The sequence below is a fragment of the Stenotrophomonas sp. 3(2025) genome (assembly GCF_052665395.1).
In genome coordinates, this window is sequence record NZ_JBQOIF010000002.1 from 225,867 (window position 1) to 310,810 (window position 84,944).

At 65.7% G+C, this 84,944-nt stretch carries 80 protein-coding genes and 1 pseudogene (1 of these 81 only partly in view); 37 read left to right on the top strand and 44 right to left on the bottom strand.

Annotation, left to right across the window (positions count from 1 at the left end):
* The 4 genes from ACUXVE_RS02550 to ACUXVE_RS02565 all read right to left on the bottom strand — a co-directional run.
* Positions 1–796 carry the 5' portion of an aminotransferase-like domain-containing protein gene (locus ACUXVE_RS02550; RefSeq protein WP_445513753.1) on the bottom strand. The gene continues 734 nt to the left of window position 1, outside the view, so 796 of the gene's 1,530 nt are visible here — the first part of the coding sequence; it begins with the start codon at positions 794–796; the stop codon falls past the left edge of the window.
* 9 nt (positions 797–805) lie between these two features.
* Positions 806–1,408: a DUF6436 domain-containing protein gene (locus ACUXVE_RS02555; protein WP_222388205.1), complete on the bottom strand. Its 603-nt coding sequence runs from the start codon at positions 1,406–1,408 to the stop codon at positions 806–808.
* Entirely contained in the window at positions 1,408–1,668 is a 261-nt protein-coding gene (locus tag ACUXVE_RS02560) for a hypothetical protein (RefSeq protein WP_025877432.1), read from the bottom strand. The genes ACUXVE_RS02555 and ACUXVE_RS02560 overlap by 1 nt, the downstream gene beginning before the upstream one ends.
* A gap of 71 nt (positions 1,669–1,739) precedes the next feature.
* A complete protein-coding gene (locus tag ACUXVE_RS02565) occupies positions 1,740–3,155 on the bottom strand; it encodes an aminotransferase-like domain-containing protein (RefSeq protein WP_025877430.1) in 1,416 nt (471 codons plus the stop codon).
* 183 nt (positions 3,156–3,338) lie between these two features.
* Between ACUXVE_RS02565 and cyoA the strand changes: the two genes are divergently transcribed.
* The 5 genes from cyoA (at position 3,339) to ACUXVE_RS02590 (ending at position 7,993) form a co-directional block, all read left to right on the top strand.
* Positions 3,339–4,244: a ubiquinol oxidase subunit II gene (gene cyoA / locus ACUXVE_RS02570; RefSeq protein ID WP_093819340.1), complete on the top strand. Its 906-nt coding sequence runs from the start codon at positions 3,339–3,341 to the stop codon at positions 4,242–4,244.
* A gap of 5 nt (positions 4,245–4,249) precedes the next feature.
* Complete coding sequence (gene cyoB / locus ACUXVE_RS02575; RefSeq protein ID WP_059065479.1) at positions 4,250–6,226, top strand: cytochrome o ubiquinol oxidase subunit I; 1,977 nt, start codon at positions 4,250–4,252, stop codon at positions 6,224–6,226.
* Complete coding sequence (gene cyoC, locus ACUXVE_RS02580) at positions 6,223–6,858, top strand: cytochrome o ubiquinol oxidase subunit III (protein ID WP_080278337.1); 636 nt, start codon at positions 6,223–6,225, stop codon at positions 6,856–6,858. Before cyoB ends, cyoC begins: the two co-directional genes overlap by 4 nt.
* A 1-nt stretch (position 6,859) precedes the next feature.
* The gene (cyoD, locus tag ACUXVE_RS02585; protein ID WP_025877422.1) at positions 6,860–7,192 is read left to right on the top strand and encodes a cytochrome o ubiquinol oxidase subunit IV; all 333 of its coding nucleotides are present in this window, start codon (positions 6,860–6,862) and stop codon (positions 7,190–7,192) included.
* Between the two features lie 114 nt (positions 7,193–7,306).
* Positions 7,307–7,993: an SCO family protein gene (locus ACUXVE_RS02590; RefSeq protein WP_080149638.1), complete on the top strand. Its 687-nt coding sequence runs from the start codon at positions 7,307–7,309 to the stop codon at positions 7,991–7,993.
* A gap of 177 nt (positions 7,994–8,170) precedes the next feature.
* Here the strand turns inward: ACUXVE_RS02590 and ACUXVE_RS02595 are convergent, their stop codons facing one another.
* Together ACUXVE_RS02595 and ACUXVE_RS02600 are read right to left on the bottom strand one after the other, a co-directional pair.
* Entirely contained in the window at positions 8,171–8,749 is a 579-nt protein-coding gene (locus ACUXVE_RS02595) for a S8 family serine peptidase (RefSeq protein WP_445513754.1), read from the bottom strand.
* Positions 8,749–10,515 (bottom strand): S8 family serine peptidase, encoded by a 1,767-nt coding sequence (locus ACUXVE_RS02600; protein ID WP_445513755.1) that lies wholly within the window; start codon positions 10,513–10,515, stop codon positions 8,749–8,751. Before ACUXVE_RS02600 ends, ACUXVE_RS02595 begins: the two co-directional genes overlap by 1 nt.
* Before the next feature lie 251 nt (positions 10,516–10,766).
* On the opposite strand from ACUXVE_RS02600, the gene ACUXVE_RS02605 reads away from it, so the two are divergent.
* The 3 genes from ACUXVE_RS02605 to ACUXVE_RS02615 all read left to right on the top strand — a co-directional run bounded on the left by ACUXVE_RS02605 (position 10,767) and on the right by ACUXVE_RS02615 (position 13,377).
* A complete protein-coding gene (locus ACUXVE_RS02605; RefSeq protein ID WP_445513756.1) occupies positions 10,767–11,219 on the top strand; it encodes a hypothetical protein in 453 nt (150 codons plus the stop codon).
* Positions 11,220–11,633: 414 nt separating this feature from the next.
* Positions 11,634–12,074 (top strand): DUF2231 domain-containing protein, encoded by a 441-nt coding sequence (locus tag ACUXVE_RS02610; RefSeq protein ID WP_025877408.1) that lies wholly within the window; start codon positions 11,634–11,636, stop codon positions 12,072–12,074.
* Positions 12,067–13,377 carry a PQQ-dependent sugar dehydrogenase gene (locus ACUXVE_RS02615; RefSeq protein WP_445513757.1) on the top strand — a complete coding sequence of 437 codons (1,311 nt, stop codon included), beginning with the start codon at positions 12,067–12,069 and terminating at the stop codon, positions 13,375–13,377. The genes ACUXVE_RS02610 and ACUXVE_RS02615 overlap by 8 nt, the downstream gene beginning before the upstream one ends.
* Before the next feature lie 50 nt (positions 13,378–13,427).
* Here ACUXVE_RS02615 and ACUXVE_RS02620 read toward each other — a convergent pair whose 3' ends face one another.
* Positions 13,428–14,090 carry an exopolysaccharide biosynthesis protein gene (locus ACUXVE_RS02620; protein ID WP_025877405.1) on the bottom strand — a complete coding sequence of 221 codons (663 nt, stop codon included), beginning with the start codon at positions 14,088–14,090 and terminating at the stop codon, positions 13,428–13,430.
* A gap of 172 nt (positions 14,091–14,262) precedes the next feature.
* On the opposite strand from ACUXVE_RS02620, the gene yidA reads away from it, so the two are divergent.
* The 3 genes from yidA (at position 14,263) to ACUXVE_RS02635 (ending at position 18,413) form a co-directional block, all read left to right on the top strand.
* On the top strand, positions 14,263–15,096 hold the full coding sequence (gene yidA / locus ACUXVE_RS02625) for a sugar-phosphatase (protein WP_445513758.1): 834 nt from the start codon (positions 14,263–14,265) through the stop codon (positions 15,094–15,096).
* A gap of 361 nt (positions 15,097–15,457) precedes the next feature.
* Entirely contained in the window at positions 15,458–17,773 is a 2,316-nt protein-coding gene (locus ACUXVE_RS02630; protein WP_445513759.1) for a TonB-dependent receptor, read from the top strand.
* Positions 17,774–18,110: 337 nt separating this feature from the next.
* A complete protein-coding gene (locus ACUXVE_RS02635) occupies positions 18,111–18,413 on the top strand; it encodes a hypothetical protein (RefSeq protein ID WP_445513760.1) in 303 nt (100 codons plus the stop codon).
* Here the strand turns inward: ACUXVE_RS02635 and ACUXVE_RS02640 are convergent.
* The 5 genes from ACUXVE_RS02640 to ACUXVE_RS02660 form a co-directional block, all read right to left on the bottom strand.
* Entirely contained in the window at positions 18,410–22,756 is a 4,347-nt protein-coding gene (locus tag ACUXVE_RS02640; RefSeq protein WP_445513761.1) for an AAA domain-containing protein, read from the bottom strand. The genes ACUXVE_RS02635 and ACUXVE_RS02640 overlap by 4 nt on opposite strands.
* Before the next feature lie 36 nt (positions 22,757–22,792).
* Positions 22,793–23,245 carry a hypothetical protein gene (locus tag ACUXVE_RS02645; RefSeq protein WP_445513762.1) on the bottom strand — a complete coding sequence of 151 codons (453 nt, stop codon included), beginning with the start codon at positions 23,243–23,245 and terminating at the stop codon, positions 22,793–22,795.
* 99 nt (positions 23,246–23,344) lie between these two features.
* Positions 23,345–24,850, bottom strand: coding sequence for a YifB family Mg chelatase-like AAA ATPase (locus tag ACUXVE_RS02650; protein ID WP_445513763.1), 1,506 nt, complete (start codon positions 24,848–24,850; stop codon positions 23,345–23,347).
* Positions 24,851–25,077: 227 nt separating this feature from the next.
* The gene (locus ACUXVE_RS02655) at positions 25,078–27,792 is read right to left on the bottom strand and encodes an XVIPCD domain-containing protein (RefSeq protein ID WP_445513764.1); all 2,715 of its coding nucleotides are present in this window, start codon (positions 27,790–27,792) and stop codon (positions 25,078–25,080) included.
* A gap of 41 nt (positions 27,793–27,833) precedes the next feature.
* Positions 27,834–28,496, bottom strand: coding sequence for an imm11 family protein (locus ACUXVE_RS02660; protein ID WP_445513765.1), 663 nt, complete (start codon positions 28,494–28,496; stop codon positions 27,834–27,836).
* A 266-nt stretch (positions 28,497–28,762) separates the two neighbouring features.
* Here ACUXVE_RS02660 and ACUXVE_RS02665 point away from each other — a divergent pair, with 266 nt between their 5' ends.
* Complete coding sequence (locus ACUXVE_RS02665) at positions 28,763–29,008, top strand: hypothetical protein (protein ID WP_127563846.1); 246 nt, start codon at positions 28,763–28,765, stop codon at positions 29,006–29,008.
* A gap of 82 nt (positions 29,009–29,090) precedes the next feature.
* Positions 29,091–29,531, top strand: a complete 441-nt coding sequence (locus tag ACUXVE_RS02670) for a hypothetical protein (protein WP_445513766.1) — start codon at positions 29,091–29,093, stop codon at positions 29,529–29,531.
* Positions 29,532–29,652: 121 nt separating this feature from the next.
* Here ACUXVE_RS02670 and ACUXVE_RS02675 read toward each other — a convergent pair whose 3' ends face one another.
* From ACUXVE_RS02675 to ACUXVE_RS02685, 3 genes are all read right to left on the bottom strand, one after another.
* The gene (locus ACUXVE_RS02675; RefSeq protein WP_445513767.1) at positions 29,653–30,129 is read right to left on the bottom strand and encodes a cold-shock protein; all 477 of its coding nucleotides are present in this window, start codon (positions 30,127–30,129) and stop codon (positions 29,653–29,655) included.
* A gap of 46 nt (positions 30,130–30,175) precedes the next feature.
* Positions 30,176–30,532: a hypothetical protein gene (locus ACUXVE_RS02680; protein WP_033832433.1), complete on the bottom strand. Its 357-nt coding sequence runs from the start codon at positions 30,530–30,532 to the stop codon at positions 30,176–30,178.
* Between the two features lie 482 nt (positions 30,533–31,014).
* Positions 31,015–31,875, bottom strand: a complete 861-nt coding sequence (locus ACUXVE_RS02685) for an OST-HTH/LOTUS domain-containing protein (protein ID WP_445513768.1) — start codon at positions 31,873–31,875, stop codon at positions 31,015–31,017.
* Positions 31,876–32,143: 268 nt separating this feature from the next.
* On the opposite strand from ACUXVE_RS02685, the gene ACUXVE_RS02690 reads away from it, so the two are divergent.
* From ACUXVE_RS02690 to ACUXVE_RS02705, 4 genes are all read left to right on the top strand, one after another.
* A complete protein-coding gene (locus ACUXVE_RS02690) occupies positions 32,144–32,746 on the top strand; it encodes a DUF998 domain-containing protein (RefSeq protein WP_445513769.1) in 603 nt (200 codons plus the stop codon).
* 572 nt (positions 32,747–33,318) lie between these two features.
* The gene (locus ACUXVE_RS02695; RefSeq protein ID WP_080354755.1) at positions 33,319–33,702 is read left to right on the top strand and encodes a TIR domain-containing protein; all 384 of its coding nucleotides are present in this window, start codon (positions 33,319–33,321) and stop codon (positions 33,700–33,702) included.
* Positions 33,703–33,705: 3 nt separating this feature from the next.
* Positions 33,706–34,524: a RipA family octameric membrane protein gene (locus tag ACUXVE_RS02700; RefSeq protein ID WP_445513770.1), complete on the top strand. Its 819-nt coding sequence runs from the start codon at positions 33,706–33,708 to the stop codon at positions 34,522–34,524.
* An 805-nt stretch (positions 34,525–35,329) separates the two neighbouring features.
* Positions 35,330–35,608 (top strand): hypothetical protein, encoded by a 279-nt coding sequence (locus tag ACUXVE_RS02705; RefSeq protein WP_445513771.1) that lies wholly within the window; start codon positions 35,330–35,332, stop codon positions 35,606–35,608.
* 145 nt (positions 35,609–35,753) lie between these two features.
* Here ACUXVE_RS02705 and arr read toward each other — a convergent pair whose 3' ends face one another.
* Positions 35,754–36,188: an NAD(+)--rifampin ADP-ribosyltransferase gene (gene arr / locus ACUXVE_RS02710; protein WP_445513772.1), complete on the bottom strand. Its 435-nt coding sequence runs from the start codon at positions 36,186–36,188 to the stop codon at positions 35,754–35,756.
* A gap of 125 nt (positions 36,189–36,313) precedes the next feature.
* Positions 36,314–36,498: pseudogene (locus ACUXVE_RS02715) on the bottom strand (accessory factor UbiK family protein).
* Between the two features lie 169 nt (positions 36,499–36,667).
* On the opposite strand from ACUXVE_RS02715, the gene ACUXVE_RS02720 reads away from it, so the two are divergent.
* Positions 36,668–37,102, top strand: coding sequence for a hypothetical protein (locus tag ACUXVE_RS02720; RefSeq protein WP_445513773.1), 435 nt, complete (start codon positions 36,668–36,670; stop codon positions 37,100–37,102).
* Between the two features lie 116 nt (positions 37,103–37,218).
* Here ACUXVE_RS02720 and ubiK read toward each other — a convergent pair whose 3' ends face one another.
* Positions 37,219–37,473: a ubiquinone biosynthesis accessory factor UbiK gene (gene ubiK / locus ACUXVE_RS02725; RefSeq protein WP_080149656.1), complete on the bottom strand. Its 255-nt coding sequence runs from the start codon at positions 37,471–37,473 to the stop codon at positions 37,219–37,221.
* A 158-nt stretch (positions 37,474–37,631) separates the two neighbouring features.
* Here ubiK and ACUXVE_RS02730 point away from each other — a divergent pair, with 158 nt between their 5' ends.
* On the top strand, positions 37,632–37,970 hold the full coding sequence (locus tag ACUXVE_RS02730; RefSeq protein WP_032977217.1) for a P-II family nitrogen regulator: 339 nt from the start codon (positions 37,632–37,634) through the stop codon (positions 37,968–37,970).
* Between the two features lie 87 nt (positions 37,971–38,057).
* Here the strand turns inward: ACUXVE_RS02730 and ACUXVE_RS02735 are convergent, their stop codons facing one another.
* Positions 38,058–38,717 carry an RIO1 family regulatory kinase/ATPase domain-containing protein gene (locus tag ACUXVE_RS02735; RefSeq protein ID WP_051585083.1) on the bottom strand — a complete coding sequence of 220 codons (660 nt, stop codon included), beginning with the start codon at positions 38,715–38,717 and terminating at the stop codon, positions 38,058–38,060.
* A 440-nt stretch (positions 38,718–39,157) separates the two neighbouring features.
* Between ACUXVE_RS02735 and ACUXVE_RS02740 the strand changes: the two genes are divergently transcribed.
* Entirely contained in the window at positions 39,158–40,063 is a 906-nt protein-coding gene (locus ACUXVE_RS02740; protein WP_049465655.1) for an aspartyl/asparaginyl beta-hydroxylase domain-containing protein, read from the top strand.
* Between the two features lie 144 nt (positions 40,064–40,207).
* Here ACUXVE_RS02740 and speE read toward each other — a convergent pair whose 3' ends face one another.
* Positions 40,208–41,059: a polyamine aminopropyltransferase gene (gene speE / locus ACUXVE_RS02745; RefSeq protein WP_025874562.1), complete on the bottom strand. Its 852-nt coding sequence runs from the start codon at positions 41,057–41,059 to the stop codon at positions 40,208–40,210.
* A gap of 179 nt (positions 41,060–41,238) precedes the next feature.
* Here speE and speA point away from each other — a divergent pair, with 179 nt between their 5' ends.
* Both speA and ACUXVE_RS02755 read left to right on the top strand, forming a co-directional pair.
* Entirely contained in the window at positions 41,239–43,128 is a 1,890-nt protein-coding gene (speA, locus tag ACUXVE_RS02750) for an arginine decarboxylase (RefSeq protein ID WP_080149658.1), read from the top strand.
* A gap of 43 nt (positions 43,129–43,171) precedes the next feature.
* A complete protein-coding gene (locus tag ACUXVE_RS02755; protein ID WP_033832425.1) occupies positions 43,172–43,492 on the top strand; it encodes a DUF6122 family protein in 321 nt (106 codons plus the stop codon).
* Positions 43,493–43,552: 60 nt separating this feature from the next.
* On the opposite strand, the gene ACUXVE_RS02760 is transcribed toward ACUXVE_RS02755, so the two are convergent.
* Genes ACUXVE_RS02760 through ACUXVE_RS02770 form a run of 3 tightly spaced genes read right to left on the bottom strand, consistent with a single transcriptional unit; the run spans position 43,553 to position 45,818 of the window.
* Positions 43,553–44,872, bottom strand: a complete 1,320-nt coding sequence (locus tag ACUXVE_RS02760) for an ATP-binding protein (protein ID WP_445513774.1) — start codon at positions 44,870–44,872, stop codon at positions 43,553–43,555.
* Positions 44,869–45,528: a response regulator transcription factor gene (locus tag ACUXVE_RS02765; protein WP_093819242.1), complete on the bottom strand. Its 660-nt coding sequence runs from the start codon at positions 45,526–45,528 to the stop codon at positions 44,869–44,871. Before ACUXVE_RS02765 ends, ACUXVE_RS02760 begins: the two co-directional genes overlap by 4 nt.
* Positions 45,528–45,818: a PepSY domain-containing protein gene (locus ACUXVE_RS02770; RefSeq protein ID WP_025874567.1), complete on the bottom strand. Its 291-nt coding sequence runs from the start codon at positions 45,816–45,818 to the stop codon at positions 45,528–45,530. Before ACUXVE_RS02770 ends, ACUXVE_RS02765 begins: the two co-directional genes overlap by 1 nt.
* Before the next feature lie 156 nt (positions 45,819–45,974).
* On the opposite strand from ACUXVE_RS02770, the gene ACUXVE_RS02775 reads away from it, so the two are divergent.
* Positions 45,975–46,409, top strand: a complete 435-nt coding sequence (locus tag ACUXVE_RS02775; protein WP_025874568.1) for a PepSY domain-containing protein — start codon at positions 45,975–45,977, stop codon at positions 46,407–46,409.
* A gap of 151 nt (positions 46,410–46,560) precedes the next feature.
* On the opposite strand, the gene ACUXVE_RS02780 is transcribed toward ACUXVE_RS02775, so the two are convergent.
* The 3 genes from ACUXVE_RS02780 to ACUXVE_RS02790 all read right to left on the bottom strand — a co-directional run bounded on the left by ACUXVE_RS02780 (position 46,561) and on the right by ACUXVE_RS02790 (position 48,893).
* Entirely contained in the window at positions 46,561–47,052 is a 492-nt protein-coding gene (locus tag ACUXVE_RS02780; protein WP_025874569.1) for a hypothetical protein, read from the bottom strand.
* 125 nt (positions 47,053–47,177) lie between these two features.
* Positions 47,178–48,386 (bottom strand): NAD(P)/FAD-dependent oxidoreductase, encoded by a 1,209-nt coding sequence (locus ACUXVE_RS02785; RefSeq protein ID WP_445513775.1) that lies wholly within the window; start codon positions 48,384–48,386, stop codon positions 47,178–47,180.
* A 12-nt stretch (positions 48,387–48,398) separates the two neighbouring features.
* Positions 48,399–48,893 carry a lipocalin family protein gene (locus ACUXVE_RS02790; protein WP_445513776.1) on the bottom strand — a complete coding sequence of 165 codons (495 nt, stop codon included), beginning with the start codon at positions 48,891–48,893 and terminating at the stop codon, positions 48,399–48,401.
* A 182-nt stretch (positions 48,894–49,075) separates the two neighbouring features.
* Between ACUXVE_RS02790 and ACUXVE_RS02795 the strand changes: the two genes are divergently transcribed.
* Both ACUXVE_RS02795 and ACUXVE_RS02800 read left to right on the top strand, forming a co-directional pair.
* On the top strand, positions 49,076–49,324 hold the full coding sequence (locus ACUXVE_RS02795) for a hypothetical protein (RefSeq protein WP_025874572.1): 249 nt from the start codon (positions 49,076–49,078) through the stop codon (positions 49,322–49,324).
* 90 nt (positions 49,325–49,414) lie between these two features.
* Positions 49,415–51,841 (top strand): DUF3772 domain-containing protein, encoded by a 2,427-nt coding sequence (locus ACUXVE_RS02800; protein ID WP_445513777.1) that lies wholly within the window; start codon positions 49,415–49,417, stop codon positions 51,839–51,841.
* A 565-nt stretch (positions 51,842–52,406) separates the two neighbouring features.
* Here the strand turns inward: ACUXVE_RS02800 and ACUXVE_RS02805 are convergent.
* Positions 52,407–54,512: a phosphoglycerol transferase I gene (locus ACUXVE_RS02805; RefSeq protein WP_445513778.1), complete on the bottom strand. Its 2,106-nt coding sequence runs from the start codon at positions 54,510–54,512 to the stop codon at positions 52,407–52,409.
* A gap of 262 nt (positions 54,513–54,774) precedes the next feature.
* Positions 54,775–56,418, bottom strand: coding sequence for an ABC1 kinase family protein (locus ACUXVE_RS02810; protein WP_258954248.1), 1,644 nt, complete (start codon positions 56,416–56,418; stop codon positions 54,775–54,777).
* Between the two features lie 212 nt (positions 56,419–56,630).
* On the opposite strand from ACUXVE_RS02810, the gene ACUXVE_RS02815 reads away from it, so the two are divergent.
* On the top strand, positions 56,631–57,557 hold the full coding sequence (locus ACUXVE_RS02815; RefSeq protein WP_025874576.1) for a DUF808 domain-containing protein: 927 nt from the start codon (positions 56,631–56,633) through the stop codon (positions 57,555–57,557).
* 87 nt (positions 57,558–57,644) lie between these two features.
* On the opposite strand, the gene ACUXVE_RS02820 is transcribed toward ACUXVE_RS02815, so the two are convergent.
* Positions 57,645–59,183, bottom strand: coding sequence for a diguanylate cyclase domain-containing protein (locus tag ACUXVE_RS02820; protein ID WP_445513779.1), 1,539 nt, complete (start codon positions 59,181–59,183; stop codon positions 57,645–57,647).
* Between the two features lie 106 nt (positions 59,184–59,289).
* Here ACUXVE_RS02820 and ACUXVE_RS02825 point away from each other — a divergent pair, with 106 nt between their 5' ends.
* From ACUXVE_RS02825 to ACUXVE_RS02835, 3 genes are all read left to right on the top strand, one after another.
* Positions 59,290–59,925 (top strand): NAD-dependent epimerase/dehydratase family protein, encoded by a 636-nt coding sequence (locus ACUXVE_RS02825; protein ID WP_222388234.1) that lies wholly within the window; start codon positions 59,290–59,292, stop codon positions 59,923–59,925.
* Positions 59,925–60,632 (top strand): helix-turn-helix transcriptional regulator, encoded by a 708-nt coding sequence (locus tag ACUXVE_RS02830; RefSeq protein ID WP_445513780.1) that lies wholly within the window; start codon positions 59,925–59,927, stop codon positions 60,630–60,632. Before ACUXVE_RS02825 ends, ACUXVE_RS02830 begins: the two co-directional genes overlap by 1 nt.
* A gap of 133 nt (positions 60,633–60,765) precedes the next feature.
* On the top strand, positions 60,766–61,152 hold the full coding sequence (locus ACUXVE_RS02835; protein WP_445513781.1) for a VOC family protein: 387 nt from the start codon (positions 60,766–60,768) through the stop codon (positions 61,150–61,152).
* A gap of 162 nt (positions 61,153–61,314) precedes the next feature.
* On the opposite strand, the gene ACUXVE_RS02840 is transcribed toward ACUXVE_RS02835, so the two are convergent.
* From ACUXVE_RS02840 to pdhA, 4 genes are read right to left on the bottom strand one after another with little or no spacing between them, the layout of a single operon-like run.
* Positions 61,315–62,709, bottom strand: a complete 1,395-nt coding sequence (locus ACUXVE_RS02840; protein ID WP_445513782.1) for a dihydrolipoamide acetyltransferase family protein — start codon at positions 62,707–62,709, stop codon at positions 61,315–61,317.
* Positions 62,706–63,059: an SH3 domain-containing protein gene (locus ACUXVE_RS02845; RefSeq protein ID WP_025874583.1), complete on the bottom strand. Its 354-nt coding sequence runs from the start codon at positions 63,057–63,059 to the stop codon at positions 62,706–62,708. The genes ACUXVE_RS02840 and ACUXVE_RS02845 overlap by 4 nt, the downstream gene beginning before the upstream one ends.
* A 1-nt stretch (position 63,060) precedes the next feature.
* Positions 63,061–64,128 (bottom strand): alpha-ketoacid dehydrogenase subunit beta, encoded by a 1,068-nt coding sequence (locus tag ACUXVE_RS02850; RefSeq protein ID WP_025874584.1) that lies wholly within the window; start codon positions 64,126–64,128, stop codon positions 63,061–63,063.
* Positions 64,121–65,203, bottom strand: a complete 1,083-nt coding sequence (gene pdhA / locus ACUXVE_RS02855) for a pyruvate dehydrogenase (acetyl-transferring) E1 component subunit alpha (protein WP_032976633.1) — start codon at positions 65,201–65,203, stop codon at positions 64,121–64,123. The genes ACUXVE_RS02850 and pdhA overlap by 8 nt, the downstream gene beginning before the upstream one ends.
* A gap of 325 nt (positions 65,204–65,528) precedes the next feature.
* On the opposite strand from pdhA, the gene ACUXVE_RS02860 reads away from it, so the two are divergent.
* The 4 genes from ACUXVE_RS02860 to ACUXVE_RS02875 all read left to right on the top strand — a co-directional run bounded on the left by ACUXVE_RS02860 (position 65,529) and on the right by ACUXVE_RS02875 (position 69,962).
* Complete coding sequence (locus ACUXVE_RS02860; protein WP_025874586.1) at positions 65,529–66,404, top strand: tryptophan 2,3-dioxygenase; 876 nt, start codon at positions 65,529–65,531, stop codon at positions 66,402–66,404.
* A 179-nt stretch (positions 66,405–66,583) separates the two neighbouring features.
* The gene (locus tag ACUXVE_RS02865; RefSeq protein WP_049464096.1) at positions 66,584–68,083 is read left to right on the top strand and encodes a peptide MFS transporter; all 1,500 of its coding nucleotides are present in this window, start codon (positions 66,584–66,586) and stop codon (positions 68,081–68,083) included.
* Between the two features lie 16 nt (positions 68,084–68,099).
* Positions 68,100–68,702, top strand: coding sequence for a thioredoxin family protein (locus ACUXVE_RS02870; RefSeq protein ID WP_445513783.1), 603 nt, complete (start codon positions 68,100–68,102; stop codon positions 68,700–68,702).
* 120 nt (positions 68,703–68,822) lie between these two features.
* Complete coding sequence (locus ACUXVE_RS02875) at positions 68,823–69,962, top strand: hypothetical protein (protein WP_033832410.1); 1,140 nt, start codon at positions 68,823–68,825, stop codon at positions 69,960–69,962.
* Between the two features lie 54 nt (positions 69,963–70,016).
* Here ACUXVE_RS02875 and ACUXVE_RS02880 read toward each other — a convergent pair whose 3' ends face one another.
* The 3 genes from ACUXVE_RS02880 to ACUXVE_RS02890 form a co-directional block, all read right to left on the bottom strand.
* Positions 70,017–71,078, bottom strand: coding sequence for a PDDEXK nuclease domain-containing protein (locus ACUXVE_RS02880; RefSeq protein WP_445513784.1), 1,062 nt, complete (start codon positions 71,076–71,078; stop codon positions 70,017–70,019).
* 19 nt (positions 71,079–71,097) lie between these two features.
* Positions 71,098–71,325 (bottom strand): hypothetical protein, encoded by a 228-nt coding sequence (locus ACUXVE_RS02885; RefSeq protein WP_093818200.1) that lies wholly within the window; start codon positions 71,323–71,325, stop codon positions 71,098–71,100.
* A gap of 528 nt (positions 71,326–71,853) precedes the next feature.
* Entirely contained in the window at positions 71,854–72,348 is a 495-nt protein-coding gene (locus tag ACUXVE_RS02890) for a MarR family winged helix-turn-helix transcriptional regulator (protein WP_049467584.1), read from the bottom strand.
* A 129-nt stretch (positions 72,349–72,477) separates the two neighbouring features.
* Here ACUXVE_RS02890 and hppD point away from each other — a divergent pair, with 129 nt between their 5' ends.
* Both hppD and hmgA read left to right on the top strand, forming a co-directional pair.
* Positions 72,478–73,590 carry a 4-hydroxyphenylpyruvate dioxygenase gene (hppD, locus tag ACUXVE_RS02895; protein WP_445513785.1) on the top strand — a complete coding sequence of 371 codons (1,113 nt, stop codon included), beginning with the start codon at positions 72,478–72,480 and terminating at the stop codon, positions 73,588–73,590.
* Between the two features lie 78 nt (positions 73,591–73,668).
* On the top strand, positions 73,669–74,967 hold the full coding sequence (hmgA, locus tag ACUXVE_RS02900; RefSeq protein ID WP_445513786.1) for a homogentisate 1,2-dioxygenase: 1,299 nt from the start codon (positions 73,669–73,671) through the stop codon (positions 74,965–74,967).
* Positions 74,968–75,296: 329 nt separating this feature from the next.
* Here hmgA and ACUXVE_RS02905 read toward each other — a convergent pair whose 3' ends face one another.
* A complete protein-coding gene (locus tag ACUXVE_RS02905) occupies positions 75,297–75,830 on the bottom strand; it encodes a hypothetical protein (protein WP_445513787.1) in 534 nt (177 codons plus the stop codon).
* A gap of 124 nt (positions 75,831–75,954) precedes the next feature.
* On the opposite strand from ACUXVE_RS02905, the gene ACUXVE_RS02910 reads away from it, so the two are divergent.
* Together ACUXVE_RS02910 and ACUXVE_RS02915 are read left to right on the top strand one after the other, a co-directional pair.
* Positions 75,955–76,599 carry a hypothetical protein gene (locus ACUXVE_RS02910; RefSeq protein WP_222388243.1) on the top strand — a complete coding sequence of 215 codons (645 nt, stop codon included), beginning with the start codon at positions 75,955–75,957 and terminating at the stop codon, positions 76,597–76,599.
* A 73-nt stretch (positions 76,600–76,672) separates the two neighbouring features.
* Positions 76,673–77,632, top strand: coding sequence for a sodium:calcium antiporter (locus ACUXVE_RS02915; protein ID WP_222388244.1), 960 nt, complete (start codon positions 76,673–76,675; stop codon positions 77,630–77,632).
* A 109-nt stretch (positions 77,633–77,741) separates the two neighbouring features.
* Here the strand turns inward: ACUXVE_RS02915 and ACUXVE_RS02920 are convergent, their stop codons facing one another.
* The 7 genes from ACUXVE_RS02920 to ACUXVE_RS02950 all read right to left on the bottom strand — a co-directional run bounded on the left by ACUXVE_RS02920 (position 77,742) and on the right by ACUXVE_RS02950 (position 84,464).
* Positions 77,742–78,128, bottom strand: coding sequence for a Na+/H+ antiporter subunit G (locus tag ACUXVE_RS02920; protein WP_025874597.1), 387 nt, complete (start codon positions 78,126–78,128; stop codon positions 77,742–77,744).
* Positions 78,125–78,409, bottom strand: coding sequence for a K+/H+ antiporter subunit F (locus ACUXVE_RS02925; RefSeq protein ID WP_025874598.1), 285 nt, complete (start codon positions 78,407–78,409; stop codon positions 78,125–78,127). The genes ACUXVE_RS02920 and ACUXVE_RS02925 overlap by 4 nt, the downstream gene beginning before the upstream one ends.
* A complete protein-coding gene (locus tag ACUXVE_RS02930; protein ID WP_445513788.1) occupies positions 78,406–78,912 on the bottom strand; it encodes a Na+/H+ antiporter subunit E in 507 nt (168 codons plus the stop codon). Before ACUXVE_RS02930 ends, ACUXVE_RS02925 begins: the two co-directional genes overlap by 4 nt.
* On the bottom strand, positions 78,909–80,444 hold the full coding sequence (locus ACUXVE_RS02935) for a monovalent cation/H+ antiporter subunit D (protein WP_093818194.1): 1,536 nt from the start codon (positions 80,442–80,444) through the stop codon (positions 78,909–78,911). Before ACUXVE_RS02935 ends, ACUXVE_RS02930 begins: the two co-directional genes overlap by 4 nt.
* Positions 80,441–80,818, bottom strand: a complete 378-nt coding sequence (locus ACUXVE_RS02940) for a Na+/H+ antiporter subunit C (protein WP_025874601.1) — start codon at positions 80,816–80,818, stop codon at positions 80,441–80,443. Before ACUXVE_RS02940 ends, ACUXVE_RS02935 begins: the two co-directional genes overlap by 4 nt.
* On the bottom strand, positions 80,818–83,646 hold the full coding sequence (locus ACUXVE_RS02945) for a monovalent cation/H+ antiporter subunit A (RefSeq protein WP_445513789.1): 2,829 nt from the start codon (positions 83,644–83,646) through the stop codon (positions 80,818–80,820). The genes ACUXVE_RS02940 and ACUXVE_RS02945 overlap by 1 nt, the downstream gene beginning before the upstream one ends.
* Positions 83,647–83,978: 332 nt before the next feature.
* Positions 83,979–84,464: an Mpo1 family 2-hydroxy fatty acid dioxygenase gene (locus ACUXVE_RS02950; protein WP_025874603.1), complete on the bottom strand. Its 486-nt coding sequence runs from the start codon at positions 84,462–84,464 to the stop codon at positions 83,979–83,981.
* Positions 84,465–84,944 lie beyond the last annotated feature (480 nt).

Here is an 84,944-nt window from a genome sequence, read left to right on the forward strand (position 1 = left end):
TGCCATGTTCGTCGCCCTCCACCGCGACCAGCCGCCGTCCCAGTGCGGCGGCGGCCTGCAGCAGACCCGGATACACCAACCGGTCGCAGAGGATCGCATCGCCCTCGCGCCCCTGGCTGAGCAGGATCGCCGCCAGCGCCACCTGTGCGCCTTCGGTCAGCAGCAGGCGAGCATCGTCCACCGTGCCCAGCATCGGCTGCAGCCAGCGCGCCGCCGCGTGGCGGTCGGTCGGGTTGCCACCGCCCAGGTGATAGGTCATCAGGTTCGGCGCATTGCTGCGCGCAAGCACCGCCGCTGCGCCTCGACGCAGCATTTCCGCCAGTGCATCGGCGTCGGGTACCGGTGGCACGTTCATGCTGAGATCGACGGCCTGGTCAAAGCCCGCCTTGGGCGGCGCGATGAAGCTGCCCTGTGGCCCGCGTGCTTCGATCAGCCCACGCTTGCGTGCTTCATCGAAGGCGCGGGTCACCGTGGTCAGGTCCACGCCGAGCTGCTGCGCCAACGCGCGCTGCGAGGGCAGCCGTTGCCCGGGCGCAAGGCCGCCACGATTGATGGTGCGTTCCAGCGTGTTGACGATGCGCAGGTAGATCGGGCCGCTGTGCACGTGCACGTCCTGCACCCAGCCCAGCCCTGCAATGCCAGGCCCTGCGACATCGGGTCGCGGCATGTACGGAGGATGTCGGGGCGTATCGTTGCTTCCAACGGCGGGAGCCTGTCCATAACCATCGGTCGGTTCGGACAGGTGACCGCCGTTGTTGTGTGTGGCGGCTGCGCCGGCCAGCGTCGGTGATGTCATCGCGCGTCCTCAGCGCTGGGCCTGCCAGGGGCAGTAGCAGCCCACGGCAAGCAGTCCTTTCGGGCGCACGGTTTCCCCGCGCACCAGTTTGTCCAGCAACGGTTCGACGAAGCTGTTGGCCGAATTGCAGACCATGCCGATGCTGTACGGGCCGGCATAGGCCAGGTGGCCCTGGCGGTCCCAGATCGCCACCGCCGGGCTGGCTGGAATGTTCCCGATGCCGTCAATGGTCGGCAGGGTGATCACCTTGCTGCGCAGCGGCTCGGGCAGTTCACCCTGGGTACCGGGGCGGCGGATCGCATAGAAGTCGATGCCGGCGCGGCGATACATGCTGATCAGGTAGCTCAGGTGCGCACCGGTTTCGCGGTTGCACACGCCGCAGGCCGGGTCCCAGAAATGCACCACGCGGATGCGGCCGGTGTCGCCGGCCAGTTCCGCCGGCAACCGCAGCTGCGAGTCATCGAAGACGATGGCCTGTTCGGCGAACGTGGACTGCTCGCCATAGCCGAAGTACTGCCACAGTGCCACCGCCACGCCGGCCATGAACAGGCAGGCGAGGGCGATCATCACCGGCAGCATCGGACGGCGTGGGCGCGGCGCGGCTGCGCCCATCAGGAGCCGTCCGCGCCGAACTTGTGCACGTACTGCTTGCGCATCTCGCGGCAGGAGTCGGCCTGGGCGCGGCGCTGGATCTCGCTGCGCGCCGCGTCCTCGCTGCGTTGCAGGCACTGTTCAATGGCGTGGCGCTCGGCGGCCTGCACATCCACGGTCTGCGGTTGCAGGCAGACCCAGGCCAGGGCGGCCAGCATCAGCACGACGAACCCGCCGCAGCCAGCCATCACCAGGTGGAACTTCAGTTTGTCGGCGGCCATCTGCGGCACATCCTCCGTCCATACATTACATACAAGATATCATCTTGTATGGGTATGGCCCACGGGATGGCTCAGACGATCGCCGAATGCCGCGCGTCGGGCGCCTCGGACAGGATCTCGTTCAGCTTGGCCAGCGCACCGGCCAGTGCCTCCTGATCCACCGCACCGCCCAGCGACAGGCGGATGGCGTTGCCCGGTGGCGGTTCCTCCACGCTGAAGGCATCGGAGCTGGCAATGCCCAGGCCCTGTTCCTGTGCCGCCTGGATCAGCCGGTACTGGTCCAGCCGCGGCGGCAACGGCAGCCACACATGCAGGCCGGCCGGGTGGGCCTGGCGGCGGGCGGGCAGGTAGCGGGCAGCAATGGCCTGGCGCTCGCGCAGTTCCTGCTGGAAGCGCTGCACCATCGCCTGCGCCTGGCCCGTGCGGATCCAGTGCGAGGCCACTGCCACCATCGACTGGGTGGGCATCAGCGCGATCGCACGCAGGGCGTCCAGCACCGGCTCCATCGGCTCGCCGCCCGGCACCACCAGGTAGGCCGTGCGCAGGCCGGGGGCCAGGCACTTGGACAGGGTGGAGATGTAGTAGACCGGGCAGCCACCGTCGGCCAGCGCGGCCAGCGGCGGGGCGGCATCGCCGGCCAGCAGCCAGTAGGGATCGTCCTCGACCACGGTCAGTTCGTGCCGCCTTGCCACCGCCAGCAGGGCCTGCCGGCGCTGCGCCGACATCGTCGCCGTGGTCGGGTTCTGGATGGTCGGCACCAGGTACAGCAGGCGCGGCCGGCGCTGCTGGCAGGCTTCGTCCAGGGCATCGGGCAGCATGCCCTCGGCGTCCATCGCCACCGGCACCACGCCCCGCTGCAGCACGCGCGCAGCGGCCAGCAGGCCCGGATAGGTCAGTTGCTCGGCGGCGATCAGTTCGCCCGGCTGGGTGCGGGCCAGGATCAGTGCGCACAGCGCAGTCTGTGCGCCGGGGCAGATCACCACCCGCTCGGCGCCCACCGGGCCGAGCACCGGCGCCAGCCATTGCACGGCCGCAGCGCGGTCGTCGCGGCTGCCGGCACCGACGTGGTAGCTCATCAGCTCGCCCTGGCCCAGCTGCTGGCCCAGGTGCTGGAACCCGGCCTCCATGCCCTGTGCGAACGGCGCGCTGCCCAGCAGCGGCGGGATGTTCATGCTCAGGTCGACCGAGGTGCTGCGGTTGCCGGCGGACATCGCAATGAAGGTGCCGCCGGCGCCCTGCGCGTCCAGCAGGCCGGCCTGGCGCAGTTCGGCGAAGGCGCGGGTGACCGTGGTCAGGTCCACCCCCACCTGCTGGGCCAGGTCGCGCTGCGGCGGCAGGCGATCGCCCGGGCGCAGCACGCCATCGTCCACCGCCTCGCGCACCTGCTGGGCGATCTGCAGGTACAGCGGTCCTGCGCCCTCACGGAACGGGCGGACCCAGGTCCGGTTGGGGTGTTTCAGGCGGCGGCCGGCAGCAGGAGGCGTCATCGGTCGGATTTTTCCATACGTGCAGATGCACAAGTCCATACAATGCTGTATCTTGTATGGGCTTGATTGGAGTGGCTCGCCTGTTTGTAGGCGACCTCGTACCCACAGTGTAGCCGCTCCACGCCCGGGCGCTGCGCGCAGGCGAGCCGGTCAAGCGCGCATCTTCAACAGGGTTGACCACCAATGAATATCTGCTGGAACCGCATCCGCCTGGCGCTGGTCGCCCTGGCCTGCATCGCCCTGACGGGCTGCGATTGGGTGCTGCTGGATTCGAAGGGCATGGTCGGGATCGCACAGCGCGACCTGATCCTGATCTGCATCGGGCTGATGCTGATCGTCGTCGTGCCGGCCATCGTGCTGACCTTCGTGTTCGCCTGGCGCTTCCGCGCCGGCAATACCAAGGCGAAGTACACGCCGGACTGGTCGCACTCCACCAAGGTGGAAGTGGTGGTCTGGGGCGTGCCGCTGATCATCATCGCGGTACTGGCGGTGATCGTGTGGAAGTCCACCCACGAGCTCGATCCGTACAAGCCGCTGGACGTGGCCGGCGAACCGCTGCACGTGGACGTGATCGCCACCGACTGGAAGTGGGTGTTCGTGTACCCGGACCTGGGCATCGCCACCGTCAACCAGCTCAACTTCCCGGCCAACCGCGCGCTGGCGTTCAACATCACCTCCAACTCGACGATGAACACCTTCTTCATCCCGCAGCTGGGTGGACAGATCTACGCGATGGCCGGCATGCGCACGCAGCTGCACCTGATCGCCAACGAACCCGGCCAGTTCCGTGGCATGTCCGGCAACTACAGCGGCCATGGCTTCTCGAACATGAAGTTCATCGCCACCGCCAGCAGCAACGAAGACTTCGATCGCTGGGTGGCCGAGGTGCGCAGCGCGCCGGATGCGCTCAGCTTCGAGCAGTTCAAGGCGCTGGCCGCGCCGTCCAAGAATGCACCGGTGCAGCACTTCTCCAGCGTCGAACCGCTGCTGTTCAAGAAGGTCATCGACCAGTTCATCGGCGTCGGTGAGAACACCGCTGCTGCAACCCCGGCGGGCGCTGCCGGCGGTGCCCAGGTTTCCCAGGAGTAACGAACATGTTGGGTAAATTGACGTGGGAGGCCGTGCCTCTGCACGAGCCGATCGTCGTGGTCACGTTGGCGGCCATGGTGCTGGGCGGCCTCGCGCTGCTCGGCGCGGTGAGCTATTTCAAGCTGTGGGGCGTGCTCTGGCGCGACTGGTTCACCACGGTGGACCACAAGAAGATCGGCATCATGTACGTCGTCGTCGCGCTGGTCATGCTGGTGCGCGGCTTCGCCGATGCACTGATGATGCGCGCACAGCTGGCGGCGGCCGGGCCGGGCAGTGATGGCTTCCTGCCACCGGAACACTACGACCAGATCTTCACCGCGCACGGCGTGATCATGATCTTCTTCGTGGCCACCCCGTTCGTGGTCGGCCTGATGAACATCATCGTGCCGCTGCAGATCGGCGCGCGCGACATGGCGTTCCCGTTCCTCAACGCCTTCAGCTTCTGGATCTTCGTGGTCGGCGCTGCGCTGATGATGATCTCGCTGGGTGTTGGCGAATTCGCGATGACCGGCTGGGTCGCCTATCCGCCGCTGTCGGGCATCGAGTTCAGTCCGGGGGTCGGTGTCGATTACTACATCTGGGCGTTGCAGGCTTCCGGCATCGGTACGTTGCTGACCGGCGTCAATCTGTTCATCACCATCCTGCGCATGCGTGCGCCGGGCATGACGTTGATGAAGATGCCGGTGTTCACCTGGACCGTGCTGGTCACCAGCGTGATCATCATCGCCGCCTTCCCGATCCTGACCGTAGCCCTGGGTGCGCTCACCCTGGACCGCTACCTGGACTTCAACTTCTACACCAACACGTTGGGTGGCAACCCGATGATGTACGTGAACCTGGTGTGGGCCTGGGGCCACCCGGAGGTGTACATCCTGGTGCTGCCGGCATTCGGCATCTTCTCTGAAGTGACCGCCACCTTCTCGCGCAAGAAGCTGTTCGGCTACAAGTCGATGGTCGGCGCCACCCTGGCGATCGGCATCCTGTCCTTCATCGTCTGGCTGCACCACTTCTTCACCATGGGCTCCGGTGCCAGCGTCAATGCCTTCTTCGGCATCATGACGATGATCATCGCCATCCCCACCGGCGTGAAGATCTTCACCTGGTTGTTCACCATGTACGGCGGCCGCGTGGAGTTCAGCGTGCCGATGCTGTGGACCATCGCCTTCCTGGTCACCTTCACCATCGGTGGCATGACCGGCGTGCTGCTGGCCATCCCGGGCGCGGACTTCCTGCTGCACAACAGCCTGTTCCTGGTCGCGCACTTCCACAACACCATCATCGGCGGTGCGCTGTTCGGCTATCTGGCCGGCTTCGTCTACTGGTTCCCGAAGGTGTTCGGCTTCACCCTCAACGAGCGCCTGGGCAAGTGGTCCTTCGCCTGTTGGGTGATCGGCTTCTACCTGGCCTTCATGCCGCTGTACATGCTGGGCTTCATGGGCATGACCCGGCGCATGAACCAGTACGACAACCCGGCGTGGACGCCGTACCTGATCGCCGCCTTCATCGGTGCGCTGTTCGTGTTCGCGGGCATCATCCTGATGCTGGTGCAGATCTACGTCAGCGTGCGCGACCGCAAGCGCAACCTCGACCTCACCGGCGACCCGTGGAATGCACGCACGCTGGAATGGGCCACGCCGTCGCCGCCGCCGTTCTACAACTTCGCCGTGGTGCCCAAGGCCGATGAGCTGGACGCCTTCCACGAAGCGAAGAAGCGTGGCCTGCCGCCGCCGCCGAAGAAGTACGCACCGATCCACATGCCGAAGAACACCGGTGTGCCGCTGATCCTCAACGCCTGGATCCTGGTGCTGTGCTTCGCCCTGGTGTGGCACATCTGGTGGATGGCCGGTGCCAGCTTCATCGCGATGATCGTCACCCTGATCGCGCGCTCCTACAACGAGGACGTGGATTACTACGTCAGCTCCGAAGAGGTGGCGCGTACCGAAGCGGCCAACCACGCCAAGCTGCAGGAGGCAGGCGCATGAACCTGTTGACCCGTCCGCAACTGGACAGCGATGTGCTGGTCCACGACGACCATCACGAGCACGATCACGCCCACGAACAGGGCGGCATGAAGGTGTTCGGCATGTGGGTATACCTCATGTCCGACCTGGTGCTGTTCGGCTCGCTGTTCGCCTCGTACGCGGTGCTCAGCACCGCCTACGCCGGCGGCCCGACCGGCAAGGAACTGTTCTCGCTGCCGTTCGTGATGGCCGAGACCTTCATCCTGCTGGTGTCCAGCATCACCTATGGCCAGGCCGTGCTGGCCATGCACCGCCTGGACAAGGCGGCGGTGCTGCGCTGGCTGGGCGTGACCTTCGTGCTCGGCGCCTCGTTCATCGGCATGGAGCTGTACGAGTTCTCGCACCTCATCCATGAAGGTGCCGGTCCCAGCACCAGTGCCTACCTGTCGGCGTTCTTCGCCCTGGTTGCCACCCACGGCCTGCACGTGGCCAGCGGCCTGATCTGGATGGCGGTGGTGATGCACCAGGTGTATCGCCGCGGCCTCACCCCGACCAACATCACCCGCGTGTCCTGCCTGAGCCTGTTCTGGCACTTCCTGGACCTGGTGTGGATCTGCGTCTTCACCTTCGTCTACCTGATCGGAGCCTTCTGACATGGCCCACGTCGAAACCTCGCGCGCCGGCAATGCGCACGGTTCCACCAAGTCCTACCTGATCGGCTTCGTGCTGTGCGCGTTGCTGACGGTGGTGCCGTTCGCGCTGGTGATGAACCCGGTGCTGTCGCGGCCGGTCACGCTGTTCCTGCTGGTCGGCTTCGCGGTCGCGCAGATCCTGGTGCAGCTGGTGTACTTCCTGCACATGGACCGCAAATCCGAAGGTGGCTGGAACCTCGCCAGCTTCGTGTTCACCCTGGTGATCCTGTTCATCGTGGTCGCGTTGTCGATCTGGATCATCTGGAGCATGCACTACCACATGATGATCAACTGACCGTGGCCGGGGCGATCGGCAAGGAGTGCGCGATCGCCCTGGCACCTCAGCCCTCTCTCCCCCCAGGGCAGGCCTGACCGAGACCGCGCCCACCTCGTGTTGGTGGTACCCGTGATGCGTGTTGCTTCCGTTGTTCGTTCCCTGCGCCTGCCGCTGCTTGCCGCAGGCCTCGCACTCGGCCTGCTGGCCGGCTGCAGCGCGCAGTCGCGCATGGATTTCTATTCCAAGGACATCGCCTGCGAGGAACTGGGCCAGCACTGGACCATGCCTGACAGCGCCGGCACCCTGCGTGGCCCGAAGGACCTGCAGGGGCAGGTGACCTACCTGTTCTTCGGCTTCACCAGCTGCCCGGACGTGTGCCCGACCACGATGGTCGAACTGAGCCAGGTCAAGCACCTGATGGGCAAGGATGCCGACCAGTTGCAGGTCGTGTTTGTAAGCGTCGATCCGGCGCGCGATACCCCCGAAGTCGCGCACACCTATGTGCACGCGTTCGACCCGAAGGCGATGGCACTGGTCGGTGACGAGGCACAGCTCTCGGCGATGGCCAGTGACTTCAAGGCGTTCTACGAGAAAGAGCCCGGACAGCTGCCGGACACCTACACGATGAGCCACATCGCCGGCGGCTACGTGTTCGACCGACAGGGTCGCCTGCGCCTGTTCGCGCCCTACGGCATGCCGGTGGAGCAGCTGTTCTCGGACGTGCAGCGGTTGCTGCTGGAGCCGGAACATCCGGCCGCAGGCAGTGAAGCGCTGGCGGCGTGCAAGCTGCCGCACAGCGCGAGCATCGCCGCACGCTGAACGACGCATCGCCCTGGCAGGTGTCGACCTTGGACGACACGCGATGAATGAATCTGGTGGGTGCCATTGGATTCTGGTGGGTGCCGACCGTTGGTCGGCACGCCCTCCCGCTCGCCAATCCCCCCGGCCGGCCAGGAGAGCCAACCGGCCGGGGGGGGTATCACGCAACGCCCAGGATCACTTCTTCTCTTCCCACTGCACCACGTCCGGCTCGGCTGCGCGCACGCCCGCAATCGACAGCAGCCGGGTGCTCGCATCCAGCGCCGCGTTCACCGATGGGTACTCGACGATGGCCAGGCCGGCGGCCTTGGACACCTTCACCACGGTGCCACCCGTGGCCTTCGCCGCGCGTTGTGCAGACGCCGCATCGGTAAAGAACACCTTCACCCGCGAGGTCGCCACCACCGGCGCGCCATCGATGGACACCGCAGCGGCGAACTTGCCGGCGCCGGCATCAGCGCCAGCTGCTGCCGCGCCATCCAGCGAACGCTTGCTGCGCGAACTGGTGGTGGCCGCTGCCTGCGGCGTGATCCGGAACTGGCCGCCCGCAGCCTGCTGCACCGTGGTCGACGGGGACAGCTGGAAACGCGTGCCGCCCACGTCGAACGAACGGCCGGTGGCCGAAGCTTTCAGCTCCTGCGCATCCACGGTGGACAGGCTCCGTGCCGGTGGGGTCTGCCCCGAGCTCTGTGCCCAGGCAGGGGAGGTCATCGCCACGAAGGCGAGCGTGCTCAACAGAATGGTCGTTTTCATCATCAGTGCCCCAGAACGCGGATCTTGAAGAATTCGAGGTTGCCGCGCGATGCAGCATTCGCGGCCTGCCCCATGTCGGTCACTTCCAGCGTCCAGGTGCCGGTGGCATTTTCATCCAGGAAGGCATTGCTGGACAGCAGATCCCAGTTGGTGAAGTTGCGCTGCACGCCATTGGTACCCGAACCGATGGCGGTGAAGGCCGGCTGCACCACGCTGCGCGTACCACTGGGCGAAACAAGCACGAACTGCAGCTGGCGGGTATTGCTGTGGTTCACCCGGAAGCCCAGCTGCACCGACTCGATGTTGCGTGCACCATTGGCCAGCTGGAAGGTCAACCGCGCGGCGGCGGCGGAGGTGTTGCCGATGGCCACCGTGCGCGTGGTGGTGCGCCAGCCCGTATCCAGCAGTGGGCCCAACGACTGGAAGGTCTCGGCGACCTGCACGGCGCGCGCCGCGTTGACCACACCGAACCCGTACCAGTTGCTGTAAGCGCGGTTGGCTGCATTCACCGTCCAGCCCGGCACCAGCGTGCGGCCGTCGGCCAGGGTCACCGCCGGCTGGTTCGGATGGTTGCGGGTGGCCGTCGTGGCGAGGATGTACTTCACATCGCGGTAGGACAGGTTCGGGTTGGCCTCCAGCACCAGCGCCGCCACGCCCGATACCATCGGCGCCGACGCCGACGTACCGTTCATCTTCGCGGTGTAGTTGCAGGTGCTGTCGATGGCCGACAGGTTGCTGTCCAGCGTGTTCTGGCGGTTGGTGTTCTTGTTGCTGCCTTGGGTGCAGCCGGTCACGTCGGTGGTGACGATGGCCGGATCGTACGCACGTGCCACCAGGTTCGGGGCGTACTGCGCCTGCAGGCCGTACTCGCCGCCAAAGGCCGACACCCACAGTGCCGAACCGGTGGACGAGTACGACGAACGCACGCCATCGGCGCGCACTGCACCCACGGTGATCACGTTGAACAGGTTGTTGCGTGGATCGCGGCCGGCCGGCACACAGCCGGTGTTGCGGTTCTTGGTATCGGTGGTGCAGACGTCCTGGGTCTGGCTGATCGAGGCGTTGTTGAAGTTGTTGCCGGCCGACTTCACGTAGATGCCGCCGCGGCCACCGCGCGTGCCCGACAGTGCCTGCTCGTACGAACTCACCGTGTTCTGGCTGTAGGCCACGGGCAGGTTGGGGTTGCCCGGGCCAGCGCCCCAGCTGTTGTTGAACACCTGCACATCCACCGACTCGGCGCCATCCCACCAGGCGTATTCGATGTTGCTCTGCTGGTTGCCCTGCGCATTGGAGGCCAGCACGTTGAAGCCCTTCAGCGTTGCCGCCGGGGCCACGCCACGCACGCCCAGGTTGTTGGCGCCCACCGCACCGGCGATGCCGCCCACCATCGTGCCGTGGTTGTCGGCATCGGGATTGGACGGCGTGGGATTGTTGGAGCCGTTGGCGAAGTTCTTGCCCGCTACCGCCGCCACGTTCGCGGCCAGGTCCGGGTGGGCGATCTGCAGGCCGTCATCGACGATGCCGATCACCACGCCCTGGCCACGGATGCCATTGCGGAACAGGCCATCGACGTTGAGATCGTTGCCGGCCACCGGCAGCGTATCGGCCGGCACCGTCTGCCCGGTATTTCGCAGATGCCACTGGATACCCGCCAGTGGGTCGGCCTGTTGCGCCTGGGCGGTAACGGCCAGGCTGCCCAGTACCAGGGCAGTGGCCAGGGCCAGGCGCGCAGAGCGCGGTGGCGCGGAGCGTTGCGTGTGTCGCTTCATACACGAATCCTTCTGTTGTGAATCGGCATGGCAGGACGGCGGGGCGGAACTGCCCCATCGCAACGAGCCAAACGCGACACAACGAACACCCCCCTACCTCTTCACGCAGTCGATGTGCGGATGTGCCAAATACGTCACAAACACTTATGCCGCCTTGTAATGACGACTGCGCCGCTCTGGTCGGTGCCCCGCTAGGTGCCAACCTTGGTTGGCACACTCCACCCGCACCGGAACCCCACCGCCATGCCACCATGCCCAGGCTCCCCGGAGGACACCGGATGAAACGCCCCAATGCCCGCGCCCGCGCCGATCTGGCCCCACTCACCGTGGCCACCATCCGCAAGGTGGTGCTGTCGATGTATCACCGTCGCCACGAATACTGGACCGACGCCGACATCGCCGAGCTGCTGCCGGAGCTCACCGCATTCAACATCACAACGGTGAAGCAGCTGCGCCTGCTGATGAAACGGCACCGCCGCGCGTTGCTGCGGGAGGAGAAGACAAAGATGCCCCGGGCGCAGACGCTGGATCTGCTGGCAGGGGGCGGTTGGCATGGGATCGATGTGCACGCCAATACCAGCTGGTTCGCCATTGGCGGCCTGGTCCGCATCAGCATGGAACACGAATTCGGCTTCGAGACCATGCTGCCATTCCATGAGATACGGGACGCTGCCATGGAGCTGGATGCGGAGGCGCAGACGTGAAGACCCTGGCGTGGCTGTTGGCGTTGGCAGCCGTGCTTTACGTGGGGGGATGCTCGGCTACTTCCATCCTGGCCGAGCGCGGCATCGCTTCCCTGCAGCCCGGGGACCGTCGAGAGGCGGTCATCGATGCGCTGGGTGCACCCGATGTCACAGAGCCGCGTGGACAACGGTTTTCCCGCTATGCCAGCACCCCATGCGGTGGTACCTGCGTGGAACGGCTGTGGTACGAAAATCCATTCCTGCCCCATATCGAGGCGTGGTCGGTGGAGCTGGATGGCACTGGCCACGTCGTGCGGACTTCGCATTGGGCATCGCCATAGCGTCGAAGCCATCCGATGCCCAGATCATCGCACCCCCTCCCGCCCCCCTGTGCTACTACAGCCCGTGCACCCCTTCCCCGAACGGAGCACGACCATGGTCAACCCCGTCGCCCAGGCCCATCGCGGCCTCGGCACAACACTCTTCAGCCTGTTGAATCCGATACCGTTCGGCTTCTTCGTGGCCGGCCTCATTTTCGACATCCTCTACCTCAACACCGCTGAAGTGATGTGGGGCAAGTCGGCGGCGTGGCTGATCACCTTCGGCCTGCTGATCGCCATCCTGCCGCGGCTGATCAACCTGTTCGCGGTCTGGCGCCGCAACGGCACCGCCACCGGCACCGACCGCCTCGATTTCCTGCTCAACCTGGTCGCCATCGTGCTGGCCGTCTGGAACGCCTTCGTGCACAGCCGCGATGCCTATGCGGCGGCCGTGCCGGGCACCATCCTCTCCGCGCTGACGGTGGCACTGATCGCGCTTGGCTTCATCGTGCTTTCGCTGCAGCAGCCGGTGCTGCAAGGAGCCCGTCATGGCTAAGCGCATCCTGCCTGCCGTGGGCGTGCTTTCGCTGGCATTGGCGCTGGCCGCGTGTGCCGGCAAGGCCGAATACCACCCGGCCGACCAGTCCGGTGCACAGCCACCGCTGCCCGCGCCGCAGAACTACCTGATGCCGCCGATGCAGGTGCCCAAGGGCGTGGGCTGGGCCGAGGGCCAGGCACCGTCGGTGGCCGACGGCCTGAAGATCGAACGCATCGCTGCCAACCTGCAGCACCCGCGGCGATTGTTGACCCTGCCCAACGGCGATGTGCTGGTGGTGGAGGGCAACGGCCCCGGCGAAGAGCCGGTCACCACGCCCAAGCAGTGGATCGCCGGCAAGGTGAAGGCGCGCTCGGGCAAGGCCGGCAAGGGCGGCAACCGGGTCACGTTGCTGCGGCGCACGCCGGGCACCGGCATCTGGACCCAGCACGTGTACATCGAAAACCTGCACTCGCCGTTCGGCATCCAGCTGATCGGTGACACGCTGTATGTGGCCAACACCGGCAACATCATCAAATACCACTACGTGCCGGGCGAAACCCGCATGTCCGACAAGGGCAGCGAGTTCACTGACCTGCCCAGCACCATCAACCACCACTGGACCAAGGAACTGCTGGCCAGCCGCGATGGCAGCAAGCTGTACGTGGGCGTGGGCTCCAACAGCAACATCACCGAGAATGGCCTGGCCGTCGAGTATCGCCGCGCGGTGGTGCTGGAAGTGGACGTGGCCACCAGCGGCAGCCGCATCTACGCCTCGGGCCTGCGCAACCCCACCGGCCTGGACTGGGAGCCGAGCACCGGCAAGCTGTGGGCGGTGGTGAACGAACGCGACGAGATCGGCGCCGACCTGGTGCCCGATTACCTCACCTCGGTGCAGGAGCACGGCTTCTACGGCTGGCCCTACAGCTACTACGGCCAGCATGTGGACGAGCGCGTGCAGCCGCAGCGGCCGGACCTGGTAGCCAAGGCAATCCGCCCGGACTTCGCCATCGGCTCGCACGTGGCACCGCTGGGCCTGTTGTTCTACACCGGCCAGGCACTGCCGGCGAAGTACCACGGCGGTGCCTTCATCGGCGAGCACGGCAGCTGGGACCGCTCGCCACTGAGCGGCTACGAAGTGGTGTACGTGCCGTTCAAGGACGGCAAGCCGGCCGGCCGCCCGGAAGCGGTGGTGAGCGGGTTCGCGTCCAAGGACGAGAAGACGCTGATGGGCGCGCCGGTGGGCATGGCCATCGATGCGGAGGGCGCGCTGCTGGTCGCCGATGATGTGGGCGACGTGGTGTGGCGGGTGTCGGCGAAGTAGCCGGCTGCCCGCGCATCACCCGTGCTGTAGAGCCGAGCCCATGCTCGGCTCTACAGCGCCGATGACCCGCTGCGGAAGCCACTGAACACCGATTCGGCCGCAAAGCCCACGCCGCCCAGCAGCACACCGAAGTACACCACCGACGCCACCACGAAGCCGTAGCCGGCCGCCACCGCTGCGCCATCGCGCTGGATGAAGCCGATGGCAAAGGACATCAGCGCCAGCGCCGGCAGCGTGTTGCTGAAGGGAATCGGCCCGGCCGGCAGCATCAGCAGGATCGTGGCGAACACCAGCGCCAGGTTGTTCAAGCGCATCATCTTCTTTGAGCGAACCATCGCTGCCAGCCGCATCGGCCGGGACAACCGCTCCATCCGATGCACCCATTTCAGGGCACGGCCCAGGTTGGCTTTCAGCTTGTCGGTGGCGATCTGCTTGTCGGCCAATCGCTGCGGCACCCACAACGGACGGTCGCGCACGCGGCTCAGGCCGATCAGCAGGATGGACGCACCGAACACCGTGCTCAGCCCGGGAATCGATACCGGAATCAGGAAGATCGCCGACAGCAGGATCACCACCAGCATCAGGCCTTCGTCGCCCAGCGCATGCAGCAGCGTGCCCACGCGTATGTGGTCGCCGGGCAGGCCGTCGATCAGGTCTTCAATCTGCTGGGCAAGAGGGGCGGTGTCGGTGGCGTCGGGCGCTTGGTAGGTCATGCGTCGAAAGAGTGTCCAGGGAAGGGCGGTCGATAGGGCCGTCCTGCGGTGGGGGACGCACAGGCCCCACGAGTATCCCCGGCCAGCGCCGCGCAGAGGTGAACGATGCATGAGGCCGGCGTTGCCAGGCGGCCTGGCCTAAAATGGGCGTCCCCCCCACTGGTTGAAGATGATGGACATGGGTCGCAGGCAATCGACCATCGAACTGGTCGCCATCGATATGGATGGCACGCTGCTGGACCCCGCCCACAAGCTCACCGCGCGCGTCAAGCAGGCCATCGCCCAGGCGCGCGCGCTGGGCGTGCACATCGTGCTGACCAGCGGCCGCCCGGTTCCCGGGCTGGCGCCGTTCCTGCATGAGCTGGGCATCGAGGGCGACGATGACTACTGCATCGCCTGCAACGGTGGCCTGGTGCAGCGCATCGGCCCGCGCGAAACCGTAATCGAGTATCCGCTCAGCTTCGACGATTTCGTGTACTGCGAACAGGTCGCCCGCGAGATCGGCGTGCACTTCCAGGCACTGGACGCGCAGCGCATGTACACGCCCAACCAGGACATCAGCATCTACACCGTGGCCGACTCGCATCTTTCGCGCATGCCACTGTCGTACCGCCGCGTGGCCGACATGGACCCGGGCATGTCCTTCATCAAGCTGATGATGATCGACGAACCGGACGTGCTGGACGCCGCCATCGCGCGCCTGCCTGCCGCGCTGACCGAGCGCTTCGCAGTGCTGAAGAGCGCGCCGTTCTTCCTGGAAGTATTCGACCACCGCGCCGGCAAGGGGCCGAGCCTGCAGAAGCTGGCCGAGCACCTGGGCATCGACCGCGCCAATGTGATGGCCATCGGCGACCAGGAGAACGACCTGACCATGCTGCAGTACGCCGGCACCAGCGTGGCGATGGGCAATGCCATCGATGCGGTAAAGGCCGTGGCGCGCTTCGAGACCGCCACCAACGCCGATGAAGGCGTGGCCAGGGCGATCGAGCGCTTCGTGCTGCAGTAACCGCGCGTCCATCTTCGCCGGTAGGTGCCAACCTTGGTTGGCACACGCAGCCTGCAAGCGCCGACCAAGGTCGGCCTATCACGCAAGGGCTATACCCACGTATAGCGCATCCATACACAGCGCCATCGGCGCTGTACCACGGTGCAATGGCGGATGCGGCAGTGTGATGCAAGAATTCCGCACGTCGAAATCACGCCACCGAATCCCACGGCAGATGATCGTCTTCATCTGCCACTGACCGGCGCTTACCGCGCCGTCATCACTTCAATGCAATCGCCGCCAGCCAGCGCGCCGTACACCGGCGTCGCATCGCGCTGGGCGTGCGCCTGCGCCACCTTTCCCCTGCACCCTGGATCTGGCCATGAACACTCCACCTACGCTTCTTGCCCTGGCAATCGCTACCGCCCTCGTTTCACCGCTTCACGCTGCCGAATCCACCGACGCCGCGCACGACACCCCCACCACCTTGAACGCGCTGCAGGTCATCGCCACCCCACGCGGTGCCGCTGTCGCCCCCACCCAGGTGGTGGGCCCGAACCGCTACGTCATCAATGCCACCGACCTGGATGCGATGGTGACCGGCAACAACGGCCTGTCGATGCTGAAGAACGTGCCGGGTGCCAGCTACACCGCCACCGACGGGCTGGGGCTGGATATTTCCGCCACCAGCCTGTTCGTGCGCGGTTTCCGCATGAATGAAATGGGCATCACCTTCGAGGGCGTGCCGCTGAACGACAACGGCTTCCTCTCGCTTACCGGCACCAGCGTGGTCAACGTCGGCGTGCCCGATGGCATCGGTTCGATCACGGTCAGCCCGGGCGGTGCACCGGTCAGTGTGTTCTCCAGCAGCGTCAATGGCGGCAGCCTCGAGTACCGCCTGCGCGACCTGCAGGACACCCCCAGCCTGCGCATCAAGCAGGGCGTGGGCAGCAACAACACGCGGGTCACCACGGTCTCGGGCCAGAGCGGCCAGCTGGGCGAACACGGCCCGAAGCTGCTGGTCGACCTGCAGCGCGTGTCGGCCGACAAGTACCAGGGCGCCGGCACCCAGAAGTTCCTGCGCGGTGACCTGAAGGCGCAGCAGGATGTGGCGTGGGGTGACTTCACCGTGTTCCTGTCCGACAGCAAGGCCGCAGTGTGGGGCTACAACAACATCTCCTTCGACATGATCCGCAAGCTGGGCTGGAAGGCCGACAGCTTCTATCCGGACTATGCGTGGGCGTACTACGTGGCCTCGCCGGAGAACGCCGAAAAGTCCTGCGGCGCCTACACCTGCGGCGAGCTGTCCGAGCTGATTCCCTACGACACCGGCCAGGTGACCCGCGACCGTGTCGCTTCGATCAACCATCGCTTCCAGATCACGCCCGCGCTCAGCGGCAACGTGCAGCTGTACAACGCCAACAGCCACACCCAGGCCACGTTGACCGACCCGACCGTGCCCTCGCCCAACGGCGCGCCCTTCTCCGAACAGGTGCAGACGCCGCACCTCAATCGCCTCGGTGGCATGTTCAACCTGCAGTTCGAGACCGGTGCGCACACCCTCACCACCGGTTTCTGGCAGGAGAAGAGCAAGGCGGCCGCGAAGACCGAGTGGTACCAGCAGCCGCTGCTGGGCCAGGGCAAACCACTCAAGGCGACCGGGCCGTTCGATGTGTACGGGCCGGCGTTCCAGACCGACAACGCATCCAGCTGGGTGACCCGCTCGAGGCAGTTCTACCTGCATGACAATTACGCCGTCACCGACACGCTGGTGCTGGGGCTGGGCTTCAAGGCCGTGGACTTCACTACCACCGGTGGTGGCATCGGCGACTCAGCGGAGCGCCCGGTGTCCGGCACGCTGCGCGCAAAGAGCAACTTCCTGCCACACGTGTCGCTGTACTGGAGCCCGACCGAGCGCACCGATGCCTTCATCGACCTGGTCAACACCATGAACGGCTATCGCGTGGCCCAGCGCGGCAACATCGGCTATACCGCGTCGGCCTGGACCATCAGTGACCAGAAAGAGTTCGACCGCGTGGCCGGCACCCTGCGTCCGGAAAAGAACTGGAACCTGACCGTGGGCGCCAGCCACCGCTTCGACCGCCTGACCGTGACCGGTGATGTGTTCTACAACGACATCCGCAACCGCCTGCTGTCGGCGGCCATCGGCACCCAGTTCGCGCAGATCAACACGGTGCGCTTGATGCCGAAGATGCACGTGATCGGCGCCGACCTCGGCATCACCGCCGACCTGACCGACCACCTGCAGTTCTACCAGGGCATCGCGCTGGCGCGCTCGTACTACGACAGCGATTTCGTGGTGGGCGATACCGTGTACCCGATCAAGGGCAACGCGCAGCCGGGCTACCCGCAGCTGTCGCTGGTCAGCGAACTGTCCGCGCACTTCGGCGGCTGGCGGTTCGGTGCCACCAGCACCTCATACCTGCGCCAGCCCTTCACCTATGAAAACGACATCCGCGTGCCGACGTTCTGGCAGGTCAACGCGTACACCGCCTACACCCTGGGCCCGGACAGCCTGCTGCCGGGGCTGGAGCTGCGGCTGGACGTGAGCAACCTGTTCAACCGCAACAACATCGGCACCGCCACCATCGCCGGCTCGTCGTTCTCGGGCGACTACCAGACCCTGCAGCGCAGCGCCCCCCGGCAGGTGATGTTCAGCACCTCGATAACCTTCTAAGTAGATCCACGCCATGCGTGGATGCACTTCGCGGCAGGCTGGGTAGCGCCGGGCCATGCCCGGCGAAATCCCTCCGGCGCCGACGCGCCTTGCCAACCAAGGTTGGCATCTACCCAAGCGGGGGCCCTTCGCCGCACGCAATCCGGTAGCGCCGGGCCATGCCCGGCGGAATCGCTCCACCCAAACGGGCCATCCGCCGCACTTTGCACAATCAGCACTGATATTCCGGCACCAACGCAAGGTTCCCACAATGTTGCTGGGTCATCCTGTACGCATGGCACAGCACAACCCCCGTTTCCCTCCGGTCCGCAGGCGCGCCCATGGACGTGCGCGTCCGGTGCCGTTCGCAGCACCGGCGGTCGACCTGGAGGCCGAATACCAGTTCTGGCAGGTCTATGACCGCGTGGTCCGCCCCCTGCCCGGGGGCGGCTTCCGCCTGGCCTGGCTGGTGCTGCAGGCCGTGTACCGGGCGCGGGCGCGCTATCCTGCCGACACCCACAAGGCGGCGCTGTCGCGGGTACTGTTCGGTACCAACATGACCGATGCGCGCGCGGCCGAACTGGAAGAACTCTACGGGCTGGTCAGCCGCAGGCTGGCGGCGGTGGCCGTGCGCATGCTGGCACCCGGCAGCACCGCCTAGCCCGCCTTGCAGGGCATGCAGATCCGTCCCACCCCGCCGGCACCGGCGCGCAGGTCAGGGTCGAAGAACTCTTCCTGGCTGCGGATCTGCCCACAGCGGCTGCAGACTTTCTTCTCTTTCGATTCCAGCCCCTGCACCTGCTCGATCACCTGATCGACCGCTGCCGAGCGGATCTCCGTGCCGGCCACTTCAATCAGGCGATAGAGCCGGTCGGACAGCGTCTGCACCGGGTCGCTGCCGAGGTTGAACCGGTTGATGCGCAGGAAGCGGTAGCCGTAGCTTTCCAGGGTCAGCTGGCGCTCGACGTCGGCCTCCACCAGATAGCGCTCGTGGTTGCCCACATGCACCGGCTTGTCGCGGCGGAAATGGAATTCGAAGCCGTCGTACTCGATCACGATCTGCAGCGCGCCGCGCACGGTCTGCACGGTCACCAGGAAGTCCACCCGCCACGCCGGGTGCTGATAGGTCGGGTCGAGCTGGCGCAGGTAGTCGCCCACCGGGAACTGCGGAATGATCTCGACTGCATCACCATGGGCAAGCACGAACGGCGTCTGCTGCAGCCACTGCAGCACCTTCGATTCCATCGGGCTGCGCGCATCGGTCTGCGCGGCGTCGGGCGCGGGGCGGTCCAGCTGGCTGGCGTAGTAACGCAGCGCATTGCCGATTGCGCCGCGGAACGCATCCACCGGCATCGAATGGACGAACCAGATCGCCTCCTGCGCACGGGAGAAGCCGACATTCAGACGCTGCACCTTCAGCTTGTCTTCCACCGCATCCACCGCGCCGCTCAGGCTGACCGGGAAGATGTAGTTCAGCGCATCCTGGCCGGCAGTCGCCACCATCGAATAGAAGATCAGCCCGCGTTCCTCACCCTGGCAGGAGTCGACCGTCATCACCTTCAGGCGAAGCCGCTCTTCAAGCTCGCGGCCGCGCGGATGGTTGAACAGTGTCTTGGACAACAGCGTCTGCTGCTCGCGGAACGGGGTGATGATGCCCACCGTGGGCGGCGCATCCGTAGCCAGCAGTTCCACCAGGCGCTCGGCGATGAAGGCCGCTTCGGCGTCGTTGGTACTACGGCTGGTGCGGTGCCCACTGGCATCGACCTGGCTGAAGCGGATCACCTCCTGCAGCGGCCGGCTGCGGATCTTCAATGCCTGCAGCTGGTGGTTGTAGAAGGTGGAGGACGAGAAGCCGATCAGTTCCGCATAGCTGCGGAAATGCTTGCGCAGCATCACCGAGTACGAGGCCGAGAGCGAGCAGAACTCCAGCACCGAGCGCTTCACATCGAACATGGCCAATCGTTCCAGCACGTCGGCCTGCTGGCTGACGTTGGTGCGGAAATAGTTGACCAGGTCCGACCGGTACTTGTCGTTCAGCGCGATGCTGGCGTTGGCGGCCTTGACGTTGGAGAACTGCTTGGAATCGCCCAGTACCACCACCTTGCGCGCGCGCAGCAGCGCCGGCAGCGCCTGCGCCACCGAGACCTGCGAGCCTTCGTCGATCACCAGCACATCGAACAGGTCCGGCGCCAGCGGCATGTACTCGCCGAACTCGCGGATGCTGGCGATCATCACCGGGAACGACTCGCGCACGCTCTCGAACTTGTCCACCGGAAATTTCTGCCGGTTGGCGATCACGCCCGCCAATGCCCGCGCATCGGCGCGGTGATGATCCATGAAGCTGATCAGGCGCCCATCCACGTGGGCGTTCATCACCGAGGTGTTCAGGCGCTCCAGCTTGGTCTTGGTGCCCACATAGTCGTACTGCGGCGCGTCGACGAAGGCCTTGCGCGTGGCCATCCAGCCCTGCAGGAAGCGCAGGGTCAGTGCCCACAGTGCGGGATCGTCCTTCGGCTCGGCCAGCAGGGCCTCGACGATGGCCGGATTGAGCCGCGCCAGCAGGGTCATCGCCTGCCGTGCAACCGCCGCACCCGGGCCCGGCGCGGCGCCGTGGGCGATCTGCCGATAGCTGGCCGGCAGCTGCGTGCCCAGGCCTTCGGCCTCCAGCTTCATGCGCAGCGCGTTTGCGCCCTGCACGATGTCCTGCAGGGCGGCTGCATCCTGCTTGAGCAGCAGCGGGCGGGTGGTGCCGAGCTGGTTGAGCTGAAGCTCCAGCCCGCGCACCGCATTGCCACGCAGCAGATAGCCCAGCAGCGGCATCTTCAGCTGCTGGTACTGCAGCAACAGCGTACCCAGCAGCCGTATCTGCCCGGCATCCAACGACTCGAACAGCGCCCAGCCGTCAACCGGTCGGTCGGCGAGGAAGGCGGTGGTCACCGCATCGCGGCGGATACGTTCGTCCAGTGAGGCCGGCGTGTAGTCGGTGCTGCCGAACAGGTCGGCAAGATAGGCCTCAAGCACGTCCGCCTGCGCAGCCACCGCTTCCAGCTCGGCCAGCACGTTGGGATCCATTACCGCGTGCACCTGCTGCAGCACTGCAGGGGCGCGCTCGCCCAGTTCCGCTTCCTGCTCGTGCATGGTCTTCACTGCGGCAAGCGATACACGCCCCAGCGTCTGCACGGTAGTGGAGATGGCCTGCCGCAGTGTCTGCGCCGTGTCCTGGCGCTCGCTCTCAAGGGCGGGCTGGTTGGCCTTCATCGCCTTGGCGAAGGCCGAAATCTGGCTGATCGTGCCGGTGGAAGTCAGGCGCTTGAAGTTGGCCGCCTGCTGGCCCAGCCGCAGGATCGGGTTGGGGAAATCGCGATCATGGCGAACCCGGCTCATCGCATCGGACAGCTTGTCGTACACCACGTCCAGCGCTTCGGTCTTGTCCGACAGCACCAGGCAGCTTTTCTTGTTGAAGGCGCAGTCGGCGGCGATGGCGGTGATGGTGTGCGACTTGCCGGTGCCAGGCGGGCCTTCGACCACCACGATGCGGCCCTGTGGCTCGCGCACGGCCAGCAGGATCTTGCGCTGCTCCTCGTTCAACGGAATGGGCGAATCGAACACCATGCGCTCCACCAGCGGCAGCGCATCCCAGGCCGATTCCACCCGTTCCCCGATGGGCTCGGGGTTGCGCATCAGCACGCCTTCCACCATGCCGTGGAAAAGATCCACCAGTTTCGACCCCCCATTGCGGGCCTGGTCGATGATCTCCTCGAAATCATTCAGCAGCGCCTCGTCGGCGCGCTCGAACGCAGCCAGGTGCAGGGCAGGCGACAGCGCCACGGTGGCGGTGGAAGCCTCGCTGGCAGACGAGGAAAGCGAGACGTCGCCGCCCAGATCCATCGCGTTGGCTACCTGCCGGAACAGCGACGCAGCCACTTCGAACAGGCTCTGTGCCGGGTCGAGGTACTGGATGCGCTCCTGGATCGGCGACACCCACTCGCGGGCCATGCCCACGGCCAGTTCCTGCAGCACGAAATCGATCGCGCGGCGGTTGGCGAACAGGCGGTTGCTGAGGGTCAGGGTGTAACCCGAACCATCCTTGGCCCGCACCACGTCCAGCGGCAGGTAGAACACCGGGTACTGCACGCCCGCGTACTTGAGCGTGCCCACGTAGAGATACAGCTGCAGGCCATCGCCGGTGGCGACATAGGTTTCCAGGTCGCGGAACTCATGGAAGGCGTCGGCCGCCACGAAGTTCTCGAAGAAGGCCATCAGCGCGCTGATCGTGCCGTCGCGGGTCAGCTGATGCTCGCAGGCCTGCTGCAGCGGCAGCTCGTCACCGGTGGCCAGCAGGCGCGCCAGCACCTCCGGCAGGGTCTGGTACAAATCCACAACGGAGCGGGTGACCAGGTCCGATTCAGCCGCGTGCAGCGAATCCATCACCCAGTACGCCTGGCCCTGCAGTGGGCCGGCCAGATGCGCGATCAGCGGCCGCACCACCTGCACGCACATCGCATCCACCAGGGTGCCCTGCACCGATTCCACCCAGGCTTCCGGGTCTTCCAGTGCACCGGCCATGCTGGCGGGCGCCTTGTCCAGCACGGCCACGCGCACCGTGGCGATGGCGGCCTCGGTGATGGCGTTGACCTGCTCTTCGACGATGCGGCGCAGCGTCGCGCTGATCGGCCGGGTGTAGCTGCGCGGTCCGATGGTGAACGAAAGCTCCTCACCGGAGGGCCGGCTGAGCAGCTTCCACAGCTCCTTGTCCAACGCCGGATACGGCGCGGTGCGCATGCCTGCGCGGAAGCCGGAATCGCTGGTAAGCACGATGCGGCGCCGCGGTGCCTGCGCGCGCTTGAAATCCGATTCAAGGAAATCGCGGAAGTACTGCGAGATCCGCACCGCGATTTCGCGCATCTTCGTTTCACCCAGAGGCCCGCCGCCGCCGGTTGCCGCAGGTGTCAGCGGGGTGGACGCATCGGAGGTCGGCAGGTGCGGCGGCTGGGGAGTGCTCATGTATGGCTGGGCGGGCACCTGGCAAGACAGGCACCGCTAGGGACTGGGTCCTGCATGGTCGCACGCGTCGCCCACGGCGGGGAGGGGGCCAGTGCCCTCCAGTACCGACGGCAGGATCATGTGCGACGTCAGCGATCGCCAGAACAGCGACTCGTCATAGCTGTCAAAGTCGGTCCGGACCAGAATCGGCGACGGTAGCCCCTGCGCGCGCAGACGCAGGCGGATGCTGGCGACTTCCTCGCCCAGCCCCATGCCGAACAGCACCAGTTGCACCTTCGCATCGCGCAGCACGAACGATTCCTGCAGGCGCGTGCCGAGGCCAGCGGCCAGGAACGTTCCCACCAGGTCGTAGTTGCGCCATTCCAGCACCGACAGGCCGCTGTCCACGCTGTAGATCGATTCCATGCGGATCAGGCCGCGCCGCCCTATCGTCCGTGATATCCGCTGACGGGCGGCCTCCTGCCCGCCCATGATGAGCATCCTGAGCAAACCGCGTCTCCTTGTGTATGGGCTCGCGGAAATGGTCAGGGCGCAGGTGGCATGGCAGATATCAGATGAATCTGATTCCTTCGTGCATGCAGCAGCGTGCTAGGTGCCCGGCTTGCCCCGGTCCAGCTGCCGGTAACCGATGGCCTCGGCCAGGTGCGCGGTCTGGATGGTCCCGCTTCCGGCAAGATCGGCAATGGTGCGTGCCACGCGCAAGATGCGATGCATCGCCCGCGCCGACAGCTGCAGGCGCTCGATGGCTTGTTCCAGCAGATCCTGGTCGGCTTCGCTCAAGCGCGTGCACGCGCGCAGGGCAGCAGGCGGCAGGTGCGCGTTGAGGCCACCACGCGCCTGTTGCCGCGCATGTGCCGCTTCCACCCGCGAACGCACGCTGGCGCTGGGTTCGCCCAAGGGTGTGCTCTCGCGCAACTCCACCGCATCCATGCGGCTCACGTTGATGTGCAGGTCGATGCGGTCCAGCAACGGGCCCGATACCCGCGCGCGGTAGCGGGTGACGCGCTCGTCGCTGCACAGGCAGCGGTTGCTGCGGTCGCCGGCCCAGCCGCAGGGGCACGGGTTCATCGCCGCCACCAGTTGGAAGCGTGCCGGGTAGACCACGCTGCGCGCCGCGCGGGAGATGCGGATGTGACCCGACTCCAGCGGCTCACGCAGGGTTTCCAGCGCACTGCGGTTCCACTCGGGCAGCTCATCCAGGAACAGCACGCCGTGGTGGGCCAGCGAGATCTCGCCGGGGCAAGGTGGATTGCCGCCCCCCACCAATGCCGCCGCGCTGGCACTGTGGTGCGGCGCCCGGAACGGCCGCTGCCGCCAGCGCTTCGGGTCCAGCCCTTCGCCGCTGACCGAGGTGATGGCCGCCAACTGCAGGGCATCGATCTCTTCGGAATCCGGCAGCAGGCTGGGCAGGCGCGAGGCGAGCAGCGTCTTGCCGCAGCCGGGGCTGCCGATCAGCAACAGATGGTGACCACCGGCCGCGGCAACCTCTAACGCGCGGCGTGCGAGCGCCTGCCCGCGTACATCGGCCAGATCCGGCAGCGGCAGCGGCGTTGTGTCTACGCGTTCCACCTGTGGCAGCAGGCGTGGATTGCCCAGCCCGGCGCAGCATTCCAGCAGGGTGCGCGCCACCCGCACATCGGCGTGCTGGGCGAGGGCGGCTTCAGCGGCGTTGCCCGGGGGCACGATCAGGATGCGTCCGGCTTCCGCGGCGGCGATGGCGGCCGGCAGTGCGCCGGACACCGGGCGCAGCTCGCCGGTCAGGCCCAGCTCGCCGAGGAACTCGTACTGCAGCAGCGACTGCGGATCGACCTGGCCACTGGCAGCGAGGATGCCCAAGGCAATCGCCAGGTCATAGCGACCGCCCTCCTTGGGCAGGTCGGCGGGCGCGAGGTTCAAGGTGATGCGCCGCTGCGGAAAGTCGAACCGCGCGCAGAGCATCGCGGCACGCACGCGCTCGCGCGACTCGCGCACGCTGGTCTCGGCCAGGCCGACGATCTGGGTAACCGGCAGACCGCCGGAGAGATGCACCTCGATTCGTACCAGCGGGGCGTCGACCCCGGCGCGGGCACGGCTGTGAACCAGCGCCAGGCTCATGTGTGGTTTCCTGCAGAGGGACGCTTGATGGTGCGGCAGGCGCTCTACGGGCGACCATCGGGGATTGCTGGCGAAGTGGCTAGGAGGATTCCGACAGGTGGTTGGAACGTGCCTTCTTCCTTTGCGGCACGTGGTCTCTGCAAATTGGGTGTCCAACCTCGCCCGATATCAAGTGGATCAGCGCCACTCAGCCAGACCCGCGGCCGAATCCCTACGTCACGCTGCCCTCAGCCCATCCGCGGCCCCTGCCGGCTCTCCTCACGCTGCTGCTCCTGCGTCTGCGCTTGCGCCAGCTGCTGCGACCGCTCCTGGTCCTGAGCACCAAGGCTCCGGTTGGCCGCTGCATACTGCTGCTCCGGCGCGACGGCCAGCGCGTCCTGCGTCGGCATTTGCACCCGGTTGGCGGCGGGGTCTGATGACGCGCCCGGCCCCGAGCGCGTCACGAACAATGTGGTACCCGCAGCACGGGTTTCGGTGGCCTCATTCAATGCCATGTCCACTTTGTCGCCGGGCTTGAACCCGGCCTCTGCCGCAAGCCTGTAGGCAGAGGCCAGCAGGCGATCACTGCTCTGGTCCCACGGCTTGTTGTTCTTTTCATCCAGCATGGTTACCGATGAGCGCAACTGCTCCAGCAGCCCGCTGCCATCCGGGCGCAGGCCTGTGCTGTGGTGTCGGTCTACGTCAGCGTCGTGCTGCGTGGCAGGCCTGGAGCTGTGCGGCGGGGATGCACTCGGCGCGGGCTCGGGTGTGGTGGGTGCGCGCGGCGGGGTGCCCGCGGGTTGCTGCTCCTGACCTGCGGTAGCGCGCTGCGCGTGTGCCTGAGCAATCTCCTCTGGCGTGGTGACGGAAACGATCTGCATGCGCTCGTCATCTTTCCCAGCCAATGTGGCCAGCGAGCCATCCTTCTGTACCTGCAGCATGAAGGTGCCAAAGCTGGGCACGGTGCGTGCATGATCCTGGGCAACCGCGGCTACAGCATCATCAATTTCAACTGCGTTTCGCACAATGCCGGCGCTTCGGTAGGCGTCCACCACCTGGCTGCGCAGGCCGTATTCGGTTGGCGTGGGATTGGCCCGGGCAATGTCGGCCATGGACGTCAGCTCCTGCACGCCGGCCTGCTGGCTCTGACGCGTGCGATTGAGCTCCTCGATGATGCTGCCCTCGGCCGGGTTGGTGCCATACACCCAACCCGGGGTGTGCCACTGCCCGTTGGCGTCCTGTGTGTACTTCTCGCCGTTGGAAGCGCGCAAGGGCTGGGTCTGGGTCTGTGCGTTGGCGATCACCTCCGGTACCGGCTCGATGGTGGCGAACTCGTGCCAGTTGTACTGGTTGAACGCCACCTGGTAACGGGCGGCGAGTGCCTCCGGCGTGTTGGCGGCGTTCTGGGCAATGATGCGCTGCGATTCCAGTTCCAGATGGCCGGCCTTTTCCGGGCTGACTGACACGCTGTGGTCGAAAGGGACGCGCCCATCAATCATTGAGTGGATGGAGAGGTTCCATTCGCCGTTGTGCGGGTTGCGCACGTAGTGGCGGTTGGTTTCAAACGGTTCGCGCGGTGGCGTGTTATCGCCGCCGGCATCGAGCTTGAACGGGTTCTGCGGCTTGGGCAGGTTGGCCATGCCCAGCGAATAGGAATCGTTGGCAGCTTTGTAGTTCAGTTCATCCACCAGCCGGCCACCGGCGACCATCGTGGTATCGCGGTAGCTTCCGTCGGGCTGCGGCGTGCGCACGCTGCGGCTCCAGGTGCCATTTGCATCTTCCGGGTCGCGGCTCCATTCGTTGCCGCTGCGGTCCACCTGGGTGTAGACCGCTTTCTTGTCCTGGTACTGGGCCCAGTACTCACCGGCGAAGCCACCGGCCACGCCGCCCAGCAGCCCGGTAGCCAGTGCACCTGGCCCGGTCCACGAGCCGGTAACCACGCCGTAACCTGCGCCCAACAGGAAACCGCCGCCGAAGCCGCCCGCGGTACGCCCCACGAAGTGGGTGGCAGCTGATTTTGCGCCGGCATCGTTGCCCTCGCTGCGCAATTCGGCCACGCGGTGACCGGTGATGGCGAAATCCACGGCCAGTGCAGCGACACCAGCGGCCCCGAGTACGCGTGCGCCGGTAATCTGCCCGCGTGTGGCGACAGCAGCTTCGGCGGCGCCTTCCGCAGCGCCCGCTCGCCCTGCAGTGCCAGCCAGTTCCGGAGCCGTGGTTGCTGGGCCAGGGCGCGCGATGGCCAGCGGCATTTCCGGGTTGAACGCAGTGCGCACGCGGACGGCGGTGTGCTCGGTCAGCGGCAGGCGGCCACCCTGGTTGGCCTCTTCAATTGCGGTGCCCAACGATGCGCGGCCGCCCCAGCGCTCGCTGAGGGTGGAGTTGCCGGGTTCGTCGATGGCATCCAGTGCCAACTTCACGTTGGCTTCGGACTGGGTGACGCCGCGCCAGCGCAATTCGGACGGATTGAGCGTCTTCAGTTCCGCAATCTGCGTGGCGTGGGTACGCTGGTAGCCGTCCAGATCGGCGAAGAAGGTGCGGACCTTGGCGTTGGCTTCCGCCGGGGTCATGTTCTCGGGCGTGTTGGTGACCAGGTCGCCGTTGAGGATGCCGGCGCGAAGGGTATGTTCGAGGTTCTGGATGCGGGCACCCATACGCTCGGCAGCGGCAGCCCGCACATCCGGCGGAGTCTCCTTCGACAGCAGGGCTCGGCCGTCGTACGTTTCCGCGAGGTCGTCGAGAACGAACTTCAGCTGATCCGAATACGCACCCAGAGGGCCGCCTGAGTGTGGCGAAATACCCAACCTGGTTGCCAGCGCGGGGTTCGCGGGCAGGTTGAGAATGTTGTCGGGTCCGTGGAGCGCGAAATGACCACTCCTGGCAAGCGATTTCAGCAGCGGGCTCTGTTCGAACGCAATCTGTTCGATCAGATGGTGTCCCTGAAAAACCGGTGTGTCGGCCATGCGCACCACCTCATTCAAGAATCCGTTTGAAAGAGCTCGTCTTAAATATCGGCTACATCGCGCAGCCGTACGCCGGAGAAGTTGGCCGCACTCAATGCATCAAACATCGCGCGGTCGCAGATGGGCGGTGCGCCCATGCGAACCTGGCGGAAGATATGGGCATCTCCCACAACATCCTGTTTGAACACCAGGCTCGCTCCGCCGACGAGGCTGTAAAGCTTCTCGTCCTCGCCGGTCTGATAATTGTGGTCGAGCTTGATCCTCACGCGCGAAGCGGCTTCATCCAGGGCATCGAGTCTGCGCAGCACATTGCCCAGGTAGTACCGGGGGCCGGGGCTGCCATCAGCAAGGCTGAAGTCGCATGCCACGAATGCAAACGCCTCGGGGTCCACCTGCTCAAACAGCTGCTTCAAAGGCTCCGACACAATCCATATGCCAGCGAGCTCTTCCAGATCGCGTGGCATGCCGCCCTTCTGCGGTACATGAACCAGGTGGGGACGCTCCGGATACTGGTCTGGCGTTCCGTCAGGACGTGAGACGACATTCATCCCCGGGTCGATCAGCTTCTCTTCGTTGGCGATTTCTATACCGGGAACCCTGCCATTGCCCAGGAGGCCGGCGTCGATCAGGAAGAATTCGCCCTTGTGAGATGCGGCTTCGGCTGAAACTTCAATGGGGGTTGATTCGGTCACGGGGGCTTCCATCATGGATGCGGGGGCAGGACGGGAAAGCAGTCGAGCCGATGCTAGCGGGGCTGCAGCGCAGCCACAAGTTCCGTCGGAACGGTGCCGCGAAGGGACGCTTGAGGCGGCGGCGGCGACTGGCGGACCGCCATTTGGATCTGCGGGTGAAGCGACTGGAGAGATTCCCGCCGGCAGAATCGGGGAGCCCACGCGTCCGTGGCATGATGGCGCGAGGGGGCCGAAGCCTGGGCCTTGCGCAGGAACGTAGGCATCTACAAGGAGGAGATATGCGTCCGGCTATGCCACGCAGGCAGATCTTCAATGGCACTCTGGGAACGCTCTCCGGCTTCTGCCTGCTGATCCTGCTGGTCGCATTGCAGAGTTCATGCTCAACAGCCGCTACGCGTCCTTCTTCGGAGAGCTTCAGGGTGAAGATCATCGACAACCTCGATGAGCGACGCCTTGATATGGCGGTGACCTCCCTCGACAATCATGCGATATGTGCCTCGAAGGAGAACTGGCCGGGCGAGTAAGCCCTGCTGGGAGTTGCTCGCAGATGTGCGGGAGCTATCGTCCCGGTGGAAATTTCCCATGCTGATGACTTGCACGCCTCCAATGAACACTCGCAAGCTCTTCCTGATGGTCACGCTGGCACTCGCACTTTCTGGCTGCTCGGAAGTTGCAAGCACTCAATATGCAGACCGAAACCAAGCCATTTCGAGACAGGCAATCGGTGAATCGAAGTGGTTGCCCGGGTGGTTGCCTGAGGATGCTGTCAACATACAAGAGACGCACGACATGGACACCAATGAGTCGTGGTTGGTCTTTCGTTTAACCAGCGGGATTCTTACTTTGCCTGAAAACTGCACGCTGGCAAGCAGGCCGGAGATGCCGGACGCGCGAGTCATGCGGCGGTTTCCCCAGTTCGCCCGAAGCGCTTGGTCGCGCGCGTCAAATTACGCCGGAAAGTTCTACCTGTGTCCGGATGGCAATGCTGGTCGCTGGGTCATGCATGATGAAGAACTGGACCTTGTTTACAGCAGAGTAAAGTTCTGAGACCGATGTCCGGGCGCTCAAGTTCGATCACGAACGGCAACCCTCTTCGTCCGAACTTGGACTCCCTCAACGTAGTCAGGCCGATGTCCCCCCGATTTTGAGTAGCAGGGCGATTTGGAGTTCAAGCTCTAGTTGGACACCGCTGCCCATCAGGGACCGCCCCACTGAAGCGCCCAAACAGCGCTTCGATCCACGATGTTCCTGCACTCTCCACCAGCAACGCGCCCTGGCTCTGGTGGTAGTCCAACCATCGCTCGAAACTGAGGCGCAGGCGCTCGATATCCGGTGCCCGCGTAAGCGCATCGGCGGGCACCCGGATCAGCACGCGTGAGGGGGCGTTCTCCACGTCCATCACCAGAACGCCCTTGCACCGGATCTCGAAGGACGTCACCCCAGCATAGCGCGTGTGCAGTTCAAAGCCCTCATCCGCTTTCGCGGTAACGAAGCCGAGTGCATCACTGTGCAGCAGCCGGTAGTCGACTGGCTGCAGCTTCTGGTAGGCCCACACCTGATCGCCCGCTGGCTCCGGCCAGCCCGCCCATACCGCGCCGATCACCGCGATGCACACCGCCGCAGCGGCAAGGCCGTGCTTCTTCATTCATCACCCCGCACAAGAACAGAACGTCACGCCCACAAGCGAGCCCTCAGTCCTGTGGCCGCACCCGTTCGTGGATGAAGGCCGTGAGTGCGATGTCAGCCATTACCAGTCCCTCCATTACACGATCGCCCACGTACTGGTCGGGCTCACCGTTCTGGCGCGTGCGTTCGGCCGCCAGCAGGATCTCCTGCACGATGCGCTGGCCCGTCAGTGCGCAGTCGGCGTCGGACAACTGCATCTGCCGGCTGCGCAGGTGATGGCGTTCGGGCCACGGCTGACCGTCGGCCGCAGCGCCGGCGCCGATGCTGCGCAGGATGGCGATGAGGCTGTTGGGATCCAGCGCAGGGGCGGGCGAGGGCGCTTCCTGGATGGGGCGCGGGGGAGGGGAGTGCGGCGTGGTCATGGCAGGCTCCGTGCAAGCAGGCAGAAGCCGCCACCGATAAAGGTGGCGGACGATGCGTGGCTCGAAAACCGGGCTATTAGGACAACCGGCGGGCGCAAGGCCCCCACGCACCGCCCGCCATAGCCGGCAGACGGATTGCCAGCCGGCACCACGCGTGGTGGTGCCGGCTGACAAGCGTAAACAACTTCCTAATAGCTCGGGTTTTCGACGCCCGGCCACCCGTTGTCGGTGGCTCTACCAGAGTTGCCTGATGTTGTTTGGAATGCCAAGGGGTTGGGGCCAAAGCCGCCAAAGCCCGAGACGTTTTTGGCATTTTGGCATAGCGTGGAGTGGCGCGAGAGCCTTGCGTTGCGGGAGTGCCGGCACTTCTGGAACCGAGTCGTCAGATCCTTCAGCCAAAAGCGCTGAGTGCGTCAGTTGCGACATCACGCCATCGGCAATGGCGAACTACTGCTATGGCTATTGCTGGCGGAAGTGCCTCTTCAACCCGTCGAACTGACGCGCTCGCGGAACCACGCCCCGAATTGTCCATCGTGAGTGAAATGGCGCAATTCGAACTGCCCGGACTCGTGAATGACATGCCGCCAGCGGGCGCAGCCGTATTTCTTCGGAGTCTGTTCCGGATGATGTTCGGAAACCCAACGAGCCGCAGTGTCCAGATTCACCCAGCCTTCGATGGATCGTTCCCGGCAGGCTTGCCTCAGCGCACTGACAATACCCGCGATGGGCCAGTGGATCTGTCCATCAGGCGCGATGCCATTACGCACAAGCTCTTGGAGCTCGGGTGATTGCATCAACTCCGCAACCGCACCTCTTGTCCTGTCCATATCCTCAGCGAGGGGGCGCAGTTGTTGGAGGAGATGGTCGATCTTGGTGTAAGAGCTGCTGAGCGCATCTTGGGCCTGCAGGCATCCATCGACAGTCTGGAGGTCGTGCTGCTGGATGAAGCTGTGGACAAGCGCGTTTCGCATTCCCACCAATTCGCGTAGATCGGCTTGGAGGGCCGCATGCGCTTCATCTGAAAGACTGGTCTGCATCCGGAAAGCGAGAAAGCATGAATCGGGCCGAGAAACCGGGACGTCGTCGGGGAATTCGCCGCCTTCCTTCACCACGTACTCGGTCATCAGGCGGCCGACCAGCGTCCCCATTGTCTTGCCGCTGATCTCAGCCCTGCGATTGTCCAAGGCGAGTGGCAGTGTTTCTGGGGTACCCGAGAAGCTGCTCACGGCCAGCATGGTCTTCAGCAACTGCTCGCACTGCTGCAATCGCAGAATGCAACGGCCGAGGAGTCGTTGTACTTCTTGCTGTGCGCCGGCAATGTCATCTTGGTCGAGTGCAGGCATGGCAAACCTGAGCATGGGATACGCAACTTTACCGCGTGGGCCGCTAGAAGCGCAGGGCGGACCAGAAAGGGCGCCTTGCGACGAGGCCGTTGCCCGCATCGCTTCCGGGCGGGAATGACTTTCTGCCTATTGACCCCCCACAAGGCGCCATACACATTCTGACTACCGATGTAGTCACAGCTCAGCTGTCCTGCTTAGAACAGGAAGGTTTTGCAGCACTTGAACGGATTCCACCCACTGGCGCAGGCCAAAACAAGGACCACTGTACGTGCTACGTCGCAGCCGAATTCTTCTCTCCGCGGGTCTGGTCCCGCTTCCGTGGTTCCTGTTCTGGACCAGTGTTGCCACAGTGTTCGCGACGGGCTACAACCCGCTTGCGCAGCACGCCAGCGAGCTGCTGCAGGTGCCAACGCTCGCAAGCGTCTCCGCCAGGATTGCGGCCATCGGCTCCGGCGTGGGCTTCGTGGCGTTCTCCATCGGGGTATGGCGGGAGTCCGGTCGCCGGATTGCCGTAGGTGCGATCTGCTGGATGGTCTTTGGCGTCTCGATGCTGACCAACGGGCTCTGGCCGATGGGCCATCCCATGCACGGCTTCTACACCATCGGCATCGCAAACATCATTGCACCGGCGATGTCGCACATCGAACTGACCGCGTGGTCTGCCAACCGAAGGGCGTACGCCGTGACCGCAGTGGTGAGCATCGCGGGCATCTTCTATCTCTGGTTGAACCTGCTGGGAGCGGACCCGGAGGGGTTCAGGGGGCTGACCCAGCGCCTGTTCTCATCGATCAACTCGCTGTGGCCATTCCTGGTTGCGCTGTACCTGCTGCGCCGGGATTCAAGCGCGCTGCAAACGCAGCCCGCGCATTGATGGCAGGCATGCAGTTACACGTACGGCTGTTGAGCAGGTGGCATTGAGATGGGGCTGAAGATTTTTCGCCGTCAGCTGATTTGCGTTCAAGTGCGCCAGGACCACTTCATTGCGCGCATGGTGGGTGGAGACAGGGCCATTCGTCGCCAGTGCATGCACTTGGCAATCGCGCGGGTCCGATTAAGGGCTATTCGAATCTTCGGCCCCAGCTCAAGGCGATCTTCTCGGAACTCATGCCTAGGTTCTCCCTCGTCAAGCCGTGGGCGATCCTGCACTTCGATCCTGTTGAGTACCCGATCACGAAGGAAGAGCTCGCCGGGTTTCAGAAGGCTGCCATGCGAAGCGGGGTGAGCTTCTGCTTTCTCTCAACGTGGGAACAGCGGCATGAAGACAAGGACTTGCTGGTCATGTTCAAGTAGGGTCCGGCGAGAAAAATATTTTCATTGAATGTTGGACCCTGCTTCGAGAAGATGACCCCAACAATCCAATCAATCCGGCCCCACCCCCCTGCTGGGCGGGATAAAGCTTTAGTCGCTAGAATAAAATTTCTCATTTCGAAAGGATAAGGGTCAATGGCAGCGCCTCGTGCATTCATAAGCTTTCAGATGGAAGATCGCTGGGCGAGAGATTTCATTGTCCAGCAGGCAAGGGACAAGCGGAACGACATCTCCTTTTTAGACTACTCTGTCCAAAATCCGTTTGACTCAAAGTGGAAAACTGAATGCGCACGGCGCATGGGTCTCACGCGCGGAACTATAGTTCTCGTCGGTCCCACGACCTGGCAGTCTGAAGCGGTCTTGTGGGAGATCGCAGAGACCGTTAGGCAAGATCACTACATGTTCGGAATCCAAATTAATCGAGATCGCACCCACCAGATTCCAGCTGGTTTGCCGCCTCAGAATGTAATTCGCTGGGACTTCGCCCAAATCATTCAATGGCTTAGTACTTGGACCTGATCAATGTACCTAGACGAACTTGCATCGGCCATCCTCGCAAGAATCCCTGAGGGTCGAATGCCGCATGAGGACACGAAGGAGCTGTTAAAGATTTACGCGGTTCTTGCTAGAGCCAAGGGCACTGACGTGACCTGCAGTGACGTGCATGATGCGTGGTCGGCGTGGATGAGTGGCCGTGATCCGTCGCACGAATCACTTGTTCCGTTCGAAGTGCTCCCAGATCATGTAAAGGCAGAGGACGCAATATTTGCCGATGCGATACGGGCCGCGGCACTCGAAGCCAAAAATGGTCTTCCTAGCCATCTAGAGTTCATGGAAGTTCTTTTTCCTTCTGGTCTGCCCAAGACCGAATCTCAGTCCAAGGAAGTTCTCGATCTTTACAAGATCATGGTTGGTAGTTCTGAGAGCCTCGTGCAGCGGCGGCAGGCAGTAAATACCTTCTTTCTTACTATTAATGGTGCACTCCTGACGGCGGGTGGGCTTATTGTTCAAAGCGCACAAAGTGAGCAGCTTGGAGCTTGGGGCGTTGCCGTTCTCGCTGTCGCCGGCCTGATACTCTGTGGCGCATGGCGTAGCCTCATCACCTCGTTCGGTCAACTCAATAAGGGAAAGTTCAAAGTTATCAACACCATGGAGCGGCACCTGAAATCAGCAATCTATGCGGCGGAATGGGAGGCCTTGGGTCGTGGCGAGGATCCGAACGTTTATCGTTCTTTCACCTCAAGAGAAATATGGGTTCCAACCGCGTTGTTGGCTCTGCACGCCATAACATTTCTCACCTGCCTGCTGGTAGCATTTGGGTGTATCTCCTTTAGGTTGTAGTGGTCTAGTTGTCAATTAAAGTGGGCGTGCCATTTAAACCTGTCCTGGTCTTTGGCGTTGATCAACGTCAGCTTCTGGCCGGTAGTGGACTTAGGCTGCGTAAGGCGCCTCGTTGGGGATCTTTTATCCCGATGCTTTGCCAGCTAGAGCTTTAGTCGCCGACCAACCCCCTTAGAATCCTGTTGTCTGCCGACTTTGGTAGCCGGACACTACGGCCCTGAGATCGATTCGCATCAAGGACCAAGCCTGCCACAAGGTGCGCTTTGAATGCAGCACATCGCTGTACCCATGAGGCAATGCATGATTTTCTAGGCTCTTCCAATCAATACAGGAGGTGTGACATGGCGCTATACGAGTACGGGGGCGGTTTGGCCCAGTCGCAGAATGCGGCCTTCGATGCAACGCACACACCAGGAACGGAAGCCCCGTATCCAGGAATCTACCGTTGCACATCCTGTGGAGACGAGATTGCAATTGCTGGTGGTCACACACTTCCACCTCAGAATCATTGACAGCATAATCCGGCCAGCGGTCAGATCAGATGGCAGCTTCTGGTTTATCCGGTGCAGCAAGGTTAGCAAAAAAATTCGTGGCAGGGCCTTCTTTTGGCCCAAGTCGAACATTGGTTTGATTGCTGAATCTGCGGGGAGGGCTGGCTGTTGTTAGTCGCTCCCCCCCCCCCAGCACTCTAAGATCGAACCGTATCAATGGAAAGTACGCCATGCGGTGCGTTATGGTTGAGCATGTCCGTGCCATTGGTCATGCTACTAGGTGTTTTCTCGGTCCACGCCACAGGGAGGTTTCAATGACGATCTATATAATGCTCACCGTGGATCTCAATCGCGGCGTCTCGGATGATGCGCGTCAAAAGTTCTATGCCTATCTTGCCAAAGAACAATGGAATCGCCTCAAGCTCACGACAACATTCTGGGCAAAATTTTCGGAAAATTCGACGCCTGATGGAGCAATAGGTGCAACCAGGAAGGATGTAAGGAATGCAGCAGTCAGTGCGGGAATTTCTTACTATGAAGCAGCCGCGGAGATTGGCAGCAGTGCTCCGACTGTTTGGAATCAATCCAGCTAGAGCTAGCATTTCATTCAAGTAGACGACGTTTCGGCGTGCAGTTTGACGCAGTGGTTGCGGACGTCCGCTCCTAGCCTAAAGCGGACATAGCTCGAAAGCTTGCTCTGTAGCTCTTTCGTAAGTCAAAGCGAGCGTCTTCACCTCATCAATTGATGATCTCCCCGCTCCCCGAAGCAACAAACGCCCTCAACTGCCGAACAAACTCCGCGTCGTAGGCCTCCCACTCCGCAATCTCCCCAACAACCCGCAACGGCTCCGCACTGCGATACGACCGCGTCGGATTCCCGGGAAACTTCTTGTTGGTCACATTAGGATCGTCCTCAAACGGCCCGGTCGGCTCCACCAAATACACACGCGGTCGCCCCGCACCCCGGGCCATCTCCGCAGCCAGCCCGGCGCCCTTGGCAATCGTCGTGAAGTAGATGTGGTTCATCACCACGCTGTCGCGATAGTTGGAGCGGAAGCCCGCGCTCAGCAGTTCGCCTACCGCGAGGTCAGCGCGGGTGCCGTGATAGAACGGCCCGGCAACCTGGTCGCAGGTGTCATGCGAAACGGGTGTCCATTCGGTGTCCTGTGCCATCGGCACTGCCTCAACCTGTCCTGCCGGATCGACAGGCCGGCGAGTCTAGGGCGCCGGGCGGGCCTTGCGGCAAGGCCCCATCAAGGAAATAATCTGTAAGTGGGAGGCGCGGTGCGCCTCCTTTTTTATTCTGACGTGCCGCGGCCTTCAAGCTCACGCACCGCCGTTTCCAGCGCATCCAGCTTCTCGCGGGTCTTCAGCAGCACCGCACGCTGCACTTCAAACTCTTCGCGGGTCACCAGGTCCAGCTTGGCCAGCCCGACCAGATGGCCTGCAGCTCCTCGCGCGATTCGCGCAGGCTCGGCGGCACCCGGTGGTTTCGCGCCGGCTGCGTGCAAGCGCTATGCTCCGGGCCGGGGTACAGCAGAACGCCGCCGTAAGGGCGTGTCGTGTACACGCTGTTTCGGGCCTCAGCCCAAACGCGTTGAGGGTTCCGTCAAGTGCTGGGAAGCACGTCAGCAAAGGACCGCGAAGGACAGATGACCATGAAGCCAGCGTGTGCCGCGTTCGTGCTGACCCTGATGCTGCCTGCATGCGCGCATCGTGTCGCGACCACGGTGGAGGTAGACCCCCGCGACGAATTACTGTGCGCCATCGCGGGCAACCCCAGCCGACACGATGGGGAAGAGGTTGTGTTGTCCGCAACGTACATAACGGATAACCGGCACTTCGAGATGTTGCGCAATTCCCATTGCGGCGAGGGTGGGCACATCCTGGTGATCGGCAGGCATGGGTCGTCCGATTCGGTCAAGCGGTTCTACGCGGAACAGAAGCGCATCTGCTTGAGGCGCGATGCTCCAGCGGTGTGCAACACCACGGCCGTCGTGGAGGTATCTGGGCGCGTACGGCTGCAGCCGGAGAGCCTCGTTGTCTTGGACATTGAGGAGGTCCGGTCGTTCCGGTTCAATGAGTAAGCCGCTGCCCCGGGCAGATACTGCGTGTAGACCATGCTGGAGTGAGCTCGTTGGGCATGACACGAAAAGGCCCGCAATCGCGGGCCTTGTTGTTCACCGCTGCAGGGGCGGTCCACTCAGCCGGCGTCGCTGCGGCCCTGTTCCAGCTCACGCACCGCCGTTTCCAGCGCATCCAGCTTCTCGCGGGTTTTCAACAACACTGCACGCTGCACCTCAAACTCCTCGCGGGTCACCAGGTCCAGCTTGGCCAGGCCGGCCTGCAGCGCGCTCTTGAAGGTGGCCTGCAGTTCTTCGCGCGATTCGCGCAGGCCCGGCGGCACCAGGTCGCTGAGGCGACGGGCCAGGTCATCGATTTGGTTCAGGTCGATCATGGGGTGCTCCGTGGGGTGGTGGGCCTGCGCATCCGGCGCGGCCACGGCTGTTCGGCGATAAGGATACTGCCGGCCCCGGGCCGCCGGACAGGCGCGGCGGGTTTCGCACCGGCCGCGTTCAGGCGCTATCCTCCACGCCGGAATACAGGAGATAGACGATGAAGATGGTCATGGCGGTGATCAAGCCGTTCAAGCTCGACGACGTGCGCGAAGCGCTGGCCGAGCGCGGGGTTACCGGGATCACGGTGACGGAAGTGAAGGGCTTCGGTCGCCAGAAGGGCCATACCGAGCTGTACCGTGGCGCCGAGTACGTGGTCGACTTCCTGCCGAAGGTGAAGCTGGAAGTGGCGGTCACCGACGATCAGGTGGAGGTGGTGGTGGAAGCCATCGTGAAGGCGGCGGGCACCGGCAAGATCGGCGACGGCAAGGTGTTCGTGTACGACCTGGGCAGTGTGGTGCGTATTCGTACCGGTGAATTGGACGCGGACGCGTTGTAGACCGCTGAAGGGATGTGACCGGCGGGGTTTTGCGTCGCCGGAACGAAGAGCGGTCGAGCAAGCTCGACCCCCACCAGAGCGAAGCGCCTACCGGCGCTTGGCCCACTTGTAGAACCGCTTCCAGCCTTGGCGCACCGCCGCCACCCAACCGGGGTCGGCCACCAGCGCCGCCTGCGCAGGGCTCGGCGCCTGCCCGGTCACGCGCTGGCGCATCTTCAGCAGGTTTTTCATGTCGCTGCGGCTCAGCTGCCGGCTCAGCGGGTTACGGCGCAGCCAGCGCGGTACGCGCCAGGCCGAGGTGAAATCCAGCAGTACCGGCACGCCGGCGCTGACCACCACGTTGGTGCCATGCAGGTCGTTGTGGGTGATGCCGGCGGCATGCAGGCGGCTCAGCGCGTGCTGCAGCTGTTCGAACACTTCATTGCCCACGGCCTGCGCGGTGCTCAATGTCTGGCCGGGGATGAATTCCATGCCCAGGGCCAGGCCACCGAGGGTGCCGAGCAGGGCCGGGGCGTGCTTCCAGCCGCCCAGCCGCTCCAGCATGCGTGCCTCGCGGCGCACCATCAGCCGGGCGATCGGCGACACCGGGGTGCCACGGTAGCGGGAGTAGTCCTTCACCACCGCCGGACGGCCGTCCAGGCAGGTGCGGTAGACATCGGGGGCGAGGAAGCGCTCGCCGCGCTTGAGCAGCAGCGGCGCCACGGCGTCATCGCCGCAGGACGGGGAGGGAGTGATGGAAGGGATCATGTGGGGTCTCGGGCGACCCGGTGGGCGGCGCTGAAGCGTCAAGCGAACCGGTACGACGGGGGAACTGGCTAAACTTTCGTTAAGTCAATTTTAGTACCGGCAAGTTCGCTATTCCACGATTTGTCGGAGAAATGTCGGCGTCGTGGCTGGAACAGTTCGTCGCGCTTTTTCGGACAATTCTGTCTCACTTTCCGAAAAGCAATTTGATTTCAATAGCTTGCAAATGCTGCCGACAGCGCTCGCGGCGCAGCGCTGCGGCCCACTCACGCCTGGCTTGACCCCGGCGCACGGCCTGCCGACCATAAGCTGTTACACGCGACATCGACGGCCGCACCCACCCGGCACGTCCCCGTCTCCTGCCGCGTTCCCCCACTGATGCCGGCCCTGCGGCCGCATCGCCCTGTTTCCCTGTCCGGCGCGTGCTGGAGGAAAGTGCTTTGATCATCAAAATCGTACTTGCAGCGCTGTTCGTGTCCTGCGTGCTGTACATCCACTTCCGTGGCAAGGTCCGTGCGCGCTGGTCGCGCCAGCTTCTGGACCACTCCAGCTTCATGGCTCCGATCAACGTGGTCATGTACATGTTCTCCAAGGTGCCGACCACGCCGTTCCTGGACCCGGGCAAGGAATTCCCGCAGCTGGAGCCGCTGCGGCAGAACTGGCAGATGATCCGCGACGAGGCACTGGCGCTGCGCGATGCGCAGGCGATCGCTGCCTCCAGCACGTTCAATGATGCCGGCTTCAATTCGTTCTTCCGCCGCGGCTGGAAGCGCTTCTACCTGAAGTGGTACGGCCCCTCGCACCCGTCGGCCAAGGCGATGTGCCCCAAGACCACCGCGCTGCTGGAATCGCTGCCGGACGTGCGCGCGGCGATGTTCGCGCAGCTGCCCTCGGGCAGCGAGCTGCGCCCGCATCGCGACCCGTTCGCCGGTTCGCTGCGCCTGCACCTGGGCCTGGCCACGCCCAACAACGATGCCTGCTACATCGAAGTGGACGGCATCAAGAAGAGCTGGCGCGACGGTGAGTGGATGATGTTCGACGAAACCTACATCCACCATGCGCACAACGAGACGCCCGATGACCGGGTGATCCTGTTCTGCGATATCGCCCGCCCGCTGCGCTTCGGCCTGCCGGGCCTGTTCAACCGCCTGGTGGCGTCCACGCTGCTGGCCGGTGGCGCCTCGCCGAACCTGCCGGGCGACCCGACCGGTGGCGTCAACAAGGCCTTCGGCAGCGTGTACAAGGTGCGGCTGAAGGCCAAGGCCCTGCGCGAGCGCAGCGTGGTGGCCTATCAGGTGATCAAGTGGGGCCTGGTGGTGGCGGTGATCGCCGGTATCTGGGCGCTGTAAGCGGACCGCCGCCGGGCATGGCCCGGCGCTACCGGAAAACGAAAAAACCCGCGCTGTCGCCAGCGCGGGTTTTTGCTTTGGTAGGTGCCAACCTTGGTTGGCACATCCCAACCCCGGTGGGTGCCGACCGTTGGTCGGCACGCCTTACTTCAGCGCCGCCTTCACGAACGGCGGGGTCACCAGCACGCCGGTGTGCAGCGCGGCGGTGTAGTACAGGGTATCGAAGGTCTTGGCGGCCGAATCGGCCTGGCGGAAGTCGAAACTGCTGTCGCCCTTGCGCGCCAGGGTCACGCTCCACCAGCCGGTGGGATAGCACGGCTGCGGGAACGGCAGGGTCTTGAACGAGCCGAAGCCGGCTTTGCCCATCTCGGTGCGCATTTCGTTGATCAGTTCCAGCTGCATCAGTGGCGACTCGGACTGCTGCACCAGGATGCCGTCGTCCTTCAGGGCCTTGAAGCAGCTCTCGTAGAACGCCTTGTTGAACAGGCCTTCACCCGGGCCGACCGGATCGGTCGAATCGACGATCACCACGTCCACACTGCCGGCCGGGCAGTTGGCCATGTAGGCCACGCCGTCGTCGAACATCAGCTCGGCGCGCGGGTCGTCGTTGGAATCGCACAGTTCCGGGAAGTGCTTGCGCGCCATCACCGTCACCTGTTCGTCGATGTCGCACTGGGTCACGCTCTCCACGCCCTTGTGCTTGAGCACTTCACGCAGGGTGCCGCAGTCGCCGCCGCCGATGATCACCACGCGCTTGGGCGCGGCGTGGGTGAACAGCACCGGGTGGCTGATCATCTCGTGGTAGAAGAAGTTGTCCTTGCTGGTCAGCATGATGGCCCCATCGATGGTCATCAGGTTGCCCCAGTCGGTGGTCTGGAAGATCTCGATCTTCTGGAACGGCGACTGCACTTCGTCCAGCTTGCCGGTGATGCGGTAGCCGATGGCCGAGCCGGTGCGCTCGAAGTGTTCGATGTACCAGTTGCTGTTGTCAGTCATGGGAAAGCATTCCTGTTCGGAGGGGATGGAGCCGGGCTGAAGGCGGGGTGCCACGCATCCGGACGGATCGGCCCGTTCAGGTTCAGACCTGCCACGGGCGCGGGCGCGCATGATAACGAACCTGTGGGCATATAGGCGTTATCATGCCCCCCCTTTTATTTGCCACAAGGCCGACTGCAATGACCGATTGGTCCCTCGACCAAGCCCGCAAGACCTACTCGATCCCGCACTGGGCGGATGGCTATTTCGACGTGGATCAGGCCGGGCACATGGTGGTGAGACCGACCGGGGCGGATGGCCCGGTGGTGTCGCTGCCCAAGGTGGTCGATGCCGCGCGCGCGGCCGGTGCCAAGCTGCCGCTGCTGGTGCGCTTCCCGGACATCCTCGGCCAGCGCTTGGGCAAGCTGCAGGCGGCGTTCGCCCAGGCCCAGCAGGATTGGGACTACCCGGGCGGCTACACCGCCGTGTACCCGATCAAGGTGAACCAGCACCGCGGCGTGGCCGGCACCCTGGCCAGCCACCACGGTGAGGGCTTCGGCCTGGAAGCGGGCAGCAAGCCGGAACTGATGGCCGTGCTGGCGCTGTCGCGCCCGGGTGGCCTGATCGTCTGCAACGGCTACAAGGACCGCGAGTACATCCGCCTGGCCCTGATCGGCCGCAAGCTGGGCCTGCAGACCTTCATCGTCATCGAGAAGCCGTCCGAGCTGAAGCTGGTGCTGGAAGAGTCCAAGGCGCTGGACGTGAAGCCGGGCCTGGGCGTGCGCATGCGCCTGGCCTCGCTGGGCGCCGGCAAGTGGCAGAACAGCGGTGGCGACAAGGCCAAGTTCGGGCTGTCGCCGCGCCAGCTGCTGGACCTGTGGAAGTCGCTGCGCGATACCGAATACGCCGACTGCCTGAGCCTGCTGCACTTCCACATGGGCTCGCAGATCTCCAACGTGCGCGACATCGCCAACGGCATGCGCGAAGCCACCCGCTACTTCGTCGAGCTGTCACAGCTGGGTGCGAAGATCACCCACGTCGACGTGGGCGGTGGCCTGGGCGTGGACTACGAAGGCACCCGTTCGCGCAGCTTCTGCTCGATCAACTACGGCCTCAATTCGTACGCCAGCAACATCGTGCAGCCGCTGGCCAACGCCTGCGAAGAACACGGCCTGACCCCGCCGCGCATCGTCACCGAGTGTGGCCGTGCGATGACCGCGCACCACGCGGTGCTGATCGCCAACGTATCTGAAGTGGAACAGGCGCAGGAAGGCCGCGTGCCGGACCAGCACGACGACGAGCCGGCCTCGATCCGCCACCTGCGCGAGATCCACGAAGAACTGGACGTGCGTCCGGCGGTGGAGCTGTTCCAGGAAGCACAGCACTTCCACGCCGAAGGCCTGTCCAGCTATGCGCTGGGCCAGATCGACCTGCCGCAGCGTGCGCGCATCGACGATCTGTTCTATGCCATCGCCCATGGCGTGCGTGCGCGCCTGAGCTACGACGAGAAGAGCCATCGCCCGGCGCTGGATGAACTGAACGAGCGCCTGGTCGACAAGTACTTCGTCAACTTCAGCGTGTTCGAATCGATTCCCGATGCGTGGGCGATCGACCAGGTGTTCCCGATCGTGCCGATCGAGCGCTTGAACGAGATGCCGGATCGCCGCGGCATCATCGCCGACATGACCTGCGATTCCGATGGCATGGTCAAGACCTACGTCGAGAACGAAAGCCTGGACAGCTCGCTGCCGCTGCACGCGATCAAGCACGGCGAGAGCTACCGCATCGGTTTCTTCATGGTCGGTGCCTACCAGGAAATCCTCGGCGACATCCACAACCTGTTCGGCGACACCGACGCGGTGGAAGTGCTGGCCGATGCCGATGGCTACGCCATCACCCAGCAGCGCCGCGGCGATACCACCGACGTGATGCTGGACTACGTGGGCTACAAGCTGGATGACCTGCGTGCGGCCTACGCCGAGCGCGTGGCATCGGCGGACCTGTCGCCGGAACGCGCGCAGGAGCTGTCCGAAGCGCTGGAAGCGGGCCTGACCGGTTACACCTACCTGTCCGATGAACCGTTGATCTGAGGGTGACGGGAACGCCGGGCATGGCCCGGCGCTACCGGTGCTGATGAGCGCCCGCGCGATCTTCCATCTGTTCCTGCATGCCGCCGTGCCAGCCCTGCTGGCATGGCTGTTCTGGCGCAAGCGCTTCGCCTCGGCGTGGCTGTTGCTGCTGCTGGGCTGGATCATCGATCTGGACCATCTGCTGGCCGATCCGATCTACGCCCCGAACCGCTGCAGCATCGGCTTCCACCCGCTGCATACCGCACCGGCGATTGCCGTGTATGCCGGGCTGTGCGTGCCGAAGAAAACGCGACTGGTGGGCATCGGTTTGATGATCCACATCGTGCTCGATGCCATCGACTGCTGGTGGATGCATCACCGTTGATGCTCCGGGTGGCGCATGATCCGGTAGCGCCGGGCCATGCCCGGCGAGCGCAGCGGCGCGTCACCCCATCGGCAACCACAACGTGGCGCGCAATCCCGGTTGTGCATTCTCCAGCGCCAGCCGTCCACCATAACTGGCGGCGATATCACCGACGATGGCCAGGCCCAGGCCGCTGCTGTTTTCGCGCTCATCCAGCCGCACGCCACGCTGGGTCACCTGCGCCAGCGCCTCGGCTGCCAGCCCCGGACCGTCGTCGCGCACATCAATGCGCAACTGTTCGTCGTCCACGCGCGCAGTGACCGTCACCTCCCGCTGTGCCCACTTGCCGGCGTTGTCGAGCAGGTTGCCAAGCATCTCTTCCAGGTCGGCGCTGGCGCCGGCGAACTGCAGGTCGTCGGCAATGCCCTCGGCCTGGAACTGCAGCGCACGGTCGCCATGCACGCGCGCCATCAACCCGCACAGCGCCTGCGCCACCGTGGCTACCGGCGTACGCTCGCGATGGTCGGCGGTCAGCCCGGCGGCAAGGTAGCGATCGACGCTGGCCTGCATGCGTGCGCCCTGTTCGCGCAGCGTCGCGCGCCACGCGCGGCCCTCGCCATCGGCTTCGGCGGCGAGCACGCTCAGCGGTGTTTTCAGCGCATGCGCCAGATCCTGTGCGCTGGTGCGGGCGCGGCCTACCATCCGTTGCTGGTGGTCGAGCAGGGTATTGAGCTCCTCGCCGAGCGGTGCGATTTCAGCGCCCAATCCGGCCGTATCGATGCGCTGTGCATCGCCGCGGCGCACGCGTTCCAGCTGCGCACCGAGACGCTGCAGGGGCCGCAGGCCGAAATGTACCTGGCTGGCCAGTACCGCCAGCCACGCCGCCACCAGCACGGCCAACGCCATTGCGCTGCGCTGGCGGAATGCGGCGACGTCCGCATCCAGTGCACTGCGGTCGGTGGCGACCACGGCGACATAGGGTTGGTTGGCGCGGGGCAGGCGCACCGGCTGCACGCGCGCGCGCAGCGATTGCTGCAGCGGGCCCGGCAGATTGCGTTCGGCCGGGCCAGTGGCGGCCACTGGCAGCGTTTCGTCCCACAACGAGCGTGACTGCAGCAGCACCTTGCCGCTGCCATCGGCGATCTGCCAGTACGCGCCGGAGAACACGCGCTGGAAGCGCGCATCGTTGGGCTCCTGGCGCAGCTGCAGCTGGCCATCGGCATCGATCTCGGCCTGCGCCAGCAGGGTCAGCATGTCCTGCTGCAGTTCGTTGTCCAAGCGGTCGCGCGCGCTGCGCTTGAACAGTTCGCCCAGCAGCGCACTGGCCAGTGCCGAGACCAGCAGCAGGCCGATGCCACCGGCCAACAGCAGCCGGCGTCGCAATGACGGCTGCCGGCTCACGGCGCGGCCAACCGCCAGCCCTGGCCGCGTACGGTCTGGATCAGGTCGGTGCCGAGCTTGCGGCGCACCCGCCCCAGCAATACGTCCAGCGCATTCGAATCCGGGTCATGACCGCCATCGAACACATGTTCGCCCAGGCGGTCGCGGCCGATCACCTGGCCGCTGTGGTGGATGAAGTAGCTCAGCAGGCGGAATTCCTGCGGGCTCAGCGCCAACGCCTGTCCCTCCAGGTCGAAGCGCCCGGCATTGACGTCCAGCTGCAGTGGACCGCACTGCAACCGTGGACTGGCATGGCCGTGGCTGCGGCGGATCAGCGCGCGCAGGCGCAGCACCAGTTCGTCGGCCTGGAAAGGTTTGGTCAGGTAGTCGTCGGCGCCGGCGTCGAAGCCGGCCAGCTTGTCATGCCAGCGCCCGCGTGCGGTCAGCACCAGCACCGGAAAGTCGCGGCCGTTGCCGCGCCAGCGTTCGATCACGCTCAGGCCGTCCAGCCCGGGCAGGCCCAGATCGACGATGGCGGCCTGCAGGTCTTCCACCTGGCCGATCTCCTCGGCCTGGCGACCATCGGCCACCACCTCGACCACGTAACCGGCCTGTTCCAGCAGCGGCTGCAGGCGCTCGGCCAATGCGGCATCGTCTTCGGCCAACAGGATGCGCATCAGTCGTCCAGCTCCGTCTTCAACAGCCTGCCGTTGCGCGCATCATAGTCCAGCTCCACCACCACGCCGTCGGCGCGCAGGATCTCCACTTCGTACACGCCATCGTCCAGTTCCACTTCCAGCAGCTGGCCGGGGTGGCGCTTGAGTGCATCGCGCACCACGCCTTCCAGCGGCACGTAGCGGCCCTGCTGCACCGCGCGGCGCGCGACCTGCTGCGCCGGGTCCTGGGCAGGGCCGGCGGCGGTCGGGGCGCTGGCCAGGGCCAGCAGCAGGGACAGGGAGGGCAGGATCGGCACGTGAGTGGCTGGGAACATGGGAACAAGTGACAGGCGCGAGTGTGCCGCGGCCGACTAACGGTTGGCTAACAGCGCCGGCTAAGCCGCTGTTAACCACGCCGTGCATCGTGGCGTTGCCGGGATGGTCCGGCACCGAACAGGAGAACCCCCATGTTGAAGTCGCTCACCCTCGCCACCGTTGTCGCCCTGGCCGTGGCCCCCGCCGTACAGGCGGCACCGCTGGGCATGGCCCAGGTCGAACAGACCCTGCGCAAGGCCGGCTACACCCAGATCCATGAGATCGAACGGGATGATGGCCTGTGGGAAGCCGATGTCAGCCGTGCCGATGGTCGCTTCAGCGAGGTGTATGTGGACCCGAAGACCGGCGAGATCTTCGACGAGCACGATGGGCGTGCGCAGCTGAGCACCGAGCAGGTGCTGGCCAAGGCGCAGTCGCAGGGCCTGCGCGAGATCCATTCGCTGGAACGCGATGGTGCGACGTGGTCGCTGGAAGCGCGCAATGCCCGCAACCAGAAGGTGGAAGTGCGCCTGAGCGGTCATGACGGCCGCATCCTGCACAGCGAGCGCGATGGCTGGCTGGATTGATGCCCGCTTGGGGACGGGGCGTGTCGCTGGTAGCGCCGGGCCATGCCCGGCGAGCGCAGCGGACGCATCAGGCCTCCGGGCATGGCCCGGCGCTACCTTCCGCTGTTACCAGTAGAGGCCGACCTTGGTCGGCCCAGGCCCGACGCGGGGGTTACCAGCCGTAAGGCGGCGGATAATCCCAATAGCCCGGGCCACCCCCGTAATACCCACCACCGCCGTACGGCCCGAAGAAGCCCGGGCCCTTGCCTTCGCTCACGTGGATGTTGACGTTGACCCCGCGGGTCTTGCCTTCATCGTTGGTGTAGTTCTTGCTGAGATTCAGCGTGGCGGCGTTGTAGTGGGTATTGCCGTAATTCTTGGCATAGCCGATGCCGGTGGTGAAGCTGCCGGAGACCTTGACCTTGTCGTCCTGCACGTCGGCGATCCTGCCGTCGCCGTGCACGCGCGGGCCGGTCTTGTCGCCGTAGAACGTGCCGGGCGGATCCTGTTGCAGCGTCGGATCGTTGAGATAGCGCATCGGCGTCTGTGGTACGGACAGGTCCAGGCCGGACGCCTGCGGCGCGGTGGCGCCGGCGGCGGACTGCGCCAACGCGGTCCCGGGCAGGGCGGCCAGGCACAGCAGCAGGGTCAGGGGGCGGATCATGACGGCACTCCAGCGCAGAGGGGCCGCGCAGCACGCGGCGGTACAGGCCGACGCTAGCAGGCGTTGCTTGAATGATGCCTGTCGGCGCCCGCTTGCGGTAGAGCCAGGCCATGCCTGGCTTCACGCTACAACCGTCCGAACCCGAACAGGTCCTGCAACGGGTGCCGGCGCCGCTCGATCCGCGCCCGCAGCAGCCCGGCGCCGATCATCGAATAGGTGATGCCGTTGCCACCGTAGGCCATGGCCAACTGTACCCGCGGTCCCCATTGCGCATGCGGCCCGAAGAACGGCAGGCCGTCAGCGGTCTCGGCAAAGGTGCCCGCCCATGAAAACGCCGGGGTCGGCTGCAGGTGCGGGAACCATTGCAGCAGCTGCTTCATCAGTTTGCGGGCCTTGCTGTCCACCCGGCCATCGCGGCGGGCGGGAATATCGATGGCATCGTCCAGCCCGCCCACCAACAGCCTGCGGTCGCCAGTGGCACGCAGGTACAGGTAGGGGCGCGCGCTCTCCCAGACCATCGTGCGCTGCAGCCAGCCCAGCTCGTCGGCGTTGATCGGGTCGGTGATGAAGGCGTAGCTGCTGCGGTTGCGGGCCACGCGCGGGTCCAGCCACTGCTGGTTGGCATAGCCCATCGCCAGCACCACCTGGCGGGCGCGGATCTGCATGCCGGATTCGGTGCGGGCGGTTACGCCGCGCGCAGTGGGAGCGAGGGCATGCAGAACGGTGCGGTCATGCACCGCCCCGCCGCGCCGCTGCAACCGCCGCAGCAGCCCGTAAGTGAAGCAGTAGGGATCGACCCGTGCGGCCTGGCGGGTCAGCAGGGCGCCTCCGGCATCGACGCTGAAACGTTCCTGCAGCGCATCCCGGTCCAGCCAGCGCGCATCCAGGCCGATGCCACGGCGCGCCTCGCCTTCGGCCATCAGCCGCGGTACGTCACGGCGGCGGCTGGCCAGGTACAGGCTGTCCATCTGCTTGAAGTCGACGTCCTTCAGGCCGCGCGCGACCTCGCCCAATGCAGGGATCGCGTCCGCACAGGCCTGGTAGGCCAGCGCCGCAGCGTCCTGGCCATACTGCGAGGCCAGCTCCAGCAGATGGGTATCGATCTCGTACTGCAGCAACGCGGTACTGGCTGCGGTGCTGCCCCAGCCGATGTCACGCTGCTCGATCAGCGCAACGGCGTGGCCATGGGCCGACAGCTCATCGGCGATCAGCGCGCCGGTGATGCCACCACCGACCACCAGCACATCGCACTGCAGATCCTGTTCCAGCGGCGGAAAGGCCTGGATCAGGCCGTTGCGCACCGCCCACCACGGGTAACCACTCTTCAGGTCCATGCGAGGTCAGGCTCAGGCGGTGGGGTGGCCGGTATGCGGGGTCTGGATCAGTTCGGACAGATCGAAGCCCTGCTGGCGTGCGCTGGCCAGATAATGTTCCTGCACGGTGGCATCGAGCCGGGGCTCACGTGCCAGCAGCCACAGGTACTTGCGATCCGGGCTGCCGACCAGGGCAACGCTGTAGTCCGGCGCCACCTGTATCACCCAGTAGTCACCCTTGGCGAAGGGCAGCCAGCGCAGGCCCTTGGGCAGGAAGCTGACTTCCAGCCGCGCGCTGTCGTTGTCGATCGCGCAGGCCTCACCGGTGGCTTCCTCGATCTCGCCGTCCATGCGGCAGCGGTTGGTGACGCCCACGTTGCCGTTGTCGAGCAGCTGGTAATGGGCCGACACGTCGGTGCAGCCCTCTGGCTCGTGGCGCATCGGCAGGCGGGCGATCTCGTACCAGGTGCCCAGGTAGCGGGGCAGCTTGAGGTCGGTGACGGTCTTCAGGGGAGGCAGGTCGGTCATTGTCAGGCGTGGCAGGAGAGGACCTCCACGATGCCGAGGACACTGCCACGGGCGGGTGAAGCCGGGGCGAGGGCCATGTCCAGAACATTCCGTCGCCCGGTCGGAGCGCGTACCGTCATCGGCGCAGCGGTATGCTTCGGCCAGCGCCGCGTTTTTCCGATCCAACCGAAGTGGAGGTGCCGATGTACCAGGTGATCCTGTTGAAGAGTGAAACCCAGTTCGCCCGCGAGCAGTGGCCGCAGGTGGACGATCTGGTGGACTACGAAGGCGTGGCCTACAGCCTGCGCGCCGGGCCGCGCCAGCCGTTGCCGACCGATCACGCCTGGCACCCGATCGCGGTGTATGCGCCGGATGAGATCACCGAGGAAGAATTCCAGGACTGGTACGCGCTGCAGCAGCCGCAGGTGGAAGAGCTGCGCCTGAAGTACTGAGCCGCAGCCAGCGGCCAGCGCCCGCGCATCCGCCGTTTACGGTACCTGCCGTATAGTCGCGCGCAGGCGTGGTGGTCCGCGCAAAACGGTATGGCTGGCTTGTCTTCCTTCTTCCGAACGATCCTGGTGCGTGGCCCCTGGTTGGCCCTGCTGTTGTGCTGCACGCTGCTGCTGGCTGTGCCGGCGCTGGCCCAGGATGACGACCCCACGCCCAAGCAGCAGCTGGCGGATATCGACAACGCGTTGAAGGCGGTGGAACGCAAGCGCAACGACGCCGAAGCCATCGAAACGCTGGGCACGCTTTCGGAAAATGCGTCACAGGCCAAGCGCGATGCCGAGGCGCTGGAAAAGACCCTGCAGCCGCAGCTGGACCAGCTCAACGAGCAGCTGACGCAGCTGGGCGAGGCGCCCAAGGACACCACTGAACCACCGGAGCTGGCGGCGCAGCGGCGCACGCTGACGCGCCAGCGCGATGCCCGGGCGGCATCGATTGCCCAGGCCAAGTCCAGTGCCGTCCGTGCGCAGCAGTTGAGCGCGGACATCGACAAGCAGCGCAACGCGCAGCGCACCGAGGAACTGGGGCGCAAGGTCGCCTCGCCACTGTCGCCAACGCTGTGGCGGCAGGTGGCCGACCAGTTGCCGAACGATATCGCCCGGGTCACCCCTTTGGCCCAGCAGGGCCGGGCCGCACTGACCACGGCCATTGCCACCCATGGCTGGGGCACGTTGCTGCTGGGGCTGGCGGCGGCACTGGTGATGATGTTCCCGTTGCGCCTGTGGCTGCGCGCGCTGGGGCGCCGGTTCGCTGCGTCCGAGCGCGCCCCCGACGGCCGCCTGCGCCGCTCCGGTCTGGCCATGTGGCTGCTGCTGGTGGGCACCCTGCTGCCCGGCTACGCCGTGGTGGTGCTGGTGGCTGCGCTGGATGCCATCGGCGCGATTCCACCGCGCCTGCAGAGCGTGGCCGAAGGCGTACAGGCGGCGACGTTTGCCGCGGCCTTCATTTCCGCGCTCAGCGCCTGTCTGCTGGTGCCCAAGCGGCCGTCGTGGCGGCTGCTGAACCTGGATGACACCGCCGCGCTGAAACTGCGCAAGTATGCCTGGGGTGCGGCGGCACTGGCCTGGCTGAGCACGGTGCTGGTGGCCATCGATCGCGCCACCCGCACCAGCGAGGTCACTACAGTGGCGCTGGACGGCGTGATCGCGCTGACCTATCTGGGCCTGATCATGGCCATGCTGGTGACCCTGGCGCGCCTGCATCGGCGCCAGACCGCCGAGGCCGAGGCGAAGCTGGAAGCGCAGGCCGACGGCCAGGGCGCGGCCGTTCCGGTGCGGCGCAGCAGCTGGCTGGTGCTGGCACGGGTGGCCGGCAACGTCGCCGTGGTGGCCGCGATCATCGCCACCCTGATGGGCTATGTGAACTTCGCCAAGTTCGTCAACCAGCAGCTGATCGGCGGCAGCATCGTGGTGCTGGCGGCGACGCTGCTGTTCAAGTTCGTCGACGATTTCTCCACCTGGCTGCTCAACGCCGACAGCAAAGTCGGCCAGACCATCCTGCTCAGCACCGGCCTGAGCGTGTCGCGGCTGGAGCAGGCCGGTGTGCTGCTGTCTGCCGTGCTGCGCACGTTCGTGGTGCTGATCGCGCTGCTGGCGCTGGCGGCGCCGTTCGGCAACATCGGCTCGGTGGTTGAGCGCGTCGCTTCGCTGGCCAACGGCATTTCCATCGGCGACATCACGCTCAAGCCTGCGCGTATCGCCATCGCGCTGCTGGTGATGCTGGTCGGGTTGGGGCTGACGCAGCTGCTGCAGCGCTGGTTGACCGACACCTACCTGCCCAAGACCGAACTGGACCTGGGCGCGCGCAATTCAATCAGCACGATCACCCGCTACGTGGGCATCATCCTGGTGGCGCTGTGGGCGCTGACCGCCATGGGCCTGAACCTGAAGAACCTGGCGTTGCTGGTCAGTGCGCTGTCGGTAGGTATCGGCTTCGGCCTGCAGGCGATCATCCAGAACTTCGTCTCCGGCCTGATCCTGCTGACCGAGCGGCCGGTGAAGATCGGTGACTGGGTGAAGCTGGGCGATCAGGAAGGCGACATCCGCCGCATCAACGTGCGTTCCACCGAGATCCAGGTGAGCGACAAGTCCACCTTGATCGTGCCCAATTCCGAGTTGATCACCAAGACCATCCGCAACATGACGATGGGCAACAACCAGGGGCGCATCCAGATCCAGTTCGCGGTGCCGGCCAGCACCGATGTCGCGGGCCTGCGGCAGGCGCTGCTGGATGCCTACGGTGCCCACAACACAGTGCTGCAGCAGCCGGCGCCGTCGGTGTACATCGACAGCATCGCTGGCGGCCAGATCACCATCAACAGCTTCGCCTACGTGGCCAGCCCGCGGCAGGTGTATGGCACGCGCAGCGATCTGTATTTCAGCCTGCTGCAGATCCTGGCCGAGCGGAACATCCCGCTGTCCACGCCGACCGACATCCACATCACCCGCGATCCGCCGCAGTAAGAGGGTGGGTCGGCAGGGCTGCGCCCTGCACCCGCCGAAGCGGTAGTGCCGGCCGCTGGCCGGCAACCTCAGGAGCAACAGCAACAGCAAAAGCAAAAGCAAAAGCGGGTTTCCTGAGGGATGGCGGGGTGGGTCCGGTTGCGGGGGACGCCGTAAACCCGTCCTTGGGGGCTTGGCCGCGGCATCCATGCCGCGGACACCCCCGCAACCGGACCCACCCCGCCTTCGACAGATTTTCGCGATCTGTCGGAATGGCGTCTGTGTTGCTGTTGGTGGGTGTCGACCTTGGTCGACACGGATCTGACCCCACGATTGATTCGATATCTGACAGAGATTCATCCACGCATGGCGTGGATCTACTGAAGATCGCGGAAATCCGTCGGAGGTGGGGCGGTGTCGGATTGCGGGGTGTCAGCCGCATGGATGCGGCTGCCAAGCCTACAAGGACGTACTTGCGGCGTCCCCGCAATCCGACACCGCCCCGCCATCCCACGGAACACCAGCTGTTGCTGTCGCTGTCGCTTCGGCTCGTAGCAGGTGCAGGGCGCAGCCCTGCCGAACCCCTTTACCCCCGCGGCCGGCCGCGCGAGGGCACCAGTGCGAAGGTATCCACCGCCAGCTTCTCGGCATGGTTCAACCACGCGCGGATTTCCAGATCATCCACTTCGTGGTCGAGCCCGAATGACACGTTGATCTTGCCATCGGCATCAGGCTGCACCCACTGCTGGGCCAGCACCACCTTGCGCTGCGAGGACACCGCTTCGATCCAGAAACCGCGATCCGGGCGCGTGCTCGCCACCAGCTGCAGCATGTACTGGCCGGCGCGGGTACGGCGGCCCTTCTGCGTGATCATGTGTGCCTGGCGCACGCTGGGGCGGGGGCCCTGGAAGGCATCCAGTGGTGCATCCACGTCGATGCCGTTGCGCAGCTGGCCATCGCGGTACAGCTTGATGCCGTTGTCGCGGTTCACCAGCAGCGCGCACCAGTCGCCGTCGGCCGAGCCATCCTCGAACGCGGTGCAGCGATCAACGTAGGCGAGCGTGTTGTCCGGGTCGGCATCGTCGAACTGGCGCGAGGTGTTTTCCAGGTACACCGATTTCAGGTCCCAGTCCTTGTCGTATTCCAGCAGCACCGGCGGCTGCACGTGCTGCAGGCCCACCACCACCTGGTCGTCGCCGTCGATCTTCAGCTGCCGCGTCGGCTCACCCAGCCACAGCGAGCGGGCGAAGGCCAGGTACTGAGGATAGTCGCGGCCCCCATCGCGGCGTGCCGCGGCGCTGGCACTTGGCGCGCGCTTGTCGTCCAGCAGCGAACGGCCAAAGCCCATCGTCTGCAGGTTCGGATCGAGCAGGCTGAGCAGGGTGGCTCCGGAATCCAGGGTCGAGCCGTCTTCGGCGGCCAGCTGGCGCGGGGCCACGCCATCACCGAGGAACAACAGCAGGTTCTCGCGCTTCTGCTTGGTCAGGATATGGCTGAGGTCATTGGGCATGGCCAGGTGATCGGAGGCGATCACGATCAACGTGTCCTTGCCGTAGGGGCTGGCCTGGATGCGTTCGACCAGCTGCGAGATCAGGCGGTCGGTGCACTTGAGCGCATTGAGCATGCCGATGTTGCCGTACTGGCTCTGGTAGTGCTCGCCCTTGCACGCCACCGGCAGGTGCCCGGCGGGGTGGTGCGTGTCCATGGTCAGCGTGGTCAGCATGAACGGCGCATCCTGCCGCGACAGCTGCTCGAAGCGCTGGTAGGCGGTGTCCAGCAGCACGTCGTCATGCACGCCCCACGCCGAGTAGTGGATGCGGCCGATCTTCTTCTGCTGCTTGAACCACGCCAGGTCATGCACTTCATCGAAGCCGTGGCTGGCCAGGAACTGGCCCTTGCCAGCGAACTGGCCGTTGGCACCACCCAGGTAATGGTTGGTGTAGCCCTGCTGCTTGAGGTAATCGCCCAGGCACACGGCCTTGGGCAGGAAGCTGCCCATGCGGTCCATGCTGTTCTCATCACCCTGCGAGGTGGTCAGCGGCACGCCGCACATCGACGACACCAGGCCGGCGATGGTCCAGCCACCGCCTTCGGCCGAGGCCAGGCCGCGTACATCCAGCGACCTGGCCGCCAAGCGGTTGAGATTGGGCATCAGGCCGGGAAACACGGCCTCATCCAGATAGGTGCGCTCCAGGCTCTCGCCGTAGATCCAGACGATGTTGCGTGGGCGCTGCAGGGCCTGCGTGGGCACCTGGTATTCGGGGGCGATACGGGCGAAATCCACCGGGCGCAGCTGCTGATAGAGGCGCTGCCCGTCACGTGCCAATGGACTGATCATGATCGTGGCCACCCACAGCACGGCGAAACCGGCAAACCACGCACCACCGGCCGTGGGGTGGCGCCAACGCTTCACCCGCGTAGCGAACAGCGGCAGCAGCGACACGGCGGCCAGCACGATGAAGCCGGCGATATAGCCCTTGAAGTCGGCGACACCGGCGCCTTCCATGTCCGCACCCAGGTGGTACAGGGTGGCGGCGTTGAGGCCGTCACCGGACAGCTTGTCGATCAGCCACCAGGCACTGAGCGCCAGCAGCAACAGCGAGAACAAGCCTGCTTTCCACCACACCCATTTTGCGGACGCGAGGAACAACCAGGACAGCAGCAACAGCGACAGCAGCAGAATCCAGAGCATAGGCAGCTTCGGCAGTGACGGGGTGGCGATGGACGTCGTACCGACGCGTGTCCATCCGACCGGCGCTGCTGCAAGCACATCTGCATGACAGGCCGATGACCCGATAGTGCATGCACGAACCTGACTGAAATGTTTGTTGAAATCGTGCGCGCGATATCACGCCGCGAACGTAAATCGAGCGTGAAAACTCAAGCTCGATTGCATTAAAAAACCTGCATGAATGCACTGTTTTCGCTGATCCACGTCGAGCGTGGATGCGACACTATCGATGCCCGCGTTCCTCGCGCGAACGCGCACGGCGATCGAACAACAATGCGCTGGTCACGATGCCCAGCCCAAGCACCACGCCGATCAACAGCAGCACCAGTGCGATGGCGGGATAGCCCAGCACATGCCAGCCGGTGTCGATCTTCATCATCATCGCCGCCGCCATGATCAACGCGGCGCTGATGATGCCGGCGGCCACGCGGTTGGCGATCTTCTGCAGGTTCTCCATCAGCCGCGATTCTTCCAGCCCGGTCACCTTCATCTGCAGGCGGTTCTCGGCCAGCAGCGCCATGATGTCCGACAGCTTGCGCGGTCCGTCGCGCAACAGCTGCTGCATTTCCATTGCTTCGCTGGCGAGGTTGGCGGCCGACAGGGACTTCTTCAGGCGCGCGCGCATCACGTGCTGCAGCTGGCGTTCGACGATGCGGCGCGTGTCCAGATCCGGTGCCAGCAGGCGGCATACGGTTTCAAGGTTGAGCAGCGCCTTGCCCAGCAGGCTCAGCTCCGGCGGCGTGCGCAATCCGGACGAGGTGGCAATGCGCACCATGTCCAGCACCACGCGCCCTTCGGAGAAATTAGCGCTGGCGGCATAGCGTGCGATCAGCTGGCCGGTCTCGCGCAGGTAGCGCTCCTCATCGAATGCCTCCAGCCGCGTGCTGATGCTGATCAGGTCGTCGGCCACTTCCTCGCCGCGGCCATCGACGGCGGCAAACAGGATCTTCAGCAGGCGCTCGCGCAGCCGCGGCGGCATGTGCGCGACCATGCCCAGGTCGAAGATGGCCAAGCGCCCATCAGGCATCACCCGCAGGTTGCCGGGGTGCGGGTCGGCGTGGATTTCGCCGTGCACGAAGATCTGGTCCAGGTAACCGCGGATCAGCGCCGCCGCCAGCGGGTCCATCGCCTGTTCGGTGCGGCGCACATCGGGAATGGCATCCACGCGCACGCCGGTGGCCAGTTCCATGGTCAGCACGCGATGGCTGCTGTAGTCCCACAGCGGCTGCGGAATCCACAGGCGGCGGAACGGCTTCAGGTGCCGGCCGAAGCGCGACAGGTTCTCGGCCTCGGCGTGGTAGTCCAGCTCCTGCATCAGCGTCTTGGCGAATTCGTTGAGCCAGTCGCGCAGGCGCACGCGGCGACCGATCTGGGTCAGATGGTCGGCGGCCAGGGCGAAGCTGCGCAGCACTTCCAGATCCGAGCGCAGCTGCGCGGCTACCTCGGGTTTCTGCACTTTCACCGCCACCTCGCGGCCGTCGTGCAGCACCGCGCGGTGCACCTGGGCGATCGACGCGCAGCCCAGCGGTTGTGGGTCAAATGCAGCGAACAGCTTGTTCACCGGTGCACCCAGTTCCTGCTCGACGATGGCGTGGATGCGTTCGACCGGAATCGGCGCCACCTTCTCCTGCATGCGCTCCAGCGCGGTGGCGAACTCCACCGGCACCATGTCCGGGCGGGTCGACAGCATCTGCCCGAGCTTGACGAAGGTGGGCCCCAGCGCTTCCAGGTCACTGACGAACTGCTCCGGATTGCCGTCCGGGGGCACGTCGGTGTGGCTGCCGGCAGCGTCCAGGTTCATGCCGGAGAACACGCCGGAATGGCGGTAGCGCATCAGCAGGCGCAGGATCTGGCTGCGCCGGTTCATGCCCCTGATCAGCGGCGGATTGCCAGTGGCGGTGGACGGATTGCTCAAACGACACTCCTCGAAGACGACGACCCGATGTCCGTGATCCCGCCGCCGGCGGGATCGGATTACGCTTCCAGTGTCCCTGCCGCCCGGTGGGCGCGCGGTGAACCCGCTACCGCAGGTGGCGCCGGATCGGTCAGAATCCGCTCATTCCCTTTACTGGATCCCCCATGGCCGGTGCCAGCCTGTTTGCCCTGCTTGACGATATCGCCTCCCTGCTCGACGACGTCTCGGTGCTGACCAAGGTCGCCGCCAAGAAGACCGCCGGCGTGCTGGGCGACGACCTGGCGCTGAACGCGCAGCAGGTAACCGGCGTCAACGCCAACCGTGAACTGCCGGTGGTGTGGGCGGTGGCCAAGGGCTCGCTGGTGAACAAGGTGATCCTGGTGCCGGCGGCGCTGGCGATCAGCGCGCTGGAAGCCTGGTTGCACAGCCGCGGCTGGAACGTGCCGCTGATCGTGCCGCTGATGATGATCGGCGGCGCCTTCCTGTGCTTCGAGGGCGTGGAGAAGCTGGCGCACCGGTTCCTGCATTCCGCCGATGAGGACGCCGAGCACCAGGCCGAGCGGCGCAAGGCGCTGGCCGATGCGCAGGTGGACATGGTCGCGTGGGAAAAGGACAAGGTGAAGGGCGCGATCCGCACCGACTTCATCCTCTCGGCCGAAATCATCGTGCTGTCGCTGGGCGTGGTTGCCACGGCGTCGTTCATCAACCAGGTCAGCACCCTGGTGGTGATCGCGCTGGCGATGACCGTGTTCGTCTACGGGCTGGTCGCCGGTATCGTCAAGCTGGACGACCTGGGCCTGTACCTGTCGCGCAAGGGCGCGGCGCTGGCGGCAGTCGGCCGTGGCCTGCTGGTGTCGGCACCGTGGCTGATGAAGTTCCTGTCGGTGGCCGGTACCGCGGCGATGTTCCTGGTTGGTGGCGGCATCCTGGTGCACAACGTGCCGGCGCTGCACCACGCGGTGCAGGCGCTGGGCGGCGAAGGCCAGTGGGGCTGGCTGGTCAACGCGCTGGGGAACATGGTGGTCGGCATCATCGCCGGTGCCATCGTGCTGGCGGCGGTGACCGGGTTCCAGAAGCTGCGCGGCAAGTAAGCGCCGGCCCGCTGCCCGGTGGAGGCCGACCTTGGGCGGCGGTTTTATTCCCGCAAGCACCAACCAAGGTTGGCACCCACCGGCGAGCTAGCCCGCGTGTACCCGGTTCTTGCCTTGGCGCTTGGCCGCGTACAGCGCGTCATCGGCGCGCCGCAGCAGCGTATCGGCATCGTCTCCTGGCTGCCATTGCGCCAGCCCCGCGCTGAAATGCACGGGGATGCGTCGCTCCTGCAGGGTCAGCACGCGATGGGCCAGTGAGCGCTGCAGCCGCTGCACCGTGGCCATGCTGTCCGCGCCGGGGGTTTCGGGAAGCACCAGCACGAACTCGTCGCCGCCCAGCCGGGCGATGCCATCGGTGGCACGCAGCAGCAGGCGGCACACCGCCACCAGGTGCTGCAGCAGCGCGTCGCCGCCGGCATGGCCGTGTTCGTCGTTGGTCCGGTGGAAATCATCCAGGTCGATCACCGCCAATCCGAGCGGCGAGTGGTTACGTGCGGCGCGCGCCAGCTCGCGCTGCAGCAGTTCATCCAGGCCACGCCGGTTCAGGGCCTGGGTCAACGGGTCGATACGAGCCAGATCGCCGGCCGCGCGCAGATCCTGTTCCAGCTGGTTGATGCGCTGTTCGGCGCGTTCCACTTCCTGCCGCGCGCTGGCCAGGTGATCGCGCGCCTGCGCCGCCTGCTGCTGCACTTTTCCGGTGTCCTGCATCACTTCCTGCAGCAGGTGGTTGAGGTCGGCGATGCTGCGCGCCTCGCGCAACTGCAGCGCGTAGCTGCCGATGCGGTCGTGGTACTCGCCGGTGCTGGCAGCCATCCCATCCATGCGCTCGATGAACTCGCCCATCAAGCTGCGCATGGCCGCTTTCGAATCGTCGATTCCCTGCCGCAGCAGGCCCTGCTTGTAGATCACCTCGCGCAGCTCGGCGCGGGTGCGCTCGACCGATTCGGCTTCCAGCGGCCCGGCCAGCAACTGGCGCACGGCTGCGATCTGGCCCTGCAGCCAGCTGCGGTCATCCAGCAGCTCGCTGACGTTCTCCAGCAGCAGGGCGAACAACTCAAGCAATAACGCCTGCTGTTCCTGCCAGCTTTCGGCGCGCACGCCGATCTGGTGGCCCAGCTCGCGCGCACCTTGTTCGATCGGTTCCAGTGCCGCGCCCGGTTGCCATTGGCGCAGGCGTACGGCCAGGGCCTGCGCCTGCTCGCGCAGGTCGGGATCGTGCTGCAGCAGCGCGACCACCGCGCCGCCCAGCAGCAACCGCAGCTGCTCGGACAGGCGCAGGCTGTCGGGCTGCCCATCGGGAGAGTGCTGGTCGATGGTGCGGATGTACTTATCGATCAGCTGCCGCATCGCCCGGCCATAGCGCGGCCAGTCGGCACTGGCCTGCGCCGATTGCAGGCGATCACCCATGTCGCCCAGCTCACCCGGCAGAGTGGCCATGCCATTGGCGAAGGCGGCCAGCAGCGGCTCGGGGGCATCGGCCCCGGCAAACAACTGCTGCAACGCCACGCTGCCACCACCCTGCAGCACCACCCGATCGCCGCGCCCGTCATCGACCACCGCGCGCACGCGCGCAGGCGGCCCGATGGCGGTACCGGGGGCAGGGCGGGGGTCGGGCTGGTCCGTCATGGAACGCATCCTGGGATGGCAGGGGGGCTGGTCACAGCATATCGGCGCAACCGGCGGTGGCTTGAACCGATAGGATGGGCGACAGGATGCCGCAGTGGAGGTGGGTATGCGTGTGATGTTGCTGGGGGCGACGGGACTGGTCGGAGGCCACGCCCTGTCGCAGCTGCTGGCCGACCCCCGCTGCAGCACCGTGGTCGCGCCCAGCCGTCGCCCGCTGGCTGCGCCGCACGGGAAACTGCACAACCCGGTGCTCGACTTTGCACGGCTGCCCGATGCGCCGGACTGGGCCCGGGTGGACGCGGTGATCTGCGCCCTGGGCAGCACCATCGCCCAGGCCGGCAGCCGCGAGGCGTTCCATCGCATCGACCACGATTACCCGCTGGCCTTCGCCCGCCTGGCCCTTGCGCAGGGTGCCCAAGCCTTCGCGCTGAACTCGGCCGCAGGCGCCAACCCGCGTTCGTCAATCTTCTACAGCCGAGTCAAGGGCGAGCTGGAGCGCGACCTGCGCGCGTTGGGTTTCCCGTCGCTGACGCTGGTGCGGCCGGGGCTGATCGGCGGTGAGCGGCAGGAGGTCCGCCGTGGCGAACACTTCGCGCTGCAGGTGCTGGGTGTGCTGGGGCCGGTGTTGCCACGTGCTTGGCGGATCAATCCGGCACCGGTGATTGCCCACGCGCTGGTGGATGCGGCGCTGGCGGCAAAGCCGGGCGAGCACGTGGTGCCGTCGCGCGATCTGGTCGGCTGATGTCGCGCGCGCTGCGCCTGAACCAGCTGCTGCAGGTGCTGCGCCGCCATCGCCGGCCGGTGGCCGGGCAGGCGCTGGCCGAGGAACTGGGCATCAGCCTGCGTACGCTGTACCGCGATATTGAAACGCTGCGCGAGCAGGGCGCCGACCTGCGCGGGGAAGCCGGTGTCGGCTACCAGCTGGAACCGGGCGATGTGCTGCCGCCGCTGACCTTGCCACCGGCCGAGATCGACGCGCTGGTGCTGGGCCTGCGCTGGGTGGCGGCACGCACCGAGCCGGCCCTGGCCGAGGCCGCGCGTGATGCCCTGGCGCGGATCGCGCACGTGCTGCCGGCGGCGCGACGCGATGCGCTGCGTGACAGCGGCCTGCGGGTGGGGCCATCGCGTACGACGGCCAAGGTACCCCCGGCGCGGCTGCAGGTCGTACGCGAAGCGGTGGGCACGCAGCAGCGGCTGCAGTTTGCCTATGAAGATGCGCAGGGCCGGCGTACCGAGCGCGTGGTCTGGCCGTTCGCACTGGGGTACTTCGATGAAGTGCCGATGCTGGCGGCGTGGTGCGAGGGCCGCGAGGACTTCCGTCATTTCCGCCTGGATCGCATTCGCCATGCGCGTGCGTTGGAAGAGCACTACCTGGTGCCACGCGCGACCTTGTTGCGGCGCTGGCAGAAGGCGCAGGGCATCGCCCCGGATTGGCTGGACCGTTCGTGACGAGGTCGAGCTTGCTCGACCGCTTCCGGTCGTTGCTCTGGCTTTGGTAGATGTCGAGCTTGCTCGACGCTGCTGACAGGATCTGTCAGCAGGGCAGGGCCACCATGACCGCTCCCAACCACGGAGCTTTCCCATGTTCAAGCCAAGCACCCTGCTGCAGTACGTGCGCGACGTTGCCACCAGTGCCACCTTCTACAGCGGCATCCTCGGCACGGCACCGGTCGAACAGTCGCCCGGCTTTGCCCTGTTCCTGCTCGGCGATGGCGCCGCGCTCGGCCTGTGGCAGCGCGATGACGTGCAGCCGCCGGTGGATGCGCAGGCCGGTGCCGCTGAACTGGCGATGGTGGTGGCCAATCCTGATGAAGTGCGGCAGTTGCACGATGCCTGGCGCGCACTCGGTGTGCAGATCGCCCAGGCGCCGGTGACCCTTGAATTCGGTCACACCTTCGTCGGCATCGATCCTGATGGCCACCGGCTGCGTGTCTACAGCCGCGCCGAGGGTATGGTCGCGCGCGATTGATCCTCCCCTGACGCAGAACAACGGCGAGCCCACGCAGCGACAGGTCGTTCAGTAGATCCACGCCGTGCGTGGATGGCGCGCGATCCAGCAGCCACAAAAAAACGCCGGGCAATGCCCGGCGCTTTTTCAACTCATGTACCAACCAAGGTTGGCACCCACCAATCAGCTGGCCAGCGCCAGGTCGTCCATCATCGCGCGCAGGAAGCGGGCCGCTTCACCGCCGGTGGCGGCGCGGTGGTCGAAGGTCACCGACAGGGGAATGACCTTGTGCGCTTCCACGCCGCCCATCACCGGGGTCATCTGGTGGCGGGCACGGCCGGCACCGACGATGGCCACGCACGGCGGCACCACGACCGGGGTCGCGTAGCGGCCGGCGAACATGCCGAAGTTGGACAGCGAGATGGTGTAGCCGCTCAGTTCCGAGGCCGCGATCGAACGCGCTTCCACCTGCTCGCGCAGGCGGTTCACGCCTTCACGGATGCCACGCGCGTCGAGCATGTCGGCGTTGCGCAGGGCCGGCACGAACAGTCCGTCGTCGGTATCCACGGCGATGCCGATGTCCACCTGCGCGTGCAGGGTGCGGGTCAGCGCTTCACCGTCGAACCAGGCGTTCATCGCCGGCACCTTCTGCGCGGCGACCACGATCGAGCGCACCAGGCGCGCGGTGACGTCGTTGCCCGGCAGCCAGGCGTGGATGTCGGCGTCGTCGTTCAGCGTGGTCGGCACGACCTTGCTGTGCGCATCGGCCATGACGCGGGCCATGTTGCGGCGCACGCCCTTCAGCGGTTCCGGCTGGCCCTTGGCGACCACGCCCGGCGGCTGGGTGCGCATCGGCTTGCCGGCAGCAGACAGCGGGGTGCGTGCGTCGGACTGTATCGGTGCGGCCACCTGGGCCGGCGCCGGTGCGGCGGCAGCCGGTGCAGCAACCGCCGCCGGAGCCGCGCCGATCTTCGCGCTGCCGTCGGCGGCGGCCTGTTTGACGTCGGCCATGGTCACCGCGCCATCGGCGCCGGTGGCACGTACGCGGCTCAGGTCCACGCCCAGCTTGCGCGCGGTGGCACGCACCGCCGGCACGGCCTTGACGCCGCCCACGGCCAGCGCCTGTTCGGCATGCACCGCGTTGGAGCTCTGCATCGCGCCGACCACGGTGCCGGCGTCATCACGCTCGGCGGCGGCCGGCTTGGCTTCTTCTGCAGCTACCGGGGCGGCTGCGGTGGGCAGCGGCGGCGGCGTCGGAGCTGCCGCGGCCGCCGGAGCGGCATGGCCGTGGCTGTGGCCGGTGTCCTGGCCGTCAGCACGCTGCGGCAGGTTCGGGTCCAGCGCGAAGCTGGCCAGCACCGCGCCGGTCGGGATGATGTCGCCGGCAGCGCCGGACAGCTTCAGCACCGTGCCGGAGAACGGCGAGGGCACTTCGACGACGGCCTTGGCGGTCTCCATCGAGACCAGCGGCTCGTCCAGCTTGATCACATCGCCTTCCTTGACGAACCACTCGACGATGGTCGCGTCCGGCAGGCCTTCGCCCAGGTCGGGCAGGTTGAAGTTCTTGGTCTGGCTCATTTGCAGTTCTCTTCCAGCAGTTCCAGTTCGCGGGCAGGCAACCAGCCCGTCGCGCCATTGGCGCGCTCGGACCACCACCACCCGCCGTGTTCGTGATGAAGCTTGACCATCTCGCCGTTCTCCACATCCAGCTCGCGGGCGTCGTAGTCGCGCAGGGCTTCGGCGCGACCATCGTCCAACAGCTGCAACCACGCTACCGGTGCCCATCCGGCGCGCCCATCGCTGGTGCGCACCCAGGCAAACGCCGGCCATTCCTCGTCACGTACACCTACTTCGACGATCTGGCCGGTGCGGAACCGGAGCGGGTTGGGATACTGGCTGCGGTAAGCCCCGAGAAGGCGGGCCCGCATGTCAGCCTGCCGCCACCGCGCGCTTGGCCGCCGCCACGATCCGCTCCACGCTCGGCAGATACTTCATCTCCAGGCGGAACAGCGGAATGTGGGTGTCGTAACCGGTGACGCGCTCGACCGGAGCCAGCAGGTCGTAGATCGATTCCTCGGCCAGGCGTGCGGCGATTTCCGCGCCGAAGCCCGCAGTCTTCGGGGCCTCCTGCACGATCACGCAGCGGCCGGTCTTGGCCACCGACTCGGCGATGGTGGCAAAGTCCAGCGGACGCAGCGTGGCTACGTCGATGACTTCGGCACTGATGCCTTCGCCGGCCAGCTTGTCGGCCGCTTCAAGCGCTTCCTTCACCTGCGCACCCCAGGTCACCAGGGTCACGTCGGTGCCATCGCGCAGAACGAAGCACACGTCCAGCGGCAGGGCTTCGCCGTCGTTGACGACCACTTCCTTGTACTGGCGGTAGATGCGCTTGGGCTCCATGTAGATCACCGGATCCGGCTCGCGGATCGCGGCCAGCAGCAGGCCATAGGCGCGCTGCGGCGAGGACGGCAGCACCACGCGCAGGCCCGGCACGTTGGTGAAGATCGCTTCGTTGGCCTCGCTGTGGTGCTCCGGCGCACGGATGCCGCCACCCCACGGCACGCGCAGCACCATCGGGCAGTGCAGGCGGCCACGGGTTCGGTAACGCAGGCGCGCGGCGTGGCAGATGATGTGGTCGACCATCGGGTACATGAAGCCATCGAACTGCGCTTCGGCCACCGGCTTCATGCCCTGTGCGGCCAGGCCGATGGTGAGGCCGGCGATGGTGGTTTCATCCAGCGGGGTGTCGAGGATGCGGTCGGCGCCGAAGCGCTGCTGCAGGCCGGCGGTGGCGCGGAACACGCCGCCGTTGACGCCCACGTCTTCGCCCAGCACCAGCACCGACTTGTCGTGCTCCAGCTCCCAGGCCAGCGCCTGGGTGATGGCTTCGATGAGGGTGATCGGGGTGTCGGTCATGTTCTGTTCTCCGCGCGCGACGGCAGCGCTGTCGGCGGCGTTGGTGTGCGCGCTGGACGCGCCGTTCTTGATCTCATCCATGGCGCTGCTCCAGGGCGATGGCCTGGGCACGCTGGGCCAGCAGGTCCTGCGGCGGGTCGGCATAGAGGAAATCGAACATCGCCTCGACCGGCTGCACCGGCGTGTTGAGGTACAGGTTCACTTCCTCGTCCACGCGCTTGCCGCACTCGGCGGTCCAGGCAGCTTCTTCTTCCTCGCTCCAGACACCGGCGTTGGTCAGGTACTTGCGCAGGCGCAGCATCGGCTCGCGCTGCCAGGCATCCTTCACTTCGGCGTCGTCGCGGTAGCGACGCGCGTCATCGGCGGTGGTGTGGTCGGACAGGCGGTAGGTCATCAGCTCCAGCACGGTGCCGCCGTCGCCGGCCAGCGCACGCTCGCGCGCCTGCAGCATGGCCGCCATCACCGCGATCAGGTCGTTGCCGTCCACCTGCAGGCAGTGCAGGCCGCCGGCCAGGCCCTTCTGTGCCAGCGTCTCGGCACCGGTCTGGGCCGAGCGCGGGACCGAGATGGCCCAGCCGTTGTTGACGATGCACAGGATCAGCGGCAGCTTGTAGGCACCGGCCGAATTCAGTGCCGCGTAGAAGTCGGTCTTGGAACTGCCGCCGTCGCCGCATACGGCCACTGCGATCTGCGGTTCCTTGTTGAGCTTGAACTTCAGCGCAGCGCCGGCGGCGTGCAGGCACTGGGTGGAAATCGGCACGCAGAACGGGAAGTCCTTGGCGGCGTTGCCGCCGTAGTCGTTGCCGCGCTCGTCGCCGCCCCAGTACATCAGCACGTCGTGCGGGCGCACGCCACGCATGAACATCGCGCCGTACTCGCGGTAGGACGGTGCGAACACGTCGTCCTTCTGCATCGAGGCGCCGATGCCCACATGTGCGGCTTCGTGGCCGAGGCAGGCCGCGTAGGTGCCCAGCTTGCCGGTGCGCTGCAGCGCGATCGACTTGCCGTCGAACACGCGCACGAACAGCATCTGCTTGAACATCGGCAGCAACGCGCGTGGGTCGCGCAGGGCTTCGGGCAGGTCATCGCGGACGAGCGTGCCGTCCGTGTCCAGATACTGCAGGTATTCGATCTTGAACTCAGCGGCAACCGTCATTGCGTACTGCACCTTCGACAGAGAAGTTACAAATGATATGAATCGCCATGTTAAGGAATGCGTACGAAAAAGCCGTCCTGCGGCGCAGCACGGCCCACCGGCCTTTGTACCCCCTCCCGGGTGCATGATGCCAATAACTTCAACGTATTCAGCCATTGCTGCAAAGCATCACAAACGACGCTGGGCTGAGCGCCAGTAGAACGGCGCAAACGGTTCCACGCGCAACCACCGTTCCACAGCCCCACCGCACGCACCGGTACGGTCATCGCGGCTGCCAGCGCGGCGGCAACGCGCTACCCTTGCCGCCCCCGATCTGGTCCCGCCCATGTCCGTCGACAACAACCAACGCGATCTCGAAGCCGGTATCCACACCGATCTGCAGGGGCGGCTGACCTACGGCGGCTACCTGCGGCTGGACCAGCTGCTCAGCGCGCAGCAGCCGCTGTCCAACCCGCCGCATCACGACGAGATGCTCTTCATCATCCAGCACCAGACCTCCGAGCTGTGGTTGAAGCTGCTGGGCCACGAGCTGGGTGCGGCGATCGGCTTCCTGCAGCGCGATGAGGTCTGGCAGTGCCGCAAGGTGCTGGCGCGCAGCAAGCAGGTGCTGCGCCAGCTGACCGAGCAGTGGTCGGTGCTGGAAACGCTCACCCCGTCCGAGTACATGGGCTTCCGCGACGTGCTGGGTCCGTCCTCGGGCTTCCAGTCGCTGCAGTACCGCTACATCGAGTTCCTGCTGGGCAACAAGAACGCGCAGATGCTGCAGGTGTTCGAGCACGACACGGCCGGGCAGGCGCAGCTGCGCACCGTGCTGGAGGCGCCGAGCCTGTATGAGGAATTCCTGAAGTACCTGGCCCGCTTCGGGCATGCCGTGCCGGCGGTGTACGAGGCGCACGACTGGACCCAGCCACACGTGGCCGACGACAGCCTGCAGCCGGTCTTCGAACGCATCTACCAGGACACCGACCGCTACTGGCGCGAGTACGCGCTGTGCGAGGACCTGGTGGACTTGGAAACGGCTTTCCAGCTGTGGCGGTTCCGCCACATGCGCACGGTGATGCGGGTGATCGGCTTCAAGCGCGGCACCGGCGGCTCGTCCGGCGTGGGCTTCCTGGCCAAGGCGCTGGAACTGACCTTCTTCCCTGAACTGTTCCAGGTACGCACCACCCTGCAGGCCGCGCCCCCGCCGGATCTGGCCTGATCCCCATTCAGCTTGGCCGCCCGCGGCTGGCTGGATCGTTTCAGATGCAAGTTCAGCGAGCAGGCTGCGACCTGCCTCAAACGGCGTGTATTTGACGTGAACGCCAGAAGTCGGTGATCCTCGCGCGTTGCTTCACCGCACATCGGACGTGCCTCCATCCACCGAACCAGGAATTCCGCATGAGCGTAAACGCCACTGCGAACACCCCAGAGCCGGCGCTGCCGGACTTCAACACCACGATGGGCCACCCGCGCCCGTTGTGGATGCTGTTCATGACCGAGTTCTGGGAGCGCTTTGCGTTCTACGGCATCCGCTGGGCGTTGGTGCTGTACATCGTTGCCCAGTTCTACAACGGCAACGCCGCCGGTGAAGGCGACGCCAGCCGCATCTACGGCGCCTACCTGGCGCTGGTGTATGCCGCGGCGATCTTCGGCGGTTACGTCGCCGACCGGGTACTGGGGTACCAGCGCTCGATCCTGACCGGCGCGATCATCATGGCCGTCGGCCTGTTCATGATCTCGCTGCCGCAGGAGCACATCTTCAAGCTCGGCCTGGCCACGATCATCGTCGGCAACGGTCTGTTCAAGCCCAACATCTCGACCATGGTCGGCAAGCTGTATGGCCTGAAGGACGAACGCCGCGACTCGGGCTTCACCATCTTCTACATGGGCATCAACATCGGCGCGATGATCGCTCCGGTGCTGACCGAGTACCTGGCCCGCAAGGTCTTCGGCACCTCGGAAATGCCGTCCTACAAGGTCGTGTTCATCGCTTCCGGCGTGGGCATGCTGATCTCGCTGGTGTGGTTCTACATCGGTCGTGCCGGCCTGAAGGGCATCGGCGCACCGCCGGCCGGTGCCGAAGGCTTCGGCCGCATCGTCATGGTGCTGGTCGGTTCGCTGCTGGCCATTCCGGTGGCCTACTTCCTGCTCGCCACCGGCGCCACCGCGCTGGCCTGGATCCTCGGCGTGATGTTTGCCGCCCTGGCCGTGCTGCTGCTGGTGGAAGGCATCCGCGAGGGCAAGGTGCAGCGCGACCGCGTGATCGCCATGCTGATCATCTTCGCCTTCAACGTCATGTTCTGGATGTTCTTCGAACAGGCCGGCAGCTCCTTCACCTTCCTGGCCGAGAACATCGTCAACCGCCAGTTGGGTGATTGGACCTTCCCGACCGCGTGGTTCCAGTCGGTCAACTCGGTGGCGATCATCACCCTGGCGCCGATCATCGCCTGGATCTGGGTGGCCCTGGGCCGCGCCAATCCGTCCATTCCGCGCAAGTTCGGCCTCGGCCTGCTGTTCAACGGCGCGGCCTTCGCCCTGCTGATGTTCGCCCTGTCGACCATGGTCGTGGACGGCAAGATCCCGTTCTGGACCCTGTTCATGGTCTACGTCATCCAGTCGGTCGGTGAGCTGTGCCTGTCGCCGATCGGCCTGTCGATGGTGACCAAGCTGGCTCCGGTGCGCCTGGTCGGCTTCGGCATGGGTGGCTGGTTCCTGTCCACCGGCATCGGCAACAACCTGTCGGGCATCTTCGCCGGTGCGGTCAGTGGTGAAGGCGGCATGACGGTCGAATCGGCCCTGAAGGGGTATACCTTCGGTTTCTGGGCCTTGATCGGTTCGGGTGTGGTCCTGTTCCTGGTCGCGCCGCTGATCAACAAGCTGATGCATGGTGTGAAGTAATGAGAGGGTAGTGGGCATGCGTACAACGTTCGGTGGTGCAGTGGTGGCAGTGGTGTGTGCGGTGCTGATCGGCGCCTGTTCGCAGCCTCAACCTCCCGCGGCCCCCGAGCCCACGCAGCCCCTCGACACCCGCCCCACCGAGCCACCGGTCGCTGACCCCAGCGAACCGGTGGCCTCGGGCAACACCCCGGCGGCGGCCGACATCGCCGCCATTGCCGGGCTCGGCGCACAGTTCGACCCGGCCCGCGACCCCGCTGCCGACCTGGAAACCGCCAAGGTCGAAGCCCAGCGCGGCAACAAGCGCATCCTCCTGGAAGTGGGCAACGCCGCGTGCGAGCCCTGCCATGCGCTGGATGAAGCCGTGGAAGGCAATGGTGATCTGCGCCGCTTCCGTGATGCCCACTACGTGTGGGTGAAGGTCAACAACAGCACCGAGAACCCGAACGCGGCCTTCCTGGGCCAGTTCCCGCCGTTCGAAGGCGAGTACCCGCGTCTGCTGGTGATTGATGCCGACGGCACCCTGCTGGCGCCGCAGCCCAGCGAAGCGATGCGCAAGGGCAAGACCGTGCAGACCGCACGCGTGATGGCGTTCCTCAAGCAGTGGGCGCCTGACCGGTAGCGCCCGGCGCCTCCCGCCCGCTGCCCGGCCATCCACGCGTGGCGTGGATCTACAGATCATTACCCTTCGGCCGTTAATGGCAAGGACCTCACTGCGCCACCCGGCGCGACCGGAGCGCCCATGCACAGCGACCACGCCGAACGCCTGCCCGAACCTGCCAGCCCGTTGGCCGAAGGAGAGGCGCCCGATGGCGTGAGCCTGCCTGCGCAGGAAGCCCTGCTGGATGACGCCGGCACCGGCGACGATACGCTGGAGTTGGCACCGCCGCGGCATCGGCTGCCGCAGATTGCCCTGCCCGACAACGTGGTGCTGAAAGGCGCGGTGCAGAAGCTGGTGGAACAGAAGGCGCGGCTGGATCGACTCGCCGCCGAAGGACAGCTGGCCGGCCTGCTGCCGCCGGAATGGCACGGCAACGGCGTGCGTGCGATCGACCTGTCCAGTTTCGTGCAGGGCGTGCTGCCGTTCCTGCAGCCCGCTGAGCGCGGTGAAACCGCACCAGCCCGCCTGCCGGTGCGCCATGTGCTGGGCGACGACAGCCGCTGGGGCCTGGCCGATGTGCCCGAACCGAAGTCACTGGCCTGGTACCTGGCCAGCGATGACCGCGCCAACGCGGGCAGCAAGGATGTCGCCGAGGCCTATCTGGTCGGCGCGCTTGGCCTGGCCTGGATGCAGGAAGGGCGCAGCCGTCCCGGCTTCCTGCGTGCGATGGACCAGGACAGCCTGGCGGCCCGGGTGACCATGCTGGGCTACCCGCCGCCGAGCGAACTGGCGTTGTACAGCGTGACCGCACACGGCCAGCCGCAGATCTGGTGTGTGCATGGGCGGCGCAGGCTGCGTCCGCTGGTGGCGCCATGGCTGAGCGTGCCGCTGCTGACCGCCTACGGCGTGCCGGCACCGGTGGCGTGGCCGGGCAGCTTCCCGCCCGTCGAGGCCGTGGCCGAGGCGATTGCCGCCGCGCGTCCAGGCAAGCTGCTGCCGGAGGTGGATCTGGGCAGAGTGGTAGCGAAGATCGCCGAAGATGCCTCGTCCGAAGCGTGGCAGCCGGTCAGCCTGCTGCAGCTCAACACCTGGTCGCCGCGCTGGCCGTTCTTCCTGGGCACCTTCGTCGGCCTGCCGTCGCTGCTGCTGGTCACTGCCGCACTGGCGTTGCCCGGGGCGGTCGAAGCGGCCACTGTTGCCGCCTCGCTGGGCTTTGCCGGTGGCGCCATCGGCGCGCTTGCGGTGCCGTGGATCCATGCGCGGCGCAAGCATCTGAGCTGATCGAGCGGGTCATCCACGCATGGCGTGGATCTGTCGATCCTTGCTGAGTGGAGGCTAGGGATCGATGTCTTCAGCAGTGAGTTCCATGCGTTGCCGGGCACGCTCGGTGGCGGCCTGCAGTCGTTGCTTGAGGACGTCCCGGGAGGGAAGGGAGGTCAGGTACTCCGCCACATGGATGCCTGAGCGGTCCAGCTCCAGCAACTCGATCTGGCCTGCCTTCTTGCCTGTGCAAAGGATGATGCCCAGCGGCGCCTCTTCCCCTTCCTCTCGTTCATAACGATCCAGCCAACGCAGATAGAGCTCCATCTGGCCCTTGTACGCTGGCTTGAAGTCACCGATCTTCAATTCGACGGCCACCAGCCTGCGCAGGCGGCGGTTGTAGAACAACAGGTCGAGATGGAAGTCATCGTCGTCGATCTGGATGCGTTTCTGGCGGGCGACGAAACTGAAGCCTGCCCCGAGTTCGAGCAGGAACCCCTGCATTTCACGCAGGATGGCGCCTTCCAGTTCCTGTTCGTCCCAGCAGTCCTTCAACCCGAGAAAATCCAGTACGTACGGGTCGCGCAGGACCAGGCCTGGGGAGAGCTGCTGGTTCCTGCGCAACGCCGACAGCTCATTGGCGATTGTCTGTTCGGGCTGGCTGGAGAGTGCTGTGCGTTCGTACAGCATCGAATCGATGCGCTGGCGCAACATGCGGACACTCCAGCCTTCCGTGCTGGCCATCTGGGCGTAGAAGTCGCGTTTGAGTGGATCAGACAGCGGAATCAGCGCGATGAAATGGGTCCAGCTCAATTGTCGTAGCAGTGATACGACAATCTGCTCGTCGGCAAATGCGATGGAGAACTGCACCATCCTGCGCAGGCTCTTTTCACCGAACGAGCCGCCGAACTCGGCAGACAGCGTCCTGGCGATGCGCTTGAACAGGACCTCCCCATAGCGTGCCCGATGTCCACCCATCTGATCGACATGGATGCGACGTCCTATACGCCAGTAAAGCAGCGTCAGTTCGGCATTGACGGTCCTGACCATCCCGGCGCGGGCCGTGGATATCAGTGTCCGGATATCAGCCAGCAGGTCGTTGGTATGCGGCAGGGTGGGGCGCGGTGTGTCATCCATGAGGTGCTTTCCAGCAGGTTCAGGGTTCGGCAATCACCCGCAACGCGCTGGCATAGCCCTTGGCGAGACTGGTCAGGTCAAGCAACCGGTTCAACGACAGCAGCAGCCCTGGCGGGCAGGCCTTCAGGCGATGATGCTCAAGCCACGCCTCGGTGACGGTTTCCAATGTGGCCAAGGCCTCATCGATGCGCTGCAGGTCGGCATCGCGGTCGATGGGCCCGGTAGTTGGAGGATGGGGATGGGTCATGGCGAAGCTCCGAGGAGAGGCCGCCGGAAAGGCGGCAGGCGATGCGTGGTTGAAAGACCGTGATCCGAAGGAAGAACGGCGGCCATGCGGCCCCACGCACCGCCCGCCAAAGCAGGGCAGCGCGAGTCGCCGCCGCTCGCGATGGGCGGCGACGGGTGCGGCGTGGTTTCCTTCGGATCATCGGGCTTTCAACCCCGGCAGCGGAGCGCCGCTGCGTTCCCACCCTCAGGCCTGTGCAGCCCGCCGTCCAATAGGCAATGCCACTCGATGCGCGAATGTCGATACAGCCGCTCTGTCGGTCAGGACTCTACCGGCCCGATGCCGAAACATCAGGTGGTAAACGCGACACGTCGAGTCGAACCCGGCCGAAAGACCGTTCGTCGGCGGGCCATGAACACCGCGCGTTGCACGTCATCAATGGCCTGCGCCGGATCCCTCACAGCGCAGCCCGCGACATCATCCACGCGTGGCGTGGATCCATGTGCCGACCAAGGTCGACACCTGCCAAGGGGCGCCGCCCCGAAGGGGTCAAACCCCTTCGCCCATCCGCTCCAGGCCATCGCCGGCCAGGCGCAGGATCAGCTTCTCCAGCACCTGCTCCTCTTCCTCGCTCAGCACCGACATCAACTTGCGGGTGATCTCGATCACCATCGGCGCGATCGTCTCGTACACCTCGAACCCCGCCGCCGACAGCGCCAGCACCGAACGGCGGCGGTCATCGCCATGCGTCTCACGCTTGATGAAACCGCGCTCCAGCAGGCGGGCCACCGCGCGGCTGACCGCGACCTTGTCCATTGCCGTGCGGTCGGAGACCTCGCTGGCCGACGACCCGGGGTACAGCGCCAGGATGGTGATCACCCGCCACTCCGGAATGGCCAGGCCATAGCGGTCGCCGTACAGCTTGGCGATGTTGCCGCTGACCCGGTTGGACAGCACGCTCAGCCGGTACGGCAGGAACTGTTCCAGGTCGAGCAGGACGTGGGAGGCACGCAGGCGGGTGGAAACGGGATCGGCGGGGCTCATGTTGCGGTGCACCTTGCTGGTGGTTTCAAGTGTAACTATAAGTGTTGGGTCCGTACCCTGCATTCTCGCCGGGTCCAACCCCGCCCGCACCTGGTTTGTGCCGATGCGGCACCGATTCGGAGCCACGCCATGAATACCGCAGTCCCGTCCGCCTCGCATCCCAACCCCGGCATGCAGGTCACCACCTTCGAAAACCCGATGGGCATCGACGGCTTCGAGTTCGTCGAATTCGCCGCACCGGCCGGCCGTGGTGCCGAGCTGCACGAGTACTTCCGCAAGTTGGGCTTCAGCGCGGTGCTCAAGCACAAGCAGCGTCCGATTACCGTCTATCGCCAGGGCGACGTCAACTTCCTGGTCAATGAAGACCCCGATTCGTTCGCCGCCGACTTCGCTGAAAAGCACGGCCCGTGCGCCTGCGGCTTCGCCATCCGCTTCAAGAAGCCGGGCGCGGAGGTCTACCAGACCGCGCTGGGCAATGGCGCCGAAGCCATCGCCTTCAAGCCGGAGAGCAAGGCGGTCAACGCCCCGGTCATCAAGGGCATCGGTGACTGCATGCTGTACCTGGTGGACCGCTACGGCGATGCCGGCAGCATCTTCGATGGCGACTACGAGCTGATCGCCGGCGCCGAGCTGCGCCCGAAGGGCTTCGGCCTGACCTTCATCGACCACCTGACCCACAACCTGTACTTCGGCAACATGCAGCAGTGGTCGGACTATTACGAGCGCCTGTTCAACTTCCGCGAGATCCGCTACTTCGACATCAAGGGCCTGAAGACCGGCCTGGTGTCCAAGGCGATGACCGCGCCGGATGGCATCGTGCGCATTCCGCTGAACGAATCGTCCGACCCCAAGAGCCAGATCAACGAGTACCTGGACGCGTACAAGGGCGAGGGCATCCAGCACATCGCCTGCTTCACCGAGAACATCTACGAAACGGTCGAAGCCATGCGCGCGCAGGGCGTGGATTTCCTCGACACGCCGGAGACCTACTTCGATGTGATCGACCAGCGCGTGCCCAACCACGGTGAGGACGTCGCCCGCCTGGCGAAGAACAAGATCCTGATCGACGCCGACCCGGAAACCCACCAGCGCAAGCTGCTGCAGATCTTCACCCAGAACTGCATCGGCCCGATCTTCTTCGAGATCATCCAGCGCAAGGGCAACGAAGGCTTCGGCGAAGGCAACTTCACCGCGCTGTTCGAGAGCATCGAACGCGACCAGATCCGCCGCGGCGTGCTGTAAGGTTTCCACAACGGCACCTTCTCCACCGGTAGCGCCGGGCCATGCCCGGCGGCTTTCCCCAGGCTTCCAGGAACCCCCATGTCTCCCTCCATCACCGCCCGCGGCTACCAGTCCGGTTTCGGCAACGAGTTCGCCAGCGAGGCCGTGCCCGGTGCGCTGCCCGTCGGCCAGAACTCGCCGCAGAAGGTGGCCCATGGCCTGTATGCCGAGCAGCTGACCGGTACCGCATTCACCGCACCGCGCGGCAGCAATCGCCGCAGCTGGCTGTACCGGATCCGTCCGGCGGTTACCCACGGTGAGTTCACTCCCTTCGCGCAATCGCAGCTGCAGTGCGATTTCAGTGCACAGCCGGCTTCGCCGAACCAGCTGCGCTGGAGCCCGCTGCCGCTGCCGGAACTGCCCACCGATTTCGTCGAAGGCCTGTACACGATGGGCGGCAACGGTTCGCCCGACGCGCATGCCGGTGTCGGCATCCATCTGTATGCAGCCAACCGTGACATGGTCGGCCGCTACTTCTACGACGCCGACGGCGAACTGCTGATCGTGCCGCAGCTGGGCAGCCTGCGCCTGCTGACCGAGCTGGGCGTGATCGAGATCGAGCCGCAGCAGATCGCGGTGATTCCGCGCGGCGTGCGCTTCCGCGTTGAACTGCCGGATGGCCCTAGCCGTGGCTACATCTGCGAGAACTTCGGCGCACTGCTGAAGCTGCCCGACCTGGGCCCGATCGGTTCCAACGGCCTGGCCAATCCGCGCGATTTCGAGACCCCGCATGCCGCGTTCGAAGATATCGACGGCGATTTCGAACTGATTGCCAAGTTCGACGGCCGCCTGTGGCGTGCGCCGATCAATCATTCGCCGCTGGACGTGGTCGCCTGGCATGGCAACTACGCGCCGTACCGCTATGATCTGCGCCGCTTCAACACCATCGGCTCGATCAGCCACGACCACCCGGATCCGTCGATCTTCCTGGTGCTGCACTCGCCCAGCGACACCCCGGGCACCAGCAACATGGACTTTGCGATCTTCCCGCCGCGCTGGCTGGTGGCGCAGAACACGTTCCGCCCGCCGTGGTTCCACCGCAACATCGCCAGCGAATTCATGGGCCTGGTGCATGGTGCCTACGACGCCAAGGCCGAAGGCTTCGTGCCGGGCGGTGCGTCGCTGCACAACTGCATGAGCGGCCACGGTCCGGATGCCCCGACCTTCGACAAGGCCTCCAATGCGGACCTGTCCAAGCCGGATGTGATCAAGGACACCATGGCCTTCATGTTCGAGACCCGTGGGGTGATCCGCCCGACCGCGCAGGCGCTGGCAGCAAGCCACCGGCAGGGCGATTACCAGCAGTGCTGGAACGGCCTGCGCAACAATTTCCGTTGATCGTCCGCATCCACGCATGGCGTGGATCTATCGGGAAGCGCGATACCGCGTCCACGCATGGCGTGGATCTACCGGGAAGCGCGATACCGCGTCCACGCATGGCGTGGATCTACCGGGAATCGCGATACCGCGTCCACGCATGGCGTGGATCTACCGGGAATCGCGATACCGTATCCACGCATGGCGTGGATCTACCGGGAATCGCGATACCGTATCCACGCATGGCGTGGATCTACCGGGAAGCGCGATGCCGCGTCCACGCATGGCGTGGATCCATCCGGGCACGTGATGTAGTAGATCCACGCCATGCGTGGATGCTGTTCACCGGTTCAGGCAATGGCCGCGAACGCGCTGCAATGCTCCACCGGCAGCGCCTCCATCAGCCGCTGCCGCACGCGCTGGCAGTACCCTTCCGAGGTCAGTGCCGGCAGCACCTGCAGCGCCGATTGCATCACCCGCAGCACCTCGCCTTCGGCACGCGCCTGCTGCAGGTCGCGGAACAGCGCCGCTGCGTTGGGATGCCGCTGCATCTCCAGGATTCCCAGCACATAGATGCGCGCGGCGACCAGCGAGCGACGGCGCTCGACCGGCGCAGAAGCGGCAGTGACTGACGGCGCCAGTGGAGCCGTCATCGCAACCGGTGCAGGTGGCGAGGAGGCGGGTGCGTCCGCAGCGGTCACCAGGTAGCCGCCCTGGATCAGCTGGATCACCATCGCTGCCGCATCCTGCCCAAGCAGTGCGGTCAGCTCGGCGATGCTGCGCTGGCCATCACACAGGATCAGCAGGCGTCGCTGGCGCATGTCCAGCGGTGCGCGGTGGGCCTGCAGCGCGGTTCGGGCGAGGTCGGTCTTGCGCGGTTGCATGGGGAGGACAGCCAAGTCGGTGCTCGCCCAGCCTGAATGAGGGCGATGAAACCGCGATGACAATGCAGCGCCTGCACGCCGGCTGCGGTAGCGTGCACCCACCCTGTGCCAAGGATCCGCACCGATGAAGCATCTCCCGATGGCCGGCCTGCTGCTGTTGTCGCTGGCCGCCTGCAACCGTAGTCCCGACACCGCCGCACCGGCAGCGCCGCCTGCGGCCACCGCACCGGCGAAGGATGCCTCCGTCCCCGCCGACGCCGATCTGGCCACCGCTTCGCCGGTGGATCCGCGCAGCGACAGCCCGGCACGCCTGGATGGCTTCGGTGGCGCCACGCTGGGCGCAGGCATCGCCGAGGTCCGCAGTGGCTTCGGCACCCCTTTGCAGGGCCTGGGCACCGATGCGGCTGGCAAGCCGCTGCCTGCCGACGATGCCAATGAAGGCTGCTACTTCCTGCGCCCGCAGGGGGCCGAAAACCCGCGCCTGATGTTCGAAGCGCGCAAGCTGGTCCGCTACGACGTACGCAGCCCGTCCATCGTCGCCCCCGGTGGCGGCCGGGTCGGCATGACCCTGGGCGAGCTGCAGGTGCTCTATCCCGAGCGCGCCGACGTCGGTCCGGACAAGTACGACGACAAGGCCCAGCACCTGCGCGTGCGCCCGGCGCAGGACGGAGCGGCGATCATCGATTTCGCCCTCGGCGCTGACGGCAAGGTCAGCGCCTGGCGGGTCGGCAGGACCCCGCAGGTGGACTACGCCGAAGGCTGCGGCTGATCGGCCGTCCTCGGCTCACCCGCCGCGGGTGGGCCGAGCGTAGAATCGCGCCACGACCGCTGGGGAGCGCCCGATGATCGCTATTGCCATTGCCTGGTTCCTGCTCGGCCTGCTGTTGCTGGCCCTGGGTGGGGACTCCATCGTCAAAGCCGTGTCCGGCCTGGCGCAGCGTTTCGGCGCCAGTGCATTCACCGCAGGCCTGCTGTTGCTGGGAATCGCCACCTCGCTGCCGGAGCTGGCGGTCAACGCCCGCGCGCTGGTGGTGGGCCAGCCGGAGCTGGCCTTGGGCAATGCCGTCGGCAGCAGCGTGGTCAACCTCGGCCTGACCCTGGCGGTGGCCGCGATGGTGGCGCCGTTGCTGCTGCGCGCGCGCCTGCAGGCTGTGCTGTGGTGGGGGCTGCTGGCCGCGGGCCTGCTGCTGATCGTATTCGGACTCGATGGCCGGCTGCTGCGCTGGGAGGCCTGCGTGCTGGTGGCCGGGTTCGTGGTGGTGCAGTTGCTGCTGCTGCGTCGCGGACGCCATGAGGGCGCCGAAGTACAGGCGATCATCGCCGAGTCGGCGCTGAGCCGCACCAGCCTGCCGTTGAACGTGCTGCGCCTGCTGGTTGCCGCACTGGCGTTGTATTGGGGCGCGCGCCTGGTGGTCGGTGCCGCCGCTGATTTCGGCGCCGCGCTGGGCTGGACGCCGCTGCTGGTGGGTCTGCTGCCGGTGGCGATCGGCACTGCGTTGCCGGAGGTGGCGGCCGCGGTCGCGGCAGCACGCCGTGGTCACGGCGACATGGTGCTGGGCCACGTGCTCGGCTCCAGCGTGGTCAACCTGATGCTGGTGATCGGTGCGATGGGGCTGCTGCAGCCGCTGGCGTTGCCAGCCTCGTTCGTGCGCCTGGAACTGCCGGCGCTGCTGGCCTTCGCACTGGTGCTGTACCCGATGTTGCGCGGCGACCTGCGCATCAGCCGCATCGAAGGTGCGGTACTGCTGGGCGCGTTCGTGGCCTGGCTGGGACTGGAAATCGCGCTGGTCACACCGGTCTGAGGTAGTGCCGGCCGCTGGCAGGCAACCTCGGCGAACTCGCAGCCAGGCATGGCCTGGCTCTACTGGTGGTTATCCGGGGTCGTGCCGATCGACGGTCGGCACCCACCAGTCAACGCGCGGTGGTTTCCTCTTCCCGCTCCGGTTCCGGCGGGGGCAGCTGTTCGTCTTCGGCACGCTCGTTGCCCGGCAGGCTGGGGCGCGTTTCCATCAGCAGCGACAGTGCGGCCTTGGCCATCAGGTGCGCGCTGATCGGTGCGGTGATGAACAGGAACACGGTGATCAGCAGCTCGCGCGGCTGCGGGTCCTGGCCCAGGAAGATGTGGTAGCAGACCGAGCACACCAGCACGCAGCCCACGCCCAGCGTGCTGGCCTTGGTCGGTGCGTGCAGGCGCTTGAAGAAGGTGGACAGCTTCACCAGGCCCAGCGCGCCGACCAGGATGAAGAAGCAGCCGAACAGCAGCAGGATCGACAGCGCGATCTGGATGAAGGTGATCATTCGACGATGTCCCGGCGCAGCACGAACTTGCTCAGCACCACGGTGCTGCCGAAGCCGAGCATGGCGATGATCAGGGCCGCCTCGAAGTAGATCGCCGAATTGAGGTACATGCCGAACAGCATCAGCTCGGCGATGGCGGTCACCGACAGCGTATCCAGTGCAAGGATGCGGTCGGGCACGGTCGGCCCGCGCAGCAGGCGCCAAGTGGCCAGCAGCATGGCCAGGCCGACCACGTGCATGCACACCACCAGGGTGGTCTGGATGATCTGGAATCCAGTCATGGGAAGATCTCCATCAACGGGGCTTCATAACGGCGCTTGATCGTGTCGATCAGCTCCTGCGGGTCTTCCAGGTGCAGCACGTGCACCAGCAGGAATCTGCGGTCATCGCTGAGGGCGGCCGACACCGTGCCGGGGGTCAGGGTGATCATGCTGGTCAGCGCGGCGATGCCGTGGATGTTGGCGATGTCCAGCGGCAGCCAGATGAAACCGGGGTGGATGTTCTTTTCCGGGCCCAGCACCTGGATGGCCACGCGGATGTTGGACATCAGGATGTCCCACAGGGTCACCAACAGCAGCTTCGGCAGCGGCCGCAGGGTGCCGATGCGGGCGAACTCGCGGTCAAGGCGCGCGGCGAACAGCGGAATGACCACGCCCAGCAGCAGGCCCAGCAGGAACTGGCCGAGCGTGAAGCTGTCGGACATCAACAGCCAGAACACCACCACCATCACGCTCAGCGCGGTAGAGGGCAGCAGGCGGCGGATCGGGGAACGCTTGGCGGTCATGGCTGGCGGATCTCCGGCGTGGTCGCGCGCAGCTGCTGCACGTAGTCGCCCGGCTGCAGCAGCTGGGTGGCGATGGCGTCGGTGTGCTGCATCAGCGGGGCAGCGAACAACGTCATGCCGATGCCGTAGGCCAGCAGGATGCAGGCGGCAAACAGCTCCACACGGCGCAGCGGTGCCTTGCGCGGTGGCGGTGCATCGGGATCGGGCAGCGGCACGCGCCAGAACAGGCGGATGCCGCCGCGGGTCAGGCCCATGATGACCAGCAGGCTGCTGACCAGCACTGCGGTCCACACCGCGCCGGTGTACTGCGCGGGCATGCCGGCCAACAGCGCGGCCTTGGCCAGGAAGCCGGACAGCGGCGGCAGGCCGGCCACCGACACCGCCGCAATCAGGAACAGCACGGCCGGGGTCTGCTTGCCGGGCATCGGTGCGATCACTTCCTTGCGGTCGCTGGCGCCGCCACGACGGCGTCGGATCAGGTCGGCGACCAGGAACAGTGCGGCGGCGACGAAGCTGCTGTGCGGCAGGTAGTACAGGCCGGCCGACAGCACCTCAGGCGTGCCCACCGAGAAGGCGATGAACAGCGTCGCCGCCGAGACGATTACCAGATACGAAATCAGCACGCGCAGGCGCGCGGCGGCCAACGCACCCAGGCCACCCAGCACCAGCGTCGCTACGCCGGCCCACAGCAGCCAGTCGCGGCCGTAGCCGGCCATCGCCCCCGCATCCTCGCCGAACCACAGCATCTGGATGCGCAGCACGGCATACAGGCCCACCTTGGTCATGATCGCAAACAGCGCCGCCACCGCCGCCGGAGCACGCGCATACGATTCGGGCAGCCACAGGTACAGCGGCATCAGCGCGGCCTTGGCACAGAACACCAGCAGCAACAGGCCCATCGTCGCCTTCACCAAGGTCAGCTGCGCAGGCGGCACTTCGGCGATGCGCTGCGACAGCTCGGCCATGTTCAATGAACCCAGCGAGGCGTACAGCAGGCCCAGTGCGATCAGGAACAGGGTCGAGGCGGTGACGTTGAACACCACGTAGTGCAGGCCGATGCGCATGCGCAGGCCACGACCGCCACTGAGCAGCAGGCCGTAGGAGGCGATCAGCATCACCTCGAAGAACACGAACAGGTTGAAGATGTCGCCGGTCAGGAAGGCGCCGTTGAGGCCGACCAGCTGGAACTGGAACAGCGCATGGAAGTGCGGCGCGCGGCGGTCCCACCCCGAACACGCATGCAGCAGGCAGGGGATGGCCAGCAGCAGGGTGGTCAGCAGCATCCACGCCGACAGCCGGTCGGCCACCAGTGCGATGCCCAGGCGTGACGGCCAGTCACCCAGCAGGTACACGCGGATGTCGCCGCCAGCGGTGTCGGCGAACAACAGCCCGACCACCACCGCCAGCGCGCCCAGCGCGGCCCACGCCACGGCGCGCTGCACCTTCGGCCCATAGCGGCGGTGTTCGACGAACAGCGACAGCGCAGCGCCGAGCAGCGGTACCAGGATCGGCAGGATCACCAGATGATTCATGCGCGGTCCTCGCCCCGGCGCGGCGGTGCATCGTCATCCGGCTCGTGCGCGTCCACGTGGTCACTGTGGTTGTCGCTGCGGCTGCGCATGGCCAGCACGATGCTGACGGCGGTCATCGCAAAGGCAATGACGATGGCGGTCAGCACCAGCGCCTGTGGCAGCGGATCGGTGTAGTTGCCCAGGTGGCTCTCCACGCCCTCCTGCAGCACCGGCGCCTTGCCCTGCACCACGCGGCCACCGGCGAAGATCAGCAGGTTGGTGGCGTAGGACAGGAAGGTCATGCCGAGGATCACATCGAAGCTGCGCGCGCGCAGCAGCAGGTAGATGCCGATGGCGGTCAGCACGCCGATCGCAGAGGCCAGGGCCAGTTCCATCAGTGCATCTCCCCCGTTCGTGCCGAGCGGCGTTGCAGGTCGATCTCGCCCTTGCGCGCGGTGCGCGTCCGCGAGGGTTTGACGGTGGCCATCATCGACAGCATCAGCATCGCGCCACCGAACACCACCAGGTACACGCCGATATCAAAACCGATCGCGCTGGCCAGCGGTACATCGCCGATCAACGGCAGATGCAGGTCCAGGTGGCCGCTGGTCAGGAACGGCACGCCGAACAGCATCGACGCGGCGCCACTGAGGATGGCGATCAGCAGGCCGATGCCGATGCAGCGGATGTAGTCGAAGCCGAAGCGTGACTCCACCGAGGCGGTGCCCTGGATCACGTACTGGATCAGCAGCGGCACCGCCAGCACCAGGCCGGCGATGAAGCCACCCCCCGGCGCGTTGTGGCCGCGCAGGAACAGGAAGATGGAGACCGTCAGGGTCAGCGGGAACATGATCTGGGCCAGATCGGCCGGCACCGGCAGCTTGATCGGCGGACCGGGCATTATCTGCTCCGGCGCCATCCGCGTGCGACGCAGCAGCGCGTGCACGACCAGTGCGGCAATGCCGAACACGGTGATCTCGCCGAAGGTATCGAAGCCGCGGAAGTCGACCAGGATCACGTTGACCACGTTCTGGCCGTACGCCTCGGGCAGGGCGCGGGCAAGCAGCTCGCCGGCCATGGTGTTCGGCGGCAGGGTCATCGCGCTGTAGGCCAGCGCGCCCAGGCCGGCACCGGCCACGATCGCGATCAGCGCATCACGGCGCTTGCGCCAGCGTGGCCGCTCCGGGCCGGACTGTGCCGGCAGGTAGTTCATGCCCAGCAGCATCAGCACCAGGGTCACCATCTCCACCAGCAGCTGGGTCAGCGCCAGGTCCGGTGCGGACAGGAACACGAAGGTCAGCGCCACCATCAGGCCGACGCCGCCGACCAGCAGCACGGCCAGCAGGCGCTGCTTGTACATGCGCAGGGTCGCTACCGCGCAGGACATCATCACCAGCCACAACGCCCAGCCCAGCAGCGGTATCGGCTGCGGTCTGGTCCATTCCGGCGAGGCCGGGTTGGCGATGTAGGGCGCGGCGGCGACCACGATCGCCACCAGCACCAGGCCCAGCAGCATGCGCTGCAGGCTGCCGTTGGCGATGCCGGCGGTCAACCGCTGCGCACCGGCCGACAGCAGGTCCAGCTGGTGGTGGAAGACGTTGCGTCCCGGGGTGGTGTTGGTTACCGCGTGCAGATCGATCAGCTTGCGCAGGCCGAAGTAGAGGAGCACGCCACCGACCACGCCAGCGGCGCTCATCGCCAGCGGCAGGTTGAAGCCATGCCAGATCGACAGGTTGTATTCGGGCATCGCGCTGCCGAGGATCGAGGAGGCTGCCGCGTGCAGCACCGGCGCCACCGTCAGTGCCGGGGCGATACCCACCGCCACGCAGATCACCACCAGGATCTCCACCGGCACCTTCATCCAGCGCGGCGGCTCGTGCGGCACGCGGTCCAGTCCATGCGGGCCCTTGCCGAAGAACGTGTCGTGCACGAAGCGCAGGCTGTAGGCCACGCCGAACACACCGGCCAGCAGCGCGGCGATCGAGACCGCCGTGCGCATGGTGTCGGTGCCGCCCGCCGACAGCGCTTCGGCGAACAGCATTTCCTTGGACAGGAAGCCGTTGAGCAGCGGGATGCCGGCCATCGCCAGCGAGGCGATGATCGCCAGCGCGCTGGTGAACGGCATCAGCCTGCGCAGGCCACCCAGCTTGCGCATGTCACGGGTGCCGGTCTCGTGGTCGATGATGCCGGCGGCCATGAACAGCGAGGCCTTGAAGGTGGCGTGGTTGAGGATGTGGAACACGCCGGCGACCACCGCCATCGGCGTGGACAGGCCGAACAGCAGGGTGATCAGGCCCAGGTGCGAGATCGTCGAATAGGCAAGCAGGCCCTTCAGGTCATGCTGGAAGATCGCGTTCCAGGCACCGATCAGCAGGGTGATCGCACCGATGCCGCTGACCGTGTAGAAGAACAGATCGCTGCCGGCCAATGCCGGATGCAGGCGCGCCAGCAGGAACACCCCCGCCTTCACCATGGTGGCCGAGTGCAGGTAGGCCGACACCGGGGTGGGTGCGGCCATCGCGTGCGGCAGCCAGAAGTGGAACGGGAACTGCGCGCTCTTGGTGAAGATGCCCGCCAGCACCAGCAACAGGGCATAGGGGTACAGCGTGCTGGCGCGGATCTGCTCACCGGCGGCCAGCACCACGTCCAGATCGAAGCTGCCGACGATGCGGCCGATCAGCAGCACGCCGGCCAGCAGCGCCAGGCCGCCGCCGCCGGTGATCACCAGCGCCATCCGCGCGCCCTCGCGCGCGTCCTGGCGGTGCGACCAGAAACCGATCAGCAGGAACGAGCTGATGCTGGTCATTTCCCAGAAGACCATCAGCAGCAACAGGTTGCCCGACAGCACCATGCCCAGCATGGCGCCCATGAACAGCAACAGGTAGGTATAGAAGCGGTGCGCGTTGTCCTGGCTGCTGAGGTAGTAGCGCGCATACAGCACCACCAGTGCGCCGATGCCCAGCACCAGTCCGGCGAACATCCAGGCCAGGCCATCCAGGCGCAGGGTGACGTCCAGGCCGATCTGCGGCAGCCACGGCACCATCGTGCGCACCACCTGGCCATCGAGCACCGATGGGGTCAGCCAGGCGAGGATCGCCAGCCCGCCCAACGGCGCAAGCGCCGCCAGCCAGGCAGCAGTCGAGCGCGAACTACGGGGGAAGGCTGCGACAGCCACTGCCATCAGGAACGGCAGGGCCAGCAGCAGGGGCAGGCTGGGGAGCATGCAGGGAATCCATGATTCACGAGCAGGTCAGGGAGCATAACAGGCTGCCAAATGTCGCCGAAACCCATTGAACAGCGATCAATTGCAGGTAACGTGCGCTGATTCATTTTTTCTGCGATGCAGCATGCCGCGCGGATGACCCATCAGGACCCGCTGGGCAGGTCCACCCTACGCCCACGCAGGGACAGCGCAGCCCCTGTCGCACAGGGACCGCCGCCGCCGGGCGGGGCAAGGTGAGGAGGCCACCGCGGCAGGCTGGCAGGCGCGCCGTTCAGTGTCGGTGACGGGATCTGCCCGTTCAGGAAACGAAGGCGTCGACGCGGCGACGCTGGTCAGTAGCGCCAGTCGAGCTTGCGATAGGCCTTGGCCATCACCCACGCCGGGCCGATCAGCAGGTAGGTCAGGTCGGTCAGGAAGCTGGGCTTGCGGCCTTCGAACTTGTGGCCGATGAACTGCGCGATCCAGGCGACGACGAATACGCCGATGGCCAGCGAGCGCAGGTTGTGCAGGCCGATTTCCGCTTCCAGCAGCCGGCACAGGCAGCCGAAGACGAAGAACTGGATGAGCATGCCGATGCCCAGCGGACGCGACAGCTTGTTGTAGAAGCACCACGCGCTGAACATCGCGAACGCCGACCAGATGCCGTACTGGAACCAGGTGATCAGCGGCGGCACGCACCACAGCAGGGCCACCACCGACCACAGGATCGCCGGCACCGCCACCACGTGGATGCGCTGGTTGACGACATTGCGGTGGTCGTCGGAGTAGCTGGCGAAATAGCGGTCGATCGGACGCGCAAGCTGGGTGCTGGTCTGCATGTGGCCAGCATACCCCGGCCGGGGCCGCCAGTAGAGCCAGGCCGTGCCCGGCTGCAGGTTCGCCGGGGTTGCCGGCCAGCGGCCGGCACTACCAACCGGCAGTAGAGCCAGGCCATGCCCGGCTGCAGGTTCGCCGGGGTTGCCGGTCAGCGGCCGGCACTACCAACCGCCAGCAGAGCCAGGCCATGCCTGGCTGCAGGTTCGCCGGGGTTGCCGGCCAGCGGCCGGCACTACCAACCGCCAGTAGAGCCAGGCCGTGCCCGGCTGCAGGTTCGCCGGGGTTGCCGGCCAGCGGCCGGCACTACCAACCGCCAGCAGAGCCAGGCCATGCCTGGCTGCAGGTTCGCGGGGTTGCCGGCCAGCGGCCGGCACTACCAACCGGCAGTAGAGCCAGGCCGTGCCTGGCTGCAGGTTCGCCGGGGTTGCCGGCCAGCGGCCGGCACTACCAACCGGCAGTAGAGCCAGGCCATGCCCGGCTGC

Excerpts from the sequence above, each read along its gene's own strand:
- cyoA (WP_093819340.1), top strand. The coding sequence starts at position 3,339 with ATGAATATCTGCTGGAACCGCATCCGCCTGGCGCTGGTCGCCCTGGCC.
- ACUXVE_RS02720 (WP_445513773.1), top strand. The coding sequence starts at position 36,668 with ATGACCATGAAGCCAGCGTGTGCCGCGTTCGTGCTGACCCTGATGCTG.
- ACUXVE_RS02800 (WP_445513777.1), top strand. The coding sequence starts at position 49,415 with ATGGCTGGCTTGTCTTCCTTCTTCCGAACGATCCTGGTGCGTGGCCCC.
- ACUXVE_RS02705 (WP_445513771.1), top strand. The coding sequence starts at position 35,330 with ATGACGATCTATATAATGCTCACCGTGGATCTCAATCGCGGCGTCTCG.
- ACUXVE_RS02795 (WP_025874572.1), top strand. The coding sequence starts at position 49,076 with ATGTACCAGGTGATCCTGTTGAAGAGTGAAACCCAGTTCGCCCGCGAG.
- ACUXVE_RS02630 (WP_445513759.1), top strand. The coding sequence starts at position 15,458 with ATGAACACTCCACCTACGCTTCTTGCCCTGGCAATCGCTACCGCCCTC.
- ACUXVE_RS02600 (WP_445513755.1), bottom strand. The coding sequence starts at position 10,515 with ATGAAGCGACACACGCAACGCTCCGCGCCACCGCGCTCTGCGCGCCTG.
- ACUXVE_RS02890 (WP_049467584.1), bottom strand. The coding sequence starts at position 72,348 with ATGAGCCCCGCCGATCCCGTTTCCACCCGCCTGCGTGCCTCCCACGTC.
- cyoC (WP_080278337.1), top strand. The coding sequence starts at position 6,223 with ATGAACCTGTTGACCCGTCCGCAACTGGACAGCGATGTGCTGGTCCAC.
- ACUXVE_RS02685 (WP_445513768.1), bottom strand. The coding sequence starts at position 31,875 with ATGCCTGCACTCGACCAAGATGACATTGCCGGCGCACAGCAAGAAGTA.
- speA (WP_080149658.1), top strand. The coding sequence starts at position 41,239 with ATGACCGATTGGTCCCTCGACCAAGCCCGCAAGACCTACTCGATCCCG.
- ACUXVE_RS02650 (WP_445513763.1), bottom strand. The coding sequence starts at position 24,850 with ATGAGCCTGGCGCTGGTTCACAGCCGTGCCCGCGCCGGGGTCGACGCC.
- yidA (WP_445513758.1), top strand. The coding sequence starts at position 14,263 with ATGGACATGGGTCGCAGGCAATCGACCATCGAACTGGTCGCCATCGAT.
- ACUXVE_RS02610 (WP_025877408.1), top strand. The coding sequence starts at position 11,634 with ATGGTCAACCCCGTCGCCCAGGCCCATCGCGGCCTCGGCACAACACTC.
- ACUXVE_RS02870 (WP_445513783.1), top strand. The coding sequence starts at position 68,100 with ATGCGTACAACGTTCGGTGGTGCAGTGGTGGCAGTGGTGTGTGCGGTG.
- ACUXVE_RS02920 (WP_025874597.1), bottom strand. The coding sequence starts at position 78,128 with ATGATCACCTTCATCCAGATCGCGCTGTCGATCCTGCTGCTGTTCGGC.
- ACUXVE_RS02590 (WP_080149638.1), top strand. The coding sequence starts at position 7,307 with ATGCGTGTTGCTTCCGTTGTTCGTTCCCTGCGCCTGCCGCTGCTTGCC.
- ACUXVE_RS02565 (WP_025877430.1), bottom strand. The coding sequence starts at position 3,155 with ATGACGCCTCCTGCTGCCGGCCGCCGCCTGAAACACCCCAACCGGACC.
- ACUXVE_RS02560 (WP_025877432.1), bottom strand. The coding sequence starts at position 1,668 with ATGGCCGCCGACAAACTGAAGTTCCACCTGGTGATGGCTGGCTGCGGC.
- ACUXVE_RS02860 (WP_025874586.1), top strand. The coding sequence starts at position 65,529 with ATGTCCGTCGACAACAACCAACGCGATCTCGAAGCCGGTATCCACACC.
- ACUXVE_RS02830 (WP_445513780.1), top strand. The coding sequence starts at position 59,925 with ATGTCGCGCGCGCTGCGCCTGAACCAGCTGCTGCAGGTGCTGCGCCGC.
- ACUXVE_RS02695 (WP_080354755.1), top strand. The coding sequence starts at position 33,319 with ATGGCAGCGCCTCGTGCATTCATAAGCTTTCAGATGGAAGATCGCTGG.
- ACUXVE_RS02765 (WP_093819242.1), bottom strand. The coding sequence starts at position 45,528 with ATGCGCATCCTGTTGGCCGAAGACGATGCCGCATTGGCCGAGCGCCTG.
- ACUXVE_RS02605 (WP_445513756.1), top strand. The coding sequence starts at position 10,767 with ATGCCCAGGCTCCCCGGAGGACACCGGATGAAACGCCCCAATGCCCGC.
- ACUXVE_RS02880 (WP_445513784.1), bottom strand. The coding sequence starts at position 71,078 with ATGGATGACACACCGCGCCCCACCCTGCCGCATACCAACGACCTGCTG.
- ACUXVE_RS02615 (WP_445513757.1), top strand. The coding sequence starts at position 12,067 with ATGGCTAAGCGCATCCTGCCTGCCGTGGGCGTGCTTTCGCTGGCATTG.
- ACUXVE_RS02925 (WP_025874598.1), bottom strand. The coding sequence starts at position 78,409 with ATGACTGGATTCCAGATCATCCAGACCACCCTGGTGGTGTGCATGCAC.
- ACUXVE_RS02670 (WP_445513766.1), top strand. The coding sequence starts at position 29,091 with ATGAACACTCGCAAGCTCTTCCTGATGGTCACGCTGGCACTCGCACTT.
- ACUXVE_RS02595 (WP_445513754.1), bottom strand. The coding sequence starts at position 8,749 with ATGATGAAAACGACCATTCTGTTGAGCACGCTCGCCTTCGTGGCGATG.
- ACUXVE_RS02935 (WP_093818194.1), bottom strand. The coding sequence starts at position 80,444 with ATGAATCATCTGGTGATCCTGCCGATCCTGGTACCGCTGCTCGGCGCT.
- ACUXVE_RS02915 (WP_222388244.1), top strand. The coding sequence starts at position 76,673 with ATGATCGCTATTGCCATTGCCTGGTTCCTGCTCGGCCTGCTGTTGCTG.
- ACUXVE_RS02735 (WP_051585083.1), bottom strand. The coding sequence starts at position 38,717 with ATGATCCCTTCCATCACTCCCTCCCCGTCCTGCGGCGATGACGCCGTG.
- ACUXVE_RS02945 (WP_445513789.1), bottom strand. The coding sequence starts at position 83,646 with ATGCTCCCCAGCCTGCCCCTGCTGCTGGCCCTGCCGTTCCTGATGGCA.
- ACUXVE_RS02620 (WP_025877405.1), bottom strand. The coding sequence starts at position 14,090 with ATGACCTACCAAGCGCCCGACGCCACCGACACCGCCCCTCTTGCCCAG.
- ACUXVE_RS02790 (WP_445513776.1), bottom strand. The coding sequence starts at position 48,893 with ATGACCGACCTGCCTCCCCTGAAGACCGTCACCGACCTCAAGCTGCCC.
- ACUXVE_RS02825 (WP_222388234.1), top strand. The coding sequence starts at position 59,290 with ATGCGTGTGATGTTGCTGGGGGCGACGGGACTGGTCGGAGGCCACGCC.
- ACUXVE_RS02845 (WP_025874583.1), bottom strand. The coding sequence starts at position 63,059 with ATGCGGGCCCGCCTTCTCGGGGCTTACCGCAGCCAGTATCCCAACCCG.
- ACUXVE_RS02700 (WP_445513770.1), top strand. The coding sequence starts at position 33,706 with ATGTACCTAGACGAACTTGCATCGGCCATCCTCGCAAGAATCCCTGAG.
- hmgA (WP_445513786.1), top strand. The coding sequence starts at position 73,669 with ATGTCTCCCTCCATCACCGCCCGCGGCTACCAGTCCGGTTTCGGCAAC.
- ACUXVE_RS02755 (WP_033832425.1), top strand. The coding sequence starts at position 43,172 with ATGAGCGCCCGCGCGATCTTCCATCTGTTCCTGCATGCCGCCGTGCCA.
- ACUXVE_RS02850 (WP_025874584.1), bottom strand. The coding sequence starts at position 64,128 with ATGGATGAGATCAAGAACGGCGCGTCCAGCGCGCACACCAACGCCGCC.
- ACUXVE_RS02835 (WP_445513781.1), top strand. The coding sequence starts at position 60,766 with ATGTTCAAGCCAAGCACCCTGCTGCAGTACGTGCGCGACGTTGCCACC.
- ACUXVE_RS02940 (WP_025874601.1), bottom strand. The coding sequence starts at position 80,818 with ATGGAACTGGCCCTGGCCTCTGCGATCGGCGTGCTGACCGCCATCGGC.
- ACUXVE_RS02810 (WP_258954248.1), bottom strand. The coding sequence starts at position 56,418 with ATGAACCGGCGCAGCCAGATCCTGCGCCTGCTGATGCGCTACCGCCAT.
- ACUXVE_RS02780 (WP_025874569.1), bottom strand. The coding sequence starts at position 47,052 with ATGATCCGCCCCCTGACCCTGCTGCTGTGCCTGGCCGCCCTGCCCGGG.
- ACUXVE_RS02675 (WP_445513767.1), bottom strand. The coding sequence starts at position 30,129 with ATGAAGAAGCACGGCCTTGCCGCTGCGGCGGTGTGCATCGCGGTGATC.
- ACUXVE_RS02910 (WP_222388243.1), top strand. The coding sequence starts at position 75,955 with ATGAAGCATCTCCCGATGGCCGGCCTGCTGCTGTTGTCGCTGGCCGCC.
- ACUXVE_RS02905 (WP_445513787.1), bottom strand. The coding sequence starts at position 75,830 with ATGCAACCGCGCAAGACCGACCTCGCCCGAACCGCGCTGCAGGCCCAC.
- cyoD (WP_025877422.1), top strand. The coding sequence starts at position 6,860 with ATGGCCCACGTCGAAACCTCGCGCGCCGGCAATGCGCACGGTTCCACC.
- ACUXVE_RS02875 (WP_033832410.1), top strand. The coding sequence starts at position 68,823 with ATGCACAGCGACCACGCCGAACGCCTGCCCGAACCTGCCAGCCCGTTG.
- ACUXVE_RS02885 (WP_093818200.1), bottom strand. The coding sequence starts at position 71,325 with ATGACCCATCCCCATCCTCCAACTACCGGGCCCATCGACCGCGATGCC.
- ACUXVE_RS02805 (WP_445513778.1), bottom strand. The coding sequence starts at position 54,512 with ATGCTCTGGATTCTGCTGCTGTCGCTGTTGCTGCTGTCCTGGTTGTTC.
- ACUXVE_RS02640 (WP_445513761.1), bottom strand. The coding sequence starts at position 22,756 with ATGAGCACTCCCCAGCCGCCGCACCTGCCGACCTCCGATGCGTCCACC.
- cyoB (WP_059065479.1), top strand. The coding sequence starts at position 4,250 with ATGTTGGGTAAATTGACGTGGGAGGCCGTGCCTCTGCACGAGCCGATC.
- ACUXVE_RS02930 (WP_445513788.1), bottom strand. The coding sequence starts at position 78,912 with ATGACCGCCAAGCGTTCCCCGATCCGCCGCCTGCTGCCCTCTACCGCG.
- hppD (WP_445513785.1), top strand. The coding sequence starts at position 72,478 with ATGAATACCGCAGTCCCGTCCGCCTCGCATCCCAACCCCGGCATGCAG.
- arr (WP_445513772.1), bottom strand. The coding sequence starts at position 36,188 with ATGGCACAGGACACCGAATGGACACCCGTTTCGCATGACACCTGCGAC.
- ACUXVE_RS02840 (WP_445513782.1), bottom strand. The coding sequence starts at position 62,709 with ATGAGCCAGACCAAGAACTTCAACCTGCCCGACCTGGGCGAAGGCCTG.
- ACUXVE_RS02785 (WP_445513775.1), bottom strand. The coding sequence starts at position 48,386 with ATGGACCTGAAGAGTGGTTACCCGTGGTGGGCGGTGCGCAACGGCCTG.
- ubiK (WP_080149656.1), bottom strand. The coding sequence starts at position 37,473 with ATGATCGACCTGAACCAAATCGATGACCTGGCCCGTCGCCTCAGCGAC.
- ACUXVE_RS02865 (WP_049464096.1), top strand. The coding sequence starts at position 66,584 with ATGAGCGTAAACGCCACTGCGAACACCCCAGAGCCGGCGCTGCCGGAC.
- speE (WP_025874562.1), bottom strand. The coding sequence starts at position 41,059 with ATGACTGACAACAGCAACTGGTACATCGAACACTTCGAGCGCACCGGC.
- ACUXVE_RS02815 (WP_025874576.1), top strand. The coding sequence starts at position 56,631 with ATGGCCGGTGCCAGCCTGTTTGCCCTGCTTGACGATATCGCCTCCCTG.
- ACUXVE_RS02660 (WP_445513765.1), bottom strand. The coding sequence starts at position 28,496 with ATGGAAGCCCCCGTGACCGAATCAACCCCCATTGAAGTTTCAGCCGAA.
- ACUXVE_RS02775 (WP_025874568.1), top strand. The coding sequence starts at position 45,975 with ATGTTGAAGTCGCTCACCCTCGCCACCGTTGTCGCCCTGGCCGTGGCC.
- ACUXVE_RS02655 (WP_445513764.1), bottom strand. The coding sequence starts at position 27,792 with ATGGCCGACACACCGGTTTTTCAGGGACACCATCTGATCGAACAGATT.
- ACUXVE_RS02730 (WP_032977217.1), top strand. The coding sequence starts at position 37,632 with ATGAAGATGGTCATGGCGGTGATCAAGCCGTTCAAGCTCGACGACGTG.
- ACUXVE_RS02820 (WP_445513779.1), bottom strand. The coding sequence starts at position 59,183 with ATGACGGACCAGCCCGACCCCCGCCCTGCCCCCGGTACCGCCATCGGG.
- pdhA (WP_032976633.1), bottom strand. The coding sequence starts at position 65,203 with ATGACGGTTGCCGCTGAGTTCAAGATCGAATACCTGCAGTATCTGGAC.
- ACUXVE_RS02665 (WP_127563846.1), top strand. The coding sequence starts at position 28,763 with ATGCGTCCGGCTATGCCACGCAGGCAGATCTTCAATGGCACTCTGGGA.
- ACUXVE_RS02555 (WP_222388205.1), bottom strand. The coding sequence starts at position 1,408 with ATGGGCGCAGCCGCGCCGCGCCCACGCCGTCCGATGCTGCCGGTGATG.
- ACUXVE_RS02680 (WP_033832433.1), bottom strand. The coding sequence starts at position 30,532 with ATGACCACGCCGCACTCCCCTCCCCCGCGCCCCATCCAGGAAGCGCCC.
- ACUXVE_RS02950 (WP_025874603.1), bottom strand. The coding sequence starts at position 84,464 with ATGCAGACCAGCACCCAGCTTGCGCGTCCGATCGACCGCTATTTCGCC.